The following is a 110,759-nucleotide window of genomic DNA, read 5'->3' as shown; positions in this document are numbered from 1 at the left end:
CGACGCGATCCTGCACGACTGTGCCGAGCTGTGCATCGCCCTTGGCTCCGATGGCCTGCGGGGCGAGCTGACCCTCCTGCGCACGGCGCGCGCGCTCGCCGCCTATGACCGTAAAAAGGTGCTGACCCGCGACCATCTCCGCCGCATCGCACCTGTCGCCCTGTCCCACCGTCTGCGCCGCGACCCCCTCGACGAGGCCGGCAGCAGCACCCGCGTCGCCCGCACCGTCGACGCCGTCCTCGCATGACGGGCGCGGCGGCTCACCTCGCCGTAGGGTGGGCAATTTGCCCACCAAACACCCAAACAAACGCCGCAACACGATGACCGCCGAAAGCTGGCATAACGCCGCCCTGGCCCTGCGCCTGCTGGCCGTGGACCCCGCAGGGCTCGGCGGCGCGGTCATCCGCATGCGCGCCAGCCCCGACCGCGACGCCCTGCTCGCCAGCTTCCGCCCCGCCCTGCCCGTCCGCAAACTGCCCATCACCATCTCCGACGAACAGCTTTTCGGCGGCATCGACCTGAGCGCGACGCTCGCATCCTCGCAAGTCATTGAAAATAAATCATTTTTTCACATGCCCTGTATCGCCCAGGTTCCCATGGCCGAACGCTGCCCCCCTGCCCTCGCGGCCAAGCTCTCCCAACTCGCGGATCAGGCTCTAACAAAGGGTTTTTTGCTGATCGACGAGGGCATCGAGGCCGACGAACGCACCCCCGACGCCCTCGCCGACCGCTGCGCATTCCACCTCGCTCCCGAGGGCCGCAGACCCCCTGTCCCCGCGGGGACACCCCCCTCTGTCCCCGCGGGGACAGAGATTTCAACCGCCGACGCCGTTGTGCAACTGACCCTTCTCGCCGCACGTTTCGGCATCACATCTCTGCGCGCCCCTACATTGGCCCTGCGCACCGCCCGCGCCCATGCAGTGTTAATGGACCGCACGCACCTCACCGACACCGACCTCAAAGTCGCCGCGTCCCTCGTCTACCCCCACCGCGCGACAGTGGTCCCCGAGGACGACACGACAGGCGATCCGCCACCCCCGCCACCAGCGGAACAGGACGACTGTCCCCGCGGGGACAGCGATGAAAACGACGCGCTCCCCGATGGCGATATGCTCATTGACGCGGTCAAATCCCTGCTCCCCAAAAACCTGCTGGACGGCCTTGTCCCCGCGGGGACAACCCGGACATCCCAAGGCTCCGGCGCGGGGCAAAAGCGCACCTCCAACCGCCGCGGTCGCCCGCTCCCCTCGCGGCCCGGGCGGCTCGACGGCACCTCCCGCATCGACCTGATCGCCACCCTGCGCGCCGCAGCCCCTTGGCAACCGCTCCGGCGTCAACAGCAACCAGACCGCACTGGTTTGCTGATCACCCCCGCAGACATCCGCCTCAAGCGCTACGCCGAACACTCCGACCGTCTGCTCGTGTTCTGCGTGGACGCCTCGGGCTCTGCCGCAGTATCCCGGCTGGGCGAGGCCAAAGGTGCCATTGAACTCCTGCTGGCCGAAGCCTATGCCAGCCGCGACCACGTCACGCTGATCTCCTTCCGAGGCACCGAGGCGGAAACGCTGCTGCCACCGACGCGGTCTCTGGTCCAGACCAAACGTCGCCTCTCCGCCCTGCCCGGCGGCGGGGGAACGCCACTCGCGACAGGGCTCCAGACCGCGATGCTGACCGCGATGCAAAATCGATCCAAAGGACTGACCCCCACGGTTGTCCTGATCACAGACGGGCGCGCAAACATCGCGCTCGACGGGACGGCCAACCGCGCACAAGCAGGCGCAGATGCGACGCAGATGGCGGCGGCCCTACGGGGACAGGGAGTCGCCGCGCTGGTGATCGACATGTCCAACCGGCCACAGCCCACGCTGCAAGCCCTCGCCATCACGCTCGACGCACCCTACATCGCCCTGCCCCGCGCCGATGCGCACAAGCTTACCGGGGCCGTCACCGCCGCCCTGGACGACTGAGCGATGCAGTGGGATCACATCGACACCTGGCCAAACGCCACGCTGTCCCGGCGGGGACAGGGGCCGGTGCATCGGTGGCATATCCAGGAAACGGGGATGGGTGACACGATCCTGTTGCTGCACGGCGCGGGCGGGTCGACGCATTCGTTCCGGCACATTATCCCGCTGCTGGCGGCCTCGCATCACGTGGTGGCGCTGGACCTGCCGGGACAGGGGTTCACACAGCTGGGCGCGCGGCATCGTTGCGGGCTGGACCCGATGGCCACGGACATCGCGGCGCTGTGCGGGCAGGAGGGCTGGAGCCCCACCACAATCGTCGGGCATTCGGCGGGGTGTGCGATTGCCCTGCGCATGGCGCAAGCCGATCTGTCCCCGCGGGGACAGACGCCAAATGTCATCGGGATCAACGCCGCCTTGGGTGAGTTTCCGGGGCTGGCCGGCCTTGTCTTTCCGGTGATGGCCAAGGCGCTGGCGGCGATGCCGTTCACGGCCAGCCTGTTCTCTGGCGCATCGGCCAACCCTGCACGGATCGAGGCTCTGATCGGCTCAACAGGGTCTAATCTGGATGCCGAAGGGCTGGAGCTGTACCGCTGCCTTGTGGGCGACCGGGACCATGTGAATGGCACGCTTTTGATGATGTCGCAATGGAAGCTGCCGCCGCTGTTGCGCGCCCTGCCGGGACATGACGGGCCGGTGCGGTTTATCGTGGGCGAGCGGGACAAGACCGTGCCGCCCACCGTATCGTTGGATGCCGCGCGCGATATGGCCGATGCGACCGTCACGAACCTGCCGGGCCTCGGCCACCTTGCGCACGAAGAAAAGCCCGCCGAAGTGGCGGGCCTGATCCTCGAACTTATCCAGGATATGACGGGTTAGAGACGCATCTGTCCCCGCGGGGACAGATCAATGCGCGCGTGTCCCCGCGGGGACAATCACAGCCCCAACTCGTCCAGCATCGCCCGCACCGCCACCTCGAGCCGCCGGGGATCGACCGCGCCAAAATCGCGATCCATCTGCAATTCGATCTTGCCCTTGGCCCCGGTAACCTTGACCGCGCCTTCCTTGCGGCTGAGTTTCAGCGTCGTCTTGGACGAGGCGGATGGCCCGGCCGCGGCCTTGTCCGCGGGCGGCATCAACACCTGGCTGAGCAAGGCAAGCTCTGCCTCGGGTGTTTCGGGTTGGTGCGCGTTCAGAACCGCATCAAGCTGCTGCCGCACTTTGGGCGTTTCGACAAAAGCCTTGGAGAGGCGCAGACCCAGCGACCGGGGGATCGCCTCGGGGTATTGCAGCTTGTGTCCCATGAGGGACATCAGCGTCGCGAAATGGGCGATGTAGCTGCGTTTCTGGCGGCCCGCAGAGGCGTAGAGCGTGGCGATGGCGTCGCTGACCTCCAGCCCCATCTGGCTGGCATAGGCGGCGGCGAGCTGGCCCATCTCGGCAAAGGAGATGTCGCGGCGGATCAGGTTTTCGTCGACCATCCGGCGATAGAGTTTTTCCAGCGCCTCGCCCTTGGCCACCAGCACGGCGGGGATGGTGGCGAACCGGTCGTCGCCGGTTTCCTCGAACAGCGCCTTGTGCGCCTTGAGACGGCGGAAGCCCTGGATCAGTTCATAGCCTTCGCCGGTGTCCTCGACCTGGATCGGGTTGGACAGGCCCAGGTCGCGGATCGAGGTTTTCAGCTCTTCGAAATCGGGATCGTTGCCGGTGCCACGGTCGCGCGTCAGCTTGGTCATGGCGACGTCCCCGAGGGGCACGCGCGCCACGATGGCACCGTCGCGTTTCAGCGAGACGTATTCATGGGCGAGGCGGTCATTCTCGGCGCGAATCGCAGCCTCGGCGGCGGCGCGTTCGGTCAGCGCCTCGGCGTTTTCCGAGATGGCAGAGGCCATGGGACCACGGCGCGCAGGCTCCGGGGCAGGGGCCGCAGGTTCGGGCGCGTCGCTGCCGGGTTCAAAGTCGATGTCGAATACGCGGCGCTTGCTCATGCCTCATCCTCCAGATTGTCCCAGGCCTGGCCCAGATTTGTTTTGAATTCGTCGTACGCCCGGTCGAAAGACGCGCGGGCGCGGCGCCAGGTCTCTCTGGTCATGTCCCGGTAATCAATTTCATAGATGCTGCTGAGAAAGCGACCCGATTGTTCGACGGCGCGGGTCATCTCGATCGGGTGTTCGCAGACGCGGTCGCCGAAGACTTTTTGGAACGCGCCGTGCATGGCGCGGTGCAATTCGTTGCCCGGCTCGTAGCGGGTCAGCAGGAAGCGGAGGTCGAGGAACGACTTGGGCAGGCCCATTGTCCCCGCGGGGACAAGGCCGTTGAAGCGGCTGAGATCCTCGAGCGCCTCGGAGAGCTGGCCGATGAAGGATGTGGTGGAATCGTATTCCCAGTAGCCGGGGCCGGACGGAATGTAGAGCACGTCGGCGGCAAAGACTGCGTTCATGGATTGGTAGCCGATGGCCGGTGGGCAGTCGAAGATGATGAGGTCGTATGCGTCTGGGCTGAGTTGATCGAGAAAGCGAGAGACAGCGGCAAAGAACGACCATTCGGGGTTGATGTGCCGGTACTGGGCGGAGGCGAATTCGACAAAGGCCGCATTGGCGCAGGACGGCACGATGTCGATGGTGGGCCAGTTCGTGGGCTTGATGAAGTCGGAGGCGCGCAGGTCGTTCAGCCCCATGTCGGTGATCGCCGCGGGCAGTTTGCGCTGGGGCAGGGCGGTGCCGGATTCCGCGCCCTGAAGGGCGGAGTTCATGCGGTCGGTTTCATGGCCCAAGTCGCGGGCCATGATGCCCCAGACGGTGTATTCCTCGGCCACGTCCGAGAGGCCCATGGAGTGGCTGAGTGTCGCCTGCGGGTCGAAGTCGACACAGAGCACGCGGTAGCCGTCGAGGGCGGCGGCGTGGGCGAAGTGCAGGGCGGTGGTGGATTTACCGGCCCCCCCTTTGAAGTTGGCGATGGCGGCGCGGATGGCGCGTTTGTTCGCCGGGCGGTAGGGCATCAGGGTCTTGCGGTTGACCTTGATGCGGCGGCGCAACTCGTTGATCTCGTCGAGGGAGTACCAGCGTTGGCGGCCGTCCTCCTCGACTGTGCCTTGGGGCAGGGAGGGGTCGGCGGCGAGGCGGCCGCGCAGGGTGGATTGGTTGGCCTTGAAGATGAGTTCCGCCACCTCCCAGCTGGAGAAGCGGCGCAGGGTCTTTTCGCTTTGGGGCGAGTAGGTTTGCTGGCGGATGAAGCCCTGCATTTTCAGGGACTGGGCCTGGAGTTGGGCGAGGTCGGAATGTGTGAACATGCGCTGCCTGTGATGCGTGTCCCCGCGGGGACAGGTGGTGTTTGTCCCCGCGGGGACGCTAATTCTGCTCAATTCCAGATTTACGCCGGTTTTGCGGAAAAAGCAAAAGGGGATTATGGTTGTCCCCGCGGGGACAGAATGGGTGTGAGTCCTGTGGGACTGCGGGAATATGGAGATTCGGTGAACGCAGCGACCGCCGCCATATTTTGGGGACAGGTTTTTGCGGACCACATCCCATAGGGTGACAAAGGGGCGAAAATAGGGGACAGCCTATGTGTCCCCCAATACCAATAATACCCAGATTTCTATTCGAAACAGGATTGGGAACAGGGGTTATCCACATGCCCCCTTGACAGAATCGGGGGATCGGACGCAAATCAGAGGCAGAGACGGAAAAGCGGCCAGAACCGTGGAAAACCAACCGTCGGCAGGTGTGATCCGGGGCAGCCCGGACATTTTCGAGAAATGAGGGCAGTTATGCAAACGCTGAGGCCGGTGGGCCGGGGCGCGTCTGCGCGCAAATATGACATCATCACAGCCTTGGGTGCCTATGCGCTGGCGCAGGGCAAACATGACCAACGGCGGGTTCTGCGGCTGCTGACGCTGATGACGGCGCGCTACAACTGGGCGCGGGATGAACTGGCGGTGGGGCAGCGCGAAATTGCGCGTCTATGGTCGGTGGACGAGCGGACGGTGAAGCGGGAGATGGCGCTGCTGCGCGCGCGGGGCTGGCTGGTGGTCAAACGGCAGGGCGCACGGGGCAGGGTGACGGAGCACGGGTTGGACCTGGAACGCATGTTGCAGGATACGGAGGCGTATTGGGCCGCTGTCGGGCCGGATTTCGAATTGCGGATGGGCGCGGCAGAGCCGGAGACGGCCAAGGTGGTGCCGATGCCCGTGAAGGGGGATGTGCGTGCGCCGGATCTGAGCGCGGGCACGGAATGGGCGCTGGCGCAGGCGGTGCTGCATGGCGAGGATGCGGGACTTTATGCGTCGTGGATTGCGGGGCTGGAGCGTGTGGAGCGGGCCGGGGGACGGTTGACCCTGCGAGCGCCGTCGCGGTTTCACGGGGCCTATGTGCAGACCCATCTGGAACGGCGGCTGCTGGGGGCCTGTCGCGAGGTGGATGGGGATGTGACCGAGGTGCGGATCATTACGTGAATTGGACGTAAAGGGTGCCCTTTTGGCGGGCGCACGGGAGGCTGACATATGGATGCGATGCTGACCCACCTGCGCCTGATGGCGCGGTACAACACATGGCAAAATGGATCGCTGGTGACGGCGGCGGATGGGTTGGCCCCGTCCGAACGCTGGATGGATCGGGGGGCGTTTTTTGGCTCCATCGCGGCCACGTTCAATCACCTGTTGTGGGACGACGCGCTGTGGCTGGCGCGATTTGCGGGCAATACGCGGCCCGAGCGGGACATGGACGTCTCGCTGACCGAACCGGGCGACTGGGATGTATTCAAGGCGCGGCGGGCGGCGCAGGATGCCACCATCGAGGCCTGGGCCGATGCGCTGGATGCAGATGACCTGAACGAGGTCATCGCGTGGTATCCGGGTGGGGGAGAGGTGCGGGTGGAGAAGCCTGCGACGGTCTGCTTTGCCCATCTGTTCAACCACCAGACCCACCACCGGGGACAGATCCACGGGATGCTGACGGCGGCGGGGGCAGAGCCGGAGGCCACGGACCTGCCGATGTTGGCCTGAGACCCTGAGGGGGTGGTGGGCACATTGCCCACCCTACGCAAGCGGTGCCTGTAGGGGGTAGGGTGGGCAATGTGCCCACCTGCCGTCAGGAGCGCCACTGGAGGACGCAAAAAAGCCGCCGGGAGGACCTCACCGGCGGCTTTGATGTCTTTGACCCTGTGAAGGGTGCGATTATTCGGCGACGGGCTGGAGCGAGGCGAGGTAGGCGTAGATGTTCACCGCGTCCTCTTCCTTGCGGACCTTGTAGGTCATTTTCGACCGGCCGCTGTCGCCTGTTGCCTCACGCAGGTAACCGGTGGGGTCCTGAACGTAGGCCACGAAGACTTCTTCGGTGACCTTGAGGTCTTCCATGCCAGCGGCGAGCTGGTTGATGTCGGAATAGCGGAAGCCGTCGACCATGCCGAAGTTGCCGCCCACGATGCCGTAGAGGTTGGGGCCGGTCTTGGCCTTTTTGCCGGCGAGTGTCTCGCCTGCGTCGTCGACGACGACGTGGCAGGAAATGCACTGGCGGAATGCTTTTTCACCGGCGGCGGCGTCGCCCGAGGCGTGACCGTCGGCAAAGGCCGGGGCGGCGAGGGTTGTGGCGGCCATGATGGCGAGTGTGCGGAACATGGGTGTCTCCTTCGTGGTTCTTTGTCATGAACGTAGCGGTTTGCCCTTCAAGTCAACAGTAACTTTGACTTGATGCGCGGCAAGGGGGGAAAAGTGAACGGGATTTCCCCCCTCGAGACGGTTTGATCAGGCCACCGCGTGGCTGATGGCGCATTGTTTCCACAGATCCTTGAGCGCGTAGACGAGGTGTTCGATGTCCTCGACCGTGTGCAGCGGCGACGGGGTAAAGCGCAGCCGTTCGGTGCCCTTGGGCACGGTGGGGTAGTTGATGGGTTGGACGTAGATGCCGTAGCGCTGCATCAGGTAGTCCGACAGCATCCGGCATTTCACCGGGTCCTTGATCATCACGGGGATGATGTGGGACGGGTTGTCGAGATGCGGGATGCCTTCCTGGTCCAGCCGTTTGCGCAGGTAGGCCACGCGTTCGCGTTGCAGTTTGCGTTCCTGGTCGGACTGCTTGAGGTGCTGGATCGAGGTGCGCGCGGCCGACGCTACGGCAGGGGGCAGGGCGGTGGTGAAGATGAACCCGGAGGAAAATGAGCGGATGAAGTCGCACATCGCCTCGGACCCGGTGATGTAGCCGCCGACAACGCCGTAGGCCTTGCCCAGTGTCCCTTCGATCAGGGTGATGCGGTCCATCAGGCCCTCACGCTCGGCCACGCCGCCACCGCGGGGGCCGTACATGCCCACCGCGTGCACTTCGTCGATATAGCTCATCGCGCCGTGTTTTTCGCAGACGTCGAGGATTTCGGCGATGGGGGCGATGTCGCCGTCCATGGAATAGACGGATTCAAAGGCCACGATCTTGGGGGCGTTGGCGGGGAGCGCTGCGAGCTTGCGGTCGAGATCTTCGGGGTCGTTGTGTTTCCAGATGACCTTGGTGCAGCGGGCGTGGCGGATGCCTTCGATCATGCTCGCGTGGTTGAGTTCATCCGAGAGGATCACGGCGTCGGGCAGTCGGCTGCCCAGCGTGGAGAGCGCGGCCCAGTTCGACACGTAGCCGGAGGTGAAGAGCAGCGCGCTTTCCTTGCCATGCAGGTCGGCCAGCTCGGCCTCGAGCAGTTTGTGGGCGTGGTTGGTGCCTGAGATGTTGCGCGTGCCGCCTGCGCCCGCGCCGTAGAGGTCGACGGCGTCTTTCATGGCGCGTGTGACGCTTTCGTGCTGGCCCATGCCGAGGTAGTCGTTGGAGCACCACACGGTGACTTCGTCCGGTGCGTCGTCATCGTGGCATTTGGCGCGCGGGAATGCGCCGGCCCGGCGTTCCAGTTCCGCGAAGATGCGGTAGTTGCCCTCGTCCTTGAGCGCGTCGATCTGGCCTTGGAACAGTGCATCAAAGTCCATGATGTCCCCCTTGGTTGGTCTGTTGTTCTGGTGTTGGTTTGGGCGCAGGCAGCATCCACCGCCAGAGCCGTTCATCGGGGATGGGAAGGACCATCACCCAGTGTTCAAGTGCGGCCAGCGCCGTGAGGGCCGTCAGCAGGGCAAAGCCCGTGATGTGCCCGGTGGTGTCCGCGGCGTAGAGCCGTTCGAGCCAGCAGGCGGCGGCAAAGGTCAGCGCGGTGACCGAGATCGGGAAGAGCCAGTTCATGCCGCGTGTGCGGAAGTGGCTGGGCAGGTGCGAGAGCGCCTGCGGCAGGAATTCCACGTGGATGCGGGGGACGCCGAGAAAGAGGTTCAGCTTGGCCGAGATGCGGGCAAAGAAGAGCACGGCGAAGGTGTAGAAGGTGAAGGGGTTTGCCGCTTCGTACTGGGTCAGCGCCAGGGCGATGACGGTCGCGGCGAGCAGCATTTCGTGATAGGCGACGGTGCCCCAGGCGCGGATGAACCGTTCCCATTCGGGCGTGTGGTCGGGCAGGGGGTTGGTGTTGGGCCCGGTAATCACGCCCGTCAGGAACGCCAGTTCGATCCAGCCCCAGAGCGCCAGCGCCGACAGGAAGGCCACGTAGACGCCGAAGATGTCCGTCTGGGTCATGGACCACCATGCGCCATAGGCACCGGCGGCCATGAGCGGCAGCGTGGCCCATGTGGTGCGTGCGCGCACGGAAGGGCCCGCGCGGTCGGCATATTTCACCGCCATCAGGATCGTGCCGGTGGAGAACCACCAGACGAAGAGGGCAATGAGGGCGGCGATCCAGGGGGTCATGTGGGCGCACACTCCGGGCCGGGCAGGGGGCGCTGCCCCCACGCCTGTGGCGTTCCCCCGGCATATTTTCCGAACAATGAAGCCGGGGGGAGGATATGTGCGCGGGCCTGCATCAGTAGGCCGGTTCCATGCGCACCGAGGCCGGGACCTGGTGTTTTTTGGACGGGATCGTGAAGAGTGACACGAAGGCGGCTGCGGCGCGGATCTGGGCGGTGATTTTCCTGAGGCCCTTGGCGCCTGCCATGTCGACATTGGCCTTTTGCAGCCGTTCCAGCCCGCGTTGCCAGCGGGGGTGGTCGATGTCGAGGGTGATCGGGAAGATCTGCTGGCTGAGGATCGATGTCTTGGTGAAGACCTCGTGCGCGTACCAGTCGGGATCGACGCCGAGCGCTTTGTGGAAGGCGGGGCGCTGGTGGTCGCGCACGTACATGGTGGCGTAGACGGCGGTGAGGAAGAATTTGATCCACAGCACGTTGAGACCGGAGGTCAGTTTGGGGTCCGTCTTCATCAGCAGTGCGAAGGCTTCGCCGTGTGAAAACTCATCGTTGCACCATTCCTCGAACCATTTGAAGATCGGGTGGAAGCGGTGTTCGGGATTGGCCTCGAGGTGGCGGAAGATGGTGATGTAGCGGGCGTAGCCGATTTTTTCGCTGAGGTAGGTGGCGTAGTAGATGAACTTGGGCCGGAAATAGGTGTATTTCTTTTTCTGGGTGAGAAAGCCCAGATTGACCGCGATGCCTGCCTCGCGCAGGGCGTCGTTGATGAAGCCCGCGTGCCGCGCCTCGTCCCGTGCCATCAGCTGGAAGAGCTGGGTGATGTCGGCATTGTTGCCGCGGCGTTTCATTTCCTTGTAGAGGACGCAGCCCGAAAATTCGGCGGTGCAGGAGCTGACCAGGAAGTCGATGAATTCCTTTTTCAGCTGCGGTTCCATCCCGTCCCAGTCGACCGTGTCCCAGTCGGCGTTTTTCTTGAAATGGCCCTTGTTGGGGTCAGAGACCATCTGGGCAATCAGGTCGTCCCAGTCGGCGCGCACGGGGGTCACGTCGATCGCGTCCATTTCGTCGAAATCGGTGGTGTAGAAGCGCGGGGTCAGCAGGGTGTTCTGCATCGCCAGTTCCGTGGCGCCGTCGCTGTCGGTGATGGCCTGCGATTGTTGCAGTTTCAGCGATTCCTCGGCGTCGGTGATGTCGGATGTGTGTTTGACAGGGGCGTTCATAGTGTCACCTCTTCGGAGAAGGAAAACTCGCACAGTTCCATGACTTCGAGATCGCCGGTGAGGCGGGTCCAGAGCCGTTCCAGTTTGGACGCGCGAAAGATCACCGCCTCGCGGTCTTCGGTGACGATTTCACCGAAGGGGGCCATGATCTCGGGGCCTTTCACCTGCACTTCGTCACCGGGATAGATGACGGCGCCGTTGTTGAACCGCACGTGGGCGTGCAGGCTTTCGAATTTGTGGCTGATTTCAACCGTGCAGGGGGCACGTTCGATGTCCTTTGTCAGTAGTCCCATGAGGTGGCTTCCTTTCCGGGGTTAGGGTTGGTCCAGCAACCTGGCGAAGGTGCGGAGATTGTCGGCGCCAAAGCCCATGAGCTCGGCCGACCAGTTGGTTTCGGGGTCGTATAGCGACAGGCGGTTGCCTGCGCGCAGGCGCAGCAGCACGGGCGCGGATGGGTCTGCGCCCACCTTGGCGCGTTCGCGGTGCAGCACGCGTTCGATGCCGGCGACAAAGCCGCCCTTGTCCGCGGCGAAATCGGCGAGCACGCTGCCATGTGCATCGAGCACGCGGGCGGCCCCCGAGGCGTCGCCGGTGATGAAGAGCGCGCGTTCGTTGAGGATCTCGGTCTGGGCCGGGGTGCTTTCCAGTGGGCGGCCCGTGAGCGTGGCGATGGTGACCAGCGACAGGATGATCAGCAGGAGTGCGAGCACGGCGCGCACGAGGATGCGGGGGACCAGCTCGTCTTCCTGGGCGTGGATGCGGGGGGAGGCAGTGTTGTTCATCGTGCTTACTCCGCCGCGACCGCGTCGAGCGGTGTTGTGCGCACGACCTGCGGGGTGCTGATCCGCGCCTCGGCCGCGTTGGCGAGGATCTGTGCCACGTTTTCGGCGTCGGGGATGCAGCGCAGGGCCGGTTGCGGTTTGGACAGGTGCCAGGGCCGTGCGTGGGGCCAGATCACCAGATAGCTGAGTTTCGTGGCACCCGTGGTGTCGAGCGCGATGGTGCCGGTGCCGTTCTTGCGCAGGTCAAGGGCGGCGTTGCCCAGTTCGCGGTAGGGCAGGTTGAGCGTGAGCGTCAGCGCCGCGCCGATGCGCATGGCGACGCGGGACGTTGTGACCGTGTAGACGGTGGCGCGCGCCTGGATGAGCGCGGTCAGCAGCAGGAGGCCGCAGACCACCGCTCCCAGAGCCACCAGTGGCAGGGTGGCCGCGATGGCCTGGCCGAGTGGCATGAGGTCGACCACGGTGACAAAGCGCCATGCGGTGAGCACGGCGAAATAGCCGATGATCCAGTTGAGGTTGAGCGCCTCGCGCGCCAGTGCCCATGTCGAGGGTCTGCCTTGCCACAGGATCTCCTCGCCCTCGGGGGGACGTTCGGGGAGGCCGTTCACCGGCTCGATTTCGAAGTCGTCATGGGACATGGCGCACATTCCCCTTTCTGGTCATCGTTCAGGGCCGGGCGCACGTGTCTGGCGCGCCCGGTGTCGGTTTCATCAGAGCTTGGGTTCCTGACGGGCGCTGTCGGCATAGAGGGTGCCGCCGCCGTAGTAGCCACAGATCTTCTCTTCTTCGAGCATGGTCACCTGGGTGCTGCTGGCGTGTTGCGGCACGGTGGCGAAGTGTTTGCCGTAGAGGCTGCGGACCTTGACGTGGTCGCGCCAGATGCGGGCCATGGTCAGCGGCACGAGGCGGTTGCCTGTGCCCCATTTGGGGTCCAGCGTGTATTCGAGATAGCGCACGAGCTGTTCGGGTTCGTCGACCCACATGTCGGTAACGCGGCCCACGATCTCGCCGTCGCCCGCCATCACGGGCAGGCCGCGCGGGTCACGCCCTGCGGCGTGGCGGAAGGCCTCGTTTGCGGACATCGGGATGATCTTGGGGTGGCCGTGGCCGTCAAGCTCGGGGATGTCGCGGCGCGGGGCCCAGGACGCAGGGCCGACACCGTCGAGCATGGGATCGCCCGTGGGTTCCAGCGGGTAGCCATTGCCGGGGCCCACGCGTTTCATCGGGATCTCGTCGCGTTCGGGCGGCTGGCCCGACGGTACGGTCACGGAGCCGCGCCCGTGGGGCAGATCGAACGTCTTGTCCGCGGGCAGGGGCCACATGGAGGGGTTGGAGGATACGTTGCCCTCGTCATCCTCGAGCGGGTAGCCTTCGCGCATGTTCTCGCGCTGGATCCAGATGATCAGCGCGGCGAAGAAGATCCAGAACAGCCAGAGCGTCAGGGACGCGAGGTCGAATTCTCCGAAAAATGTCTCAGTCATGTAGGGGTTCCTTTCCTGGACAAGGTCATGTGGGGAAGTCCGCAAGCCCCATGGGCTGCGGCCTTTCCGCTTGGGTGAGGGGACCCGAAGTGCGCACAAGCGGTCCCAGGATGACGAGAGTGACGAACAGGAGGCCAATCTCTGCGTGGTAGACAAACGAATATCCGGTGGCGGCGCTGTTGAGCGCCTCGCCCCAAGCGCCGGAGGTGGCGAGCGCCCCGATCCAGTCGCGCAGGGTGCCGCCCATGGCGATGGCGACGCCCGCCGCCGTGGCCTGTGCCGCGCCCCATGCGCCCAATGCAAGGCCGCGGCCTGCGACCCCTTGGGCGGGCATGGTCATGGCCGCCGTCAGCGTCGAGACGGCAAAGAGCCCGCCGCCAAAGCCGATGAGCGTGGCACCAGCGTAAAAGAGCGCGCTGGTCTGCATGGGGGCGGAAAAGATCACGAGGCTGAAGGCCCAGACACCCGCAAGGATGCCCGCGCCCGCCAGCCGGTAGGCGTTGGAGCCCGCCGCGAGCCGCCGCCCGGCCCAGGCAAAACCCGCCAGCGCGCCCGCCGCCCAGAGCGCGGTCAAAAGCGTCGTGGCCGAAACGGACAGCCCCAGGATTTCGCCGCCATAGGGTTCCAGCAGCACGTCCTGCATGTTGAACGCCATGGTGCCGACAAAGACGCAGGCCAAGAGCCGCCCGGCCTGTCCGCCGCGGGCGTAATCGGCCCAGGCATCGCGGAACAGCGGCCGGGGGGCGGCGCGCTCGTCGCGGGACATCGGGCGCACGGCCTCTTGCTTCCAAAGCGCCACAAGGTTCAGGGCCACGCCGATCACGGCGGCCCCCTGCACCACGCGGATCAGGCGTAAGTCACTGTAATTGCTGAGAAGTCCGCCAATGATCAGCGCGGAAATCCCCATGCCCACAAGGAACATTACATACAGCAGCGCGACCACACGGGGGCGCGTTTCATCCGTCGCCCGGTCACTGGCCAGCGCCAGCCCGGCGGTTTGTGTCATGTGCAGACCCAGCCCCGTCATCAGGAACGCCAGCGCCGCCAGCACCTGACCGGCAAAGGGAATGTCGTGCACCACGTCGCCACCCAGCACCAGCAGCGCAAAGGGCATGACCGCCAGCCCACCGAACTGCCACAGCGATCCGAACCAGATGTAGGGCACCCGTTTCCAGCCGATGGATGACCGGTAATTGTCGGACTTGAACCCCAAGAGGGCCCGAAACGGCGCGATCAGCACGGGCAGGGCGATCATCACCGCCACGATCATGGCGGGCACGCTCAGTTCCACGATCATCACGCGGTTCAGCGTGCCCAAGAGCATCACGCTCGCCATGCCCACCGACACCTGAAACAGCGACAGGCGCAGCAGCTGATCCAGCGGCAGGCTGTCCGATGCGGCATCGGCAAAGGGCAGGGCCCGGAGCGAGAGGTTTTTCAGCGCATTCATGGGCGCAGCTCCATCGCTTCGGAGATGTAGAAGCCGGATGTGATCCGGTCGACGGGGCGCAACCGGCGGCGGACGCCTGCGGATTTCGCGGCACGGGCCAGTTTCGGGTGTGCGTGGGGGATCATTACAGGCGACCGGTCGGAGCGGGGGAACGCCTTGCCTGCGTACCACATCGCCATCAGAGCGGGCGTGCGCGGGGCGACGGTGAAAACGATCGGGCCAGAGACGCGCGGTTCCAGCGCCGACAGCGCCGTGCCGATGTCGTCGGCGGTGTAGTAGATCAGGCTGTCCATGGCGATGGCGGCATCAAAGCGGCCCAGTTTCGGGTCCAGCATGTCGCCTGCGTGGAATGTGACCTGTCCCTGCAACTCGTGCGGCAGGCGCAGGCGCGCAATGTCGATCAGTTGCGGCGAGATATCGGCGGCCACGACAGTTGCACCGCGTTGGGCCAGCTCGATCGTTGCCATGCCGGGGCCACAGCCCGCATCCAGCACCCGCGCGCCACGCAGGTCGTCGGGCAGGCGGCTCAGCATCAGGTCGCGCATACGCTCCCGCCCCGCGCGCACGGTTTCCCGAATGCGCGACACGGGCGCGTCCGAGGTCAGACGCTCCCATGTCTTGGTCGCCGTGCGGTCGAAATAGTCTTCGACGCGGGCGCGGGTTTGGTCATACATCGTCACTTTCCGCACTCCTGCGGGAAGTGAGCAGTGCGCGGCAATTGCTCTTGCTTGCAAGAGCTATGAGAGCGGCACCCGGTGCAGTATTGCATTGCTGTTTTCATCAATCAAAACCAAGCAACTCAAAGATATCGCGGTCTTCCATCGGCGCGGGCGCCATCCCCTCGGTGCCGTCCAGCAACAGTTGCGCCAGCCGCACATATTCGGCGCGGCAGCGGACGATGTCCTCTTCGTCGTCCATCTCGAACAGCGTCTTTTTCTTCAGCCGCGACCGGCGGATGGCGTCCACGTCGGGCATATGCGCGATGCGGTTGAACCCCACGGTGTCGCAATAGCGGTCCACCTCGTTGGTCTCGCGGCTGCGGTTGGCGATACAGCCCGCCAGCCGGACCTTGTAGTTGTTGGATTTGGCCTGCACGGCGGCGATGATCCGGTTCATCGCATAGATGCTGTCGAAATCGTTGGCCGTGACGATCAGCGCGCGGTCCGCATGTTGCAAAGGCGCGGCAAAGCCGCCGCAGACCACGTCGCCCAGCACGTCAAAGATCACCACGTCGGTCTCTTCGAGCAGGTGGTGCTGTTTCAGCAGTTTCACGGTCTGGCCCACCACGTAGCCGCCGCATCCGGTGCCCGCGGGCGGGCCGCCGGCCTCGACACACATCACGCCATTATAGCCGGTGGTCACGAAATCCTCGGGGCGCAGTTCCTCGGGGTGGAAGTCCACCTCCTTGAGGATGTCGATCACCGTGGGCTGCAAGTGGCCTGTGAGGGTAAAGGTGCTGTCATGTTTCGGGTCGCACCCGATCTGGAGCACCCGCTTGCCCAGCTTGGAAAAGGCCGCTGACAGGTTGGACGAGGTCGTCGATTTGCCGATCCCGCCCTTGCCATAGACCGAAAACACCTTGGCGCCCTCGATCTTTGCGTCCGCGTCCTGATGCACCTGCACCGATCCTTCGCCGTCCTGACCGCGCAGGGACGGGGGATTTCTGTCGAGTGGGCTCATTTGGCCCTCCTTTCCGAAAAGGCACCAGCCTCTTCATTGTTCTTCAAATATGCCCGCCGGAGGCTCCGGCGGCTGATCTCGGTACAAAGGGTCATTCGGCAGCGACCCCCTCAAGCTTGTCCTCAAGCGCGTCCGCCGCTTCCTGCAACGCGGCCCGCGTTTCGGCATCGGGCTGCCAATAGTCGCGGTCCGAGGCCTCGAGCAGGCGGTTGGCCATGCGGCTGGAGGCGGTGGGGTTCAGATCGGCGATGCGTTTGCGCATGTCCTCGTCCAGCACGAAGGTCTCGGAAATTCGCTGGTAAACCCAGTCGTCGACCTGGCCAGTGGTGGCGGACCAGCCCACGGTGTTGGTCACATGCGCCTCGATCTGGCGCACGCCTTCGGCGCCGTGTTTCAGCAGGCCCTCGAAAAACTTCGGGTTCAGCGCCCGGCTGCGCGTTTCCAGCGCCACCTGATCGCGCAGGGTCCGCACCCGCGCCGTGCCGCGCGTCTGGTCGCCGATATAGACCGACGCCTCGGACCCGCGGGCGCGTTTCACCGCGCGTGCAATGCCGCCCAGCGTGTCGAAATAGTGATCCACCGACGTCACGCCCAGTTCGACGGATTCGAGGTTCTGATAGGCCACCTCGACATCCGCCAGCGCCTTTTGCAGCAGCGCGGGGTTGGCCGCCGACTTGCCATCGACGCCGTAGGCAAAGCTCTTGCGGGTCTCGTAGGCGTCAGCCAGCTCGTCCTCGTCCCCAAAGGCCGAACTGTCGACCAGCTGGTTCACGTTCGACCCATAGGCGCCTTCGGCATTGGAGAAGACGCGCAAGGCAGCCGTCGCCAGATCGACGCCCTGCGCCTCTGCATAGGCCAGCGCGTGGGCGCGGACATAGTTCTGGTCCAGCGGCTCGTCGGCTTGGGCGCATTTCAGCGCGGCTTCGGCCAGCATGCGGGTTTGCAGCGGCAGCAGGTCGCGGAAAATCCCCGACAGGGTCATGATCACATCGATGCGCGGGCGGCCCAGATCCTCCAGCGGGATCAGGTCGGCCCCCGCCAGACGGCCAAAGCTGTCGAACCGTGGCGTGCAGCCCATCAGCGCCAGCGCCTGTGCAATCGGCCCGCCGTCGGATTTGATATTGTCCGATCCCCAGAGCACCAGCGCAATCGAGCGTGGCAGGGTCGGGTGCGTGTCGAGTAGCAGTTGCGCCTGTTTCTCACCCTCGCGGCAGGCAAAGGCCGTGGGCATGCGGAAAGGATCAAAGGCGTGGATGTTGCGGCCCGTGGGCAGGATGTCGGGCGACCGGATCAGGTCGCCGCCATGCACCGGCGCGATATAGCGGGCATCAAGCGCCGTCATCAGCGCGTCCAATTCACTGTCCTGCCGCAACAGCCCATCCGCCCGTGCGCGCGCGTCGTCATCCGCGTGGCGCATCAGGTCGAGGTATTCACTCCGCGCTGCATCACTCAGCGGTTGGCCCACCACGTGCAGCCCGTCAGGGATCAGCGCGTCCTCGGTCTCCAGCAGTTTGAGCCAGAGCGTGTCGGCGGGGGTGCCGCCCATGTCCACGGCCACCGCCTGTTCGGCGATCAACGCCTCCAACTCGGTCCGCGCGGGGTCATCCCCGTTCATCTCGCGCCAGCGGGTCAGCGAATCCTTCAACTCCGCCAGGCCCTTGTAGAGGCCGGATTGCGCCAGCGGTGGCGTCAGATGCGTGATCGTGACGGCGTTCGACCGCCGCTTGGCCAGCGACGCCTCGGACGGGTTGTTGGCCGCATAGAGATAGATGTTGGGCAGCGCCCCGATCAGGCGGTCGGGCCAGTCACGGCCACTGGCACCCGCCTGTTTGCCCGGCATGAATTCCAGCGCCCCGTGCATCCCGAAATGCAGCACCGCATCCGCACCATAGCCGTCGCGCAGCCACTGGTAGAACGTGGCAAAGGCGTGTGTGGGGGCAAAGCCGTGCTCAAAGAGCAGGCGCATCGGGTCGCCCTCGTAGCCGAAGGCCGGTTGCACGCCGACAAAGACGTGGCCCAGATCCGCGCCCAGCACAAATACACCGCGCCCATCCGATTGCACCCGGCCCGGTGCCGGGCCCCATGTCGCCTCGATCTCGGCCAGATGGGGCTGGGTGCGCACGATGGTGTCGGCATCCACATGGGCGGCCACATTGGCCTGCTGCCCGTATTGCGCGGCATTGCCCTGGATCACTTGCGCGCGCAGATCCTCGACCGTGGCCGGGACCTCAAGCTGGTAACCGCGCGCCTTCATCGCATGCAACGTGTTGAAAAGGCTTTCAAATACCGAAAGGTAAGCCGCAGTGCCAACCGCACCTGCATTGGGCGGGAAGCCAAAGAGGACAATCGCCACCTTCTTGTCGGCATTCGCGCGGCGGCGCAGCTGTGCCAGTTTCAGCGTCTTGTCCGCCAACACCTCGGCGCGTTCAAAGCAGGGCACCATCGCCTTGGGTTCCGCCCCGGCCATGCAGCCCCGCGCACAACCGTTGCAGCCCTCTGGCCCCAACCGCCCGCCAAAGACCGTGGGGCACGTCGCACCGTCAAGTTCCGGCAGGGCCACCAGCATCGTCGTCTCGATCGGGCCAAGGCCACCGCTGCTCTGGGCCCACTGCCCCAGCGTCTGGAATTCCAGCGAATGGGCGGCGAGATAAGGCACGTCGAGCCGCGCCAGCATGTCCACAGCGGCGTCATTGTCGTTATAGGCAGGCCCGCCCACAAGGCTGAACCCGGTCAGCGACACCATCGCGTCGACCTGGCCCATGAAATAGGTCTCGACCGCCGGGCGCGCATCCAACCCCCCGGCAAAGGCAGGCAACACCCGCAGCCCCCGCGCCTCGAGCGCGCGGATCACGCCGTCATAATGATCGGTGTCCCCGGCCAGCACATAAGACCGCAACATGACCACGCCCACGGTCATCGCGGCCCCTGCGGGTCCGGGAATATCCGCCGCGTCGGTGGTGATGCGGCCCGGCAGGTCGGGATGATAGAGGCCGGTATCGGGGTAATCGATGGGCAGAGCCGCCTCGGGCGCGTCCTGCCAGCCTGTGTCGGTGGCATAGCGGTTCAGCAGGAACTGGATCATCGCGCGGACATTGTCGTCCGACCCGCCCAGCCAGTACTGCATCACAAGGAACCAGGCGCGCAGGTCCTGCGCCTTGCCGGGAATGAACTTGAGGATTTTGGGCAGACGCCGCAGCATCTGCATCTTCTTGGCGCCGTCCTCGGTCTTGGGCTTGGACGATCCGCGCAGCCGTTTCATCAGCTTGCCCATGGTGCTGGGCGGCGCGGTCATGTCCAGCGTGCCCATGCGGGTCAGCTTGACCACCTCGGCATCGGCCACAACCCCAACCATCGCGTCGCAGTGATCGCGCCGCGCGCGCAGGGCGGGCAGGATGCGCGCCACGTGCTCTTCGAGGAAAAGCAGGTTTGCGATGATGATGTCGCCGTGCCGCACCGCCTCTTCGGCGGCCTCAAAGCTGCCGGGGGTCTCGCCCCATTCGGCGGCGGCATGGATCTGGCAATCCAGACCGGGATAATCCGAGGCAAGCCGCTCCATCGCCCGCCGCGCAGGCCCCGCGGCGTGACTGTCCAGCGTGATGATCACCACGCGGTAGCCGGGCATGCGCCCCGTTATGCCAGTCTCATCGCGCAAAATGGGCCTTTGCTTCATAAAGGGTGTCGACAGAAATCTCGGCCACGCCCCGCTCGGCGGCAAAGCTCTCGGTGTTGCGCCGCGCCTTGCCCCGCACAAAGAACGGGATCTTCTTCAACTCGCGCTCCGCCGCATCCAGCCAGATCACATCCACGCCCTGCACATTCTCTTGGCCAGAAATATCCCGGGGGGTCTGGGGGGCTGGCCCCCCATCCACGCTTGGGCTGGGCGCATGCCCCCCATGATGGGACGGACCCGCCGCATCATGGAATTCGAAATCGTCCCGGAACATGTGCAAGAGGTGTTCCTCCAGTCCCATGACCAGCGGGTGCACCCAGGTGTCAAAGAGCACATTGGCCCCCTCGATCCCCATCTGCGGCGAATAGCGCGCGGGGAAATCCTGTACGTGCACGGGCGCGGAAATCACGGCGCAGGGGATGCCCAGGCGCTTGCCGATGTGGCGCTCCATCTGGGTGCCGAGGATCATCTCGGGTTGCAGCGCTTCGATCACGCGCTCGACCTCGAGATAGTCGTCGGTGATGGTGGCAGTCAGCCCCATTTCCTTGGCCGCGGCACGCACGGGGCGGGCCATCTCGCGGTTGTAGCAGCCCATGCCCACCACCTCGAAACCCATCTCGTCGCGGGCCACGCGGGCGGCGGCCAGCACGTGGGTGCCGTCGCCAAAGACGAACACGCGCTTGCCGGTCAGGTAGGTGCTGTCCACCGATTTGGAATACCAGGGCAGCCGCAGGCGGGACGTGTCGAGATAGGCTTCGCGGCCGGTGATCGCGGCCACTTCGGCGATGAAATCGCGGGTGGCGCCGACCCCGATGGGCACGACCTTGGTAAAGGGCTGGTCCAGTTCCCGCTCCATCCAGCGCGCCGCACTTTCGGCGGTTTCGGGGTACATCAGCACGTTGAAATGCGCGGCCCCCATGCGGGCGATGTCCGCAGGAGACGACGTCATGGGCGCAACCACATTCACACTGATGCCCATGTCGGACAGCAGGGCGGTGACCTCTTGAATATCGTCGCGGTGGCGGAACCCGAGAGCCGTGGGGCCGATCAGGTTGGCGGTGACCTGCGCTGTGCGCGCCATTGGTCTGGCCAGTGCCTTGACGATCTGAAAGAACGTCTCGTCCGCGCCGAAGTTTTCCTTGCGCTGGTAGCTGGGCAGTTCCAGCGGGATCACCGGCACGGGCAGGCCCATGGTTTCGGCCATGCCACCGGGATCGTCCTGGATCAGTTCCGCCGTGCAGGACGCGCCAACGATGATCGCCTCCGGCTTGAAGCGGTCATAGGCATCCTGCGCCGCCGTCTTGAACAGGTTGGCGGTGTCGGCACCGAGGTCGCGGGCCTGGAAGGTGGTGTAGGTTACGGGCGGGCGGTGGTTGCGCCGTTCGATCATGGTAAAGAGCAGATCCGCGTAAGTGTCGCCCTGCGGCGCATGCAGCACGTAATGCAGGCCGGTCATGCCGGTGGCGACGCGCATGGCGCCCACGTGGGGCGGCCCTTCATATGTCCAGACGGTGAGCTTCATGTCTGGCCTGCGTGGGGGCCAGCCCCCACACCCCCGGGATATTTTTGGCCAAGAGAAGAGGCAGGGTCGAGTTTAAGAACATCGGCGCGGCGGATGGGGCGTGAGAAGAGGCCCGCGAGATCGCCCGCCTGTTCGTAGAAATGCACAGGCGTGAAGACCAGTTCGATAGCCCATTTGGTGGCGAGCCCTTCGGCCTCGAGCGGGTTGGCGAGGCCGAGACCGCAGACGGTGAGGTCGGGCTTGGCAGCCTTGGCGCGGTCGAGTTGCAGATCGACGTCCTGCCCTTCGGAGATCGTGGGGCCGGCGGCCAGCAGGTCGAGGTCGGGGCCGACGAGGCCCTTGTGGATGAAGGGCGCGCCCACTTCGATGGCGTCCATGCCGCATTCGCGGGTCAGGAAGCGGGCCAGCGGGATTTCCAGTTGGCTGTCGGGAAAGAAGAAGACGGATTTGCCGCGCAGGCCTTGGGCTGCCTGCGCAATGGCCTTGCGGGCGCGGGCGCGAGGGGCGGCGGTGACCTGTTCGAAAAGATCGGGGGCCACGCCGAATTCCGCGGCGATGGCGGCGAGCCATTGGGTCGTGCCCTCTTCGCCGAAGGGGAAGGGCGCGGGTATGTGGCGTGCGCCGGCGCGGGTGAGCGCGTCATGGGTGTCGCCCAGAAACGGCTGCATCAGGGCGTAGACGGTGTTGTCGCCGAGCCCTAGATCCGCGTCGGCGCGGGGGGCGGGCAGGACCTTGATCGGGCCTATGCCCATCGCTTCGAGCAGGCCGATGGCCTGTTCCTCGACCACGTCGGGAAGGGCGCCGACCAGCAGCAATTGCCGCGCATCGGTTTTGGGCAGCACCGGCACCATGGAGGCGAGGCAGGCGTCTTCGCCCTGGGTGAAGGTCGTCTCGATCCCCGAGCCGGAGAAGTTGAGGACGCGCACATGGGGCGCGTGCACCTGGCTCATCCGTTCGGCAGCCTTGGCGAGATCGAGCTTGATCACTTCGGAGGGGCAGGAGCCCACGAGGAAGAGCTGTTTGATGTCGGGGCGGCGGGCCAGCAGTTCGGTGACCACCTTGTCCAGTTCGTCTTGCGCGTCGGCCAGCCCGGCGAGGTCGGTTTCCTCGAGGATGGCGGTGCCAAAGCGGGGTTCGGCGAAAATCATCACCCCGGCGGCCGATTGCAGCAGGTGGGCGCAGGTGCGCGATCCGATCACGAGGAAGAAGGCGTCCTGCATCTTGCGGTGCAGCCAGATGATTCCCGTCAGGCCGCAGAACACTTCGCGTTGTCCGCGCTGTTTGAGAATCGGGGTGTCGCGGCATCCGCCGGTCGGGGTCAGTCGGGGCAGTTCGGTCATGCCGGGGCCTCCTGTAGGGTGGAGGCCTGGGCCCGCGCGGCGCGCAGTTTGAGCACGAATTGCACCGCGTTGATGACGTAGGCGCCGTAGGCCGCAAGCGCCAGCCACATGAGCGGCACCGGGGCGAGCGCGCCCGAGAACAGCGCCCAGAGATAGGCCGTGTGCAGGCCGATCACGAGGAAGGAAAACACGTCTTCCCAGAAAAAGGCGGGGGCCAGAAGGTATTGGCCGAACACGATTTTTTCCCAGATCGCGCCTGTGACCATAATGATGTAGAGCACGCCCGTCTTGACCACGATCGACCAGGCGGCGACGTCGTAGCCCGCCCCCGTCGCGAGGTAGCGCAGCACCAGCACGAGAGAGACCAGGAACACCACGAATTGCAGCGGCGCCAGGATGCCCTGCACCAGCGTCCAGACCGTGGCATCACGGCGTGCACGTTCATCGGCGGTGTAGAGACCGGCGGGCGCGCGACTGGCTGGTGTCCGTGTGGACATTGGGGGGCTCTCTTTCGTCATTGCCTGTCTGAAACTACGGGCGGGAGACGAAAAGTGTCAATTAAAAGTTACACATGCGTGAGGCGCTTTGCGGGCTGTTTTTGCGGGCATCTGTGGCAGTCGACGCAGCAAAATCCATCATAGGTGGGGTTTCAGGCAAGAAACCACGGGCGTGAGCCGGAATCCGGGGGGAAATACTGTCAAACGAGGTTGACAATAGACTTGTACAGGCAGACAGTTTTAGCCGTATTCCCGACTCTGACGCGCCAGAGTTGTCCATTGCGTTTGAACCGATCGAGGTAGTCCATGACGCATGACGAACAATATGGCCGGACCCGACAGGCTGACGTAGCGTCAGCCGATCTGGAGCCATTGGCGGCGCAGGTCATTTCGATGTTGTGCGAGCGCCAGACGGTCAGCGCGGCGGGCGCGCGGCAGGTGGCGGTGGATTATCTGGTGCGGGCCTGTGTGGCCCCTGCGGGGTTTGACCCGGTTCAGGTGCTGGATGAATTGCGCGGGTTTCGCCTGACGCTGGATGCGGTGATTGATCTTTATATCCCGCAGGCCGCCGAGATGCTGGGCGACCTGTGGAAAAGCTCGGATCTGGATTTTGCCGGGGTCACGGTGGGTGCGCTGCGGTTGCAGGTGCTGTTGGGTGAAGCGGCGGTGACGGTGGAACGGACGGGGATTGCGCGCGAGGTTGCCTTGCAGGCGCTGGTCGTGGTGCCCGAGGGCGAGCAGCATTTCCTGGGGGCCTGCGTTCTGGCGGCACAGTTGCGGCGGCTTGGCTGCGAGGTCGCGGTGTCGATTTCCGAGACGCGGCGGCAGATCACGACGCGGGTCATTTGCGATCAGCCGGACATGGTCCTGATCTCTTGCGCGCGGATAGCTGCCCTTGAAAGCGTCAGCAGAACGGTTAAAAAGATCAAATCGTCCGTCGAGCGCGTGCCTGTCCTTGCCTTGGGTGGGCCATTGCGTGGGAATGCGGACGGGATACGGGACCAAACAGGCGTCGATCTTGTGACGAACACAGCTACGGATGTTGTTGGCTTCTGCACGAAGCGCAAAAAGGCGCTGAGCGGCAGATGACCACAGGCGCCAGCAGTTTCTGGACCAGCGGCTCCGTGCCCCTGATCGAACCTGAGTTTCTCAGCAGTATTATCGTGGCGGCGTCGGATATCGCCTTGGTGGTGTCCGCCGAGGGCACGATCCTGTCGGTGCTGATCAACGGGCAGGATGACAGTTTCGGGAACCTGTCCCATTGGGAGGGGCGGCCGTTGGTCGAGTTCCTGACCGATGACAGTATCGACAAGTTCCAGCATGCGCACAGTGCCTATTTGGCCGGGGTGGCGCCGAAGAAGTCGCTGGAGCTGAACCATTCGGACAATGCACAGTGGCAGTATCCGGTGCGGTATACGTTCCACCGGTTCGGGCAGGAGAACGCCGTTCTGTTGCTGGGCCGGGATTTGCGCCCCATCGCCGAGACGCAGCAGCAGTTGGTGCAGGCGCAGATCGCGCTGGAGCAGGGCTACGAGGCGCGGCGCGAGTTCGACACGCGGTATCGCATTGTCATGGGCAATGTGGAGGACGCCGTGGTGTTCGTGTCGGTGCAGACCGGGCGCGTCGAGGATGCCAATGATCTGGCTGCCGCGCTGTTGGGGCTGAAGCCCGAGGCGCTGGTCGGGGCCACCTTTGCCAGCCTGTTTTCGGATCGGTCGGGCACGGAGCTGACCGAGAGCCTTTTGAATGCGACGCTGTCGGATGATGCGGGGCCTGTGCGCCTGAAGGCGACGCGGACGCGTCAGCAGCTGGATGCGCATCCGGTGGTGTTCCGCGCGGGCGGGCAGCGGGTGCTGATGTGCCGTCTGGTCAGCAGTGATGCGGCCAAAGCGCAGCCGGATGCCGCCGCCAGCCATGCCGCCGCTTTGTTCCGCGCGACGTCGGATGCCATCGTGTTCATGGATCCGGCGGGGTCGGTTCTGTCGGTCAACGAGGCGTTCCTTGATCTGGTCGGGGCCGCGCATCTGAGCGATGTGGTGGGCACACTGCTGTCCGAGTTCCTGGTGCGCGGGCAGATCGACATGGGTGTCCTGTTGGACAACGCCGCAAAGTCGGGACAGATGCGCGTCTATGCCACGCGGCTGATCAATGATCTGGGCGCGCGCGTGCCGGTTGAGGTGTCCGCGACCAAGCTGGACGACCCGCAGAACCCCGCCGTTGCCCTGATCATCCGCGATGTCAGCCGCCTTGAGGCGGTGCGCAAGGCCGACACTGGCCCCGGCGACACCTTGCCCGATCCGGGGCGCAACGTGATGGATCTGGTGGGCTCGGCGTCTCTGAAAGAGATCGTGGCCGAGACGACGGACGTGGTCGAAAAGATGTGTATCGAGACGGCCGTGACCCTGACGCGCAACAACCGTGTGGCCGCTGCGGAGATGCTGGGCCTGTCGCGACAGTCGCTGTATGTCAAGTTGCGCAAGTTCGGATTGCTGAGCAAGGACGGCTAGCGCCGACGCTCTTGCACCGACTCAAAGTGTCAGCCATAGTTGACACATGGATGTAAGCCAGACTTTACCTGCGCGTCGATTTCCCGAACCCGCCGCCGCCCTGCGTCTGATCAAGCCGATCACGTGGTTCCCGCCGATGTGGGCCTATGTGTGCGGTCTGATTGCCTCTGGTGCCGCCGTGGCGGGGCAGTGGCATCTGGTGCTGCTGGGCATTTTGCTGGCCGGGCCCATCGTCTGCGGCATGTCACAGGCCGCGAACGATTGGTGCGACCGCCATGTGGATGCCATCAACGAACCCGACCGCCCGATCCCGTCGGGGCGCATTCCGGGCCGCTGGGGTCTGTGGATCGCGCTGGCCATGTCGGCGCTGTCGCTGTTCGTGGGTTGGCAGTTGGGGCCGTGGGGCTTTGCCGCGACGGTCGTTGGTGTCGCCGCTGCGTGGGCCTATTCCGCTGAACCTGTTCGGCTCAAACGGTCGGGTTGGTGGGGTCCGGGCCTTGTGGGTCTGAGTTACGAGACATTGCCGTGGGTGACCGGGGCCGCCGTGCTGAGCGCGGGCGCGCCGCGCTGGGAAGTGCTGGTGGTTGCGCTGCTATACGGTCTGGGCGCGCATGGCATCATGACGCTGAATGATTTCAAGGCGCTGGAGGGCGACCGCCAGATGGGGGTCAATTCACTGCCCGTCACGCTGGGCCCGCGCCGGGCGGCGCAGGTGGCTTGTGTCGTGATGGCAGTGCCGCAGGCGGTGGTGATTGCGCTGCTGACCCTGTGGGACCGGCCCGCCCATGCGGCGGGGGTCGCGTTGGTGTTGGTGCTGCAATTCTGGGCGATGACGATCATGTTCCGCGACCCGCGCGCCAAGGCGCCGTGGTATAATGGAACGGGCGTGTTGCTTTATGTCTCTGGCATGATGATTGCCGCCTTTGCCCTGCGGGGGCTGGCATGAGTGCGGGTTGGGGCATGTTGGTGCGGCTGTGTCTGGTCAATGCCGCCATCGGTGGACTTGCCGCACTCCCCGTGAACCTGTTCAACCGGTTGATGACGGTCGAGCTGGCGCTGCCTGCGCTGCTGCCCGGTTTGCTGGTCGCCCTGCATTATGGTGTGCAGTTGACGCGCCCCGTCTGGGGCCACAGGTCGGACGTAAAGGGTGGGCGGACGCCGTTCATCCTTGGCGGTATGGCCGTCACCGGGGCAGGTGTACTTGGCGCGGCCTGGGGTATTTCGGTGGCCGAGACATCCGTGCCCATGGCGCTGTTTGTTTGGCTTGTTTCCTACATCGCCATTGGTCTGGGCATCGGGGCGGCGGGCACGTCATTTCTGGCCTTGCTGGCTAGCGCATCGGGCGCGCGCAAAGGGGGCGTGGCGACAACAGCGTGGCTGTTCCTGATTGCAGGCGCGATTGCGGCCTCCATCGGCACCGGTATTGCATTGGAACCCTACAGCCCCGCGAGGCTGGTATCTGTGGTCGCGGTGGTTGTGGTGATCGCCTTTGTTCTGTCCGTCCTTGCCACAGCGGGTGTCGAGGCGAAAGCCACTGGGGCGGTTGAGCGGGACGATACTCCGTTGCGCGCCGCCCTTCGCCAGACTTGGGGTGACCCTGTTGCGCGCCGTTTTACCGGGTTCGTGTTCCTGTCGATCCTTGCGTTCTATTTGTCTGAATTGATCCTTGAGCCCTTTGCCGGGCATGTCCACGGACTGAGCCCGGAGGACAGCACCAAGCTGTCTGGGGGCAAGGATGGCGCCGCGTTGATGGGTATGATCGGCGCAGGTGTGTTGTCGCAACTGCGCATCGGATCGCTGCGCGTGTGGGCGATTGCGGGCTGTGTGATATCCGCCGCTGGCCTGTTGGGTCTGGGTGCGGGTTTGCCGCTGATCCCGAGCACGATTGTATTGGGTCTGGGCAACGGGCTGTTTGTTGTGGGTGCTGTTGGGTCGATGATGCAACTGGCCGCCGCCCATGCGCGCAGCACGGGCACCCGTATGGGTGTCTTTGGCGCGGCGCAGGCGATTGCCGCGGGGCTGGCCGGGCTGGTCGCGACCGCGATGCTGGACCTCACACGCCTGATTTTGCCGGACGCCTTGGCCTATGCCTCGGTGTTCACGCTTGAGGCTGTCCTGTTCCTGGCCGCTGCCGTGATGGCGGCGTCAGTGATGCGCGGGGCAGAGATGGAAGATGCAAACCTGGTTCCGGGGGAATGACGATATGTATGATGTAGTTGTTGTGGGCGGTGGACCGTCCGGTGCCACGGCTGCCGAGGATCTGGTGCGCTCGGGTCACAAGGTGGCGCTGCTGGATCGCGAGGGGCGGATCAAACCCTGCGGTGGGGCCATTCCGCCGCGCCTGATGCAGGATTTCCACGTGACTGAGGATCAGCTGCTGACCAAGGTGACGACTGCGCGGATGATTTCGCCCACGGGTCGGCACGTCGATATCCCCATTGAAAACGGCTATGTCGGGATGGTGGACCGCAAGGATTTCGACCCGTTCCTGCGTGCCCGCGCCGAGGCGGCGGGAGTCGAGCGGTTTACTGGCACCTTTGTGCGGATCGAACGGCCCGAGGGCACGCCTGTTGTCATTTATCGTGACAAGGCCACACAGGAATACCACGAACTGCCCTGCAAGCTGGTGATCGGGGCGGATGGCGCGAAATCGCGTGTGGGTCTGGCCGAGGTGAAGGATGCGGACAAGGTGCCGTTGGTCTTTGCCTATCACGAGATCATCAAGGCCCCGCCCAAGACCGAAGTGTACGACCCGGTGCGCTGTGACGTGATCTATGACGGGGCGATCAGCCCGGATTTCTATGGCTGGGTGTTTCCCCATGGGGACAGCGCCAGTGTCGGCATGGGGTCTGAATTGTCATCGGTGAACCTCAAGGAGGCGACGGCGGCGCTGCGCGTGGCGAGTGGCCTCGATCAATGCGAGACCCTGCGCAAGGAAGGCGCGCCCATTCCGTTGAAACCGCTCGATTGCTGGGACAATGGCAAGGACGTGGTGCTGGCCGGTGACGCGGCAGGGGTAGTTGCGCCGTCTTCGGGTGAGGGGATTTATTATGCGATGGTCGGGGGCCGGGTGGCGGCGACGGCCTGCGCGGCCACGCTCGCCTCGGGCCGGGTCAAGGATCTGAAACTGGCCCGCAAGCTGTTCATGCGCGAGCACAAGACGGTGTTCCGGGTGCTTGCCTCGATGCAGAACGCCTATTACCGCAGCGATGACCGGCGCGAGCGCTTTGTGTCGCTGTGCCACGATATTGATGTGCAGCGTTTGACGTTTGAAGCGTATATGAACAAGAAGCTGGTCAAGGCGCGGCCCATGGCCCACATCAAGATCGGCATCAAGAACATGGCCCACCTGACGGGTCTGGTGAAGGCGAACCACGTATGAGCATCATGATCCCTGCCTGGGTCGATGGCACCCTCGTTCCGGTCGAAAAGCTGGAGGCGCATGTGAAGGGCCTCAAGCACAAGGCGGTGTCGGTGTTCGTGATCCGGGGCACGCAGGTGCTTTTGCAGCAACGGGCGATGGGCAAGTACCACACGCCGGGCCTGTGGGCGAATACGTGCTGCACCCATCCCGATTGGGACGAGGCCCCCGGCGATTGCGCTGTGCGGCGGCTGGAGGAAGAAGTGGGGATCACGGGGCTGGCGCTGGACCACCGGCACCATCTGGAATATCGCGCGGATGTGGGTGGCGGCCTTATCGAGCACGAGGTGGTCGATGTCTATGTGGGTCATGCGCCCGACGATCTGGAGGTTGTGCCGAACCCTGACGAGGTGATGGCCGTGGAGTGGATCGAGTTCCACGCCCTGCGCGATGTCGTGGCGCGTAATCCGGAACGGTTCACGCCGTGGCTGCGTATCTATCTGTCCGAACATGCGGACGTGATTTTCGGCACTGATCTGGAACAGGCGTGAGCGCCGAGACCTATCTGCTGTACCTGGCGGCGGTGGCCGTGTTCTTTGCCACGCCGCCTGACACCAGCCAGCTTTTGATTGTATCGAATGCGATGAAACACGGGCTGCGCCGCAGCCTATGGGTGATTGCCGGGGATCTGAGCGCCAATGCAGTTCAGATGACGGCGGCGGCCTTTGGTCTGGCGGCAGTGATTGCCAGTTCTGCCGTGGCCTTTGGCTGGATCAAGTGGCTGGGCGTGGCGTATCTGGTCTGGATCGGTGTGCGCCTGATGCTGTCACGTGAAGGTGCGGGCACGCGGGGTGCCGCCGCCTCGGCCCGACCGGGCCGGTTGTTCCGCATGGGGTTCGTGACGTCGATGACCAACCCCTTTGCCGTGCTGTTTTTCGCGGCCCTGTTTCCGCAGTTCATCGACCCATCCGCCGCCGTTCTGCCACAGCTTTTGATCCTCGGTCTCACCTATATCATCGTGGACGGCGCGACCCTGATCCTGTGGGGTTGGGCCGGGGACCGTGTGGCCGCGCGATTGGCACGCTTGTCTTTTGTGTGGATCAATCGCATGTGTGGCGCGTTGATGATCGGCGCCGCGGTTCTGTTGGGACTCAAGGACATCACGCCGCAGCGTTAACGCTCACAATTGAAGATTCCTTACTAAAGTTTTAAGAGATGGTTGGGATGATGGCGGAGGGTTCGGGCATGTCGGACGAAAAAGTCTTTGATTTGTTCATTATTGGCGGTGGCATCAACGGCACCGGGATTGCACGGGATGCCGCCGGGCGGGGCCTGTCCGTGGGTCTGGCCGAGGCCGGTGATCTGGGCGGGGCGACGTCGTCGGCGTCGACCAAGTTGTTTCACGGCGGTCTGCGCTATCTGGAATTTTTCGAATTCGGTCTGGTCAAATCGGCGCTGAAAGAGCGTGAGGTGCTGTTGAAGGCGATGCCGCATATCAGTTGGCCCATGCGCTTTGTCCTGCCATATGCGCCCGACATGCGGTTTGACAGTGACACGCCCACCTCGCGTCTGTTGCGCGTTGTGATGCCGTGGATCGAAAAAGGGCGGCGGCCTGCGTGGCTGGTGCGGTTGGGCTTGTTTCTCTACGACAATCTGGGCGGGCGCGAGATTTTGCCCGGCACCAAGACGCTGGACCTGACCACCGCACCCGAGGGCAAAGGCCTGAAGTCGCGGTTCAAGATGGCCTATGAATATAGTGACTGCTGGGTCGAGGATGCGCGTTTGGTCATGCTGAACGCACGTGATGCCGAGGCGCGGGGGGCAACGATCCTGACCCGTTGTGCGGTGACGCAGGCCGCGCGCGACGGCGACACCTGGCGGATCGAGACGGAGCAGGGCACTTACCGTGCCAAGGCGCTGGTGAACGCGGGTGGTCCGTGGGTGGCTGACATCCTGACCGGCGTGATGCGGCAGAACAGCCAGCACAACATCCGCCTTGTGCGTGGCAGCCACATCGTGACCAAGCGGCTTTATGAGCACGACAAGGCGTACTTCTTTCAAGGGACCGACGGGCGCATTATCTTTGCCATTCCTTACGAACAGGATTTCACCCTGATCGGGACGACGGATGCGGACCATACGGACCCGGACACAAAGCCCGCGATTTCGGATACCGAACGCGATTACCTGTGCAATTTCGCGTCCGAGTATTTCGAGACGCCCGTGACGCCCGAGGATGTGGTGTGGACCTATTCGGGTGTGCGCCCGCTTTATGATGACGGGGCGTCGTCGGCCACGGCGGCCACGCGGGATTACGTGCTGGCGCTGGATGAAAACGGCCCGCCGGTGCTGAGCGTGTTTGGCGGCAAGATCACCACCTATCGCAAGTTGGCCGAACAGGCGCTGGCCAAGATGGGGCTGGGCGAGGCGTGGACCGCCGGGGTGCCGATGCCCGGTGGTGATTTCAAGGTGTCGGATGTGCCTGCGCTGCGCGCGCGGCTTGTGGCGGAGTATCCGTTTCTGGACGACAAATGGGCGGCGCGCCTGATCCGCGCCTATGGGACCGAGGCGTGGGAGGTGCTGGGCACCGCCAAAACGGCCGAGGATCTGGGCCCGGATTTCGGTGCGACATTGACCGGGGCCGAGCTGAAATGGATGATGGCCCGCGAATACGCGGTCCGTGGGGAGGATGCGTTGTGGCGGCGGACCAAGCTGGGTCTGCGCCTGACGCCCGAACAACGCACGGCCGTTGACGACTGGATGAAGGAAAGCGCCGCATGACCCATATTCTCGCCATTGATCAGGGCACCACGTCCTCGCGGGCGATCATCTTTGACGGTGACATGCGCCCTGTTGCCTCTGCGCAGGAGGAGTTTACGCAGCATTTCCCGAACAGTGGCTGGGTGGAGCACAATCCGCAGGACCTGCTGGATACGGTGAAATCCACCTGCAAAGCGGTGATGGAAAAGACGGGTCTGGGCGCGGCGGACATTGCCGCCATCGGCATCACCAACCAGCGTGAGACGACCGTGATCTGGGACGCGGAAACAGGCGAACCGTTGCACAATGCGATTGTCTGGCAGGATCGGCGCACGGCTGCGATGTGCGAGGGGCTGCGGGCCGAGGGCCATGGCGATCAGGTGACGGCGATCACCGGGCTACTGCTCGATCCCTATTTCTCGGCCACCAAGGTCAAGTGGATCCTCGACCAACACGAGGGGTCGCGCGACCGGGCGCGGGCGGGCAAGCTGCTGTTTGGGACGGTCGACAGTTTCCTGATCTGGCACATGACGGACCGCGCCAACCACGTCACGGACGCGACGAACGCGGCGCGCACGATGCTTTATGACATCCACAAGGGCGCGTGGAGCCCCGAGATGTGCGCGATGCTGGACATCCCCGTCGAGATGCTGCCGGAGGTGCGCGATTGCGCGTCGGATTTCGGTGTGACCGACCGGCTGGGCGGTCAGACGCCAATCTATGGCGTGGCGGGGGACCAACAGGCGGCGACGATTGGGCAGGCCTGTTTCGCGCCGGGGATGCTGAAATCGACCTATGGCACCGGGTGCTTTGCGCTGCTGAACACGGGCGACACGCCTGTGACCTCGCAAAACAGATTGCTGACCACCGTCGCCTATCAGCTGGACGGCAAGCCGACCTATGCGCTGGAGGGCTCGATTTTCATCGCGGGTGCCGTGGTGCAGTGGTTGCGCGACGGTCTGGGCGTGATCCAGACGGCCAGCGAGACGCAGGCGCTGGCCGCACAGGGCAGTGGTAACGTCACCCTTGTGCCCGCCTTTACCGGGCTGGGCGCGCCCTATTGGAACCCCGATTGCCGGGGCGCCACCTTTGGTCTGACCCGCGACACCGGCCCTGCGGACATGGCGCGGGCCGCGCTGGAAAGCATCGGCTTTCAGACCCGCGATCTGTGGGAGGCGATGCGTGCGGACTGGCCCGATGGGGGCGATGCGGTGCTGCGTGTCGATGGGGGGCTGAGCGCCAATGACTGGGCGATGCAGTTCCTGTCGGACATGCTGGGCGCGCCGGTGGATCGGCCCGCGGGGCTTGAGACCACCGCGCTGGGGGCCGCGTGGCTGGCCGGTATGCGCGCAGGGATTTATCCCGACATGGACGGGTTTGCCGCCACGTGGGCGCGCGAGGCCCGGTTCGCGCCGGAGATGTCCGAGGACGCCCGCGCCGAAGGCTACGCCCGCTGGCAGCGCGCCATTGCCGCGACCCAAGCCGTTTAGGATGCCGGGATGATCCGGCACATGGTTCTGACCCGGTTCGCGCCGGGCACTGATGCGGCCACGATCGCAAGCATCTATGCAGGCCTGTCGGCGCTGGTCGACAGGTTGCCGGGCGCGCGCGGGTTTGTGGGTGGTGCGTCACACAGCCCCGAGCAGATCGAACGCGGGTACAAGCACGGGTTTACCATCGACTTTGACAGCTGGGACGCTTTGCAGACCTATGCCGAGCACCCCGAGCACAAGGTGCTTGGCGCGCAGCTGGTCGCCCATGCAGAGGGCGGTGTCGACGGGTTGATCGTGCTGGATATCGAGGTCTGAGGGCCTAGCCGCGCGCCTGCGTCGCGGCCTCTTTGGTCAGGGCGGTCATGCGGTAGAACCCGTGCGCCATCTTTGAATAGGGCGTGAGCAGGAACAGCGTCAGCACGGCGCCCAGATGCAGGGGCAGCATCCAGCCGACAGCCCCCGTGCCCGTCAGCGCATAAAGCGCCAGACCGGTGAACCCCACCGCAAAGAGCAGCAGGACGAAGGCCATCTCGCCGCCCCAGGCGTCTGCGGCGCCGAGGTTCGGGTCGGCCTTGGTCTTGAGCCATGCCAGCCACGCGGATCCTATACAGAGCAACACGCCACCCGGCACGCCCAGCAGTTTGGGCAGACTGTACCAGGCATAGGGGGCCTCCAGCGCAAAGAGATAGTGCAGCACCGTGCCGCTGCTGGTGGAGGCAAAGCAGAGCAGGAAGCCGAAGAGCACCGCTTGGTGGGCGTGGCGGCGGGCGTGGGTAAAGCGGTCTTCGTCCTCGAAATTGCAGCCGTCGCCGTGCCCGCCCGCGAGGTTTTTCATCTGTCCGGCGGAGCGCATGGCGGCCCCGATATCGGCCAGCGCCACGCGCGGTCCGTCCACGGTGCGCCAGTAACGGCGCAGCGACACCGCCAGCGCCAGCAGGGGCAGCACAAAGGCGGGGGCAAAAATCGCGACCATCAGCGTGTGGGACATATAGGCGTAGAACCCGTCGCCCGAGGCCGGTTGCAGTAGCTGGGCCGCGGCAAAGAGCAGGGCAAAGCCCAGCACGAGGCCAATGGCAATCGCCCCGCCGCTGCGGTCGAACAGGTGGGCAAAGCCGCGCGGCCATGCGTGGTCCTTCCAGCTGTCTTGTCGCAGTTCGGCCAGCGCCTTGGGCAGGTTCAGGTCGAATTCGTGGGGGGCCGTGTACTGGCACGCGTAATAGCAGCCCCGGCAGTTGTGGCAGAGATTGGCCAGCTGTGTCAGGTCACCGTCGGAAAACGCCCGTTCGCGGTGCAGGGCAGGGAAGACGGAGCAATAACCTTCGCAATAGCGGCAGGCATTGCAGATTTCGGCCTGGCGGCGCGCTTCGGTCAAAAGGTCAGTTTGCATGGGCTGCGGCCTCTCTGCCTGCGATGCGGCCAAAAACGGTGCCGATGGTCATGCCGAACCCAGCAAGGTAGCCCTGGCCCAGGATCGACCCGGCCATGGTTTCGCCTGCGGCCCACAGGTTGCCGATGGGGCGGTTGCCGATCGCGCATTGCGCGCGGCTGTCCACCTTGAGGCCGAGATAAGTAAAGGTGACGCCGGTGCGCAGGCTGTAGCCGTAAAAGGGCGGTTCTGTGATGGGGCGGGCCCAGTTCGTCTTGGCCGGGACGAGGCCCGATGTGGCCACGCCGTCCAGTTCGGTGGGGTGAAAGCCGGAGGTGTCGCCGCAGGCCGCGTTGAACGTGTCGACCGTGTTGCGCAGCCGGTCGGGGGGCAGGTCCATCTTGCGGGCCAGATCCTCGATCGTGTCGCCCTTGATCGGGGGAAAGACCGACGGCATGAACAGGTTCAGCGATTTGGCGTCGATGATGACATAGCCGACCTGATCGGGTTGCGCTGCGACGAGGCGGCCCCAGATCGCATAGCGTTTGGGCCAGACGTCCTCTCCCTCATCATAGAAGCGGTCGGCGTCCTTGTTCACGACGATGGAGAAGGGCACGCAGTCGAGCCGCGTGACGATGCCGCCGTCGTATTTCGGCGCGCGCCCGTCGATGGCGACGGCGTGGCACTGGGTGGGGTCGCCCACCTGTTCGACGCCCTGATCCAGCAGATCCGCCAGCACGACGCCGCGGTTGAACGGGGTGCCGCGGATCAGGAAATTCTTGGCCGCGGGTCCCCATGCGCGGGCCAGCCAGTCGGTGTCGGCCTGAAACCCGCCTGACGCCACGATGACAGAGGCGGGCGATACATGGTGGCGGGCGCCGCCGTGGTCATAATCCACGCGCACGATCCGGTCGCCGTCCAGTTCCAGATGGGCAACGGGCGCCTCATAGAGCACCTCGACCCCCAGCGCCTCTGCGGTGCGGTAATAGGCGTTCACGAGGCTTTTGCCGCCGCCGCGAAAGAAGGCGTTGGTGCGCGCCAGCGACAGGGTGCCCGACAGCGACGGTTGAAACCGGACGCCATGCGCCTCCATCCAGGGCAGGCAGGCCTCTGACTCGCGGATCACCATGCGGGCGAGATGAGCGTCGGTCTTGCCGTCTGTGACCTTTATTAGGTCAGCGAAATATTCGTCCTCGCCATAGCTGTCGACGAGTGGGCCGAGCGGCCCGGTGTGCATGCAGCGAAAGTTGCGGGTGTGGCGCGAGTTGCCGCCACGGTAGGCCTTGGGGGCGGCCTCGAGAATGCGGACGCGCGCGCCGGCCTCGGCGGCGGTGATGGCCGCGCAAAGGGCTGCGTTGCCGCCGCCGATGATCACGATGTCCGGATCCGTTTGCATGCCTGTCCCCTCTTTGTCCATGGGATAGCGGGTCGGGTTTGATTTGACTAATGCATCTTGATCCATGATTGATGCGCCATGCGGATCAATTACGATTTCCTCGACCTCGAAGCGTTTCTGGCCGTCCGGGACACGGGGTCGTTTCATCTGGCGTCAGAGCGGCTGCACCTGTCGCAGTCGTCGGTGACGCGGCGGGTGCAAAAGCTGGAAGACGCACTTGGCACGGTGCTGTTTGACCGGACCACCCGCGAGGTGCGTCCGACGCTTGCGGCCAAGCGATTGGCGCTGCGGGCCGAGGCGATCCTCGCGGATGCGCGCGAGACGATGCTGGCCATGCGCGACGACAGCGCCGCCTTTGCCCATCAGCGGGCGCAGACGGTGACGCTGGCCTGTCTGCCGACGCTGGTGGCGGGGCTGGTGGCACCCAGCCTGCGCCGGTTTGCTGAAGCCGGGCACCGGACGCGGGTGCGGGTGCTGGATCTGGCGGCGAATGACGTGGCCGAGGCCGTGGCACAGGGGGATGCGGATTTCGGGATCGGCGCGATTCCGATGCTGGAACCCACGACGGAGTTTGCGTTTCTGTTTGACGACACGATGGTGCTGGCCTTGCCGCCGGATCACCCGTTGGCAGCGCGGGATCAGCTGTCATGGGCGGATCTGAGCGGTGCCGCGCTGATCCTGCCGGCGCGGGGAACGGGCAACCGCCTGCTGATCGACGAGGCGCTGGCGCGCACGGGCACGCCGGTTGCGTGGACCTACGAGGTGGGGCGCACGGCCACGGCGCTGGACCTGGTGGCGCAAGGGGTGGGTATCGCGCCGCTGCCGCGTACGGCACTGCACGGGGTGCCGCCGTCGCGGGTGCGCTGTTGTGCCGTGACGTCGCCGGAGGTGGCGCGGCCCATTGGCCTGCTGACGCGGATGGGGCAGACGCCGACGCCCGCGGCGGATGCGCTGCGACAGGTAATCATCGAGGGTGTGGCGCTGCCGTAGGAGCGCATAAAAAAAGCCCGCCGCGGGACAGGCGGCGGGCTTGGGGATCCGGGTGGCATTGGCAGACGACACCCGGGAGGGGACTCGTTACGCAGTGGCGACGCGCCCGCGCGGACCTGCGATCAGCCATACGATGAAGCCGATCAGGGGCAGAATCAGGACGAACAGGCACCACAGAACCTTTTTGCCCGTCGACGCGCCTGAGCTGATGATCGACACCAGCGCCCAGATGGTCAGAATAAGAAGAATGAAACCGCCGATGCCGGCCACTTCGATACCCATTTTTACAATCCTTTCGATCGTTTATGCGGCTTCGATCTCCGAGCCGCTCTTGAGGACGCGGTCGCCATCATCCTGTTCGATCAGGTAGGCGGGATCGTCGTCACTTGCGTTGCGTTTGACGTCCGTGCCCTTGATGGTCTTGGTCACGTCGTCCGTGTAAATCTGTTTCACCGTGCCGGTCGCCGTGCCATCGCCCCAGCTCCACTTGACGGTATCTCCGGTTTGGAAGGACATGTTGCCTCCGTAGTGTGTTGACGGGGGATCAACGCGGCCCGTCAGGATCGGTTCCATCGGCGCCCATGTTTTTTTCAGAGTGGCCGCGTTGGAACCAATGGCACCGCCTGCGCGTTGACGTCCGACGCACGCTAACCGGAGGCTGCCCATGTCCCTGCCCGTCGATGACCTCGAAAACGACGACCTGATCGAACATGACGGTGACGATCGTGCCGTCGAAGAGGCGGGGATGCTGTCGCCCAAGCTGATTTTCGAAGCGGTGCGGCGCAATGGTGAAGAAGAGTTGTTGCGGCCCAACCGGGCACTGCTGTTCTCTGGCATTGCCGCGGGCATCCTCATTTCCTTTTCCGTGCTGGGCGAGGCGCTGTTGCGGTCCTGGCTGCCCGATGCGGAGTGGCGGTATGTCGTCGAGAACATGGGATATACGTTCGGTTTCATGCTCGTGATCCTGGGCCGGATGCAGTTGTTTACGGAAAACACGATCACCACCGTCGCGCCGGTGCTGATTTCGGGATCGGGTGCCGGGGCGTGGCGCATGGTCGAGCTGTGGGCGCTGGTGCTGGGCGCGAATGTGATCGGGGCCTTTGGCGTTGCGGCGTTTCTGGCCTATGCGCCGGTCCTGTCGGGTGAAGTCGCGGCGGCGATGATGGAGCTGAGCCAACACGCGACGGGCATGGCGGCCTTTGACGGGATGATGCGCGGCATCCCTGCAGGTGTCCTGATCGCGGCGCTGGTGTGGATGCTGCCCACGGCCAAGGGCAACGAGGTGGTGTTGATCTTTCTCTTTACCTGGCTGATCGCGCTTGGGGATTTCACGCATATCGTCGCCGGGTCGGTCGAGATGGCCTATCTGATGGTGCAGGGAGAACTGGGTCTGTTGCAGGCGGTATTCGGGTTCTTTCTGCCCGTTCTCGCGGGCAATGTGATCGGCGGCACGGTGATTTTCACGCTGCTGGTCTGGGCCCAGATCCAACCCGAAGTGCGGTCATAAAAAAACGCCGCGGCACGAGGGGTGCGGCGGCGTCTTTCTTGTTTTTGCGTCCGGCCTAGTGGTCGGGCGCGTCCTTGGCGAGCGTCGATTTCGGCGCGTCGGGGTCTTCAATCCGGTCCTCGACCTTGGATTTGCTGACCAGCGCAAAGACGATGACAGCACCCGCAGTGACGAGAAAAAGAACGGCAAGCAGAGAGATATCCATTATGTGTCCTCAGTTTGTTTCGGTGGCGGCCACTGGCGGCGGTGTGGCGTCATCATCCGGGGCCAGAGGGGCCAGCAGGATAAAGGCCAGAATGGCCACCACGACGGTGCCGATGCCCAGCAGGGCGGGGCTGTGGCGGCGTGTTTGTTTTTCGATATTCGTATCAGGCGCAGACATGTGCGTGCTCCTTTCGCGTTCAGTGACTTCGGAGTGACAACGCGGGGTGGGGCGGAAATGTTCCGACACCCTGAACGGTGCGTCGGTGACAGGGGCGTGGAACAAAACGGCCGCTGTGTCGTTGATCTTTCAACCGGCCACTGGCCGTTCACCCATGTTGCAGGAGATTTGCGAAATGACCCAGACGACTGATGCAAATGATATCAAAGACAAGATGACCGATGCCGGGGCGCAGGTCGCCGCCGACATCAAGCAAAGCGCATCTCACGCCGTATCCGACGCCACCGACACCGTGGCAGAGCGGGTTGAGAACGTGGCCGATGCGACCGCAGCCGCGCGCGACGAACTGCCCGGCGACAGCCCGGTGGACCCGGTTCTGGGTCAGGCCGTGGACGTGTTGGGCCAGGTTGCCGAACATTTGCGCGGCGCGGACCTGAATTCTGTCGCGCGCGACGTGAGCGATCTGGCGAAACGTCATCCGGTGCTGGCTCTTGGCGGTGCAGCGCTGGTCGGTTTTGCCGCCGCTCGGTTCCTCAAGGCGGGCCCTGCGCCAGATCGCGAAACGCTGGCCGGTGATCCGTGGATCGGACATGAGGAGCGTCTGTGATGCAGAACAACGCGACACCCCTGACACATCTGGGCACCGCTGCTGCGCACCTGCGCGGGCTGGTGACCAGCGAATGGCGTCTCGCCCGGATCGAGCTGGCCAAGAACCTGCGCGCGGCGCGCACGGGCATCATTTTGGCCGCTGTGGGCCTGGGCGGTGCGCTTTGCGCCATGTTCGCGCTGACCGGTGCGGTCTTTCTGGGTCTGTCGGCGCTGGGTCTGGCCGGATGGCTGGCCGCGCTGGCGACGGCAGGCGTGCTTGGCGTCATCGCGGGCCTGTGCCTTTGGATTGGCGTAACGCGCCTGTCGCCCAAGGCGATCGCGCCCACGCAAACGGCGGCCCATGCCGCCAAAACACTACGTATTGTAACGGAGAACACCCATGTCTCGTGATATGAACAGCGAAATTGCCAATGCCAACGCCCACCGCGACGGGCTGACCCATGCGCTCAGCGCGCTGTTGAGCACGCGGTTCCCCGACGAGGTGGGCCGTGCCGCGACCGGGCAGTTGTCGGATGTGGCGCGCACCGTGGTAGGGCAGGGACTGAAGGGTGCACGTGCGCATCCTGCGAGCCTCGCCCTGATCGGGACGGGTCTTGCGTTGCTCTTTGCGCCAAAAGCGAAACCTGCGCCCGCGCCGCGCGCCTCGGCGGCGGCACCGTTGTCCTCCGAATTCGAGCAACGCGTGGAAAAGGCCGATGCGCGCCTGAAGCAGAAGGCACGGATCGCAGCGGACAGCGTGGATGTCGGCCCCGGTCGCGCACAAGCGTTGCGCGTCAAGCTGGATGCCGGGTTGGACAAGCTGGGGCCGGACGCCCGCGCCCGCGTGCGTGCCGCCCGCCTGAAGGCTGTGACCGCGCAGGAAGGGCTGGAGCGGCATGCGTCCCGTCTGACCGAGACCGCGCGCAAGACCCACGCCGAACGGCCGTGGATGACGATGATCGCGGTTGCCGGCGCCGGCGCCTTGCTGGGTGCATTGCTGCCCGGCACACGCCGCGAAGCCGAGCTGATGGGTGCCAAGCGCGACCAGCTGATGCGTGAGGCGGAACGCACCCTGCGCGACGAGATCTCGGCTCTGGAAGCGCGTGGCAAGGCCGCCGTGCATTCCGGAATGTCGGCGGTCCGCAGCGAACTGGCTGCAACCGTCAACAGTGACGAAGTACGCCCTGTGCGGTGATCTGCCCCGATAAATACTGAAACAGGCCGGGATGCGTTTCGCTGTCCCGGCCTCTTTGCGTTGCACCTACCCCTGATCCGGAGATGCCCGAATGTCTGACTCGTCGAACCCTGATCGGACCGAATTGGCCGATACGCGCACACGATGGGCGGAGGATCGGACATTGCTGGCGAATGAGCGCACCTTTGCGGGGTGGATGCGGACGGGAATGGCCTGTGTCGCGCTCGCGCTTGGCCTCAAGGCGGTGTTCAAGGACACAGACTATCCCATCGTGGCAAAGACTGTGTCCGAGTTGTTTATACTGGCCGCGGTCCTGATCTTCTGGGCGGCCGTGTCGACCTGTCGGGCGACGGAAAAGCGCATGGATGACCATGACGTCGAGGCACAGTCCCATCGCCGCATGACGATTCTGGCGAGCATTCTGACGCTGGGAGCCGTGGCAACCGGCGTGATCCTCTGGCTGCTGTGACGGACCGGGACACCAGACGCAAAAACACCCCGACCATAAGTGCCAACCCATGTCGGGTGACGGTCGGGGTGCGGTTTGAATCGCGTCTGTGTCGCGCGGTCAGCTGCGCATGGCGCGCATGATCAGCGAACCGACGAACAGAACCAGGAACACGACGAACAGGATCTGCGCGATACCTGTCGCGGCACCGGCCACGCCACCGAAACCAAGAACGGCAGCAATCAAAGCGATGACAAGAAATGTGATGGCCCAACCAAGCATGGGAAAATCCTCCGGATTTGTGATCTGGCGGGCACCACATGCGCGCCGCCTTCTCATTAACAACGCATGAATGGTAAAAAGGTTCCGGATTTCAGAGGCTTGTGGCTAAGAAACCGGTGGGCGCCATGCGTAGAGGCATGAAAAAAGGCGCCTCCCGGAGAGGGAAGCGCCTTGGGTAGCGGTTGACGAGTTGACGAGGTTAGCTTTCGTCAGCCGCATCTTCTTCGGGGCTCTGGACGTCGATTGTGGGGACGGTCATGGTGACCTCTTCGCTGCCCACTTCGATATCACCCACATCGGCCTCGAATTCGGGGAGATTGCCACCTTCGACAGAGACGTCGACATCGGGCAGGCGCGCCTCTTCGGTCTGGTCGATGTCGATCATGTATGTACCAAATGCGATGGCGGCGACGGCGACGACAGCGCCAATAATTACACCCGTTTTCATGGGGTTACTCCTTTTCATGTTGGGGTCGAGTCCGGCTGAGTGCAGAATAGGGCGTTAAGCCTGGATTGGGCTTCTGTAGTCGAGCTCAGGCCGCGTTTTCGGTGAGATAGCGATAGATGGTGGCCTTAGAGAGGCTGTATTCAGCCATGAGGTCTTTGATCAGCTTACCTTGAGCGCGTTTTTCGCGGAGCTCTGCGATCTGATCATTGGTGAGCGCAGGCCGTTTGCCGAACTGAACGCCGCGATCTTTCGCCTTCTTGATTCCGTCCATTTGCCGTTCGGCCCGGATCTCAGTCTCGAATTGGCCGATAGCACCCAGCATGTTGAACAACAGACGACCAGTTGCATCGGATGTGTCGATGTTCTGGTCGAGGACGACAAGATCGACGCCCTTTTCGCGCAGCGTCTCCGCGACCTGACATAGGTGCAAAGTGGATCGGGCCAGTCGGTCGATGCGCGTTACAATCAGCTGGTCGCCTTCACGGACATAATTCAGACATTGCTTGAGCTGAGGGCGGGCATCGGTGGTGCCGCTGCGCTTTTCTTCGAACAGTTTGTCACAGTCGCTCAGTTTTTCACGCTGCACGTTTAGAGATTGTCCGACTGAACTGACGCGGGCATATCCGACTTTGGCCATGGGGTCTCGAATATATTAAGGGTTCATGCGACAACCATATTGAGACATTGAAAAAGACATGGCAAGCGTGATGTCTCAATATGTCTACTTTCAAAGACCACATCTCCTAACGAAAGAACAATCCGATGGCACATCGAGCGGTTCTGACCGCGCGACAACGCGCGGCACTTTTTGATCTCCCTACAGAGGAGATGGCGTTGCTGCGGCATTACACCCTGGATGATGAGGACATTGAACATATCCGCACACGGCGGCGACCAGAAAACCAAATCGGCTTTGCGCTTCAGCTTTGTGCCTTTCGGTTTCCGGGCCGTTTGCTGAAGGCTGGCGAAGTTATACCGGAACCTGTGTCCCGGTTCATAGCCGCTCAAATTGGACTGAAACCAGATGACCTGTTGCAATATGCCGCCCGTGAGAAGACACGACGAGAACATCTCGGCTCACTGCGTAAGATGTACGGTTACAAGATGTTTGCTGGCAAACATGCCAAGAAAATGCAGAGGTGGTTGGACCAGCACGCCGAGGCGGCTCAATCGAGTGAGGGTTTGGTTCGCGGGTTTGTGGAGGAATGCCGCAGGCGACAGGTTGTCCTGCCCGGCCTGTCGGTCATAGAACGACACTGTGCTGACGCATTGGTTGCGGCCGAACAACGGATCGAGGCTCGCATTGCGGCACGTCTCGACCTCGAAATGAAAGCCAAACTTAACGGTTTGCTCAATGAAGACGCTGATAGCCGGATCAGCCGCTTCATCTGGTTGCGACAATTCGAGGTGGGCAAGAACTCTGCCGATATCAACCGCCAGCTCGACCGGCTGGAATTCCTGCAGGGGATCGCGTTGTCGCCAACAATCCTGGACGACATTCCCGCACATCGGGTCACACGCCTTCGCCGCCAGGGGGAACGTTACTTTACGGATGGATTGCGGGACATCACCAGTGATCGACGACTGGCCATCCTTGCCACCTGCGTCGTTGAGTGGTCGGCTGCCATCGCAGATACCGTTGTCGAAACACATGACCGGATCGTTGGCTCAATCTGGCGGGAGGCAAAGAGGATTTGCGATGCCCGTGTTACCGCGGCGCAATCGGAGATCGCGGCGACCCTGGCCGGGTTTGAGACTCTGGGCACGACATTGTTGATCGCCAAGGGAGATGAGGTGGCTATCGCCGGTGCCGTGGATGCATCTTGTGGCTGGGATGCTCTGGAAAACCTCGTTGCAACAGCAAGGTCACTCAGTAAGACCGTCAAGGCGGGTGCACTGGCTTATGTCGAGCAGGGGTATCATCGGTTCAAGCTCTATGCCCCCCGAATGCTGGCAACATTGGACATCACAGGGGCCAGTGTGGCTCAGCCTTTGCTTGCGGCGGCCGATGTGATCCGCGACAGGCAAGATATTCCAAGCCGCTCTGCGCCATTTCTTCAGCCCCGATCAAAATGGCGAGGGCATCTCAGCGACCCCGAAACGAACCGGGACCGTCTCTGGGTTGTCGCGGTGCTGTTCCATCTGCGTGAGGCCTTCAGATCCGGTGATGTCTGGCTTGCTCATTCTCGCCGCTACAGCGACCTGAAACAGGCTCTGGTTCCGGTCGAGGCCGCGCAGACTATGGGATTGTCGATGCCATTGAAGCCGGAAGTCTGGCTTGCAGATCGAAAACAACGGCTGGACGACGGGCTGCACAGGCTTGCCAAGGCAGTCAGGAACGGCGCCCTCCCAGGCGGGATCATCGAGGATGGGCGATTGCGCGTCGAACGCCTTGAAGCTGACGTTCCCGCTGAAGCCGATAGCCTGATCCTGGACCTCTATCGTCGCCTGCCAGAAGTGCGGATCACAGATATGCTCACGGAGGTGGCCAATGACACAGGGTTCATTGACGCCTTCACCCATCTGCGTACCGGGGCACCGTGCAAAGACAGGCTTGGCATGCTGAATGTTGTTCTCGCAGAGGGTCTGAATCTTGGACTCAGCAAAATGGCCGGGGCGAGCAGTACCCATAACTTTAAGCAATTGGCCCGGCTCTCAAACTGGCACGTGGAAAGTGAGGCCATCAATCGGGCACTGGCTATGGTGATCGAGGCGCAGGCGTGGTTGCCAATGGCAAAATACTGGGGTGCTGGTGAAACCGCTTCCAGTGACGGTCAGTTCTTTCCCACCACACGCCAGGGCGAGGCGATGAATCTGATCAATGCGAAGTACGGCCATGAGCCCGGCCTGAAAGCCTATACCCATGTATCAGATCAATATGGCCCCTTCGCCACACAGGTGATCCCAGCTACAGTGAACGAGGCACCGTACATTCTGGACGGTCTGCTAATGAACCCGAGCGGCAAACGGATCAAAGAACAATACGCAGATACGGGCGGCTTCACAGACCTCGTCTTTGCGGCCACCTCGTTGCTCGGCTACCGGTTCATCCCGCGCATCAAGGACTTACCTTCAAAGCGGCTGCATGTCTTTGATCGTCATGGGGTCCCGAACGAACTAAAAGGCCTGGCCGGTGACCGCATCCGCGAAAACACGATTATCGCCAACTGGCCGGACGTGTTGCGCTGCATCGCGACGATGCTCTCCGGGAGAATGCAACCGAGCCAGCTTCTGAAGAAACTGGCAGCACGGCCACGGCAACATGATCTGGCCATTGCCCTTCGTGAAATCGGACGTATCGAGCGGACGCTGTTTATCATTGATTGGCTACTTGATACCGATATGCAGCGCCGCGCACAGATTGGCCTCAACAAAGGAGAAGCACATCATGCCCTGAAGAACGCACTGCGGATCGGTCGCCAAGGCGAAATCCGCGACCGTACAACTGAGGGCCAGCATTTCCGCATCGCAGGGCTGAACCTGCTCACCGCCATCATCATCTATTGGAACACCAAGCAACTCGGTTTTGCGGTCGCCGCGCGACAAAATGCTGGGCTCGATACACCCGCATATCTTCTCTCACATATCTCGCCCCTCGGATGGGCACATATTATCCTCACAGGTGAATATCGGTGGAGGCGGATGATGGAAAACCCATGAAACCTCGTGCAGCGACAACACCGGTCATTCATCAGCAGCCAGCGAAATCTGACTCCAAGCCCACTTTGACCAATGCTGAGATCTGCATGGATGGTTGCTTCAGTGAAACGGGCAGGATCAAGATCCGTGCTGACCAACCGCCACCGAGTGATTGCTTTGCATTACATAGATCAAATGTAGTCGTGCGCCAGTTTGCGGATCGGTCCTAGCCAGTTAGAAAGCGGGACAGCTTTGTTGCGATTTCGTCGTCTCTGATCGTCTTCAGGCGGGCTGTGAAGAATGTCTTCTTCATCGCCATTCCTTTGATGGAAATACCGATCAGTGCGCCGGTATCAATTTCATGGGTTACAGCTTCGGCGAGAATGATAGAAGCACCCAAGCCGGACATGACAGCCTGTTTGACGGCTTCGGTCGATCCGACATTCGCGCGCGTGCGCAGTTCGCCGGCCCTGTCGCCCAACACATCGCGCAGGAGCGTGCCGGTGCCGGATCCACTTTCCCCGCCGATCATTTCAAGTGTGAGGAACTCCTCGACGGTGATCTCGCGGCGGCCCGCCCAAGGATGGTCGGTGGGCAGGATCACGATCATCTCCGCGCTGCGCCACCGCTCTGCCGCGACATCCGGGTGTGAAAGGGGCCATTCCATTGCCGCAATGTCGATCTCCCGGCTCAGTAGCATCTCGGCGATGCGGGGATTGGGTGCCGAGGTGATTTCCCACCGGCCTCGCCAGTCCTCCGCGTCCAGAAACCCTTTGAACGCCTTGGCCATATAGTAGCTGGCGATATTGCCACTGCACCCAACGATCAGACTGTCGTCGCGCGCGATGGTCTCGGCGCGTGCAGCAGATTTCAACAGATGGCGCGCATGAGGCAGGAAGCGTTCGCCATGCCGTGTCGGACGGCTGCCAGCATGACTACGCTCGATCAGTGGAACGCCTAAATCCTCTTCAAGCTTTTGCAAATGCTGGGAAATTGTCGGTTGTGCGATCTTCAAGCGGGTCGCAGCGCCATGGAAACTACCCGCTTCGACAAGACCGACAAAGCTCCGCACAAGGCTCAGGTTCAGCATCACACTTATCCTTTCAGGACTTGGGGGTTCAGCGCTGTCTCGGGTAGGTCGCCTTTGAGTGTTGTGATAATGCTGTCCGCCGCCGAGGCTGCGATGGCGCGCCGCACCTCAACCACAGCCGATCCGATATGCGGTGTCAGAACGGTTTTCTCCGAAGCCAACAGGGCGGGGTGGACGTGCTGTGGACGGTCGGGCCTGGCCCAGTCTTCCATCTCATAGGTGTCGGCAGCGTATCCACCCAGATGGCCGGTTTCGAGCGCGGATGCGACGTCGGCTTCATTGACCAGGCTGCCGCGCGCAGGATTTATCAGGCAGGCCCCTGGTTTCATGCGGGAGATAAATGCGGCATCGACCATCCCAAGCGTCGCCTCGGTCAAAGGAACCGCCAGAACAACGAAATCCGATGTGGCCACGATTTCGTCCAGCGCAGCCTTGCGCGCGCTCAGCGCTTTCTCGGTTGTCGGATCCAGTGGCGTCACATCGTGATAAAGCCGCGTTCCCCGAAAGCCGGATAGCAGTCGCAGTGTTTCGCGCCCGACAGCCCCCGCGCCGATGACGCCGACCACAGCGCCCTGCAACGTGCCCCCGTAAAAGCGCGCGCGCCATCCAGCGTAGGTGCCCGTCCGCATGTGCGTATCGCCGTCCCGCATGTTCCGGGTCAGAGCGATCATCAGCCCAAGCGTGAGTTCCGCCGTCGGTTCGGTCAGCAGATCGGGCACGATCGTGACCAACACGCCATGATCCGTGCAGGCAGTGACATCAATGTTGTCAAAGCCTTTCAGTGCCCCCGCCACGATCTTCAGATGCGGGCAGGCTTCGAGAAATGCGCGGTCCACCGCTTCCGTCATGAAGGCCATCAGTGCAGTTGCGTCCGCACAAACCTCTTTCAGCCGTTCGAACGATAACGGCTCTGTGCTGTCATTCGAAATGACCTCGCCGACCATCCGTAGGGTGGCCAGTGTCTCGTCCTCGATCCAGTTCGGCACAATGATTTTTTCGCGCATTGAGGTCATCCCTCCCTTTTTTCGCATTGCTATCAAGGCAAGAGGGTAATCGCAATATGTAATAATTCTGTTGCTTTGATCGCGTAGCAGAATGGGTGACGAAGGGGAATCGGTCGATATGGGACAGCAGCAGATGGCTTTTGATCGGAGCGATACGAAGACGGATGCGGCACCAATCCTGTGCCTGGACCAGGTCGAAGTGATCTATCCGAACGGCACGGTCGCATTGCAGCCGACGACCGTTGATTTCGAAGACGGCGAATTGACGGTGTTGCTGGGTCCTTCAGGCGCGGGCAAATCCACTTTGCTGCGCACCTTGAATCTGCTCGTGCGGCCCACATCCGGGGCGGTCCTGTCACGGGAGATCGGAACGCTGGATGCGACTCAATCCATCCGGGCGCATCGCCGCGATACGGCGATGATCTTCCAGCAACACCAGCTTATCGGCCGGATGGGGGCAATGCACAATGTCCTCTTGTCCCGGCTTGGGCGGCATTCCTTCTGGCGCACCCTTGTTGGTTTCTCGGAAGAGGAACGACGGCTGGCCCTTGAGTGCCTGACACGCGTGGGCCTTTTCGAAAAAGCGCTGACGCGCTGCGACAGCCTCTCGGGTGGCCAGCAGCAGCGCGTCGGCATCGCGCGTGCGCTGGCTCAAGAGCCGAAGATGATCCTCGCCGACGAGCCTGTAGCGTCGCTCGATCCGGCCTCATCCGAGCGCGTGCTGAACGTCCTGCGCTCGATCTGCAAGGAAGACCGCATTCCGGTGATCGTCAGTCTGCACCAGCTCGATTACGCCAAGGCTTTTGCGGACCGGATCATCGGCCTCGCCGGTGGGCAGATCGTCTTCGACGGCCCGCCCACACAGCTTTCCGAAACTGTCCTGACCCAGATCTATGGATCGACCGGGCAGGATGCGACTTGAGTTCATCATCATAGGAGACCCAAAGATGAAATCGACCACCTACGCCATCGCCGCGACTCTGCTGGCTGGCGCCGCCTTCGCCGCCGGTGACCATGATCCTGATACGTTGCGCGTGGCACTTCTGCCCGACGAAAACGCGGCGACCGTGATCCAGGACAACGAACCTCTTGCCGCGCATCTCGAAGAGACGCTCGGCAGAGACATCGATCTGATCGTCACAACCGACTATTCATCGATGATTGAAGCCATGCGGTTTGGCCGCATCGACGTCGCCTATTTCGGCCCCGCTTCCTATACGATCGCAAAGGATCGCATGGACGGCAGCGACCTAGATATCGAGCCCTTCGCGGCCCGTATCAGCGGTGGCAGCACGACCTATCAGGCAGTCCTCATCGCTAACGCGGAGGCGGGCATCAGTTCCATCGCAGATATCGAAGGGTCCGGCGTGGACGTCGCCTTTGGCGATCAGGCATCGACATCAAGCCACTTCGCCCCGAAATACACGATGCTGCTTGAAGACGTCGCGACTGGCGAGGATTATAACGAAAACTTCACCGGCGCCCATGACGCCGTGGCCCGCAACGTCGAACTTGGCAACGCCCAGGTCGGTGGCCTGAGCCGTCCAATCTTTGAACGCCTCGTCGAGCGCGGCACGGTGAACCCCGACAATCTGGTGATCCTGGGATATTCCGCCGATATTCCGCAGTACCCATGGGTCATGCGCACCGACATGACGCAGGAGCTGCAGGACAGCATCCGCAACGCCTTTCTTGATCTTGAACCCGGCACCGAGGTCGGCGATGCGGTTCTTGGCCCATTCAAGGCGGACGGTTTCGCCGCGATCACGGATGCCGATTACGACATCATCCGCGATATCCGCAGCAATCTGCAAACCGACTGATCCCAAAAGAGGAGACGCCGCGATGACCCTTGCCCAGACCAATACGCCCCAAACCGCCGACACCATTCTTGCGGCGGATCGCAAAGGGCGGCGGCGTCTCCTTCTCCAGATCGGAGGCATCGTGGCGATCATTGTCCTCTGTCTCTGGCTGACCGGAATGCTCGATGGCGGGCGGCTGGCCGACGGTCTGCCCGCTATCGGCACGCTCTTCGCCGAAATGGTGCCGCCCGATTTCACCCGCTGGCGTCAATGGGTCGAGCCAATGATCGAAACGCTCGCCATGTCGGTGGCCGGCACCGCACTGGCCGTCGTCCTGTCGGTCCCGCTCGGCTTTCTTGCGGCACGGAACACGACACCGAACAAATGGGCCTATCAGGCTGCGCGCCTCGTGCTGAACACGCTACGCTCCATCCCCGAACTCATCATGGGCATCATCTTCGTTGCCGCCGTTGGCTTTGGAATGCTGCCGGGCGTGCTGGCCCTGGGCCTGCATTCGATTGGCATGGTCGGCAAGTTCTTCGCCGAAGCCATCGAACACGCGCATCCCGCGCCCATCGAAGCCGCCGAAGCCTCTGGCGCCACGTCTCTTCAAGTTATCTCCCATGGTGTAATGCCCCAGGTCTTCCCGCAATTCGCTGACGTCACAATGTATCGGTGGGAATACAATTTCCGCGCCTCGACCGTCATGGGAATGGTTGGTGCAGGCGGGATCGGAACCGAACTCGTCGGATCGCTGCGCCTGCTGGACTATCCCCAGGTGTCGGCCGTTCTGATCGTCATCTTGGCCACCGTGACAATCGTTGACGCACTCAGCAACATGCTACGGAAACGATTCCAGTAAGTCACAGTCACCCGGGAAAAGCGGATCTTCGGCAGCCTGCTGCGAGCTGCAGCAGAGTCCGGTCTTACCACTTCGTGTACGGCGCGGCGAAGGGTCATTATGCTGGCAATCCGGGCTAAAAACCCTTAGCGCCCTATTCTGCACTCAGCCGGACTCGACCCCAGAGCGTGAAATCATGCCCCTGCGGCCGGGGAACACAGTTTAAGACTAAGTCAAACCTGTTATTGGTTCGGATGTTTCGTGGATTGGTTCACCCGCCGAGCAGATATCGTCTAATTCGTTTGCCACGGCACGTATGAACGTGGTGGCAATCTACGGGAGGTGTGCTTTGCGGACGCGGTAGCATTCGTCGGCAGCGGGATGACCGCGTTTGGACATCCAAAAGCTGCTACCCAGGAACGGTTGGCTTCACTGTGGCGCAGGACACGCCGGCGGAACCTCGCTGCGATTATTTGGTCAGCCAATCTCCGTAGGCATCGATATCGATCATTGGCACAGTGCCGCTGAACTGGAGGCGTGAGATCAGTGCAAATAAGAAAGCCGTTGCCGGTTTCGACCCCTCAACAAGGTTATACCGCCCATCCTCGGCGAACAGGAAATGCCCGTGGGAGGCTACACACCCGATGTCTAACCTTCTATCACCCTTGCCTTCGTTTAGGACCTTCTCGAAAGTTCTGCCCAAGGGAGGCTTCCACTCGCTCTCGAAAGTCAGAAGGCCACCAACAATGGGAATAAGCTGTTTTGGCGGGTAGACCCCGCCAGCGTGTGGAATTGGTAGACTGGTCCGATGCAGACTTCGGACTGATGCAACCTTTTCTTGTGCGTATTTGACAAGATTGGCGTCTGCCGTCTGCTTCGCCTCGAAGACAGCATAAACGCTCTCGGCCGGGACAATGAGTTGATTTTCGTAAGTGAAAATGAAAGGCGAGTATTGACGATCAAAAACGACAGCGTCAATCTGGTCGCTGAAATTCCCCGTACTATCGACCACGTGCGCACTTGCAACCTGGTATCTCTCAGGAAGATACTGGGCGAGCATATCGATCCAAATGGCTTCGCTCGCATCGCCTTTTGTCCCTGGATGCTTGAAAGACTTCCTCGCAGTTGACAACCGGTGCTGAATATCCTCGTGCAATGACGAAAGAAGTTGTGAAAGCGACCATTCAGCCAATGATTTGTTCCTTCTAAGACAGCGGAAATTTTGGTCCGAAGAAAGCGCGCCACGCTTTCAGAGCGTCTCCGTTCTTTCCCTGGCGCGCCAAATGGATTGCTGTAGCGATTTCGCGGTTTGCTTGATCCAGAATTGTCTGGGCGCGTTTTACCATCGCCGCGTCCATTCGGTCACTAACAGGAGATCCGAGCCCGGCCGGATCTGGCCAATCCTCGTGAATTCGGTCGCGCAACGTAGCGAAGAATGCTTGGATTTCGCGATCGTGTGAGCCGCCCCACACACCATGTAGACACTCCATCGCCATGACCTCGATCAGAAAGGATGGCTTGATAGGTTTTTCTCCATGGCGGCTGTTTTGGTTCCAGTACTTCACCATGCGCACTAGGCCTTTCCACTCATTGCCATAGGCTTGGTGGGCCGCAACAGCCTTCTGTGCATGGATTTCGGGATTTGTTCCCATCCATTTCCCGGTTGTGTTGTTGGGGATCTCGTAGTTGTCTCCCTTTGCGAATGCGGGCACGGTATCCACGCTAACAACCCGGTAATCTGTGTTGTCGTCTGAATCGACGACGACACCAAAATTCACACCCACTGAGCGTCCCTGTTTTTTGACGGCGCTGCTTCCATAAACGTCAACCAGCGTGTCGTAGAACGCGGTCAATATCTTGTCAGGGTGTTTGGCTCTATAGTGGTCCTCGTCTTTTCCAAGAACGAAGAAGATATCGACATCCTTGAGTGGTTTGGACTTGGTCCAGCGCGCATAGCTTCCTGTCAAAAAGCTACGGTCGATCTGAAAGGCTTTATCCAGGTGCTCGCGAACTTCCTTCTGCCGCTTGGATGCGTTCTGCCGCTCACTCTCGTTCAACTCCAATCGACTTTTGAACTTCTTGAATGCGTCCGGGAGTGAAATCATGATGCCTGCCTCCAATACGATGCCGTCGCTCCCAAACCATTGTGTTCGATGGTGGAGCCAAGGCTTTGGCGAACCATGCCGTCTGTAGAACGGGCGGTAGTCCGGTACCAACCCGGGACATCAGGTCTTCCAGGCTTTGTACGTAGAAGGAGGTCATATTTGGCGCTTGCTGGTGCCACTCCCGCTTTGCGAATTGCCCAACGGAGTTGATCGGTGTCAGTCCAGAAGTTTCCATCTCCAGAAGACCAACTGTAGTTCACGTCGATGTCCCAACGCAGGATCAGTTCGTTGGTTGCCGGATCGTATATCTCGAGCGTAATCTTCTCGAGGTCTTCGCTCTCCAACCATGCCTTGATTCCGCGCATGTTGATTTCCGTGTCGTTCACGAAATTCGTCGGGTCCATGCCACTCAGACGAATAATGTCTTTGAGGCTCTTTAGGATGTTATCGGCCACATAGGTGACAGACTGGGTGCGAGAATATGTGATGACCGTTGTCATGGTTCCAACAACCCCTCGAGATCAATTTCGAGCGTAGCACCTTGCGAATTGTCCGCGGTATCTTGCTTCTTGGCTTCGGTTTTTTCGTGTGCTGTGATGCGGTTGCTCTTCTGTTGCAGCGCAGATTGGACCCAACCGAGATCATCGGGTTCACATGGCAGCGAAATTGACCAATCACCTTTTAGCGGGTCAAACCCGAGCACGTCTTCGTTCGCGTCCGACCCATCGATCGCATCGTCATCGTAAAGACAGTAGATGCGCGTCTGCGGTCCCTCACAGCTGACAAGGATTGGTGAGTTTTCGCAGGCTTTGTCCGCGATTATGCTACTTGCAATGCCGGCGACACTGCCGAGTTCTTGTTGCGCACCGGTATTTGTCCGGGAGAGCAAGTCGCTGATGGCGGCCCATGTAGCTAAGGCGTCGCGATGCGGAGAGCTTCGGAATGTTCTGCGGGTTACAGTTGTCATCACTTCCCCCGATTTGCTTTTTTGTTGGTTTGAGCTGACTTCGCGGCTGCAGCTAACTGGGGCAGTGTTACCGAGCCGGGGTTCAATGCCACCTGAGTGTTAGAGGCGAGCGCGTTTGCAACGGTCTTTCGGATGGTCCTTCCGTCGAGGCCGACGAATTCGACGGCACAGGTGTCGAAGCCACGGTCCCTGGTCAGCTCTTCTATTTCAGGATACGTGCTGCTTAGTCCCAACAGGCACTCCCGCAAAATCGTCTTGCAGGCTTCCTTTCCGGGAAGGGGCACTTCAAGCACCAGATCGCATCGGGAAACGAAGGCATCATCCACCGCTTCCGGGTAGTTACTGGTTGCCACAAACAGCAGGTTCTTGTGAGATTCTGCCAGCAGGTCGAGCTGTACCAGAACGGCGTCCGTGGCTCGATGAATGTCGACAGGGTTGGCATCGAGGCTGAGCCTGGACCGGTCGACCGCAAGGGTTTCCACTTCATCTAGCAGCACAATCGTCGGGCCTGCATTGGCGAGTTCTGAAAGTGTTTGCGCGAAGAGGTCAGTAACCGCCCGCTGCGTTTTCCCCATGGCGGAACTTGTCAAGCCATGCGCTTCAACCTCGACCAGTTGGAAGTTTCCCCCCTTGAAAGCCGCTGCTGTTCGGTTGGCCAACCCTCGCGCGAGCGACGTTTTGCCCGTCCCGGGTGCGCCAACCAACAGGAGGACGCCATGGAGCGGCAACACGGCTCGGCTCATCTTTGGTCGCATTGTGAAATTCAGCACCGCCTGAGAGAGCAGGCGCTCCTTCATCTCGGCTTCGACGATGATTGAGTCCCAGAGTTCTGCCAGCCCGGGGTCCGGCAGTGCCGTGATCTTCTGAATTCCTCTAGGCAGGTCGCCCGCAAAAGGTACGTTCATGGCCACTTCCTTCTCTCTTTGCCTGTTTAGCGCCACGTGGAGCGACTTGGCGGTTTACAAATTTGCCTTTCCTTTGGCTTCCTGTTACAACTTAGGGACAAAAAGCCGCGCTTTCAAGCGTTGTAGTTTACAAAATATCAATCATATGGGTGAAATGTAAACCACCCACTGGGAGGACGTTATGATTGGCAAGAGACTCAAAGGAGCCCGGGCGGCATCTGGCCTCTCGCTCCGTGCACTTTCGGATGCCATGGAGAACAAGGTGTCCGCTCAAGCCATAGGCAAGTACGAGCGCAATGAAGACATGCCCGGATCGGGCGCGCTGCTAGGTCTTGCCCGAGCACTCGAGGTCTCTGTGGATTTCCTGCTGAGCGATGATGAGCTCGAGTTGGAGGGCGTGGAGTTTCGCAAGTCAGCCAGCTCGTCAGCCAAGGAGATCGCGACGATCGAAGCCAAGACGCTCAATATGGTTGAAAAGTACCTCGCCATCGAAAGCTTGCTGAATCTTTCGAGCCAGGAATGGGATGCCCCACATGAAGCGCCCTACTGGGTGACTGATGTTCGTGATGCCGAGGACGCAGCTCGTAACATGCGTGCTTCTTGGCAACTGGGTCACGATCCGATCCCAATGCTTGCCGAACTCCTCGAGGAGCACGGGATTAAGGTGCTGTCTTTGGACGTTGATCGGATTGATGGCCTTGCGGCCAAAGTCCGTCGAAAAGAGCATCACTCCGCGCGGGTGATCATGATCAAGAAGAAGACCTGGTCTGAACGGAAGCGCTTCAGTTTAGCTCACGAACTGGGCCACATGGTTCTTAAGGTCGCCGAAGGGTGCGATTCAGAACGCGCCGCAAATCGATTTGCTGGTGCGTTCCTCGTTCCGGCAGAAGTGCTACGGCAGGAGATTGGTGCCCGCAGAACGGACATAAGCATTGGTGAGCTCATTAGTCTGAAGGATCGGTTTGGCGTCAGCATTCAAGCGCTGACGTATCGATGCAAGGATTTGGAGATCATCAACCAGGCAACATTTGCGCGCCTTTTCAAGGTCTATAAGCAACGAGGTTGGCGGGATGAGCCGTTCGAGGAGCCGAATTCCATTCCTTGGGAACGAGAAGAACCGGACCGCTTTCAAAGGTTGTGTTTTCGTGCCCTCTCCGAGGGGTTGATTGGGTTGTCTCGTGCGGCTGAGCTTCTCGAAATACGAGTAAAAGAACTGGAAGAACGTTTGGACCACATGGCATAGTCGCTGTGTGCAAGTTCTTGTTTCTGATACCTCCGTCCTGATCGACATCGAGAGAGCCTCGCTGACAGCGAGGCTCTTTGACCTCCCCTATGATTTTGTTGTTCCAGATATTCTTTATGAAGCGGAACTTCTCGACTGGATGGGCCCTGATCTGATCGATCTGGGACTAAGAGTGGAAGAGCTCACGCCGGAAGAAACTGCACGCGCGACTGAGCTTAAGCGGGCGAAAGCTATGCTATCGACGCCAGATGTCTTTGCATTTTGCCTCGCGGCTGAGAGGGGTTGGGTTCTCCTTACCGGAGACGGAGCACTCAGGGTTGAGGCGGAGCGCCAAGAAATCGCGATGCACGGCGTCCTGTGGGTCTTCGATGAAATGGAACGTCACGAGGTTTGTTCGACCGTCCTCCTCAAGTCGGGCCTCGAGGCGGTTCGTGATCACCCGAGATGCAGACTTCCCATTAGGGAAATCAATAGGCGCCTTGCGAGATACTAGCTTGTTTATTTGGCTTGCTGGAAGGAAATTGTTGCGAAGCTCTTCTTCGCTTTAGCCTTGCGGCCTCCCCTGCTCGGCTTCGCGTGTCGCAGTGGAGAACGGCCCTTCGGTCCGTCGCGCATTCGGCCATGCGGCCTCACCGCGGCGCAGCACTTGGCATCCCGGTTTGCCCGCCTCGCGAGCACGTCCCTCCCCGGCCGCTCCGCCGGATTGCGCTCTGGTCTGTTTTGGCCCGAGGCCAAAACGATCCCGCCGCTCCATCCGTCTCCCGCGTCCGGTCGGGCCGTTTGCCTGCTCAGGTCGGGCAAACCTACCGTCGAAACACACACACATGAATGCGGAAGCATATCCTCCGGATGGCCCCCAAATCAGCCCGCGTCAAGGATCGCAAAACTTTTCAACGAGGGCGGCGCCATTGGTGTGGGGCGGTCCCGTGCGTGAGGGTGCGCGTGTGTCGGGTGCTGCGCGCAGAAAACTTTTTCGCCCGGCAAGCCGGCGGCTGCGCCGTCCCTGACCCGGGCAGATTCGGAAACCAGGCATTCGGCCATGCCCCCACACTCACGTGGTGGCCTTGGAACCGAACACTGGAGACCAGACATGGCTTACGACAATGCGAACACCTACGAGACCATCGAGCTTTTCGGACTGACCGAGAAGGACGCGCAACTGCCGATCCCCGAGGATCACATCCTGACCGACCACATCATCCGCGAAAGCTTCGAGGCTTTGCTCGGTCAGATGCGCGGGACCGGGCTTGAAGCCGAAATCGAACCGCTGGCCCATGGGCTCGCCACGATCCTGCAGCGGCGCAAGGTGGCGCTTGGCAAGGAGGTCGACCGCACCGCCGACAAGATCGGCGCGCTGGCAAAATCCCACGACGGATCGGAGATCGCCGAGACCGCGCTCGAAGAGGCGCAGGCGCGCTTCGTGCAGCTGCGCGAGATTGTCAGCGCCATCGAGGTGATGAGCGAGGCAGCGGCGGAATGCTACGAGACCGAGACGGGCCACGCCTTCATCCCGGCAGCCGGGTCGCGCGCGAGCGTCCGGGCGCAGGAGACCGGGGCGGTCTTCGAGGCACGACAGCTCTTGGAACAGCATGATCGCGAAACCGCTGAGAAGTCGAAAGTTGAGGGGGTTCCCCTGATCGTCTCAGGCGCCACCGACTGGACCGATGTCGATGCGATCTTTAATACGCTCGACAAGGTTCGCGAACGGATCAAGCAGAACCGCAACCAGGAGATCTTCCTCTGCCACAAGGGTGGCAAGCACGGGGCGGAGATGATTGCGGCTCGGTGGGCCCGGGCACGCGGGATAGCACAGGCGCGCTTCGATCCGCGCTGGTCCGCGCATGGGCGGGCGGCACCGTTCAAGTGCAACGATGAGATGCTGGACGACAAGTTCGCGGCGACGGGGGTTGTTCTCTTCGGTGGCAACGGGGTCGCGATGAACCTCGGGCAGAAGGCGGAAGCGAAAGGCCTGACGGTCATGCGGGTTGCGGACCCGGCGAAGAAGGCGTCGCAGGAGTGAATTGAGAGGGTCGCGCTTGGCGCGGCCCTTTCGTCATGTCTCATGGCGCGTGCGATCGGTCACACGTGATCGGCAGCTCGCGGCGGCCAGCACCGTCATCCCTCTACCCAGTCCGTCAGAGTGCGGCCCATCCGCATCGGTATGGGCTGGGGATGGTGCGCACCTCGCACATTGTCAGCAGCGCAAGACCTAGGGGTCGAGACGGCACACATGAGGCTGAAGACCTGCACAACCCTCGGGTGGCGTTTCGGAACATCGCATCCACGCGGGCGGGCTCCGTTAGCTCCCCGGCCAGACGTGGCGGGACGCGGACGCGGATGGTGGCGGCGGGGTGATGGCATGGGTCATCCGGGTCACTCCTTTTTGCTATGCATGTGGATCGCACGGGGTCGGCCCAATCGTGCCCTCAGCTCACGCTTCGGCAAGCACAAATACGGCTTCCACGGCTGGCCGCGGACCCTCCGCATTTGCGCTTGCGACCGGGCCTCTTGCCCCCGTGCCGGGTGATCCCCATCGCAACAAGGAGTAACCCAAATGACCAACCACTACGTCGCCACCGTCCCCGTCAAGTTCACCGATACCGATGGCCAGGAGCGCACCCGTTTTCAGCGCGTGGGTGCGATGTTCCGCAACACCCGCAACGGGGACGGCTCGGAGTTCTTCAGCCTCAAGCTCGACTTCCCGGTCGCGGTCTCGGAGCTGGTGATGTTCCCACCGAGCGCGAAAGATCCCCAGGACTAAATCCTCTGACGAGGATGGGCCGCCCCAGGACGATCTTGGGGCGGCCCGATCCCTGTACCAGGGATGCCGTCACCGGCGCGGGTGATCGCCGACAGCGACCTCCCCTTGGTGCCGGTCCCTGCGCGTTCAACGGACGCACTCCGCCCGGAATGATCAGGCCGCGACAGACCGGCCAGTCAGCCTCAAGGGGGCCATCCACAAAAACCTATCGGCCAGGGCCTCCCGGTTTTTGCGGCAGAGATTTGGGGGCCCAAATCTGGCCCTCCTTGACCCTGCCTGTCCGCCCTGTCGGTGGGGTTTGCGCCCGCCTGCGGTTCCGTCCGAACACATGCGTGTTCGGCCAGACCCTCGGGCGGTGCTGGAGAAGGGGGCCTCCGAAGCTGGAGGCTGTGCTGGTGGTGAGGGGCAGACCCGCGCCCCTTTGGGCCGCGGGGGAAGCGGACACCAAGGCTGCCTGAGACTGAATGCGACGTAACTATATAATTGACAGCTAGGTATATTATCGTAAGGTGGAAGCAGCCTTGGTGGAAGGTGGCAGGAAATAGGGGGTCTTTCTTCCGCATGTCCCGAACAAAACGCCTGACAGAGATCGAGAAGATGCAGATCGTCCGCGAGGCCGCGGAGGGTGTGTCGACGACCGAGCTGGCTGCGAGGTTCGGGGTTACATCGCGCGCCGTGCGCTACGTCTTGAAAGCTGATGCCGAGCGCCAGACCGATACCGCTATTCCGGTCTCAGCAGTCAGTGTGAAAGTTACGGCTGCGGAGCTTGCGGCGTTCGATGAAGTGCTGGCCGCCGCCGGGATCGAGAGCCGGGCCGAAGGGCTGCGGCGGCTCATCCAGGCGGCGGGCGGGGTGTTCGTTCCGGACGCGCAGATGGCAGCAGAGATGGCGCGCTACCGCGCCTCTCTGCACGAGGTCGGTAATGGGGTCGCGCAGATCGCCAAACAGATGACGCGGGCCAACCGGATGGGGCAGGCGGCCGTGGGGGGCACGAGTGCCGAGTTCACCGAATTGCGCCTCGCACAGATGCGCGGGCTGGCGCGGTTCATTCTGGATTCCGCTGACGAGATCGATCTGCTCCTGCGCCGCCGTCGCAACGCGATGCAGCTGCAGGTCACGGCCGCGCTGAGGGAGTTTGCCCATGCGGCTGAATGATGCTGTCCATGCCGTCACGGGCGAGGTCTTCCGGGATGGCTGGAGCCGCGTTCGGGGCTCGATGCAAGGGCTGCACGTGGCCAAGCAGAGCCAGCTTGTGCGCGCGGCTGCGGGGCATCGGCCAGCGGTCTTCAAGGCGATCCGAGGCGGGGGTACGCATACCAAATCGCAGCTCGCAAACCAGCTCGATTACCTCACCACGAAGTCTACCCATATCGTGGACAGTAGCGGGTTCCTGGATGGCAAGACGAAGCTCGAGGCGGGTGACATCAAGGACCTGACCGAGCGCTTTGCCAAACGGTGGGATGCGGGCTTCAAGCCCAAGCTGGGCCAGACCACACACATGCTCATGTCCTTCCCCATCGGCACGCGCGGCGAGGATGTGCGCGACATTGCAACGGATGTGGCCGAGCGGTTCTTCCAGACCGACGAAGGGCACTTCGACTACATCATCGCGGTGCATGAGGACCGCGATCACCCGCATGCGCATCTGGTGCTGAACCGCCGCTCGCAGGAAGGTGAGTTCTTCTTCCTCGGGCGCAACCATCGGTTCAACTATGACGATTTCCGCCTCGCCATGGTCGAGGAGGCCGAAAAGTATGGCGTGCGCCTGGAGGCCACGCGCCGGGTGGATCGCGGGGTCGTGCATTACCCGGCCCGCACTAGCGAGGTGTATGCCGCGAAAGAAGAGGGTCGCGCGCCCCGCGAGCGCGAACGCGTGGGGCAGGACCTGACCCGGACGCTGGCGGAGATCGCCAATACCAGAACCGTCTACCATTCGCTTGCCGCGGAGGCTTCGCGCGAGGCCCGCGAGGATATCGCCGCAGCACTTTTTCGCGCGGGTGAGGTGCTCGCGCATGGCGGGCAGGTGGACCGAACAGGAGATGTGTATATGGCCGAGGATCAAAGTTTCGAGGATCTGAGAAGCCTCTATGCGGAAAAGCTCGCGCGGGTGCAGGGCATGATCGCCGAGAAGTCTGACGCGGAACGTCCCGTGCTGGAAAAACGCCTCATCGAGATCCAGACGCAGGTCCAGCACATGCAGCCCTTGGGGCTGCGCTCGGGTTCGCTCTCAGACGCGCCCTCGGAGGGCGGGATCTATTCCGAGGCCAATATTGACGCCAGCCAGCGCGAGCGACTGGCCGAGCCCGATCTGAGATCGCGCATTGACGCGGCACTACGGGGCACCGGGATCAGCACATCGGAAGTGGTGGCCCGGATCGAGACGGGCGCCTCAAATGCAGCGCTCGAGCATCAATGGATCGCCAATGATCTCTCCAAAGTAGCTGAGGCGCGCGATCTGAACCTTGAACGCCGCGCCGATCTGGAACAGGCGCGCGACGTTCTCAACGATGTGCATGTGGAACTTGGCACGCTGTTGGAGCGCGAGAACGTGCTGCGCCGGGATGGTGTCATGGAAGCGGAACCGGTCAGCGAGCATTTCCATTATAATGAGGGCGCGGTGCGGGCGATGGAAGGGACAATCCGTCAGGAGATGCGCGCGGACGGCCTGACAGCGCAGCAGATCGAGGACCGGGACTGGGAGGTTGTCTCACGGGCGGAGCGCCGGATCGAGACGGAGCAGCGCACATATCTCGAGGCACACCCAGATCTGCTCGCACGTCCTGGCGATGTGATTGACCGGTCTGAGCCCTACAGGGAGACCATCACCGATGCGGCCCGCGCCAGCGAGATCACCCGTGAAGTCGACCGCATCATGGAGGCACGCGACCTCCGTACGCCCGTTGCAGATGCCGTCACGGATGACTTACGCGCGCGTTATCCGGACATGCCGTCCCACCTCGCCCGTGGGCTCGGCGCGACCTATGCGGCCGTCGTCGAGATACGCGACACGGAGGCCATCAATCAGGTCCGCCGCGAAACCGAGATGCGCGAGGGGCTTGGGGTTGGCACGCGTGACGAACGTCTAGCCACCCGCGATGAAACTGCGCCGCAGCCTGACCGTGCCGACCGCCTCGCAGACGAGATTGCGCGTGTTCTGGACCATGAGCGGGCGGGGGAGTTGTCCGCGCCCTTCGAGACCGAGGCGGAGCGGGACGCTTTCCGCGACGAAATCGCGCGGGTGCTGGACAACCGCCAATTGGGCCGGCTCACATCCGGTGATGCCGATGCGCTGGACAAGGTCCTCGAGGACCGCCTCGACCGGCTCTATGTCGCCAAGGTCTATCTGCAATCGGATGCAGCGACGGCCAACACGGAGGCCTTGCGCCAGGTGGTCGATGAGCTTGCCGACATCGAATATGAAAAACACCGCGTGACAGACGTGGATGGCGAGACCGAGCGGGGTCAGGTCCATTGAGCGCCTCCATGGGAAAAGCGCGGATCGCCACGGGCGTCCTGCTGGTGACGCTTGTGACCGGGGCCATGGGCTATACCATCGCCTCGGCGGTGCTGACCTACCGGGATCTCGGCTTTGGGGCCGAGATCGACTTTGCCTATATCGCGCAGAACTATCTGGCGATCCGCGATCGCCGCCCCGAAGATGCCCAGCTCATCCACCTGATCATCGGCAGCTTCGCCGCCGCTGGCCTGATGCTGAGCCTCGCCCTGTCGGGGTCCGCCCTGACACGCTTTGGCCAGACCCATTGGCAGAGTGCGCGCGAGATGAAGGCCAATGGCTTCTTCGGGGCGCCAGGGACCGGGTTCATCCTCGGCAAGCTGGGGACGCCGGGCTCCCGCGCCAATTACATTTGCTCGAAGGTTTTCCCGCATGCGCTGATCGTGGCGCCCACGGGCCGCGGCAAGACCACGGGCTTTGTCATTCCGAACCTGCTGACCTGGCAAGGCTCCGCCGTGACGCTCGATGTGAAGGGCGAGTGTTTCGAGGCCACGGCCCGGCACCGCGCAGCCCAAGGCGATAGGGTCTATCGCTTTGCCCCCACCGATTGGGAGGGCAAGCGCACGCATCGCTACAACCCGCTCCTGCGCATCTTTGAGCTGAAAGATCCCGCGCGCCAGCAGATGGAATTGCAGCTCCTGGCGACGCTCTTCCTGCAGAGTGACAATGACCGGGTGCAGGGCCTCCTCAAGGGCGGCATCGATCTCTTCGTGGCGGCGGGGCTTTTGGCCTTCCAGCGCAAGCGCCCGACCTTGGGCGAGATCTATCGCATCGCAGCCTCGGGCGGGAACAAGCAAAAGGAGTATTTTGCGCGGGGCCATGAGGTGGATAACAGGGCCGCCAAGCTGATCTTCACCCGGCTGGCCTCGACCAACAATGACACGCTGACCTCTTATGTTTCGCTCCTGATGACCTCGGGGCTCGATCAATGGCAGAACCCGGCGATCGACGAGGCGACGGCAGTCTCGGACTTTGATTTCCGGACGATCCGCAAGAAGCCCTTTTCGGTCTACCTCGTCGTCCAGCCGCTGATGGTGAAGCCGCTCGCACCGTTGATCCGGCTCTTCTTCTCCGATCTCCTCTCGGCCATGCAGGAAAAGGACCCCGGGCCAGACGAGCCGTGGCCCGTGATGATCATGCTCGATGAGTTCAATCGCCTCGGCAAAATGCCCATCGTGGTCGAGAGCATCGAGACCCTGCGCACCTATCGCGGTCACTTGGCCGTGGTCACCCAGACCATCCCCGCCCTCGATGAAATCTACGGGGAGAACACCCGCCGCGCCTTGCAGGGCAATGCCGGCGTGAAACTCTACCTGACGCCCTCGGATGAGAAGACCGTCGAGGAGCTGAGCAAGGCGGTTGGCAAGACCACAAAGACCGTCGTCACGCGCTCCCAGTCCATCGGCAAAAACCCCTTCGAGGGCCGCAGCCAATCCACGCGGACTGAAGAAAGCTCTCTCCTACCCGAGGATGAGGCGCGCCGCCTACCGCTCGACGAGATCGTCATGGTCATCGATGCCCAGATGCCGGTCCGCGCGAAGCGGATCCAATATTTTGACGATCGGCTGTTCAAGGCGATCCATGGGGCGCAGACGGGCGAGTTGCCGTTTCCGAAGCCGGGGGGAGGTGGGTCGCAGGGCAATCTGCCGCTGAGCGTGCGCGCCATGCCGATGACTCCGCCGTCGGATGGGCCAGGGGGAACAGAAGCCGATTTGGAGAAGGCAAACCAGGCTGGCGATGGTCAACCGTCAGGCCAAGCCGACGCCGCTCCGAAGAAGACCGCGCCTGTCGTTCAAGCCGTCATCGCCGAGGAGCAGCGTCAGATGGAGATGGATTTTGGGGGGGAAGTGGCTGCTCTTGGTTCGGTGGAAGATGCGGATGTCGAACAGGTACGAACGGCCGTACATGATTTGGGCGAGTTGGAGACAGCCCTGACACAGGGGCTCTAACTTGATGGGTTGTCGCATCCAGAAGTTGACGTAGCAAGAGATGGTCACCAGCCGCGTTCTAGGTGACTGAGATTTCGCTCTCTATCATGTTTGACCTTTTGCAAGGGCAACCTCCATATCTTGTTGCTCCTCCCTTATGTTACTCCAGATAAAGTGTTACATCTCGAAAAGCCTGTTTTCGGGAATCGAGATGTGAATAAGAAAGTTACAACCAGCCAGCGAATTGGCGAAATCGGGGAGAAGGCAGCTAACCTTCAATTCTTGCGAATTGGATTCCAATTTGATGGGCGGTCACGGCTCGAAGCAGGGATAGACGGCATCGCTGAGGTGATGGACGACGATCAGCCGACGGCAAAAATGATCGCCGTTCAGGTCAAGGCTACTGAGAGTGGCACCTATGTGAGTGAGACGGATTCCGGTTTCACCTATCGAGTCCGCGCTACGGACTTCGACTACTGGCGTGGTTCCAACCTTCCCGTGATTCTGGTTCTCTACAGGCTCTCGGATGACACGTTCTTTTGGAAGTCACTAGAAAACCTCGTTGGCGAGGCCGAACGCACATTGCGGTTCGACAAGGAGCGCGACGTCTTGGACGGACGTGCGAAAGATCGCCTCGCTGCCCTGACCGTCGCCAAGCAAGGACATGGTTACTACGTCCCGCCACTTGGGGGAGGGGAGGAAGCGATCATCAACATGGTGCCATTGCAGCTTCCTGAGGAAATCTTCGTCGCACAGACACAGCTCTCCACCCAGAAGGCGCTCGCCCGGATGAAAAAGGTCCGGGAAGGCCAACGGTACGATTGGATGATCGATGAAACCTCGCTTTGGACATTCTGCGACCCACTAACCACACCCGTCCGTGACCTGATCGAACGGGATCAGGTCGAAAGGATCGAAACCGACTTTCTGGCACAACACGACGCAGTGGATCAGCAATACAAATTTGCGGGTCTGTTGCGACATACTCTGGGCTATGACTTTCGGGATTTGCTTGGGTGGGACCGAAAGAAAAAACAATTCTACTTCTTGCCAACACCTAGAGTCGTGGCGCGCAAGTTTCGCTATCTTGGTGCAAAGCAGAAGACACAGGCCGACGTTGTCAGCGTCTATAAGAAGTCGAAGGGGGAGGGGCCCATCGACTATGTAAGGCACCATTCATTCCATCCCCGGTTCGAGCGCTTGGCGGACCAATGGTACCTGATCGTCAACCCATCCTACTATTTCACTTCGGATGGAGAACGCGCGCTCAACTATCCGGATGCCTTGTTATCCGGGAAGAAGCGCCTCGACACAAACAGCACAGTTCGAGGCCAGGTGATCATGTGGCATCGATTGCTGTCGGGTATGGAATTTGAAGATGCCGGCGAACTGCTGGCACCCGACACCAAGACGGATCGCATCATCAAGTTTGGTGACCCGCCTTCCATCGAACTGCCAAAGAGCGTGCCCGAGGATGTGTGGGGCGCTAAGGCGCAGAAGTTAAGGAAGCCGTCCGTCTCGAATGAACAAGGCAGCTTCGACCTATGAGCGACTTCAAGACAAAAATCTTCCCGGAGCCAGAACTGGAGTTTGGCGACCAGCATCATCATCCTGATCCGCGATTGGGGTTGCTACAAGCGGGTCCGCTGCAAACCAACCTAGGCGACACCATCAAAGTCGGCGTCGTTGGCAGTGCTCTGACCGTCGAAAAATCAGGCGAGTTTCTAAATGCGATTGAAGACGGGTTCGAGGGTAAGACCGAAAGACACCCGAACCTGCACCCAGACTTTCCCGGGTTGAGAAACCAGAACCCCTATCGGTGCCGGTTTGAGATGGTGGCTGCCGAAGACGGTGTGCTGACGAAAGGTCAGATCGAGAAGATTGCCAAGGAACCAAGCGATGTGCGTGCTGTGGAAATGGCGGTCGACGCAGTTATGGCGCAACTGGAAAAGTTGGAGGCGCATCATGAACGGCCGGACGTCGTCATGGTTTCGCTCCCGGTCAAGCTGATCGAACGGGTCTGGAGAAACGAGCGGGCGCGCGATGACGAAATTATGGAGGACGAAGCGGCCGACGCGAAAGCTGGCAAAGAAACCTCTCCAAACTTCCGCGGCTTGCTCAAGGCCAGAGCGATGGACCTGAGATTCTCAATTCAGATTGTCTGGGAGGATGTCATCAACCCCGATGCCAAGATCCCTCGCAAGATCAAGGAGAACTCTGACCGCCAAACCCAAGATCGAGCTGATCTCGCATGGAACCTTATGACGACGCTCTATTATAAGGGCAGCGGCAAGGTGCCTTGGCGCCGATTGCCGGAAGAAGGTGAGTTCACCGCCTGTTACATTGGGATCAGCTTTTTCAAGGATGCCGAAACCGACGAGATATGGACCAGCGCTGCACAAATGTTCGATGAGCGCGGCAGAGGGTTCATTCTTAGAGGTGGCCCTGCGCAGTCAGAGTCGCGGGGTCGACACCCGTTTCTCACTATCGATGAGGCTCACAAGCTCACTGAGAACGCCCTGGCCGCCTACAAGTCGGTCCATAGAACGATGCCGGCACGCGTGATCGTCATGAAGACATCGCGCTTTCGTGAAGACGAGGCCGAGGGTGTTGGCAAGGCGCTCGACGAGGCAGGTGTGGAACTGCGCGATCTCGTTTGGGTTCACGAGAGTTATTCGGTCAAGGTGCTGCGCGACGGCGACTTCCCTGTCCTCCGCGGCACCTTCGTTGAGTTGGACGGAAATGGGCTGCTCTATACCAACGGCAGCATTCCCTACTATGGGACCTATCCCGGCCTCTATGTCCCGAACCCTCTATTGCTCTGCCCGCACCCGCAAAGCGAGAGTACCATCGAACAGATCGCGAAAGAGGTCTTCAGCCTCACGAAGGTTAACTGGAACTCAACGCAAATGAATCAAAGGCTGCCTATTCCGATACGGGCGGCACGGAAGGTTGGTGATGTGCTGAAGTATGTTCCTGCGGGCCAAAGAGTAAGTAGCGACTATCGTAAATACATCTAGAGCGTCTTGGGCCGTTGGGAATTTGCAGAAAACCGATTTGAAGAAATGGAACTATAGGGAACTCGGATGAAGATTGACACACTTATTATACGGAACTTCCGATGCTTCGGCGCAGAGGCTGAAACTCTCAGGTTTGAAAACGGGGTTACGGCATTGGTTGGCGGAAACGGAGCCGGAAAAACGGCGGCGCTTCAGGCGTTAGCACGGCTTTTTGGTGTCTCAAGTGCAGAAAGACAGATCCAGACACGCGATTTTCATCTTAGGCCTGATCAAACCGAGCTCGTTTCTGGAGCGACGCTGTCGATCGAGTGTATCCTGTCCTTCCCAGAACTAGACGGTCTTGATGAGGCGGTGGCGGCCGACGCCGTGCCGGATTATTTCAACCATATGGCAGCAACCGGCCCTGGAGAACCGCTTAAAGCGCGCATACGCCTGCAGGCAGTCTGGACGGATGACGGAACTCCCGATGGGACGGTGGAAGAGGATATTCGTTGGATTGGTACGCTCGGTGATGATTACGATTGGGATGAGTGCCAAAGGGTCGCCGCCGTTGATCGTGGCACCATCCAACTTGTTTATGTGCCTGCAACCCGTAATCCGGCGGATCGTGTCACCGATTTGCTTAAGGGGCGTTTGTGGCGGGCTGCGAAATGGTCGGATCGCCTGTCCAGGACGACCGAGCGCGGAGCCAAGCTGATCCAGAAGCGTTTTGAGCGCGAAGCACCCGCAGAATTCATCGTCGAGCGGCTTACGAAGCGCTGGCGGCAGGTCCACGAAGCCGACACAGATACGACGCCGGTGCTCAGACTTGTGGAAAGTCGGCTCGAGGAACTGGTCAGGCGCGTCGAATTTGCATTCCATCCCGATGAGGCCGGTCGCGAGCGGGCGCTTGCCGACCTAAGCGACGGTCAACGCTCTCTCTTTCATATAGCTCTAACTGCGGCGACGCTTGAAACCGAAAAAGATGCTCTGCGTCTGGCCGCTGCCGATAGCCCGTTCGATCAGGAAAAGCTGCGGCGTGCTCATCTTACGATTCTGGCCATCGAAGAACCGGAAAACAGCCTGTCGCCGTTCTTCCTCTCTCGCATTATGAACCAAGCGCGCGACATCGGAGCGCTCAGCTCTGCGCAAGTACTGATCTCTAGCCACAGCGCCAGCATTTTGAGCCGTATCGAGCCGGACGAGGTGCGCTACTTCCGGCTCGATACTACCAGCAGGGCCTCATCGGTGAAATCTTTGACGCTACCTGACGATGCGACCGAGGCGGGTAAGTATGTTCGGCTCGCCGTGCGGGCGTATCCAGAGCTCTACTTCGCGCGGTTCGTCATCCTCGGCGAGGGGGACTCCGAACGCATTGTGTTGCCTCTGCTCGCAGAGGCGATGGACGTCCCTCTTGATCCTTCTTTCGTGCCTGTTGTGCCGCTCGGCGGTCGCCATGTCGATCACTTTTGGCGGCTTCTAGACGCGCTGAAGATACCGCATGCAACGCTGATTGATCTCGACCTGGGGCGCTCACATGGTGGTGCGAACACGATAAGGGCGACCGTCGGATCGCTCGCCGAAATTGGGAACGATCTCAGCAACAACTTGGATGTGATGATGGAAGTGGTCGAGCTCGCCAACCTTCCCGCCCTGTCCGACGAAGAGATGACTGATGGCTGTGCTGAAAACAAATGGATGCAGGCGCTAAAAGACGAAGGTGTATTTTTCTCCGATCCACTCGATCTGGACTTCGCGATGCTCGCGGCATTTCCAGACGCCTACAAGGTGCTCGACCCGGGCGCGCACGGTCCCGACGACAGCGAAGAGGCCTTGGAGCGCAAGAAAGCCGCCACTCTTAAAAAGGGAGGGAACGCTGGTCTCTACGATCCTGAATGGGATGATTGCTTTATCTGGTATCCATACCTGTTCTTGAGCCGAAGCAAACCCGAAACGCACCTCGCCGCGATTAATCGCATTCCGGAGGCAGATCTCGCCGCAAACGCTCCGCCTGAACTTTGCGCGCTGGTTCAACATGTCAAAACGAAGCTCGGTTTCGAGAACGGCGCAGATTGATGTTGGTGCTTCCCGATGATTGGAGGCCTCAGGGCGTCGACGATCTCGAGCCGGGCGCGTGGCAAGCGCTGCGCGAAACGGACCGAAGCGTATGCGTTACCGCCGGCGCAGGCGCGGGCAAGACAGAATTCCTAGCGCAAAAAGCAGCATACCTCCTGCAAACCGGCATATGTCTGCCGCCCAAATGCATCCTGGCTATCAGCTTTAAAAGGGATGCTGCACAGACGCTCAAGGCGCGCGTAGGCAAGCGTTGTCCGCCCGATCAGGCGCGCCGTTTTCACTCGTTTACCTTCGACGCGTTCACCAAAAACATGTTAGACCGCTTTCGGGCTGCGATCCCTCACCCCTATGTGCCGCCCCGCAACTATGAAATTGGGTTTCCGCGGCGCGATGATCTGGAGGACTTCCTCACCCGGAACGGTCGGCGTGACATCGGCTGGCAAAAATTTGAAAAGGTGATCGCACGCGCGCCGCTTCCGTTCGATGAGGAGGGAATACCACCGGCTTGGCGCGAGCTACTTGATACTTATTGGCAGGAGCAATTGGAGCGTCCAGCCGGTACGTTGCTCTCGTTTGCCATGATTAACAGACTTGTCGATTATTTGCTGCGCGAGAACCCTGCGATCCGGCGTGCCCTTCAGCTCACCTATCCCTTCGTTTTCCTCGATGAATTTCAGGATACGACATATGCACAATATGATCTGGTGAAGAGTGCTTTTCATGGCAGTGATGCCGTGTTCACAGCCGTCGGCGACGATAAGCAACGCATTATGGGCTGGGCCGGGGCGATGGACAACGCCTTCCAGGAATTTGCTGCTGACTTCAATGCAGTGGACCTAGCGCTACGCTTTAACTGGCGATCTCATGCGGATCTGGTCGCCATTCAACAGGTGATTGCGGAGCGCATCGATCCAAACGTAGAAGACGTTGAAGCTAGGGGGCAGCGCGCCGTCGACGGTCAGGTCGCTGCGCTGTGGCGTTTCGATACACGCGAACAGGAAGCACAGCAAATCGCCGCTTGGATCGATAGCGAAATGGAGCACGGCGTTCTGGAGCCGCATGATTGCGCCATTCTCGTGCGTATGCGCGCCGACGATGTTGAAGCCGAACTGACGGACGTTTTTGCAGCGCAAGGCCTGACGATCAGGAACTTGGCGCGTAATGTTGGTGGAATTGCGATTCAGGAACTACTTGCCGAAGAACTTACAGGCATCTTTTTACCGCTCTTGAGGCTCGGTACTGGTAAACGCAGCCCGGGTGCCTGGAACGCCACTCAAGAACAGCTGCAGGCGCTATTCGCCATCGATACTGGCGATGAACGAGCACAGGAGCGGCTGCAGCGAAGTATTGAAGAATTCTCCTCCACTTTGCGTGCGGCTATGCGCGATAACGAACAGAATGGCGAGAGCGCGGCACATGTGTTTCAGATCGCCCTTGAATTTGTTGGTGCCGATCGGCTGCGCCAGGCCTTTCCCGCCTATAGACGGGACGCGGACTTCGAACGGGTACGGACAGGGTTCATCACGCTGTTTTGCGAATGCGCCGAAGCTGTGGACGCTTGGTCGGACGCTCTCGATCGCTTCGAAGGCATCGGCCAGGTGCCACTTATGACGATCCACAAAAGCAAGGGTCTTGAGTTTCACACAATGATCTTCTTCGGTCTCGATGCACAGAGTTGGTGGAGCCTTTCACCCGGACGGGATGAAGAGCTGAATTCCTTCTTTGTCGCCTTCACGCGTGCCATGCAAAGAGCCTTCTTCGCTTATTGCAGTGAGCGAGGAGAAGCGATCGGATGGCTTGAAAACTTGTTGCTGCCGGCCGGTCTGGAGCGGGTCGACGGGCTCCTGCACCTTGTGGTTGGAGATGAATAGCAAGTTTAGTTTCAATCCACGATTTTCGAGGCGGGTTGGTGCACATGGGGGTATGATCCCGGCTCAGAAAAAGGTGACCTCCCGCAGGCCTTGAAACGCGCCTTCTTTGAACGCGCCATCTTTATGCAGCCGAGGGAAATCCGGGAGCCTGTCTACCTCGACTAACGGAAGCAAAATGTCAGCGCTGAACCATGGCATTTTCGCGGACCTACTTTCGTCATACATCTTCGAAAGTGCCCTGCCGACCGCATAAGCGCCGGCCAAGTCAATTTTGGAAACGCGTGTTCGATTTATAGGAAGCAGGCTCCCAGTTGTCGATTTACCGCCGACATTGAAATAGATCAGGTCATGGCCCCACCCGAGGCGTATGATATGTGTCCGGTCGGACCGTTGGATTGAAACTCTCGGAAATACGTCTCTGATCCAAACCTTATGTTCATCGCACCAGTCGAGGGCTTCCTTCAACATCGCTACGCCGCCTAGGTCTTTCTTCCAGATCGGACATAAGTGCTGAAACCCGGCGAATTTGACCCGCTTCTCACTTCTGATGTCGTTAGCAACGAAATCGCCTTCGCGTGTGACCTTTGGAGACCACATTTGCTCTTCGAGCGCGGCTGCGTCCTCCAAACCTATGTGCATGTCATCAATCGCAACTTTGGTATTCGCAGAAATGGCTCTGTGTCGTGCTTCAAGCAGTGTGATTGGCGGTAACGGTTTCCTCGGGTGTTGGTCGAGGATCGAAGGCCCATTGGGTCGAACGATATCGTCAGAAACATCAATTGGTCTGTCCGTTTTCACGTCGTGGTCGACGAGCCAACGGTACGGTGTCCCGAGGTCCATAGGATCATCATTCATGAGCGAAAGATGTGGCAGACCCTTTTTCAGGAACGCCATGATTTCCCGCGTATCCTGACGTTCCGCGCCCATGAGCCGCCCTTGAAAGGTTTGCCGATCTGAATTGCTTTGGCGGGCTTTCAGTGCGTTTTCGATGCGCTCACGTTCGATATCGCTCAGCTGGCGTCGTAGATACGCGATAGAAACATCGACGTCACCGTAGTCGTCTCGCTCCTCAAGCGCGCTGCCGAATAGCTTCAAGGTGATGCGCTGCAGGCGATCGGAATCGCCGTTGATGACCTTGGCCCGGGCGAGAAGTTCAGAAATGATGGTCTGAACCTTATCGCGCCGGATACGCTTTCGCTTGGGTTCCAGTGCGAGGCGACTCCCATTCGGCGTTAGCTGCCAATAAAACAAACTGTCAAAGATGTCGGCAGGCTCCAAGTACCCAGCCTCGGCCATCTGGCGCAAGATGAGGTCAGCATGATGGGCATCGCAATCCAGGGTCCGTATTGCCTCTTCAAGCCCGACAGATCTTCCATTGATTGCTGAGCGCAGGACTGCTTGGACCAGCTCCAATGGTACCGTTTTTACTGGCGAATGCTTATGGGACCCTCGCTCATTCATTGTTCAACGGCGTCGCAGAAAAAAACCTCATCAACGCCTCCCCAACCTTCCCAAACGAGCCAGCTGCGCCATCATTTGCGATCCGGTTCCGGTGGATGGACTGCCCCCTGCAGGTGTCACATTTGCCATTCCCGGCCGTTGCGGCATTTGTTGGGCCCCAAAGAACTGCCGTGCTCTGAGTGCTGCATATTCGGCTCCACTGGCACCACCAACAAGATACCGATTGTAAGCCTGCTGATTGCCCATCGCAGCGCGCGCAAAGCTGTAGCTTCCTGCCAAGCCCCCAGACAGCGCTGGCATCATAATGTTCCCTGAGATCGCGCGAACGATGAACGGCGTGGCGATGATGAAGCCCTTGGCCATGAGGACCATCATGAAGAAGGGGATGAGCGCGCCTATATTTGAGGCCCCTTCCGGGTCGCCGAGTTCACCAATGAGGGCGGATGATACACCTGTGATTGTTGCGAATACGCCTGCCACGACGATTGGGTAGAGCGCAAAGGAGACCAGTGCTGACAGCCAGCGCGCGAAGTAATCCTTGGTCACTTCGAAAAGGGTGAGGAAGATCATCACGGGTGCGATGCCAATGAGCAGCGCGATCATCAAACGCGACGCGACCAAGATAAATGCAGCGAGCCCTCCCAAGATCGACAACATCAACACGCCAACAATGTCGAGCATCGCGCCGGCCATCCAGTTGAGCTCAGACCCGGCCGCGTTAAGGTAGTCTCCAAGCTCGGCGATGAGCCGGTCAAATTCTTCTGCAAATGTCCCCGATGGACCTGGAACGCCACCACCGACGGAGCCGACCAGCGCGCCCGCAATACTGTCGATCCCCGCGAGGATTGCGGACGAGAGTGCGTTAAACTGCACCCAATTGGTTGCAAATATCCCGATGAGACCAATCTTGACCGCAAGCCAGAATGCCGTTCGCCCGTCCATCGCTTTGTACTGATAGATCATGTTCAGGAAAACGAGGATCACCACCAGCGTTGTTCCAAGAACGAGAAGCGTTCCCACCGTGGCAGCAACAGACCCGAACTGTGTCTCGGCGGCGGTGTTGAGATAGCCTTGGGAGGTTTCAACGAAGTAGGTGACAACGCTCATTTCAGAGTTCCCCTACCACTTTCCCACTGCTTCGCAGATCGCTTGAGCTTCTGGTCGAAGATCACTTGCGCGGCGGTTGTAACTGTCTGACGCTTGCAGCATTTCTGAACGGTTCGCATTGGCGTGGTTTTCTTGGAAGGTGACTTCGGCGTTATCCCATGCTGGGAAGCGAAGACCGCAGTCGCAGGATCCGGTCTCAACGATCCGCTCCATGTTCTGTGCCCGGTAGATGTCCTGGACCAAGACACGCTGGTAGGCGTCTCGAAGGGCGATGTTCTGCATCCAGTCAGGTTCGCTCGGGCGTTCGGGGCAGACATCTGGAATGCTCTCAAGACTGGGGATGAGATTGCGCTCCGCCATTAGGGGCGATGCCATCAAGCCCAAACCGACTGACAGTAACAAGAAATGCGCTGCACCACGCTTCATCGGTTGTCTCCAAAATCGGCACCGTCGGAGGTTTCACGCTTCAGAAAAGCCGTGTGCCCGATATTGGCAAACTCCGACGAACTGATTGAGACCACCTCCCAGCCGATCTGGCCCTTCGCATTCAATGCCGCCTGCATCTCGATCAGACTGTTCTTACGGTCCATCGGGAAGGAGAGGATTTCATATTCAAAGGTCTTCATGCAGCTTCTCCAATCTGTTTCATGCCGGGGAGGTAGAATTCGGTGATGCCGCGTTTGCCGTCATGGCGACCGGCCTGGATGATCACATCGATGGAATTTTCGATGTACTGGATCATGTCGGCATAGGTCATCGGGATTTCGGTCTTGAGTGCTGCGATCGCGAGGCGCTGCACGGCCAATTGCGGGGTTTCGGCATGCAGCGTGGTCATGGACCCGCCGTGGCCGGTGTTGATGGCTTCCAGAAAGGTCATGGCCTCCTTGCCGCGCACTTCGCCCAGGATGATCCGGTCGGGACGCATGCGCAGCGTGGCGGTGAGAAGCACATCGGCGGTCTGGAATTCCGCGTCGCGATTGGCGATGAGGGTCACGGCATTTGGTTGGGTCGGCAGAAGCTCGGCGGCTTCTTCGATGGTGACGATGCGTTCCTCGGCCGGTACGTGAGAGAGGATCTTGCGCGCGGCCACGGTCTTGCCGGTGGAGGTGCCGCCCGAGACGATCATGTTGAGTTTGTTCTCGACGCAGAAGGCGAGCGCATCATCGATCAAACCCGCGGCCACCACGGCGCGCAAGGCGCGCTTTTTTTCGACGCGCAGGTCTTCGAGCTTGCGCTCTTTTCCGTAGAGGAAATCGAGTGCGATGCCCTCGAGTGGCAGGCTCGAGAAGAACCGCAGGCTGATCGACATGGCCGAAAGCACAGCGGGCGGGGTGATGACCTGCGCGCGGATCGGGCGGCCCTTGTAGGTGATCGAGACCGAGACGATGGGGCGATCCTTGCTCATCGTCGTATTGGCGGAGGAGGCGATCTGGTTGCCGAGGTCCCTGACCTGAACGGCTGTCAGCCTTTGATCCAGTGGGCGCATGAAGTGATCGCCCTGGAATTCGCCCCAGCAGGTGCCATCAGGGTTGATGCAAATCTCGATGACATCGTCGCGGGCGGCGGCGTCGATCCGGTCGAGGGAGGTTTCGAGATAGCTCAGCGACATGGGTTCAGAATATCTCCAGATCTCGGTCGACCATCACCGTGACGCGCGCGCCCTGATCGACATAGATGACGGGGCCGATGGAGAGATAGTCGCCAATCACGCTGTCCGTGGCATCCGCTAGATCATCGCCCACGTCTTCCAGCACATCCGCGGCGGTTTCGTCCTGGACATTTGCCGCAGCGGCGCTTGGCGCAGCGGAGATCAGTGAAATCAGCGCTGCCGAGCCAAAGCGCTCATCAAAGCGCGTATCGACAAAGCCGGTCACGCCGGAACGGCCAAGTTCATCACCCCCAAAAGAACTGATCTGGATGGTCTGGTTGTCGGGCAGAATGATCCGGTCCCAAGCGATCGTGACCCGGCGCTGCGCGATATCGACACCAGAGCGATAGCGCCCGATGAGGCGGGAGCCGCGCGGGATCAGGAGGCGGGAGCCATCGAAGCTGAACACGTCTTCGGATACAACGGCCCGGGTCTGGCCGGGCAGGGAGCTGTCGAGGGCGGTTTCCATGACGGCCTGGATCATCGTGCCCTGGATGATGGTGTTGGACGGATTGGCGATGACCTCGGCTTGCGTCACGGTGGCGGGCAGCGCGCCGTTCAACACGAAATCCGTCACTTCGCCGAAGGTGCGCTCGGTCAGTTCCGTCTCATTTGCGCCAGACGTGCCGCCAAAGGCGATGGTGGGCGAGGTGATCCGGCGTTCCTGAAACGCGCGTTCTTCGGCCGCGCGGCGTTCGAGTTCCGCGAGCCGTCTTGCTTCCTCCTCGCGCCGCAGCCGTTCTTCTTCCCGCGCGCGCAGCTCGTCGTCGCTTGGGCCGATGGGTGCCGGGAGGGGGCGGTTGGCTTCGAGCTGGGCCAGCTCAAGATCCATGCGGAGTTGTTCAAGCTCGCGATCACGCGCCGTGAGTTCATCGCGAAACTGCTGCTGCGCGGCTTCAGACGCCGTTTGCAGCGCAGCGATCTGAGCGGTCAACGCATCGATGGCTTCGGCGGCGGCGGTGTCTTCCTCAACGACCGGTTCAGGGGAGTTGCGCAATTCCTCGATCTGGGCCTGAAGGGCTGCGAGCTGTGCCAGAAGCTCAGCATTGGGCTCGACCGGATCGGGTGCGACGAACACAACCTCGGGCTCGGGCGGGGGCAAGGTCTCGATTGCGCCGAACCCGTCGCCTTCGTTCTGGAACACGTCCGGCGTGGCCGTGGGAAGGGCTTCCTCTTCCTCGGGTTGGGACATGAGATAGAGCAACGCACCGCCCGCGCCGATCACGAGGACGACGACCAAAGCGAGCAGCGGTGAGCGCCGTGGGGCAGGGGGCGAACCAGCGCCCTTGCCTTGTTCTAGAGCAGCGAGGCGTTTCTCGAGGTCTGCGTTTCCAGTATCGCTCATGAGCCTACCCCCGCAGGTGGTGTGGCCTCGATGCAGACCACCTCCTCCCCGATCCGCAGCACCCATTGTCGGTTCACGCCTGAAACCCGGATCACGCCGTCCTCGGTGGCTTGCGTGTTGACCGTGCGCTCACGGCCATTGGCGTAGCGGAAGATCGCAGGCACCGGCGCGTTCTGCGGAAATTCGAAATACGTGAAGGTCCGGTCATCCCAGACACGGGTGGGGGTGAACTCGCTGCGCGCGCTGGCGCCGTAATTGTAGTTCGGGGCTTGGGCCGCGATTGCACGTGTGGGCCGTGCATTGTCGTCCGGATAGCGGAACTGCACCACGTAGAAGGTCGGGCTGCGGGTCTCCTGGACGTTGAAGTAGTAGCTGCGGCGGTTGGTGTAGACCGTGACATTGGTATGGACGCCACGCGCGACGGGCTTGATCGCGAAGGCCTGACCGCCGGGCACGCCGTCGATCTCGAAGCCTTCCGTGTCGCCAGCGATGATCGAACGGATGCTTTCACCCTCGCCAAATTCGACCGTAGTGACGTGTGTCAGCGAGACGTTGAGTCGGTAGACCTGACTTTCCTGGTAGGTGGCCAAGCGCACGCGGTTGTCATTGGGACCGCCACGCGGGATGGCTTCGGCAAGGGCGAGACCGGGCAGCAGCACAAGGACGATTGTTACGAGGGCCTTCTTAAGCAAACTAATTCTCCAATTTGTCGGAGCGGATGGAATATTCGAGGACCGTGAAGCCGAAGGGGTTGGTCCAGACCTCATCGATGGAGCGGCGGGTCTCGGGGCGGAACTCGAAGAGAAGCGTGGCGGTGAAAAGCCCGGTTTGGACGCCATTGATGGATGTCAGACGCTTGCGCAGCCGGACCGTGGCGCGGTTCGTACCGATCCGGTTGATGCTGAGGATTTCCACATCAAGCCGGGCATTGGGGCCATAGACCGTCGGCGGGTAATTCTCATTGGCGCTGTTCCAGATCTGGCGCAGGCCGATTTCAGCGGCCCCGTCCGAACGGCGCAGCACGCTGCGGATGCGCAGATCGTTGTCGAGCTGGTTGTAGACCTCCCGGTCGGTCACATAGCGGAACACCTCCGCCTCGATGATCGCCTGGTTGGCGGTCACCGAGGAGGCGCCGACCGAGGCTTCGGGGAGTGCAAAGCCGGTGGCAGGATCATAGGGCACGACCACAGGCGGCGGATCGACATCGAGAATTGAGACAGCCGCCGCGCTCAGACAGCCGATGACACCGAAGACAAGGCCCATCAGGCCAAGGCGTTGCCAGAGCCGTTCGCGGCGCAAGGCACCGTAGACCAGTTCTTCCTCGATGATTTCTTGTTCACTCGCCACCATTCATGCCCCCGCTCGGCGTTTCGAAATGAGTTGAATCGGTTCTTCGCTGCCTCTCGCTGCGCTCGAACGCGAAAACCGATATTTGTTTTTGGGGATCAATTTCGAAACGCCTTAGTCTGCCCGCAGGTCCGGCAAGGTGAAATCCATGAAGCGCTGTTCTTCGGCGATTGTGGCGGCATCAATCACGCCGCCGGTGCCGTCACCCACGGTTTGCACGGCCTCAAGCTGCCACATGGCGACGAGGGCAATTGCCAGTTCCGCCGTCACCCGCGTGTTGAGGTCGATACTTTCCTTCAGTTCGTCCATGTCATCGATCAGCCCGACCAACCGGTCGACGCGTTCCAGCGATTGGCCGGCATCCTCATAGCTGTTCTGGGCCGCGGCCGAGACGAGCGCGCCGGTTGTCGCTTGCGTCGCCACGCGGTTGGCCCCGGGATTTCCGCTGGTGGCCATTTCCGAGAGGGTGTCATCGTCAAATCCGAGATCGGCCAGGACCCGGTCCATCTGGGTTTCGATCTCGCCCGCGCCGGAGCCAGAGAGGCCAGAGAAGTCGCCGGTCTTGATGGCTTCAATGGTGGCGAGGATGTCTCCGAACTCCTGATCAAGCAGGCCGTTCAGCTCGTCCTCCATCTCGGTGCGGATGATTTCCGGCAGTTCAGCAAGGCGGGTCAGGGCTTCGTAGGTTCTTTGCAGCTCCGCGAGTTGGTCCGTGAGTGTGGCAAGCTGTTCGCGGAGCTGCGTCAGCTGCTCGTTCTGCAGGATCTCGTCTTCGATCATCTGCCGGAGCTGCTGGATGTTTTGCGCGATGTTTTGGGTATCGACGACCGGCACGCCCTGCGCTGCGGCAGGGGAGAGGGTGCCGAGATGCAGGCCAACCCCAAGCGTTGTGGCCAAGGCCGTTCTCACGAGCAAATCTCTCATCAGTCTATCTCCCTGATCGTGAATTTCATGAATGCGCCCTCGGCCATGCGGGCGCTGGCCTGCGCCAATTCTTCTGCGCTCAGGACACGGGTCCGCGCCGCCTGAAGCCGGATGCGCGCGGCGACGAGGCGCACGAGTTCGGCGCGGGCATAGGTGTTGAGCGCGACGCTCTCCTGCACGTCCTCGGTTTCGGAAATCCGCTCGACGATATCCACAATACGCAGGGCGGCTTGGCGGATCGCGGCGGGCGAGTTGCTGCCATAGAAGGCCGCGCCGTGCCCGGTGATTGAGAGGTTCGCATTGGCCAGAAGCGCGGGGTCGATCGTACCGAGCGCTTCGATCCCGCCGATGCGGCCCAGGTAGAGATTGTAGCGTTCGGGGATGACCTGGACGTAGTGCTGGGTCTCGCGGAAGGGTGGCACGCCCCCATATTCGAACACGCGACCGGGGCCGGCGTTATAGGCCGCGAGCGCGTTGATGATGTTGCTATCGAAGGTGTTGAGTTGCGTTGCGAGATAGCGCGCGCCGCCATGCACCTGCAGGTAGGGGCTGTCATAATATTCCGGGTTGATGCCGAGATCGCTGGCGGTGCCGGGCATAATCTGGGTGAGGCCAAAAGCGCCGACCGGCGAGCGGGCGCCGATGGCAAACCGGCTTTCCTGCCAGATGAGCGCCTGTAGGAGTGCGCGCCATTGGACTGGGGAGAGGCCCGCGCGGCCAACTCCCGCAAAGCTGCTTGTTTCCTGGGCGACGCGGATGATGAGCTGCTCGATGTTTTCGGCGGCATCGCCAAACATCTGTGCGCCGCCGGGATTGGGGTCGATGTCGGCATTGCCGTAGACCGCTTCGACGGAACGGGCTGGATCGCCGCTTCCGTTTTCCAGCCCTGAAATCATCGCGGGCAGGCCCTGACCGCCGAAGCTTGTCTGGGCATCGAGGATGCGTTGAAGTGTGGCCAATTGCTCGCGTTCGATCTCGGCAATGAGTTCGCGCACGGACAGCTTGTCCGCCTGGATCGCAAGGTCGGCCTCGCGATCGCCGGTCTCGACGATATCGCGCGCGGTCAGCCCGCTGTCATTGGTCGGCACGCCTTGAGACAAGGCGAGACCGGGCAGCAGGCAAAGGACCAGGATATGAGGCAGGCTAGACTTCAATATCGCGATCCGGGGTGCCAAGGGGCGTGAAGGAACAATCGGGTGCGACGGGGGCTGTCGAGGCCAGGAAGGTAAAGCAATTGGCCTGCGGCTCCTGGTACTGGGCGCAGGAGGCCAAAGCGCCGAGCGCGGTGAGAAGCAACAAAATGCGTGTCATGAAAGCCTCCAGAAGTCCGGGCGGTCGCGGTAATCGGCGCCGACGAGCGCTTCACCTTTTTCCATGCCGCCGAGGATGGTGAGATTGGGCCCGAGGGCGCTCAGATCGGTATCGACGACGATGGATCCCTGGTCGTCGCGGATGAGCGCAAGGCGGCTGTCGCTGCCGGTGTTGAGAAGCACATCGAGTTCCTTCTCATAGAGGTTCAGCATCGCGTAGTCGGCGGCATGGGCGCGGATGTTCGGGAGCAGGATCTGCGTCGGCACCGCCTCGACGATGGTCTTGCCGGTCCGGGTGCGCTCGAGCTGGCTCGCGTATTGCGTCATCATCACCGCGACGGTGTTCTGCTTGCGCGCGGTCACCAGCCAGTTCGACAGCCGCTCGGCGAAATACGCATTATCGAGCGCCTTCCAGGCCTCGTCGATCACGATGATGGTGGGGCGCCGATCCTCGATCTCGCGCTCAACCCGGCGGAAGAGATAGGAGAGGACGGCCATGCGTTCCTTCTCGGCCTCGCTGTCGAGAATGCCGGTCAGATCGAAGCCCACCACATCGCCCTTCAGCGAGAAGGTGTCTTCCAGCGTCTGTCCGAAAATCCAGCCGTAGCGGCCCTCTTCGGTCCACTCGAGCAGGCGCTGGTGCAGATCGCCGCTATCGTCGGTGGACACAAAAAGCGATGCGAAGTCGCGCCAGTTTCGCAAGGCTGGGTTCGTGGCCTGCGCATTCTGGCGCACGACCTCCTGGATGCGGTTGGTCTGTGCTGGCGTCAGCGGCTTGTCGGCACGATAAAGCAAGGTCGCAAGCCAGTCCGAGAGCCAGGCCGTGCCACGGGCATCGGTCTCTGTCCAAAGCGGGTTGAGACCCGTGGGCTGGCCAGCTTTCAAAGACGCATATCGCCCGCCATTGGCGCGGACCGCCATCTCCATACCGAGACGGTAGTCGAAGACGAAGATCCGCGCCCCTACTCGACGGGCTTGCGTCATGAGAAAAGCCGAGAGGACCGACTTGCCTGACCCGGGTCGTCCCATGATCAGCGTATGCCCGCTGGTCGGTTCTTTGTCGGGCGAGCCTTGCTCGTGATAGGAAAACCGATAGGCGCTCTGCTCGGGCGTGGGCAGATAGGTGATGACTTTCCCCCAAGGGGTCTTCTCAGCAGGCTTGCCAAGCTGCGTCCGATGAAACGCCGCGAAATCCGCGAAGTTGCGATTGGTGATCGCACTGGCGCGCACGCGCTTGGGTTGGTTGCCGGGATGTTGACTGAGGTAATGCGCCTTGGCGGCAACCCTCTCACCGATCATCTTCACCCCTTCGGCGGCGGCGGCATTCACGATCTCAGCGCTCAGCGTCTGTAGCTCGTCCAGCGTGTCGCAAAAGATCGTCACGACCATATGGTGCTCGCCGAAGCTCTGGCGCTTGGCCTCGAGATCATCGGCGGCAATATCGAGCGCTTCCATGAGCGACAGGGCCGCGTCCTGCGAAGCCTGCATCTGGCGCTTTTGCCGTTTGATGCGACCCGCCATGAGGTTCGAATTGATCGGCGTGAAGGAATGCGTGACGATCATGTCGACCGGCAGGTTTAGCATGTCGAACATGGTGCAGGAGGTGGCTTCGGAATATTCCCCGATGGTGAAACTCTTGCCGTAGCGATGTCCCACGACGCCTTCGGATAGCTCGAAGTGATCTCCGTGAAACGTCACTCGCGTGTTGGCCACGTTGAAGGACAAGAAGCCATAGGTGTTCGCCGGATACAGCGGCAGTTCCTGGCCAGTGTTGAGGGCCCCCAGAAAGCCGATCAACTCGCCGCTTTTGGCCGTGAGTACATGCGGGTTCAGCTCCGTCAGGCCAGACAGGAACACGTTCACGGCCTCGCTCAATCGGCGAAGGCGCTTCTCGGTCGCTTCCTTGAGGCGATCCGGCGCGCTGCGGTTCAGGAACGGCAGGACGCTTTTTGGAGGCGGGCGATGGATCACCGTGAGGGTCAGGGTCTTGTCGCGCAGGCCGCTGGTTTCGAGTTTCGCGCGCCAGAGCCGGTCGACTTCTCCAGCAAAACTGTCCTCACGCACGGGTTCGAGGTCCGGCGTGATCGCCTTCGAGACCTTGTGGACATAGTAGCTGAACTCCGGCCCCAACTGCGCGATGATCCGGGCAAAAAGCGCGGTCACCTTGTCGAGATAGGCATCGTCGGTCGTATAGCTGTTGACCCCATCGAGCCGAATGCACTGGAAGAGCTCGTTCACCCGTGTCCGCACGGTCCGATCACCGACCAGGCTGACGTAAGGCAGCATATGCGCGAGGCGGGTTTCGCGCGCATACCAGTCGGGAGTCATCGTGCGGAGATCGAGCGCGACTTCACGGGGCATAACTGTCCCCGCCGTGGATAGAGCGGTTCCGCGTCGGCGGTGTCTCCTGCAGCGCCGTCATCATCACGTCGATGAAGCGCGGATCCCAGTCCGCGGCCTTCCAAAGCACGGGATAGAGCAGGGCGGCGACAGCCAGCACTGCGACGTGCTGGACCCAGACAAAGAGCAGCACCGAACCGAAGAGCCAGACCATCGCGTACATGATGGGCAGGCCCAGAAGCTTGGGCGGGCGCACGAGACCCAGAAAGAGGGGCGCGCGCTCAGCCACCGGCAAAGACCGCGGCAACGATCGTGGGGGCGGCGGCAACACCGGCGATGCCGACAAGCACCCAAAGCGCCTGGCGCAGATCGATGATGTTGAAGAACCAGCTCAGGAAGACGCCCAGAACGGCGAGCGTCGCGATGACAACACCAAGCGGGCCGGTCAGCGCATCGACGATGCCCTGCAACAAGCTCTGGATCGGCGAGAGATCGATGCTTTGGGCAAGCGCAGGTTCGGCAATGAGCAGGAACAGCGCCAAAGAGGCGACGAATAGATTTGAAATCTGTCTCATGAATTTGATCCTTCCAATCGGGCCACGACGGCCATGACACGGGTCACGTGGTTCTGAGTTTCTCGGTAGGGGGGAATGCCGCCGTACCTGCGGACCGCGTCCGGCCCGGCGTTGTAGGCAGCCAGCGCCAGACGCGGATCGCCGAATGCCTCCAGCATCATCGCGAGGTAGCGGGCGGAACCGTCTAAGTTCTGAATAGGATCACGCGGGTCGACACCGAGGTCGCGCGCCGTCGCTGGCATCAATTGACCAAGGCCAATGGCGCCTGCACTCGAGACCGCATCCTGCCGGTAGGCGCTCTCCACCTCGATATTGGCACGGTAGAGGGTTAGCCAATCGCGAACCGAGAGCTCCGCGCCGCGTAGCCCGGGATGCCCGGCATAGCGAAAGGCGGTGGCCTCGATGGCCGTGAGGATATCGGCGCGGGGTAGGGGCGCAGGCCGTGAGAGGGCTGCCAATTGGATGTCGTCTGGCTCACCATCCCGTTCGCCAAAGATTGCCAGACCATCGGCCGCTGAACCTTGTCCAATGCCGTCATTGTAATTGCGGGCAAAGCTGTCCTGGGAGCGGGATGGGGTCAGAGAGCCGTCGCTCTCCATGACCAGCACCATCTGCGCGGAGGCGGGACCCGCGAGATACCAGAAAAGAAGAAGGCTACTTGCTGCCGCCCTTGTCGGTTGCAGCCAGCTTGTGCGTTGTCCGTTGGCCTTCCTCGAGCGGCACATCGGCATGGGAGAAACCGATCCCAATAAGGAAGGACACCACGCCCGTGATGGTTTTGAACTCGCGGATTTTGATGTCGTTATAGGTCGTGCGGGTACGGGCCGTGACCAACAGCTTCTCCACGCCTTCGTCAGAGACGACGCGCATGATCCAGACCCCATAGTAGCTGGGGCCCTTCTTGTGTGCCGACTCCTGGCACAGGATTTCAGCGCTATAGCCACTTTCCACGAGTTCGCGGAAACGTGCTTCCGTAACCACATTTGGTGCTTCGATGTCCCAGTTCATGGCCCGGCTCACGCTTTCTCCAATGGCGCAACATCCGGGCATTCTCACTTGAAACCCAGAGTTACGATAGTATATTATTAACTACAAGGATATATTGTAGCAGATACGGCTGTATCTCAGTTACGCAAACACTAGGCACGGTCATTGACGTGTATCAAGGAAAATAGGGGTTTCAGAAACCTGCGGTTGAGCCGATGGGTGAAGATGCAGGCTGTGGCCTCGCTGATGCTCGTTCCGGTCGCAAGCCAGGCCGGATTCTGCCTCGCCCCGGTCCGGCCCTTCGTGCCAAGCGATTCGCAAGCGGCCAGAGACTACGCTGACATCATCCGGCGGGACTTCGAGGTCTACATCACAGAAATTCAGGACTACTTCCGCTGCCTCGAGCAGGAGCGTGCGCGTGCCTTCGAAGAAGCCCGCGAAGTCAGCCAGGACTATGGTCGGTTTCTGGAGCTGGTGAGGGATTGATGGGCGATTGGGTGTGCATCAGCCTAGCACCCGACGGAAACCAGACGCCGATAACACACTCAAATATCTACTTTTTAGATAACAGATTTCATCCGCTAGCGACGTCACAAAAGGTATGTGACGCGTGGCGAAAACAATCAGAACAAATGGCCAGTTGGCGCTCGTCCGTGCGTTGGTTGAAGCACGTCAGAATGCGGGTCTCAGCCAGCAACAATTGGCGGCGAAGCTCAAACGCCACCAGTCATTTGTGGCGCGTCTCGAAAGCGGCGAGCGACGTATCGACGTCGTGGAGTTCACGGTTCTGGCGAGGGTCATTGGCTTTGACAAAAATGAAGTCCTGTCGATTGTCGAAGCCGCCACGGAGCCCGACCACAGGATTTGAACCAAATGAATTGTTGAGAACACGGGAACCCATTTTCCCGGTCTGATGATCATTCCCTCATCGAGGACCAGGTAGCCAAAATCAAAGAAGTCCGGCGCGCGGTCGTAGTGAACGCTCTGCAGCCCCACGCCGCAATTCGCAGCGCCGCAGTGCAGGAAGTCAGCAAACAGTGAACGAAGATAAGGGTGAGGGCGTCGCGATCTCCAATCTGATCGGGACCGATGGGTGCAGTGTTGTTGGTTGGGTGTATCGCTGGAGTACAGGCTCACATGCGGTGATGTGGGACGTCCAAGGGCCCCAGCCGGTATCGGAAACCCGGCCGGATATAAGTGACGAACAGAAGCAAGAAATCGACTTCGATGCGCTCACGCGGATTCGAAAAAGTGACAGTGGATAGGATTCTCACGCAGCCGCCAGTTCATATTGATGGAAAGGGTCTGCGAGCGTACCGGTCATTTGAGCTGATTGCAGCGAAGGTCTCGAAGGAGCCCTTAGCGAAAGTCTTCAAATCATGCTGCGAGCGCACGCGACATGAAATCTGCTGCTTTTGCACCAAGACGGGCGCAGTTACGAAGCCGGAAAACCGGCCATTCACGCAAACCACAGTCGAGTTCATTGATCGTTCTTAAGGGCCTGTGTCAGTATTCCCGTCTGCGTGAAAGAGAAGGTTGAACCCCTCTTCGGGTGTCGGTGGAACAAAGTGCGCACTGATCTGACGGAACTGTTCTTCCGTCACTGTGAAGGGATGCAGGCCGCTTGCATTTCGGCGCTGTAGCCGTTCCAGGCAGACCTCATCGGGTGGCATAAGAACATGTAGCTGATGATCCGCATCTGTTTGGTCAAGCAGATTCCGCATCCACGTCCGGCTCTCAACGGTGTTGGCTTGAAAATCTAGGACAACGGACATACCAGCGTTTAGCAGTGCCTCAAGATGTGGCGCCATTGCGCGCCTCAGTTTTCTGGTGCAGCGCAAATAGTCTTTTGGCGTTTTTAGTTCCTCAGCAAAGAGCGCCGCCAACCACTCATCCTCAACGATCAGAACGGTATTCTTTGCCGCAGCCAGATTTGCCGCAAACGTCGATTTACCTGCAGCAACCTTACCACACAGCATGTGCAGTGTTGGACGGGGAGCATTCATAGGGTCCTCCTTTGCTCAGACGAGCGTGTTGCAAGCTTTCGCTGCACACTAGGAAATCCACAGCCTCGCACGGCAAACCAATATCCCCAAAAGATCAACAGGGCCTGCAATGGAGCGCGAAGGAGCAAATAGACCGGGCCCCACTGGTGCCCTCCTGGGCCGACACCGTTGATTGCAGCATAAATGTTCCCGGGAAAGAATAGTATCAATACTGCGATGCAGCCAATACCGGCGTATGCCCGTGTGCGCGTCGGCAACAGTGCGAGGGCCAGTCCGCCCTCAAGCAGACCGGTCGCATATACTATCGGCCTACGTGCAGGCAGAAAGTCTGGCAACATGGACACCATTTCGTCGGTGATGACGAAATGTCCAACTGAGAAAAGCGCAAAGGCAGCCGCATAGCCAAGCACGCCGCCAAGGTTGATGATGCCATATGTGGCCGTTCTGTGGGCAATGACTGCAGCGACAAGCGTCGGAATAAAGAGGATTGTGAGAACGATAAGTGGCGTGATCATGTCTGATCTCCGTCTTTCAATAGTAGCAAAGAAATCGGTATGGATGTTGCGAAGCCCTATTCGGGATCTAGCAGATCCGTGCCGTAAGAATTGTCGACCGTGCAGAGCCACCTTTGCGCTTGGTCCCTTTTGAAGACGTAGGTCGCCCGGCGGGTCATCAGCGCTGCGTCATCAGCGATGTGCAGATGTGTTTCCATGATGACCAAGGCGGTCTCCGCACCTTCGATCACATGCGCTGCCCCTTGGGTCACGGTCAGCGTGTTTTTGAAATGCTTTGCGATCGCGACGAAAGCTTCTCTGATTTGCGGCTTGCCCTTGGCAATTTGGCCGGGCTGGACCACGAGGACTGCATCATCGGCGTAAAAGTCCATAAGCGTGTCAAAGTCTTCTGCGCTGATCGCTTTGTCAGCTTGCTTGATAAGCGTGAGAACGACGTGTTCTGACATTTTGGTTTCCTTTCATAAGGTCAGGTTTGTTAGTTTGATAGGTGGGCAAGGCGGCGCGGTGACGACCGCCTCGCGAATGATTTTTTTCTTTCAACAAGTCACGGCGACATCGCTGGCCTGCCTCTGGGCGTGAACAAGAGCCACAGGCAAAAGGCAGTTTCCGCGACCAATGGCACGACATAGGCGGGGGCGACGAACCCGTGCAGGTCAGGAGCTACGAAGCGCAGGATGCTGCCTGACAGATAGACAAGCCCGGACAGACCAATCCCGATGCCCAACACGCGTGGGAAAAAGCCAGATTGGACAATCAAGACGGCGGTCAACAGACAGTTCACCCCAAAAAAGATCAGGCCCAGATCGTACCCATAAGCGTGCAACTCAATGAAGGTGAGCGCGAGGTCCGCCCTAACTTCCATAGCCCCTGATTGAAGCAGCAAAACCGCTGCTTGCAGGTTCAACAGACCCGCGGCGATTAGACCGGACTGGAGCAGCCGGAAAATCATCGCCGTTACTGCCAGTCCTGCTGAGACCGGGCGAAACATCCAGAACAGCAGGATGGCGAGTGTCACATCCGCCAGCGCCATCACCACATCTGCCATGATAGACAGCCGAAAGCGCATTGCTTGCGCCAAGATGGCCTGCGCGGTGCCGTCTGCTGATCCAAAATCAATGAGCGGACCACGCAATGCGACCTCTGAACCGACCCCACAGAGGATGATGATCAAATAACAAATACCGGCGAAACGGACTTGCCAGTGTGAAAGTGGAAGCGTCTTCATCTCTGTCGCCCCCTAAACCACAACGACATTGCCGCGCTTGCGGCCAGTCTCAACATAGCGGTGGGCCTCTACCAGATCGGCCAGCGGATAGGTCCTGTCCATGACAGGTGAAAACTGGTTGCTGGCCATCAGCGCGAGCACCTCGGAAAGCTCTGCGCGGTGAACCTCGGGCTTTGACATGCCCGCAGCAGCGAACTTGGCCTGTTTGCGCCCAAACACTGCAGTCAGAAGCATGTCACGCAGCAACGCGAGCCCAAGCACGGGGCACACATATCGCCCCTTTTTGGTGAGAGCTGATTTGGTCGCGCGGAATGAGGATACCCCAAGCGTGTCAAAGACAACGTCATAAGCACAACCGTCTTTGAGAGGATCTTGCGACGCGTAATCGACGACGACATCTGCCCCGAGTGACTTGATCAATTCAGCGTTGCGAGCACTCGCGCTGGCCGAGACTTTCGCTCCCAATGCTTTGGCAAACTGAACTGCCGCTGTTCCTAGGCTACCGGATCCACCAAGGATCAAGACGGTCTCACCCGCTTGAACCTTTGCGACGCGGGTTAGGAAGTGCCAGGACGTCATCGCACCATCGAAAAGCGTCGCAGCCTCCTCGTAGCTGACTGTTTCTGGCTTTGTCAGAACGCTGGCGGTTTCATCGACACAAATATGTGTCGCATTCGCACCGAACTGCAGACCCGCCTCTCCAAAGACGGCATCACCAACTTGGAGGGTGCGTACCGCGTCACCAACGGCGACCACATCACCGGAAAAGCAGGTTCCAATCAATCCGGAACGTGGGCGCGACAGGCCTAGAAACAGTCTGGCAAACTTTGGTTGCCCTGCGCGCATCATGCTATCTGCACGAGACACAGCAGAGGCACGAATGCGAACAAGAACCTGCCCAGCGGTTGGAGTCGGTGCGGGGCGTGATACAGAAGTAAGGACATCTGGCCCGCCGTAACGGCTGACGTCCCAAGCATTGAATGTGGTTTCCATCATGATCTCTCCTTTTGTCTGCCCAGAGAGATACCGTGTTTATTTTGATCCAATAATTGCCTAAAATGAACCACATCGGTTCAAAAACGGTACACTCGACATGGATTGGAAATCGCTCCCCGCGTTTCTTGCGGTAGCCCGATCAGGGTCTTTACGTGCTGGGGCCGAACAGATTGAGGGCACTCATGCAACGGTAAGACGCCAGATCGAAGGGCTTGAGGCGCAGTTGGGAACTACGCTTTTCCGCAGAAATGCAGCGGGCCTGACACTGACGGCCGCCGGACGGCGGTTACTGCCACAAGCACTGGAGGCCGAGGCCGCATTGCTGAAAGGATTTAGCGCCGTAAAAGGCCTTGATCGCGAAGCATCAGGTCGCATTCGTCTGTCTGCTGATCCGCTGACTGCGAATTACCTGCTCGCGCCCGCCTTGGCCGACTTCGCAACCCTTTATCCAGAGATCGAGATTGACCTAAAGCTCTCTTACTTCATCGACTCAATCGAGAAAGATGAAACTGATATCTCGATCCGGCACGTTATCGAGGTCGAGGAAGACGCGGTTGGTCGCAAGCTTTTTCCATTGTCCATTGGTGTCTTCGCGTCACGCGACTATATCGACACGTCGCTTCCAAAGTCTGGGCCGAAAGGTGCGGGGCTGACATGGATAGGTTATGGCGACGTACCTGAATTGCAGACCATGATTGAAGCGTCGCCATTTCCCCAAGCACGCGTTCGCCACAGTGTCCAAGATCCGCAAATGCATCTTCATCTCGCGCGAAATGGTGCAGGTATGACGTTTGTTGCCAATTGGGTGCAATCCGTCTTTCCCGAAATGCAACGTGTGCCTGGCACAGCCTTGGACCAAAGACGGTCAACATGGATACTGCTTCATGGCGATTTGCGCCGCGTACGCCGTGCACGATTACTTGTCGATTACCTCTATGCCGCATTGCAAGAACGGCGCGCAGACTTTATCGGGCAGTAAATCTGTGTTCACCGCCCCAAGGGCAATACTTTCGGGCGACCTGCTTCGCCCTCATACGGGCAGACCAAATGGCGGTCGGCGAAATTGCCCCCCACGAACGACCGCAATGACGGCTAGCGCTGTCCCGCAACAGAGGGCAGGTCACAAGCGCGAGCCAATGCTGCATCAGCGAAGTCTGAAAAATGAATGACAGGAAAGTCCCGCTCTCCGGACAAACGCACCGAAAGCAGCGAAGGGCCGGTATTTGAACAACTCAGCACGCTAAAATTCTCGCAGCATGATGGCAAAGCTGTCTTTGTCAGCGCTAGTAGTTCACCTGTTCGAAGCCGTAGTTGCCCTCATAGTCACGCCAATCGACGAAGACAGATCGGTGATAGATACCCGGGCAATTCTGGCCCCAACGTTCAAGTCCCACATGGGCCTCGGGCAGGGCAGTTATGGAAGATCGCTGCCATGAGAAATCGCCTTGGGTCCCGTAGGTGCCGAGGACCACGGTCGCGCTTCGGTTACAATCCCCATCGCGCCCGGACTCGTGCTGTCGTGCATACCGTACATCGAAGACGCGGATGGACCGCACGAAATTGAACTCTGGCCCGCTGATATCGATGTCCGCGCGGTCCTGAACAAGCCGAAGGGTGAAGTCTGTGGGAACGAGATTATCTACTGGCAAGGATTGCAGCGGTCGACGGTTGTCGGTCCGGTACAAGGCTTCAATTATGCGGTCAGCGTTGTTTGATTGCCGATCGCTCTCATAGGACGCGCCCATGGGACAGCGCCAGATTTGCAGCGGCGGTTCCACTGGCCAAGGCGTAATCCGCCGGATGAACTCGGCGCGGGCTCGGGCGCAAGGGACGGAAGCGGGCCAGCCGCCAGACAGGCACAAGAGGATCGCGCAATCGATCGGGTAGGTCTGCGCGCGGGCGGGTGCCGGCAGCGAAAAGCTTGTCACGGCCAAAGCGACTGCGACCGAGGGGAGGAGCTTCTTGAGTAAATGGCGCATACTGGGGGACCTCCGTGAGAGGAGTTCAGCATACATACGATAATATACTATCGCAACGCAAAATATAAAGACGCATAATGAAGTTTATGTTAATACGATTTGGTCTCCATCAAAAATCCGAGAGTCTGTCTTATGTTATTTTAGTGACATAAAGAAAAACACTGTAGCAGTCCCTTTGAGGCCGTTTTGGTAAACCGACGGCGGTACAATGATGCGTCACGCGACGCGAAGTCTTGACGCCAACTTACCGACTGCGACGTACAGTGCGATGGTCATTACGGCCAGTGTAATGAGGCTGGCGAACATCAAATCCGTTTTAACCCGGCCATTGGCCAGCAGCATCAGATATCCAAGCCCCTCGGACGCACCAACCCATTCGCCGATCACCGCACCGATCGGCGCATAGACCGCCGCGAGTCTCAACCCCGTGCCTAAAGATGGCAGCGCATGTGGTATCCTGATCCGTCTCATGATCTGCCATCGCGTGCCGCCCATAGTCTGTGCCAAGTCTGTCATGCCTCGCGGAATACGCGTTAACCCATCATAGAATGCGCTGGTCACGGGAAAAAAGATGATGAGTACAGCCATCATGACCTTGGATGCTATTCCGTACCCCAACCACAAAGTGAGAATGGGTGCGAGGGCAAAGACCGGAACTGCCTGTGTAAACACCAAGAGCGGCATGATAAGCCGGTGGAGTCGATCCGAACTTGCCAACAGGATTGCCGTCGCGACGCCCAACACGGTGCCAAGGATGAGACCCAAAGCGACTTCTGTCGCGGTGACCTGTGCATTTTCCCAGATCAATTTGCGGTGCTCCCACCCCGCCTGCGCGACGCGCCATGGTGACGGCAGGATAAAGTTTGGCGCACCTGTGATCCAAACCAATCCCTGCCAAACCAGCACAGCAAAGGCGACGGCACCGGTCGCGTAGCGCAGGTTTCTCATGCAGGTGCCCTCAGATGTGACAATAATGCCGCCTGGCAGGCGATTGTGTCGTGCGCATATTGATTCCGAACAGGTTGCTGTTCGGGCGGCTGCCACGGGTTCGCCCCATCCGCAGACAACACGACAATCTGATGGCCTAAACGCACGGCTTCGGCCGGATCATGGGTAACCATCACCACTGTTTTGCCAGAGAGCATGTGCGCGGACAATTCCTGCATATCAGCGCGCATGCCTGCATCAAGCGCCGAGAAGGGTTCGTCCAACAGGGCGACGGGGCAATCTTGCATCAGCGTTCTGGCCAAGGCCGTGCGTTGGCGCATGCCTCCGGAGAGCGCGGCGGGGCGGAGGTGTCGGGAGGTTGTCAGACCAACCCGCGCGATCAGGTCTCGTGCGCGGTCCATGTCGGGTGTCATACCGCGCAACCGCGCGCCCAGAACGACGTTTTCAAGGACCGTCAACCATGGCAACAGCAGATCAGATTGCGCCATAAAGCTGACCCGACCGGTAAGTGATGCGTTATCGGAAGCTGTGATTTGACCGGTAAAGGTTCCGGCATGGTCAAGCCCGGCGATCAGTCGCAACAGGGTCGATTTTCCAACACCGGATCGCCCAAGGATGCAGGTCCATTGCCTCGCAGGCACACTCAGTTCAGATGCGGTAAACAAGCGCTTGTCTGCGATGTCATAGTGACCGGACACATGGATCGTCGGGGCGTTCGTCACGCGCCGCGCAGTCCCATATCCCAGAATGCGGTTTCCAGGCGGGTTGCCGTGGTAAATCGCTTCTGAAGTTGTGACCAGCGCACAGCGGACGTGGGATCATCGCCCAATCGTCGCAGAACGGCTTGATCCATCATCTGACCGACCCCTGACATCACGCCCTGATAGTCTGGCGCGGCATAGGTTTCGATCCAGGTGCGATTGGGCGTATCCGGGTCCGCCGAGTGCTCTAGGCGCAGTCCGATTTCGCCGTAGCCGAAACAACACGGCGCAAGGGCGGCCATCAGGTCCAGAAAATCACCCTGCAACCCGGCATCCATAACATAGCGCGTATAGGCGAGGTTTTCGAATGCCTCGGGCGCGGTGAACAAGGTTGCTTCGTCAATACCTTCTGTCGCGCAGGTTTTGACATGAAGCGCCATCTCGTGATTGACCAGTGCATCGATAGTGGCCGCGCATACCGTCATTTCTTCAAGCGTTTCTGCCTTGACCAGTGCAAGGGACCACGCACGCGCAAAGTGGACCAAAAAGACATAATCCTGAATGAGATAATGCAGGAATGCTGCGCGCGGTAAGGTGCCGTTCCCAAGTCCATTCACAAAATCATGGTGTGTGTAGGCGTGCCATGCGACGGGGCAGCCTGCACGCAACTGCGCGAAGGTGTCGCCATAGGGGGAATGGGTCATTGCGCTGTCACATCAATGGCAATCTTTGACACCGGGTTTACGTTGGGGATCAGGTCCGCCTCGTGCAGGAACGTCTCAAATGCGTCATAGCGCGCAGCGTCCATCGCCATTGGGCGCAACGCAAATCGGGGCAGTGTATCGGCCCATGCGCGTTCGTTCAGTGTGTCCTGAAGCTCTGGCGCGGTGCCCGAGAAAATCTGCCACGCATCGTCGGGGTGATTGATGATGTACTGCGTTGCCTTTTCGGTAGCGGCCAGAAAACGCCGTATCATATCTGTGTCCATAGTTTCTGAATTGGCGATATAAATCAGTTCATCATAGGGTGGCAGGCCCTCTTCCTCGACATAGAAACAACGTCCGGGCACACCCTCGATATCCATTTGGTTCAGCTCGAAATTTCGGAACGCACCAATCACAGCGTCGACCTGTCCAGACATCAGAGCTGGCGAAAGCGACCAGTTGACATTGATCAGTTCCACATCGTCCAGCGTCAAACCATGAGTCTTAAGGACATGCCCCAGCACAGCCTCTTCGACGCCGCCAACCGAAAACCCAACCTTGCCGCCCTTAAGATCGCCGGGGGATTTGATCGGGCCATTCGCGAGGGTCAACAAGCAATTCAACGGCGTTGCAATCAAGGTGCCGACGCGTTGCAATGGCAAGCCTTCGTGAATGTGCAAATGGAGTTGTGGCTGGTACGAAATCGCCAAATCTGCCTGTCCCGTTGCAACCATCTTGGGTGGATTCGACGGGTCAGCAGGTGCAATCACGTCGACACTCAGGCCGACATCCGCAAAATAGCCCTTTTCCTGTGCGATGACTACCGGCCCGTGGTCAGGGTTGACGAACCAATCTAACAAAAGGGTCATTTGGTCCTGCGCCCAAGTTGGGGCAGCACAAAGGCACATCGCCCCGGCAAATAGAACGGTTTTCATGGTCATTGCTCCGTCGCGCTGATGTTTGAAGTTCCGAAGTGATGGGTGGGTCCGTGACCGGATCCAACGTCGAGCTGATCTGCATGCGCGATGGCCATTGACACATAGGCTTTGGCCGCCGCGACGGCGCTGGGGATATCGCCCGTCTTTGCCAATTGTGCGGCGAGGGCAGAGGAAAGCGTACATCCAGTCCCGTGTGTGTTGCGGGTGTTCACGCGCGCGCCGTCAAGCCAAGTGATATCATCGAGGATGATCATGCAATCCGGGCTCGTGGACCCTTTTAGATGGCCACCTTTCATCAAGACTGCTTCGGGCCCAAGGGCGCAAAGCGCGCGCCCCTGTGCTTCCATAGCATCGCGTGTCGTGGCCTCTGTCGCGCCCAAGATGTGGGCCGCTTCTGGCAGGTTCGGGGTCAGGACAGTTGCGATCGGCAGCAATGTGTCGCGGACTACTGCAACCGCCGAGGGTTGCAAAAGCGGTGCACCCCCTTTGGCGATCATGACGGGATCAAGGACCACGGGGATATGAAACCCCGTCAGGGCATCAGCCACGGCCTGTGCAATTTCGGCGTTTGCGATCATACCGATCTTGATCGCGTCTACACGGATATCATCAAAAATTGCTTTTATTTGAGAGTGTACAAATTCAGGCGGCACGAGTTGGATTCCACGAACACCTTGCGTGTTCTGTGCCGTCAGGGCGGTCACGGCAGCCATGGCAAAAGCGCCATTGGCTGATATGGCTTTGAGATCGGCCTGAATGCCCGCACCGCCCGATGGGTCGGAGCCCGCGATGCTGAGGACGTTAGGGATCATGGTGTTGCCCCGGTATGCTTGAACAGTTGCGCGGCAGCTTTGGGGTTAGAGTGGCCGCAAATTGCCGACACCACGGCCTGACCATCCGCCCCGCTGTCAAAGACCTGCGCTTGGTGGGTCGCCTTTAGTCCGCCAATTGCCACCGTCGGCAGCGTTGTCAAAGCGACCAGCTGTGCGAGTCCGTCAAAACCAATCGGGGCCTCGTGATCCGTCTTGGTTGTTGTGCCGAAAACAGGGCCAAGACCCAAATAGTCTACGACAATAGGGTCAGCGGCTTGAACAGTCTGCGCTGTCTCGCAAGACAGGCCAAGGATTTTGTTGCGCCCTAACAAGGCACGCGCCTTTTGCGGAGCCATGTCGCCTTGTCCTATGTGCGCGCCGTCGGCATCCGCCTGACACGCGGCGTCCAGATCATCGTTGACAACCAGTGGCACACCCGTCCCTGCTAGGGCAGATTTGAGGGCAACAGCCATGGCGATCCGTTCTTGTGTCGTCGCATGTTTGGCGCGCAATTGGACCATCGTGACCCCGCCCGCAACAGCCTGTTGAGCCGTTAGAACCAATCCATGATTGCGGCACAATTCAGTGTCAGTAACGAGATAAAGGCGCAAGTGTTGGCGTAACCCGGTCACGACTGAATGACGCTGGCCAGATCACCCGGTTGCGTCGCGCTCAAAGCATCAAGGAAATTCATTTGGAAGCTGCCCGGCCCGGTCGCCCACTTTGCAGCCGCATTGCCCGCCACCTTAAAGTGCGCAAGGCTGGCAAGCGCAGCTTCAAATGCAGGACCGCTTGCGGCATAGGCCCCCATCAATGCCGTTTGTGCACACCCTAACGCAGTAACCATTGGCATGATCTCGGACCCGCCGGACACCCTTGCCGATTGCTTTCCATCCGTCACAAAATCGACCGCTCCGGTGATGGCGACAACGGTACCATGCGCCTTGGCGATGGCGTATGCGGCGTTTTCTGCCGTCTCGACACTGTCTCCGCTATCGGCCCCTTTGCCAGCGCCCGCTTGGCCGGCCATTGCCAAAATTTCAGATGCGTTGCCGCGCAGAATCGTGGGTCGCAGCGACAACAGATCCTGGGCAACAGTTTTGCGGTAATCGGAAATAAAGTGTGCAACCGGGTCGAGGACCCAAGGCACATTCGTGTCATTGGCTGCGCGCGCCGCTGCCAACATACTAGTCACCCAAGGCGCTGACAACGTGCCGATATTGATTGTAAGAGCGCCACAAATAGGCGTAAATTCTGCGATCTCTTCGGGTGCATGAACCATCGCGGGCGAAGCCCCCGCCGCCAGAACTACGTTCGCGGCAACGTTCATCGCCACGTAGTTCGTGATGCAATGAACCAATGGGTTTTGGCCGCGCAGTGTAGTGAGAAGGTCGTCAGGGTGCATTATGTCTCCTTTTCTGAGCAAAAAAGAGACGACGTCCGCATAGATCCGCAACGTACTACCTCCCTCCGCCAGCATTATCTGGTTCAGGTTCAAAGGGTACATCTCAACCTTACGGCGCCCCTGGTGAGGCTTGGATAGATCGTTCGGTCAGGTGGGTCAAACCACAATCGCACCTAACCTGTAAGTTAGATCCAGCAACGATTACTTTTGTGCAAGTGTCCGAGGATGGTGGCGTGCATGCTAGTGGCTTAAGTCGCGCCATACCGTGTCTTTGCAGACTGATGACTTCGATGATGCGTGAGCATAGCGGAAGTTTTTGAGCGAAGTAACATTTGCACTGGGCTGCGCCGACGCGATAAAAACTTACAAGACAAGAATGTGATCAGCCAGCCAAGCGTAGCCGTCAAGATACGTTTGGGATGCCATTCGATACTTCAGAATTTAATGTTCTCTGACTTGGGTGATACTTGATCTGGTGTGGGGAAGAGACTTGCGGTGCCATGGTTATCAGCAATCCCTCGTACAAGTAATTGACATCTTTGATCTTGCTGCTGTGTTGTTCGGTTGCGTGTCTCGAGAACTCAGATGGAAATCAACAGACTTATTGAAGTCGTGAGCCCCCCATCAACAATCCAACAGTGTCCTTTGGCAGTTGCCCCAACTGCTCGTAAAGGGTCAGATTGTCCAAGTTGTTATGAACTTCCGCGATTACGCCGTTTTCAAAACGGACCATGACTTGCCCGCGCACAAAAACGGGCGCTCCGCTCGCCTTAGCATTGCCGCGCAGAGAAATCAGCGCCGATAGCCACGGGTCACCATCAACCACGCGATCGATTTTGATATCAACGTTCTGAACTTGATCGCTCAGCATATACACAAGTTCAGTGATCTCATCCGCACCTACAACATCTGTCGGCAAAACACCGTTCCACAGGACGCGTGGTGAAAAATACTCAGCAATCGACGACTCGTTCCCCTTGTTCCAAACCTCGTCAAAGTAACATTGGAGCGTTGTTGCATTCGAACTCATATCAGCGCGCCTGTTATTGCATCGTTTTGACACAGATAATGGCAACAGCTTAACACCGGGATAATTTTTTGCAGATTGTGTCTGACAATAAATCAACTCGTCAAGTTTTCGTCCGTCCGGGACGTTCAAGGATAGGCATTTTGAATGCGAGATGCTTAGGCCTTTATCGCCGCCAGCACTATGACGTGTGGCGGACATGCGATGTGGTCCTAGAAAATCGGACATTGGGCTTAGGTGTATCCCAGACCTTTGAAGGGATACAAAATGGCGAAACGCCGGAACTTTACAGACCAGTTTAAAGCCAAAGTGGCTTTGGAAGCTCTGCGTGGCGACAAGACTGTGCAGAAGATCGCAGCGAAGCATCAGTTGCACCCAAATCAGGTTAGCACATAGAAGCGGCAAGCCATCGACGGGATGGCGGATGTGTTCTCTGGCGGCAAGCAGAGCGGCCCGACCGAGGCCGAGCTGAAAAAGCTGCACGCCAAGATCGGGAGGCTGGCAGTCGAGAACGATTTTCTGTCGGAAGGGTTCAAGAGGTGAGCCCGGCGAACAAACGCGCCATGATCAAACGGGATCACCCCGAGCTGAGTATCAGCCAGCAGTGTAAGTTGGTGAGCCTCAGCCGATCTGCATTTTACTACACGCCGGTCGGGGTCGATACGGCCACTCTGGACATGATGAAAGAGATCGACCGCGTGTTCACGAAGTGTCCGTTCTTCGGGTCACGCCAGATTGCGGCGTATCTGCGCCGTGAATGGACCCTGGTTGGCCGCCATCGCGTGCGTTGTCTGATGGCGAAGATGGGCCTGGAGGCAATCTGCAAACACCCTCGAACCAGCACGCCGCATCCCCAGCACCCAGTCTTTCCGTACTTGTTGAGGAAGATGGTGATCGATCGGCCCAATCAGGTTTGGTGTTCCGACATCACCTTCGTGCCGGTCAAGAACGGCTTCCTCTACCTAGCGGCTGTCGAATACGATGCATGCCGATTTCTGCGTCGAAGCGCTGAACGAGGCCATCGCCAAACACGGCCAGCCCGAGACCATGAACACGGGTCAGGGCAGCCAGTTCAGCGGATCGGCTTGGACTACCACCCTGACCGAAGCGGGCGTGCGCAACTCGATGGATGGTCGAGGCAGATACCTCGACAACATCTTCATTGAGCGACTGTGGCGGAGCCTGAAGCAGGAAGCGATCTATCTCGAAGAGATCAATTATGGCTTCCAGGCCAGGCGCGTGATCAAGGATTGGATAGCGTTCTACAACACCGAGCGGCCCCATTCCGCGCTTGAAAGGCTCGCACCAGACGACGCATATTGGGCGGGCTTGAATGAGCAAAAAGCAACATAAAACTTAAACCCGATACACCTTAGAAACGCTACATAACTGTCCGAAACGGTCGGACCACTTCAATGCGATGTGGTAAACTACCATACTAGATAGAAGAAAATATGGCTTGAACCGCGTACGTAGTGCGGCGTAATGAGCGGCGCTCTCTTCCTGAGCAGCGGCAAGCCTTAGATTATCTGGATCCGGGTCGTAAGGCGTCTGAGCTGTAAAAAATTTGTCATATGTTTGTTACACAAGTATTTTTTTGAGAGTTAAAGACGAGTGTAAGCTTGGGCGACTTGTACACACACCACCTGAGGTTTTTCATTTAGTGTGAAAAACAGTGTTGCGTCACCATGCTGAAGTTAGATACTACCATACCGGACACCTAGTCAGCTACAGCGAATGGAGACCTGCATGACGATGTGTAAACTCAATGCGGCAGATGGTTCAAACATCCCCGAAAATGCTCACGGGGATACCAATGAAATTCGCAACATTGCCGTTTGAGAGCAGAAGGGTGTGATCACCACTGTTTCGAGGCGGGAAAGCTGATCAAGTATTCTCTGGCTGCCGTCAAACCCCCTTTCAGATAGAGGCTACGCTATGCTTTCCTTAACGACTTTGCATTCAGTCAGCCCACTTGAAGCCAAGGGCATGGACACCCAATCGCTGCGTGCGAACTTTCTCTTTGATCAAGCGTTTGCGCCTGACGAGATGAAGCTACTCTATACCCACTACGATCGCATGATCGTTGGAGGAGTGCTGCCCGAAGGTGGCGATTTGACTATGGATCATGTCACGGAATGCGGCACTGATTCGATACTTGATCGGCGCGAGATGGGAATACTTAACCTTGGCGCGACAGCGGTGGTGACAATCTCAACTGGTGCGCATCAGTTGGAGGCGGGTGACATGCTGTATTTGGGAAAAGGCTCAGGTCCTATGACATTCGGACAAGGCGGCCAATTCTATGTGGCATCTACGCCTGCGCACCGCACACTACGCTCAAAACACATCACCCCGGCAGACGCTAGCAAGTTGAATCTGGGCAAGGCGCCGACCGTAAATGATCGAACGATCTACCAGTTTATCCACCCTGACGTGATGGAAAGTTGCCAACTGGTCATGGGGTATACGAAACTCCATGACGGATCTGTCTGGAACACTGTGCCCGCGCACGTGCATGACCGCCGAATAGAAGCATACCTTTACTTCGATTTAGCAACGGAGAACCGGGTGTTCCATTTCATGGGCCAACCGCAAGAGACTCGGCACATCGTGATCGGCAACAAAGAGGTGGTGATATCGCCCCCTTGGTCGATCCATTGCGGCTGCAGTACCGGACGTTATTCTTTCTGTTGGGTCATGGGTGGGGACAATGTCGATTATGCGGATGTCGACATGGTCGCGATTGGCGATCTGCAATGAGTCCTTTTTCGCTGGCGGGCAAGACGGCACTGGTGACCGGCGCCTATACAGGCTTTGGTCAAGGAATTGCCATCGCGATGGCTGAGGCTGGTGCGCATGTGTTGTGCGCCGGTCGCAGATCCTGCGTGGACACGGTGAAGGTGATCAATGGCCAGGCGCAAGACATGATCCTGGACTTTGCAGACCGGATGGTGGCGAAGGACCTTTTCGCCGCTCAAACAATCGACATCTCAATAAACAACGTAGGCATCATCCGACGGGACGATGCAGCCACATCTACCGTGGGCGATTGGCATGACGTCATAAGCATCAACCTTAGGGCACTATTTTTTACCAGCCAGTCCTTTGCCCAGTCTGTGTCTGAGCGGCAGGCGACTGGAAAAATTGTCAACATTGCATCGTTATTGTCCTTTCGAGGTGCCATACGCGGGCCGTCCTACACCGCGTCAAAACATGCGGTGGCTGGCCTGACCAAGGCTCCATGCAACGAATGGGCAGCCACTGGCATAAACGTGAGTGCTATCGCCCCAGGTTATATCAAGACAAGCAACACAGAAGACTTACTAGCCGACCCCGTTCGGAACACGACGATTGTTGAACGTATTCCCGCAGGACGTTGGGGCGAAACGACCGATATCGCACAAAGCGCCGTTTTCCTTGCGGCTACTGCCTCGGACTACATCTATGGCGCCGTCTTGAACTTAGATGGCGGTTGGGTGGCGCGATGAGAGGGCCGGCAAAACTGGCGTAGCTTCTGTAGTCGACAGACCGTCTTGCGCTCTCGTTGCCGATCACTCCTCAAGGCGCAATAGAACGGTTCGTAGATTTTGGGTGTCAGATACATAATGTGTATTGATCCACATCCTTAAGGGCACGCCATGCCTGCAAATATAGTCGCGCCAGACTACGATTTGTTCGTTCATGCATGTATCCAGCACACCTTCCTGAAATGGAATAAAACCTTTCATCACATCACCGTTGCAGTCAACCGCTTACCATTCTAATTTCAAAAATTTCATTAATAACATATTAACAATGATTCATAATTGCAACCTATAGATCAGACAACATGATCGCATTTGCGAACGTCGGTGGAAAAATCAAAACTAGAGCTGACAATTGCGTAGTCATGTATACGTCAAGCATTCAGTATTTTTAAAAAACTATCCAATAAACAAAAAGCAAAGCGCCAATATTAATATGGCTTGAAGTTCTGTACAAATATTATTCCCCTTTTGCGGGAAAATCATGAAAGTTTTGTAAAAAGACGCTATAGACCTTTGACCACAGTTTCTCCAAGTCATACAAAAATTTAAGCCATGGTAAAGCTGTAAAGTACCCTTGTGATGCAAATTATCATTTGAACTAATGCAGCTCACCCAGCCCGATATCATCGTTTGTTTCTTCAAAGGGCCAAGCACCATGCGAAATTCTAAGCCTCATGCTTCTCAGTTGTGGCGTTTGGCCAACACAAAAATATCACCCTGGCACGTCTCGTATGATTGCAGCTGCACACGCGCTCACTAAGCGGGTGAGCGACGTTTTGCCAAAACGCAAGCGTGTCCACCTCGCACATTTCGATAAGCGAAATCGCAAGGTGGATGGAGTCTGGCTGGGGTGATAAAATAAATAAAAACATGGGCTTGGAGAAATATCGTGCCATCTCGAATATTCGAAATTTTAGAAGGCGTCGCCAAACATGGCCCCATTACCCTTGATGAAGTTGCCAAACAGACAGGTGTCAGTCGTTCCGCAACGTTCAGAGCTCTGAAGCGTCTTGAGGAAGGTGGCTGGATCCGGCAACGCCTCAACGGGCGGCAGTATGTCTTGACCTCGAATGTCGAGAAAAAGTTGAACTCAAAAATAGAGCCAAAGCAGGAAATCGAATGCCTAACACCCATTATAATTAAAGCCATTGATTTGAAGAAAGTCAGAATACGCATTTTTCAACAGGAGACAACAACCACAGCGGAGCTGGTAGATGACAGCATCTACAACATACGCGACCTGCAAGAAAAAATGCAAGTAACAAGGTGCTGTAGCTTCCTCTTAAAGGTTCTTCAGCTTGAATCCCTTGCGTTAGGCGGATCAAACATGAGTGATTTAGATCGCGCAAAGGCAGCTGTAATGTTATTAGAGTTTCAAGCCGATAATGTTGTAATCGTATGGGATCAACAGTTTTTGTGGATTCCCATATTTACTGATTCGTCAGAAGTGTTCTTCCTTTGTATTTCAAATAGAAACTATGATCGTGTTGATCGAAACCTTGGCGTTAACTTGTGTAAAGAAATCGACAGCAGAACCGATAGTACAGGTTTAATGTCCTTTCAAAAATTCACAGCGCGAAGGGCCTCAAATGGCATCGCTCAGTAGGAGTAGAAAGCAACAGCTATCACCAGGAAACTGATTGCCAGAACAATCGTACCCATTCGCGCGTTGATGTTGACCTCGTTGCGGATTGGAAAACTCCCACCACACCTGCTTCGTTCTGGATGGGCGCGAAGGTCAGCTTCGGAAAGCTCCTTTTCCGCCAGTGCGATGCTGAACTGACGCTTGCAGTCTGCGCGGCGGACGGCATCCATCACCCCGTTAGAGTCTGTGTCCGCCTTCAAAAACGCGTCATATTTGCTTTGAATGTTTAAGGTGTTGTGTTCATCAACGAAGCTTTGGCTTTCTGCGATGAGTAAGATGTGCTGGGAGACCATCCGTATGGCCGTATACACAACCCTGAGTAGTTTTTTTCTTGCGCTTTTATCAACAACAATAACAACATCCACATTATAGTCAGTTATCCAAAAGAGCTGATCCATATCCGATATGGAAAACCCGGCGACATCATCTGTAAACCCTTTGCATTTAGTTATTGTGGGGTTTAGATCCGTTTCAGAAAGCCCGACGACTAAAAATGATTTTTTACTTAGATCTGGAAAATAGAAGTTTTCTACCTGGTTCATTTTTTTGCCTTTTTCAGCGCCTAGCCATATCTGCTATGGAAGGCGGCGTGTTCGCGGTGACCGTAAGAGCGCACTCGTTCCATTGTGATCGTAACCGTCTGGTATATAAACATTTAATTGAAAATTGGCACTTCGGTGGCTCTGGTCAATTTAACCGTGTCAATATATGAAACGCGCCGAATTCATCCGTCACACTCGTTCCGGTTGCAGAAACTTTGGGGGACTTGACACGCAATATTAAGCGTTTTCTCAAATAAACGTCGGCGAAATGATCGACCTGTTTCGTATATTGGGATGAGCGATTTTGGAAACCGCGAATGCACGCATAACGATATCTGGCGCCTTGGAAAGATCGCGCGCCCTCCCAACGATCTTGGATAAAGGAAATAAAATGTCCGAAGCTAATCAATATGAGCAACAAATGCTCGACCTCATCAATGCTGAGCGAGCTGCTGTCGGCCTCAACCCGGTGGTTTTCAACAATGACCTCAACGAATCCAGCGAAGACCACAGCGCATGGATGATCGAAACAGACAGTTTCACCCATGCCGGTGTCGATGGATCTTCGTCCCGCGAACGCATTGAAGCAGCAGGCTATGAGCTGGAAGGCAATTGGAAGACTGGTGAAAACATCGCGTGGGTGAACGAGGATGGCGGCAACGGTCTATCTGACGAAGTGGTTCGGTTGCACACCAACCTGATGAACAGTCCGGAACATCGGGCCAATATCCTGAATCCGGACTTTGAGGAAATCGGCATTGGCATCGAGGTCGGAGAATTTGATGACAACGGAACTGCCGTCGAAGCTGTTTTTGTGACCCAGAACTTTGGGACGTCCAGCGCCACAACTGTCACACTTCCCTCGCAAGAGGAGAACGAAATGCAAGGGCCAACACCTCCATCGACAATCGTAGAGACAGCTACATTCGACGAAGACAGCAATGAGACTCCGGTCGAAACCGAAGAAGCGCCGGAAATCGTTGCCGGCAATTCTTTCGATATCGCCGCTTTCATGGCCTCGCAAGGCTTTGCGCCGACTGCGCCCGCGACGGACGAAACCGACAACGCGGGTCCGACAATCACAACCGGCTCCAGCACGAGCAGTGTCGAGGTAAGTTCCGTTGCAAGCATGATGGACGGGCCTTCGGTGACGGTCGATGGCGAGGGCAACTTTTCAGGCGGCGGCCTGGCCACAGTCGAAGAGACGACGGCTATGGAATTCGACGAAGGCACCAACGAGGCTCCGGTCGAAACCGAAGAAGCGCCGGAAATCGTTGCCGGCAATTCTTTCGATATCGCCGCTTTCATGGCCTCGCAAGGCTTTGCGCCGACTGCGCCCGCGACGGACGAAACCGACAACGCGGGTCCGACAGTCACAACCGGCTCCAGCACGAGCAGTGTCGAGGTAAGTTCCGTTGCAAGCATGATGGACGGGCCTTCGGTGACGGTCGATGGCGAGGGCAACTTTTCAGGCGGCGGCCTGGCCACAGTCGAAGAGACGACGGTTGCGGAATTCGACGAAGGCACCAATACAACAGCGGACAACGGTGCAGATCAAACGGCCTTTGACCCTTCGGCCAACTTTGACACCTTCGTATTTGATATGCTGGCAAGTTTCGAAGGGGCCAGCGAAACGATGACGAATGGAGCTGTGGTTCAATCCACGGCGGAGGTTTCGGGCGATGCAGTACTCGAAATTCTTGCCATGCTTGGGGAATTCGAGTTGTCTTTCACCACTGTCGCGCCACTTGACACCGGAAGTTTGCCGGCGGGAAACTTTGAAAATGTGGTCGAAAACAATTCACCGCAATTCGATGCTACATTCTTCGAAGACTTCGTGTTCTGAACTGGTTGGGGAGAGGACATCTGTCCTTTCCCCAATTGCTTTATTCTTCAAAAAATTCGGGGTGTGCCGCCCTTACTTCGGCGACGGTTTTTGTGAGCCGTGACAAGTGGGTTCGAAGGTGCGTTTCGAGCTCATTGGGTGCGTTCCGCATCAGGCAATCGTAAATAAGCTTGTGATCGCTGATTAGGTCACTGATTTCATTACAGCTTTGCAAGCTAAGGATGCAAATGCGATCGGCCTGTGTTTTGTATTGCTTCAGTTGAGCCGTTGCAAAAGGCAATTGTGCAGCATCGGCGATCAAGCTGTGGAAGTCCTCATCAAGTCCGTGGAAGGCTGGCGCATCTGATCGCAAAGCTGCTTTGTCCTGCGCATCAAGGCACCGTTGGAATGCGGGCCTGTAGATGCCCGACCAATGCGCGCAGGCTGTTTTGCATATTTCGATTTCCAGTGCTAGTCGGGCAAATCGCGCCTCTTCAATCTTTGAGACCGAAAATCGGCGTACACGTGTCGCTTTTTGCGGCTGCACTTCAAGAAGCGCCATGCTGTCCAACAGCGCAAATGCTTCTCTGACGGGTTGGCGAGATATACCAAATTTAGCTGCAATTTCAGCTTCAGACAACTTTTGACCAGGCAAGATCTCTAGTGACATGATCTGATCCGAAAGCTGTTCAAAAACGATATCGGCTGCCGAATGCTTTATTGTTGTCGATGTCATCTGCGACCACTGGGCCTCCGTTGCGGTGCATTTCTTTCACAACCAAAATCTCGAAGCCGCTAGATGTGTGACTGGACCTGTCACGCTTTCGTGCCGCCCCAAGTGTTCGTTTAGGCCACCTTGCGCTCGAAAGCGATAGGGCTTTTCCAGCCCAATGCTGAGTATCGGTGTCGCGGACTGTAGAAGCCGTTGATGTATTCGAAGATGGCTATCTCGGCTTGCCTGCGCGTCTTACATGATCGCGCGAGAAGCGGAATTATCGTTCTAGCTGACACTTTGAAAAACAAACCGGGATTTTAGCACGATCTTGAACATGAATTCACACACGGTGAACAAGCAACTTGAACAGGTGTTCCCAAAAATTGGCGTGGACAACCGCGCCTCCGCCTTGGTGCTGGCGGACCGACAGCTTTACAGTCGAGAGCAAGATCTTCGCCTGTGTACGTACTCTGCAAAGAGTTCGCCCTTTCCACAAAGTACGGGTCAACTCACAACGCACTCGCGTAACTCTGGATCTATTTGGTCAGGGTCACACAAGCGCGCTTGAGATCAATCTCGCAGGCAGATGACATCAAATGGGGTCGAGCAAAACCTATTTGATTTCGAGATGTCGCCAAGCTGAGTGTTACAAAACCGTGCTCAAAGGTCTGGCAAAAGGGGCGTTTGAAAATGCAAGAATCGCAATGCTGGAAAAACGTGTACCGCAGACTGGCCAGCGATATATCCGCTGGCGAATTTTGCAAGGGTGCAAAGCTGCCTTCGCAGTCCGATCTGGCAAGTCGGTATCAAACTGGCCGTCACGCGATCCGGCGCGCGCTTGAACGATTGAGCGTCGAAGGCGTTATCTCGACACGGCAGGGAAAAGCCGCTGTGTTGGTTGGCTTGCCTATCACATACCACATCGATTCCAGAACCCGGTTTGCGTCCCGCTTGCGTGAAGCTGGGTATGACGTGCGCGTTACAGCCTTGAGGGTCTCGGATGCCAAATCCGCCAGCGTTCAAGTCGCCAAGATGCTCAACCTCAACGCCCGGGACAAAGTCGGATTTGCCGAACTTATCCACCATGTCAACGGCGTGCCAACCGCTCTTGGCAGACACTATTTCAACACTCATAAATTCCCCGACATTCTGAAGGAGATTTCCCAAACAGAACCGTCGGTTCCAGATGCGTTCCGCCGGATTGGTGTCTCTGATTATGCCCGGCGCTCTACCATCGTCGAAGTGCGTCAACCAACGGCCTACGAAGCGTTGATTCTTGAAATTCCGCCCACGCAACCCGTGCTGGAGCTTTTGGGACAAAATGTGGCCGACCCTAGCGCTTCGATTGAAGTGACAGAGGCGATCGTGCGCGCCGATACGGTGAAGCTTCGGATCGAGGGTCACCAAGTTGGCGACTTGGCGTGAAACAATTGCGACAAAAGCTGTTGCCGGTTCAAGCGTCAAACAACTGTAACACCTTGCTGTTCAAGTGAGGCCAAGCTCCGCGGCCGAGAGCGTTGATCATATGAAGCCCTATTCGGAGACAAAGACATGCTACGCTTTACTCTTGCGGCGGCAGCGGCGACGCTGGCGTTTTCCACCTTGGCAGAGGCCAAGATAACCATCACCTGCCTTACCAATGCAGGCCACCTGACACGGCAGCACGAACCCCTGATGGCCGAATTCAATGCCATGCAGGATGAGATCGTCGTAGAGTACGCGGCCCCTGCGAAAAACTATGGCGACACACACCTCAAGATGTTCCGCGGCTCGGCCACCAACACCCTGCCGGACTGCGCCTTTCAGGCGTATAACCAACTGCCCTCCTTGGCACGCGCACTGGCCGAACGTGGTCAGATCGTGGACATGACCCCACTCATGGAAGCCGAGGGCGAAGGTTGGACCGAAGCAAACTATTCGGACGCGATGCTCGATCTGGGTCGTGTGGACGGCGCACAGTATGGAATGCCATTCAACGCGTCGGTGATTCAGTGGTATTACAACGCCGATCTGTTTCGCCAAGCGGGCCTGGACCCCGACAACTTCCCGACCGATTGGGACGGACTGTTTGATGCAGCTCAAAAGATCGACGCACTGGGTGATGACATCCTGCCCATGTTCATGTGGCTCATCAATGGAGACGACTGGGGCTTTCAGACACTGATCCTGCAGCAGGGTGGTCGCATGATGTCACCCGACGGTCAGACTGTTGCCTTTGACGAGAATGACCACGCGCTCGAAGCTATGAAAATGGCCAAGCGTTTGCATGACGAAGGCGGTCTGCGCACCGACCTGGACCGGGAAACCCAGTTTGCCGCGTTCACTGAAGGCCGCATGGGTCTGTGGGGTCTGTCCCCTGCTGGTGCGCGCAACATGCAAGAGCGTGTCGGCGCGCAGTTCGACCTGCGTTCACATCCATTCACGGTCTGGAACGACGCAGAAGGTAAGCTGCCGACAGGCGGCAACGCGGCCATGATCACCACACAGGACCCTGAAAAGATCGCTGCAGCTTGGGAATACATCAAGTTCGTCACTGGCCCACGTGGTCAGCAAGCGACAGCAGAGATCACAGGTTATCTGCCCACCAACCGCAAGGTTTTGGGCACTGACTATATGGGCGATTTCTATGCTGCGAACCCATACTACGCGACACCGGTCAAACAGTATGACCGCGCCGGCCCATGGTCGGGCTACCCCGGCACGCAGTCGGAAAAGATCTGGCGCGAGCAGGCCTCAACGATCCGCGCCGTGATGGAAGGTGAGCTGACGCCCGAAGAAGGTGCCGCACAGCTCAAGGACATCGCTGTGGACTTGATGAAACGCTAAGCGTTTTCCCTGTCCCGCGCCGACAATCGGCGCGGGACTTTCCTTGCCTGATGGATGACACATGGCCCAGCTCACCTTGAAAAACATCAAGAAGTCCTTTGGCGATACGCCAGTCCTTCATGATATCTCGCTAGATGTGAACGATGGCGAATTTGTTTCGCTGGTAGGTCAGTCCGGCTGCGGGAAATCCACTTTGCTGCGCATTATCGCGGGTCTCGAACAGCCCGACAGCGGTGATGTATTGATTGATGGTCAGTCAATGCTCAATGCCGCACCAAAAGATCGCAACATCGCGATGGTTTTCCAGGATTACGCGCTTTATCCCCACATGAGCGTTGGCGAAAACATGGCAATGCCCTTGGTGATGGCAAGCCTGCCGCTTTATGCGCGCTTGCCGATGATGCGCTCCATCACGCCCGCAGGACGCAAGGCGCAGCCCCACATCCGGGAGGGCGTCGAAAAGGTCTCTAAACAATTGCACATTGACCATTTGCTTGATCGAAAGCCTGCCCAGCTTTCGGGCGGGCAGCGGCAACGCGTCGCCCTTGGCCGTGCGCTGGTGCGTGACCCACAGGTGTTCCTGATGGACGAACCGCTGTCGAACCTTGATGCAAAGCTGCGTGTTCAGGTCCGCTCCGAAATTACGGAACTCCATGCCAGTTCTGGCCTGACATTTGTGTATGTGACCCATGACCAGGTCGAGGCGATGACGATGTCCAGGCGTGTTGCGTTGCTGCAAACCGGGCACCTGTTGCAGGTCGGCACGCCCAACGATCTCTTTTCCGATCCGGCAAACCTTGATGTCGCCCAGTTCATCGGCAGCCCCGAAATCAACATCACTGCTGGCGAAAGCCGCGCCGGTCAGATCACAATCGGTGAGGCGCAGTTGCCAATCGACTTGGGGGCCACCGGCCCCGTCCAGATCGGCATTCGACCAGAGACGATATCCGTGCCCAATGCCAAAGGGCTGGTTGCAGCGCATGCCCCGAAACAGGGACACATGGTCACGTTCACCAAGCGCCTGATCGAGGATCTGGGACCCGAAGTCCTGATCCACGGCGCCTTTGCACATGCGCCGGACGGCATCATTCGCATTCGTGCGCAGAAAAGCGACGCCTACAGCAATGCGGGGATGCTTGCCCAATCCGAGGCGCTGGAGGTGATGCTGAACCCCAATCAATTGCTGTTCTTTGGCGCAGACGGGCAGCGCCTGCGCCCTGTTGTGGGCGCGGCAACACGCGCGGAGATGGCATAATGGCGGCGTCCAAGCTCCAGCGTGCGCAGACGCGCCTGGCTTATCTGCTGGTCCTGCCCGCAACCCTGTTGATCCTGGTGATCTACATCATACCGATCCTGTTTGTCTTTCTGGGCAGCCTGACCGATTACACGCTGGTCAGCGACTACTACGAATTCGTCGGTTTCGAGAATTATCAAAAGATGTTCGGCGACAAGGTTTTTGCCAACGCGTTGAACAACACCTTCTTCTATGCCGTCCTCTTCTTGCCCGGCGCGTTCATCATCAGTCTGATCATCGCGATTGCGATCCAAGAGCAAAAGCAATTCCGCTCGATCCTCGAGGTGCTCTATTTCCTGCCGGTGACCTCTACCTTGGCGGCCATGGCGCTGGTCTGGGCCGCGCTGATGGACTCGGGCCAAGGGGTGATCAACAACACCTTCCAGCTTTTCGGACTGCCGCGGGTCAATTGGTTCGGCAACGAGGATGTCGTGCTCTATTCGCTCGCCATCATCTCACTGTGGTCGATCATCGGCTTTAACATGGTGCTGTTTCTGGCCGGGCTGACGTCCATTCCCAAAAACCTCTATGAGGCGGCAGCACTTGATGGGGCCGATCATCCGCTCGACAAGTTCTTTCGCGTGACCTGGCCCATGCTGGGGCCCACTGCGATGTTCGTGGCAGTGACCAGTTCGATCACGGCGTTCAAGCTGTTCGACACCGTCGCGATCCTGACCCAAGGCGGACCCGACCGGGCGTCAGAGGTGTTCCTCTATCTCGCGTTCCTCGAAGGGTTCGAATATTTCAACATGGGCTATTCGGCGGCGCTGTCGTTGTTTTTCCTCGGAATCATCTTCCTCTTCGCGCTGGTCCAGGCGCTGTTTTCCGACCGCAACGTGCATTACTGAGCCATGGCAGACATATCCCAAACCCCCACCGCCCTCTGGTTTGACCGGTTCAAACCCAAATCCCTGGGCCGCGTGATCACAAGCGTGCTGCTGTTCCTTGGCGCATGGGTCATGGTGTTTCCATTCATCTGGATGATCTCATCCAGCATGAAGCCCACGGATGAAGTCTATGACGCTGATTTCTCGATCATTCCCAAGACCTTCAAAGGATTCGAGAATTACTATGGCGTGATTTTCGAACAGCCGTATCTCGTGTTCCTGATGAACAGCATGATCGTCTGCATTGGCATCCTGATCATTCAACTGCTCACAGCCATCCCGGCCGCGTACGCCCTGGCCAAGCTGAAATTTCGCGGCTCCACCATCCTGTTCGGCACGGTAATTGCCGCGATCACCATCCCGATCAATGT

The 110,759-nt window shown here is 59.9% G+C and carries 117 protein-coding genes, 2 pseudogenes and 1 riboswitch (2 of these 120 running past the window's edge); of the genes and pseudogenes, 53 read left to right on the top strand and 66 right to left on the bottom strand.

Features of this window, described 5'->3' with window-relative positions; translation table 11 throughout:
• The 3 genes in view from bchI to bchO are tightly spaced (at most 37 nt apart) and all read left to right on the top strand, a layout consistent with a single transcriptional unit that may run on beyond the window.
• Positions 1 to 247: the 3' end of a magnesium chelatase ATPase subunit I gene (gene bchI / locus Q0949_RS15410; protein ID WP_299374152.1), read on the top strand. It extends 761 nt beyond the left edge of the window; 247 of the gene's 1,008 nt are visible here — the last part of the coding sequence; its start codon lies off the left edge, out of view; the stop codon is at positions 245 to 247.
• A gap of 37 nt (positions 248 to 284) precedes the next feature.
• Positions 285 to 1,967 carry a magnesium chelatase subunit D gene (locus Q0949_RS15405; protein ID WP_366524047.1) on the top strand — a complete coding sequence of 561 codons (1,683 nt, stop codon included), beginning with the start codon at positions 285 to 287 and terminating at the stop codon, positions 1,965 to 1,967.
• A 3-nt stretch (positions 1,968 to 1,970) separates the two neighbouring features.
• Positions 1,971 to 2,843 (top strand): alpha/beta fold hydrolase BchO, encoded by an 873-nt coding sequence (gene bchO / locus Q0949_RS15400; RefSeq protein ID WP_299374150.1) that lies wholly within the window; start codon positions 1,971 to 1,973, stop codon positions 2,841 to 2,843.
• 56 nt (positions 2,844 to 2,899) lie between these two features.
• Here the strand turns inward: bchO and Q0949_RS15395 are convergent, their stop codons facing one another.
• Positions 2,900 to 3,952, bottom strand: coding sequence for a ParB N-terminal domain-containing protein (locus Q0949_RS15395; RefSeq protein ID WP_299374148.1), 1,053 nt, complete (start codon positions 3,950 to 3,952; stop codon positions 2,900 to 2,902).
• On the bottom strand, positions 3,949 to 5,253 hold the full coding sequence (locus tag Q0949_RS15390; RefSeq protein ID WP_299292951.1) for an AAA family ATPase: 1,305 nt from the start codon (positions 5,251 to 5,253) through the stop codon (positions 3,949 to 3,951). Before Q0949_RS15390 ends, Q0949_RS15395 begins: the two co-directional genes overlap by 4 nt.
• Before the next feature lie 477 nt (positions 5,254 to 5,730).
• On the opposite strand from Q0949_RS15390, the gene Q0949_RS15385 reads away from it, so the two are divergent.
• Both Q0949_RS15385 and Q0949_RS15380 read left to right on the top strand, forming a co-directional pair.
• Complete coding sequence (locus Q0949_RS15385; protein WP_299374146.1) at positions 5,731 to 6,414, top strand: hypothetical protein; 684 nt, start codon at positions 5,731 to 5,733, stop codon at positions 6,412 to 6,414.
• Between the two features lie 48 nt (positions 6,415 to 6,462).
• Positions 6,463 to 6,963: a DinB family protein gene (locus tag Q0949_RS15380; protein ID WP_299374143.1), complete on the top strand. Its 501-nt coding sequence runs from the start codon at positions 6,463 to 6,465 to the stop codon at positions 6,961 to 6,963.
• A 171-nt stretch (positions 6,964 to 7,134) separates the two neighbouring features.
• Here Q0949_RS15380 and Q0949_RS15375 read toward each other — a convergent pair whose 3' ends face one another.
• The 15 genes from Q0949_RS15375 to bchF all read right to left on the bottom strand — a co-directional run bounded on the left by Q0949_RS15375 (position 7,135) and on the right by bchF (position 23,356).
• Positions 7,135 to 7,575 carry a c-type cytochrome gene (locus tag Q0949_RS15375; protein ID WP_299374140.1) on the bottom strand — a complete coding sequence of 147 codons (441 nt, stop codon included), beginning with the start codon at positions 7,573 to 7,575 and terminating at the stop codon, positions 7,135 to 7,137.
• Between the two features lie 126 nt (positions 7,576 to 7,701).
• A complete protein-coding gene (gene hemA, locus Q0949_RS15370; protein WP_299374137.1) occupies positions 7,702 to 8,916 on the bottom strand; it encodes a 5-aminolevulinate synthase in 1,215 nt (404 codons plus the stop codon).
• A complete protein-coding gene (gene puhE, locus Q0949_RS15365) occupies positions 8,906 to 9,718 on the bottom strand; it encodes a putative photosynthetic complex assembly protein PuhE (RefSeq protein WP_299374134.1) in 813 nt (270 codons plus the stop codon). Before puhE ends, hemA begins: the two co-directional genes overlap by 11 nt.
• Before the next feature lie 112 nt (positions 9,719 to 9,830).
• Positions 9,831 to 10,934, bottom strand: a complete 1,104-nt coding sequence (acsF, locus tag Q0949_RS15360; protein WP_299374132.1) for a magnesium-protoporphyrin IX monomethyl ester (oxidative) cyclase — start codon at positions 10,932 to 10,934, stop codon at positions 9,831 to 9,833.
• Positions 10,931 to 11,227: a hypothetical protein gene (locus Q0949_RS15355; RefSeq protein ID WP_299146330.1), complete on the bottom strand. Its 297-nt coding sequence runs from the start codon at positions 11,225 to 11,227 to the stop codon at positions 10,931 to 10,933. Before Q0949_RS15355 ends, acsF begins: the two co-directional genes overlap by 4 nt.
• A gap of 21 nt (positions 11,228 to 11,248) precedes the next feature.
• The gene (gene puhC, locus Q0949_RS15350) at positions 11,249 to 11,716 is read right to left on the bottom strand and encodes a photosynthetic complex assembly protein PuhC (RefSeq protein ID WP_299374130.1); all 468 of its coding nucleotides are present in this window, start codon (positions 11,714 to 11,716) and stop codon (positions 11,249 to 11,251) included.
• A gap of 5 nt (positions 11,717 to 11,721) precedes the next feature.
• Positions 11,722 to 12,354, bottom strand: a complete 633-nt coding sequence (gene puhB, locus Q0949_RS15345; RefSeq protein ID WP_299374128.1) for a photosynthetic complex putative assembly protein PuhB — start codon at positions 12,352 to 12,354, stop codon at positions 11,722 to 11,724.
• Positions 12,355 to 12,426: 72 nt separating this feature from the next.
• Entirely contained in the window at positions 12,427 to 13,197 is a 771-nt protein-coding gene (puhA, locus tag Q0949_RS15340; protein ID WP_299374125.1) for a photosynthetic reaction center subunit H, read from the bottom strand.
• Positions 13,198 to 13,222: 25 nt separating this feature from the next.
• Positions 13,223 to 14,647, bottom strand: coding sequence for a PucC family protein (locus tag Q0949_RS15335; RefSeq protein ID WP_299374122.1), 1,425 nt, complete (start codon positions 14,645 to 14,647; stop codon positions 13,223 to 13,225).
• Positions 14,644 to 15,321: a magnesium protoporphyrin IX methyltransferase gene (gene bchM / locus Q0949_RS15330; RefSeq protein WP_299374315.1), complete on the bottom strand. Its 678-nt coding sequence runs from the start codon at positions 15,319 to 15,321 to the stop codon at positions 14,644 to 14,646. Before bchM ends, Q0949_RS15335 begins: the two co-directional genes overlap by 4 nt.
• 106 nt (positions 15,322 to 15,427) lie before the next feature.
• Positions 15,428 to 16,327, bottom strand: a complete 900-nt coding sequence (gene bchL, locus Q0949_RS15325; protein WP_299374119.1) for a ferredoxin:protochlorophyllide reductase (ATP-dependent) iron-sulfur ATP-binding protein — start codon at positions 16,325 to 16,327, stop codon at positions 15,428 to 15,430.
• A gap of 91 nt (positions 16,328 to 16,418) precedes the next feature.
• Positions 16,419 to 19,949 carry a magnesium chelatase subunit H gene (locus Q0949_RS15320; RefSeq protein ID WP_299374116.1) on the bottom strand — a complete coding sequence of 1,177 codons (3,531 nt, stop codon included), beginning with the start codon at positions 19,947 to 19,949 and terminating at the stop codon, positions 16,419 to 16,421.
• A 19-nt stretch (positions 19,950 to 19,968) separates the two neighbouring features.
• A complete protein-coding gene (bchB, locus tag Q0949_RS15315) occupies positions 19,969 to 21,519 on the bottom strand; it encodes a ferredoxin:protochlorophyllide reductase (ATP-dependent) subunit B (protein WP_299374113.1) in 1,551 nt (516 codons plus the stop codon).
• Entirely contained in the window at positions 21,516 to 22,859 is a 1,344-nt protein-coding gene (locus tag Q0949_RS15310; protein ID WP_299374111.1) for a ferredoxin:protochlorophyllide reductase (ATP-dependent) subunit N, read from the bottom strand. The genes bchB and Q0949_RS15310 overlap by 4 nt, the downstream gene beginning before the upstream one ends.
• Positions 22,856 to 23,356 carry a 2-vinyl bacteriochlorophyllide hydratase gene (gene bchF, locus Q0949_RS15305; protein WP_299374109.1) on the bottom strand — a complete coding sequence of 167 codons (501 nt, stop codon included), beginning with the start codon at positions 23,354 to 23,356 and terminating at the stop codon, positions 22,856 to 22,858. The genes Q0949_RS15310 and bchF overlap by 4 nt, the downstream gene beginning before the upstream one ends.
• Before the next feature lie 306 nt (positions 23,357 to 23,662).
• Here bchF and Q0949_RS15300 point away from each other — a divergent pair, with 306 nt between their 5' ends.
• The 10 genes from Q0949_RS15300 to Q0949_RS15255 all read left to right on the top strand — a co-directional run bounded on the left by Q0949_RS15300 (position 23,663) and on the right by Q0949_RS15255 (position 33,792).
• Entirely contained in the window at positions 23,663 to 24,445 is a 783-nt protein-coding gene (locus tag Q0949_RS15300; protein ID WP_299374106.1) for a cobalamin-dependent protein, read from the top strand.
• Entirely contained in the window at positions 24,442 to 25,863 is a 1,422-nt protein-coding gene (gene ppsR, locus Q0949_RS15295; RefSeq protein ID WP_299374103.1) for a transcriptional regulator PpsR, read from the top strand. Before Q0949_RS15300 ends, ppsR begins: the two co-directional genes overlap by 4 nt.
• A gap of 46 nt (positions 25,864 to 25,909) precedes the next feature.
• The gene (chlG, locus tag Q0949_RS15290) at positions 25,910 to 26,809 is read left to right on the top strand and encodes a chlorophyll synthase ChlG (protein ID WP_299374101.1); all 900 of its coding nucleotides are present in this window, start codon (positions 25,910 to 25,912) and stop codon (positions 26,807 to 26,809) included.
• Positions 26,806 to 28,062: an MFS transporter gene (locus tag Q0949_RS15285; RefSeq protein WP_299374098.1), complete on the top strand. Its 1,257-nt coding sequence runs from the start codon at positions 26,806 to 26,808 to the stop codon at positions 28,060 to 28,062. The genes chlG and Q0949_RS15285 overlap by 4 nt, the downstream gene beginning before the upstream one ends.
• Positions 28,063 to 28,066: 4 nt before the next feature.
• Positions 28,067 to 29,245 carry a geranylgeranyl diphosphate reductase gene (locus Q0949_RS15280; protein ID WP_299374095.1) on the top strand — a complete coding sequence of 393 codons (1,179 nt, stop codon included), beginning with the start codon at positions 28,067 to 28,069 and terminating at the stop codon, positions 29,243 to 29,245.
• On the top strand, positions 29,242 to 29,775 hold the full coding sequence (gene idi / locus Q0949_RS15275; RefSeq protein WP_299374092.1) for an isopentenyl-diphosphate delta-isomerase: 534 nt from the start codon (positions 29,242 to 29,244) through the stop codon (positions 29,773 to 29,775). The genes Q0949_RS15280 and idi overlap by 4 nt, the downstream gene beginning before the upstream one ends.
• Positions 29,772 to 30,401 (top strand): LysE family translocator, encoded by a 630-nt coding sequence (locus Q0949_RS15270; RefSeq protein WP_299374090.1) that lies wholly within the window; start codon positions 29,772 to 29,774, stop codon positions 30,399 to 30,401. Before idi ends, Q0949_RS15270 begins: the two co-directional genes overlap by 4 nt.
• Before the next feature lie 68 nt (positions 30,402 to 30,469).
• The gene (gene glpD / locus Q0949_RS15265) at positions 30,470 to 32,005 is read left to right on the top strand and encodes a glycerol-3-phosphate dehydrogenase (RefSeq protein WP_299374087.1); all 1,536 of its coding nucleotides are present in this window, start codon (positions 30,470 to 30,472) and stop codon (positions 32,003 to 32,005) included.
• Positions 32,002 to 33,474 (top strand): glycerol kinase GlpK, encoded by a 1,473-nt coding sequence (gene glpK / locus Q0949_RS15260; protein WP_299374085.1) that lies wholly within the window; start codon positions 32,002 to 32,004, stop codon positions 33,472 to 33,474. Before glpD ends, glpK begins: the two co-directional genes overlap by 4 nt.
• 9 nt (positions 33,475 to 33,483) lie before the next feature.
• Positions 33,484 to 33,792, top strand: coding sequence for a Dabb family protein (locus Q0949_RS15255; RefSeq protein WP_299374083.1), 309 nt, complete (start codon positions 33,484 to 33,486; stop codon positions 33,790 to 33,792).
• 4 nt (positions 33,793 to 33,796) lie between these two features.
• On the opposite strand, the gene tcuB is transcribed toward Q0949_RS15255, so the two are convergent.
• Both tcuB and tcuA read right to left on the bottom strand, forming a co-directional pair.
• Positions 33,797 to 34,864, bottom strand: coding sequence for a tricarballylate utilization 4Fe-4S protein TcuB (gene tcuB / locus Q0949_RS15250; RefSeq protein ID WP_299374080.1), 1,068 nt, complete (start codon positions 34,862 to 34,864; stop codon positions 33,797 to 33,799).
• Positions 34,854 to 36,239, bottom strand: a complete 1,386-nt coding sequence (gene tcuA / locus Q0949_RS15245; RefSeq protein ID WP_299374077.1) for an FAD-dependent tricarballylate dehydrogenase TcuA — start codon at positions 36,237 to 36,239, stop codon at positions 34,854 to 34,856. The genes tcuB and tcuA overlap by 11 nt, the downstream gene beginning before the upstream one ends.
• Before the next feature lie 78 nt (positions 36,240 to 36,317).
• On the opposite strand from tcuA, the gene Q0949_RS15240 reads away from it, so the two are divergent.
• Positions 36,318 to 37,229, top strand: a complete 912-nt coding sequence (locus tag Q0949_RS15240) for a LysR family transcriptional regulator (protein WP_299374074.1) — start codon at positions 36,318 to 36,320, stop codon at positions 37,227 to 37,229.
• Positions 37,230 to 37,316: 87 nt separating this feature from the next.
• Here the strand turns inward: Q0949_RS15240 and Q0949_RS15235 are convergent, their stop codons facing one another.
• Together Q0949_RS15235 and Q0949_RS15230 are read right to left on the bottom strand one after the other, a co-directional pair.
• Complete coding sequence (locus Q0949_RS15235; RefSeq protein ID WP_299374071.1) at positions 37,317 to 37,511, bottom strand: PLD nuclease N-terminal domain-containing protein; 195 nt, start codon at positions 37,509 to 37,511, stop codon at positions 37,317 to 37,319.
• A 21-nt stretch (positions 37,512 to 37,532) separates the two neighbouring features.
• On the bottom strand, positions 37,533 to 37,745 hold the full coding sequence (locus tag Q0949_RS15230) for a DUF2945 domain-containing protein (protein WP_299374068.1): 213 nt from the start codon (positions 37,743 to 37,745) through the stop codon (positions 37,533 to 37,535).
• A gap of 148 nt (positions 37,746 to 37,893) precedes the next feature.
• Here Q0949_RS15230 and Q0949_RS15225 point away from each other — a divergent pair, with 148 nt between their 5' ends.
• Positions 37,894 to 38,736 (top strand): formate/nitrite transporter family protein, encoded by an 843-nt coding sequence (locus tag Q0949_RS15225; protein WP_299374065.1) that lies wholly within the window; start codon positions 37,894 to 37,896, stop codon positions 38,734 to 38,736.
• Positions 38,737 to 38,791: 55 nt separating this feature from the next.
• Here the strand turns inward: Q0949_RS15225 and Q0949_RS15220 are convergent, their stop codons facing one another.
• Both Q0949_RS15220 and Q0949_RS15215 read right to left on the bottom strand, forming a co-directional pair.
• Entirely contained in the window at positions 38,792 to 38,941 is a 150-nt protein-coding gene (locus Q0949_RS15220) for a hypothetical protein (protein WP_299374062.1), read from the bottom strand.
• A 9-nt stretch (positions 38,942 to 38,950) separates the two neighbouring features.
• Entirely contained in the window at positions 38,951 to 39,118 is a 168-nt protein-coding gene (locus Q0949_RS15215; RefSeq protein WP_299374059.1) for a hypothetical protein, read from the bottom strand.
• A gap of 175 nt (positions 39,119 to 39,293) precedes the next feature.
• Here Q0949_RS15215 and Q0949_RS15210 point away from each other — a divergent pair, with 175 nt between their 5' ends.
• The 4 genes from Q0949_RS15210 to Q0949_RS15195 all read left to right on the top strand — a co-directional run bounded on the left by Q0949_RS15210 (position 39,294) and on the right by Q0949_RS15195 (position 41,370).
• Complete coding sequence (locus tag Q0949_RS15210; protein WP_299374056.1) at positions 39,294 to 39,725, top strand: hypothetical protein; 432 nt, start codon at positions 39,294 to 39,296, stop codon at positions 39,723 to 39,725.
• Positions 39,725 to 40,117: a phage holin family protein gene (locus Q0949_RS15205; RefSeq protein WP_299374054.1), complete on the top strand. Its 393-nt coding sequence runs from the start codon at positions 39,725 to 39,727 to the stop codon at positions 40,115 to 40,117. Before Q0949_RS15210 ends, Q0949_RS15205 begins: the two co-directional genes overlap by 1 nt.
• Entirely contained in the window at positions 40,107 to 40,901 is a 795-nt protein-coding gene (locus Q0949_RS15200) for a hypothetical protein (protein ID WP_299374051.1), read from the top strand. Before Q0949_RS15205 ends, Q0949_RS15200 begins: the two co-directional genes overlap by 11 nt.
• Positions 40,902 to 40,992: 91 nt before the next feature.
• Entirely contained in the window at positions 40,993 to 41,370 is a 378-nt protein-coding gene (locus Q0949_RS15195; RefSeq protein ID WP_299374048.1) for a DUF202 domain-containing protein, read from the top strand.
• A gap of 99 nt (positions 41,371 to 41,469) precedes the next feature.
• Here the strand turns inward: Q0949_RS15195 and Q0949_RS15190 are convergent, their stop codons facing one another.
• The 3 genes from Q0949_RS15190 to Q0949_RS15180 all read right to left on the bottom strand — a co-directional run bounded on the left by Q0949_RS15190 (position 41,470) and on the right by Q0949_RS15180 (position 42,716).
• The gene (locus Q0949_RS15190; protein ID WP_299374045.1) at positions 41,470 to 41,631 is read right to left on the bottom strand and encodes a DUF1328 domain-containing protein; all 162 of its coding nucleotides are present in this window, start codon (positions 41,629 to 41,631) and stop codon (positions 41,470 to 41,472) included.
• Between the two features lie 199 nt (positions 41,632 to 41,830).
• Positions 41,831 to 42,079 carry a hypothetical protein gene (locus Q0949_RS15185; protein WP_299374042.1) on the bottom strand — a complete coding sequence of 83 codons (249 nt, stop codon included), beginning with the start codon at positions 42,077 to 42,079 and terminating at the stop codon, positions 41,831 to 41,833.
• Positions 42,080 to 42,164: 85 nt separating this feature from the next.
• Entirely contained in the window at positions 42,165 to 42,716 is a 552-nt protein-coding gene (locus Q0949_RS15180) for a recombinase family protein (RefSeq protein WP_057821753.1), read from the bottom strand.
• A gap of 125 nt (positions 42,717 to 42,841) precedes the next feature.
• Between Q0949_RS15180 and Q0949_RS15175 the strand changes: the two genes are divergently transcribed.
• Positions 42,842 to 45,739, top strand: coding sequence for a Tn3 family transposase (locus tag Q0949_RS15175; protein ID WP_239368549.1), 2,898 nt, complete (start codon positions 42,842 to 42,844; stop codon positions 45,737 to 45,739).
• 205 nt (positions 45,740 to 45,944) lie between these two features.
• Here Q0949_RS15175 and Q0949_RS15170 read toward each other — a convergent pair whose 3' ends face one another.
• Positions 45,945 to 46,808, bottom strand: coding sequence for a LysR family transcriptional regulator (locus Q0949_RS15170; protein WP_074940723.1), 864 nt, complete (start codon positions 46,806 to 46,808; stop codon positions 45,945 to 45,947).
• Positions 46,809 to 46,813: 5 nt separating this feature from the next.
• Positions 46,814 to 47,812: an NAD(P)-dependent oxidoreductase gene (locus Q0949_RS15165; protein ID WP_057821748.1), complete on the bottom strand. Its 999-nt coding sequence runs from the start codon at positions 47,810 to 47,812 to the stop codon at positions 46,814 to 46,816.
• Between the two features lie 133 nt (positions 47,813 to 47,945).
• Between Q0949_RS15165 and phnC the strand changes: the two genes are divergently transcribed.
• Genes phnC through phnE form a run of 3 tightly spaced genes read left to right on the top strand, consistent with a single transcriptional unit; the run spans position 47,946 to position 50,476 of the window.
• A complete protein-coding gene (gene phnC, locus Q0949_RS15160; protein ID WP_057821757.1) occupies positions 47,946 to 48,734 on the top strand; it encodes a phosphonate ABC transporter ATP-binding protein in 789 nt (262 codons plus the stop codon).
• A gap of 25 nt (positions 48,735 to 48,759) precedes the next feature.
• Positions 48,760 to 49,635: a phosphate/phosphite/phosphonate ABC transporter substrate-binding protein gene (gene phnD / locus Q0949_RS15155; protein ID WP_057821746.1), complete on the top strand. Its 876-nt coding sequence runs from the start codon at positions 48,760 to 48,762 to the stop codon at positions 49,633 to 49,635.
• A gap of 22 nt (positions 49,636 to 49,657) precedes the next feature.
• Positions 49,658 to 50,476, top strand: coding sequence for a phosphonate ABC transporter, permease protein PhnE (gene phnE, locus Q0949_RS15150; RefSeq protein ID WP_057821745.1), 819 nt, complete (start codon positions 49,658 to 49,660; stop codon positions 50,474 to 50,476).
• A gap of 448 nt (positions 50,477 to 50,924) precedes the next feature.
• On the opposite strand, the gene Q0949_RS15145 is transcribed toward phnE, so the two are convergent.
• From Q0949_RS15145 to Q0949_RS15125, 5 genes are read right to left on the bottom strand one after another with little or no spacing between them, the layout of a single operon-like run.
• Positions 50,925 to 51,647 (bottom strand): DUF6602 domain-containing protein, encoded by a 723-nt coding sequence (locus tag Q0949_RS15145; protein WP_299374022.1) that lies wholly within the window; start codon positions 51,645 to 51,647, stop codon positions 50,925 to 50,927.
• 13 nt (positions 51,648 to 51,660) lie between these two features.
• Positions 51,661 to 52,560, bottom strand: a complete 900-nt coding sequence (locus tag Q0949_RS15140; RefSeq protein WP_299374019.1) for a CBASS oligonucleotide cyclase — start codon at positions 52,558 to 52,560, stop codon at positions 51,661 to 51,663.
• A complete protein-coding gene (locus Q0949_RS15135) occupies positions 52,557 to 53,060 on the bottom strand; it encodes an HORMA domain containing protein (RefSeq protein WP_299374016.1) in 504 nt (167 codons plus the stop codon). The genes Q0949_RS15140 and Q0949_RS15135 overlap by 4 nt, the downstream gene beginning before the upstream one ends.
• A complete protein-coding gene (locus Q0949_RS15130; protein ID WP_299374014.1) occupies positions 53,057 to 53,527 on the bottom strand; it encodes a hypothetical protein in 471 nt (156 codons plus the stop codon). The genes Q0949_RS15135 and Q0949_RS15130 overlap by 4 nt, the downstream gene beginning before the upstream one ends.
• A complete protein-coding gene (locus tag Q0949_RS15125; protein WP_299374011.1) occupies positions 53,527 to 54,432 on the bottom strand; it encodes an AAA family ATPase in 906 nt (301 codons plus the stop codon). Before Q0949_RS15125 ends, Q0949_RS15130 begins: the two co-directional genes overlap by 1 nt.
• Positions 54,433 to 54,613: 181 nt before the next feature.
• On the opposite strand from Q0949_RS15125, the gene Q0949_RS15120 reads away from it, so the two are divergent.
• The 11 genes from Q0949_RS15120 to Q0949_RS15070 all read left to right on the top strand — a co-directional run bounded on the left by Q0949_RS15120 (position 54,614) and on the right by Q0949_RS15070 (position 70,824).
• Positions 54,614 to 55,675 (top strand): XRE family transcriptional regulator, encoded by a 1,062-nt coding sequence (locus Q0949_RS15120; protein ID WP_056037051.1) that lies wholly within the window; start codon positions 54,614 to 54,616, stop codon positions 55,673 to 55,675.
• Positions 55,676 to 55,682: 7 nt separating this feature from the next.
• Entirely contained in the window at positions 55,683 to 56,168 is a 486-nt protein-coding gene (locus tag Q0949_RS15115; RefSeq protein WP_074839959.1) for a hypothetical protein, read from the top strand.
• Between the two features lie 597 nt (positions 56,169 to 56,765).
• On the top strand, positions 56,766 to 57,695 hold the full coding sequence (locus Q0949_RS15110; protein ID WP_299373996.1) for a DUF2493 domain-containing protein: 930 nt from the start codon (positions 56,766 to 56,768) through the stop codon (positions 57,693 to 57,695).
• A 534-nt stretch (positions 57,696 to 58,229) separates the two neighbouring features.
• Entirely contained in the window at positions 58,230 to 58,436 is a 207-nt protein-coding gene (locus Q0949_RS15105; protein ID WP_007120662.1) for a hypothetical protein, read from the top strand.
• 561 nt (positions 58,437 to 58,997) lie between these two features.
• Positions 58,998 to 59,591 (top strand): helix-turn-helix domain-containing protein, encoded by a 594-nt coding sequence (locus tag Q0949_RS15100; protein WP_299373993.1) that lies wholly within the window; start codon positions 58,998 to 59,000, stop codon positions 59,589 to 59,591.
• Positions 59,578 to 61,911, top strand: a complete 2,334-nt coding sequence (locus Q0949_RS15095) for a relaxase/mobilization nuclease domain-containing protein (protein WP_299373990.1) — start codon at positions 59,578 to 59,580, stop codon at positions 61,909 to 61,911. Before Q0949_RS15100 ends, Q0949_RS15095 begins: the two co-directional genes overlap by 14 nt.
• 8 nt (positions 61,912 to 61,919) lie before the next feature.
• On the top strand, positions 61,920 to 63,899 hold the full coding sequence (locus Q0949_RS15090; protein ID WP_299373987.1) for a type IV secretory system conjugative DNA transfer family protein: 1,980 nt from the start codon (positions 61,920 to 61,922) through the stop codon (positions 63,897 to 63,899).
• A 192-nt stretch (positions 63,900 to 64,091) separates the two neighbouring features.
• Entirely contained in the window at positions 64,092 to 65,426 is a 1,335-nt protein-coding gene (locus tag Q0949_RS15085) for a DUF4365 domain-containing protein (protein ID WP_299373985.1), read from the top strand.
• Complete coding sequence (locus Q0949_RS15080) at positions 65,423 to 66,898, top strand: hypothetical protein (RefSeq protein WP_299373982.1); 1,476 nt, start codon at positions 65,423 to 65,425, stop codon at positions 66,896 to 66,898. The genes Q0949_RS15085 and Q0949_RS15080 overlap by 4 nt, the downstream gene beginning before the upstream one ends.
• A 66-nt stretch (positions 66,899 to 66,964) precedes the next feature.
• Positions 66,965 to 68,953: an AAA family ATPase gene (locus Q0949_RS15075; RefSeq protein WP_299373979.1), complete on the top strand. Its 1,989-nt coding sequence runs from the start codon at positions 66,965 to 66,967 to the stop codon at positions 68,951 to 68,953.
• Positions 68,953 to 70,824 (top strand): ATP-dependent helicase, encoded by a 1,872-nt coding sequence (locus tag Q0949_RS15070; protein ID WP_299373976.1) that lies wholly within the window; start codon positions 68,953 to 68,955, stop codon positions 70,822 to 70,824. The genes Q0949_RS15075 and Q0949_RS15070 overlap by 1 nt, the downstream gene beginning before the upstream one ends.
• Before the next feature lie 63 nt (positions 70,825 to 70,887).
• Here Q0949_RS15070 and Q0949_RS15065 read toward each other — a convergent pair whose 3' ends face one another.
• From Q0949_RS15065 to Q0949_RS14990, 16 genes are all read right to left on the bottom strand, one after another.
• Positions 70,888 to 72,237 (bottom strand): hypothetical protein, encoded by a 1,350-nt coding sequence (locus tag Q0949_RS15065; RefSeq protein ID WP_299373973.1) that lies wholly within the window; start codon positions 72,235 to 72,237, stop codon positions 70,888 to 70,890.
• A 78-nt stretch (positions 72,238 to 72,315) separates the two neighbouring features.
• Positions 72,316 to 73,392 carry a type IV secretion system protein gene (locus Q0949_RS15060; protein WP_299373970.1) on the bottom strand — a complete coding sequence of 359 codons (1,077 nt, stop codon included), beginning with the start codon at positions 73,390 to 73,392 and terminating at the stop codon, positions 72,316 to 72,318.
• 12 nt (positions 73,393 to 73,404) lie between these two features.
• Complete coding sequence (locus Q0949_RS15055) at positions 73,405 to 73,818, bottom strand: hypothetical protein (RefSeq protein ID WP_299373967.1); 414 nt, start codon at positions 73,816 to 73,818, stop codon at positions 73,405 to 73,407.
• A complete protein-coding gene (locus tag Q0949_RS15050; RefSeq protein ID WP_114276217.1) occupies positions 73,815 to 74,018 on the bottom strand; it encodes a hypothetical protein in 204 nt (67 codons plus the stop codon). The genes Q0949_RS15055 and Q0949_RS15050 overlap by 4 nt, the downstream gene beginning before the upstream one ends.
• The gene (locus Q0949_RS15045; RefSeq protein ID WP_299373962.1) at positions 74,015 to 75,001 is read right to left on the bottom strand and encodes an ATPase, T2SS/T4P/T4SS family; all 987 of its coding nucleotides are present in this window, start codon (positions 74,999 to 75,001) and stop codon (positions 74,015 to 74,017) included. The genes Q0949_RS15050 and Q0949_RS15045 overlap by 4 nt, the downstream gene beginning before the upstream one ends.
• A gap of 4 nt (positions 75,002 to 75,005) precedes the next feature.
• On the bottom strand, positions 75,006 to 76,385 hold the full coding sequence (locus Q0949_RS15040) for a TrbI/VirB10 family protein (protein ID WP_299373959.1): 1,380 nt from the start codon (positions 76,383 to 76,385) through the stop codon (positions 75,006 to 75,008).
• Positions 76,382 to 77,077, bottom strand: a complete 696-nt coding sequence (locus Q0949_RS15035; RefSeq protein WP_299373956.1) for a TrbG/VirB9 family P-type conjugative transfer protein — start codon at positions 77,075 to 77,077, stop codon at positions 76,382 to 76,384. Before Q0949_RS15035 ends, Q0949_RS15040 begins: the two co-directional genes overlap by 4 nt.
• Position 77,078: 1 nt before the next feature.
• Positions 77,079 to 77,735, bottom strand: a complete 657-nt coding sequence (locus Q0949_RS15030) for a virB8 family protein (RefSeq protein ID WP_299373953.1) — start codon at positions 77,733 to 77,735, stop codon at positions 77,079 to 77,081.
• Positions 77,736 to 77,846: 111 nt separating this feature from the next.
• Positions 77,847 to 78,656, bottom strand: a complete 810-nt coding sequence (locus tag Q0949_RS15025) for a type IV secretion system protein (RefSeq protein WP_299373950.1) — start codon at positions 78,654 to 78,656, stop codon at positions 77,847 to 77,849.
• Positions 78,656 to 79,810 (bottom strand): lytic transglycosylase domain-containing protein, encoded by a 1,155-nt coding sequence (locus Q0949_RS15020; protein WP_299373947.1) that lies wholly within the window; start codon positions 79,808 to 79,810, stop codon positions 78,656 to 78,658. Before Q0949_RS15020 ends, Q0949_RS15025 begins: the two co-directional genes overlap by 1 nt.
• Positions 79,800 to 79,967 carry a hypothetical protein gene (locus Q0949_RS15015; RefSeq protein ID WP_299373945.1) on the bottom strand — a complete coding sequence of 56 codons (168 nt, stop codon included), beginning with the start codon at positions 79,965 to 79,967 and terminating at the stop codon, positions 79,800 to 79,802. The genes Q0949_RS15020 and Q0949_RS15015 overlap by 11 nt, the downstream gene beginning before the upstream one ends.
• Positions 79,964 to 82,327: a type IV secretion system protein B4 gene (locus Q0949_RS15010; RefSeq protein WP_299373943.1), complete on the bottom strand. Its 2,364-nt coding sequence runs from the start codon at positions 82,325 to 82,327 to the stop codon at positions 79,964 to 79,966. Before Q0949_RS15010 ends, Q0949_RS15015 begins: the two co-directional genes overlap by 4 nt.
• The gene (locus tag Q0949_RS15005) at positions 82,317 to 82,595 is read right to left on the bottom strand and encodes a VirB3 family type IV secretion system protein (protein ID WP_299373940.1); all 279 of its coding nucleotides are present in this window, start codon (positions 82,593 to 82,595) and stop codon (positions 82,317 to 82,319) included. Before Q0949_RS15005 ends, Q0949_RS15010 begins: the two co-directional genes overlap by 11 nt.
• Entirely contained in the window at positions 82,588 to 82,881 is a 294-nt protein-coding gene (locus Q0949_RS15000) for a TrbC/VirB2 family protein (RefSeq protein WP_012187323.1), read from the bottom strand. Before Q0949_RS15000 ends, Q0949_RS15005 begins: the two co-directional genes overlap by 8 nt.
• Entirely contained in the window at positions 82,878 to 83,492 is a 615-nt protein-coding gene (locus tag Q0949_RS14995; protein WP_299373933.1) for a lytic transglycosylase domain-containing protein, read from the bottom strand. Before Q0949_RS14995 ends, Q0949_RS15000 begins: the two co-directional genes overlap by 4 nt.
• Before the next feature lie 43 nt (positions 83,493 to 83,535).
• The gene (locus tag Q0949_RS14990) at positions 83,536 to 83,889 is read right to left on the bottom strand and encodes a hypothetical protein (RefSeq protein WP_012187165.1); all 354 of its coding nucleotides are present in this window, start codon (positions 83,887 to 83,889) and stop codon (positions 83,536 to 83,538) included.
• 204 nt (positions 83,890 to 84,093) lie between these two features.
• On the opposite strand from Q0949_RS14990, the gene Q0949_RS14985 reads away from it, so the two are divergent.
• The 3 genes from Q0949_RS14985 to Q0949_RS20665 all read left to right on the top strand — a co-directional run bounded on the left by Q0949_RS14985 (position 84,094) and on the right by Q0949_RS20665 (position 85,133).
• Positions 84,094 to 84,354 (top strand): hypothetical protein, encoded by a 261-nt coding sequence (locus Q0949_RS14985; protein ID WP_299373924.1) that lies wholly within the window; start codon positions 84,094 to 84,096, stop codon positions 84,352 to 84,354.
• A 124-nt stretch (positions 84,355 to 84,478) separates the two neighbouring features.
• A complete protein-coding gene (locus tag Q0949_RS14980; RefSeq protein ID WP_299373922.1) occupies positions 84,479 to 84,736 on the top strand; it encodes a helix-turn-helix domain-containing protein in 258 nt (85 codons plus the stop codon).
• 169 nt (positions 84,737 to 84,905) lie between these two features.
• A complete protein-coding gene (locus tag Q0949_RS20665) occupies positions 84,906 to 85,133 on the top strand; it encodes a hypothetical protein (RefSeq protein ID WP_366524045.1) in 228 nt (75 codons plus the stop codon).
• Between the two features lie 228 nt (positions 85,134 to 85,361).
• Here the strand turns inward: Q0949_RS20665 and Q0949_RS14975 are convergent, their stop codons facing one another.
• The 5 genes from Q0949_RS14975 to Q0949_RS14955 all read right to left on the bottom strand — a co-directional run bounded on the left by Q0949_RS14975 (position 85,362) and on the right by Q0949_RS14955 (position 88,610).
• The gene (locus Q0949_RS14975) at positions 85,362 to 85,874 is read right to left on the bottom strand and encodes an ATP-binding protein (protein WP_299373920.1); all 513 of its coding nucleotides are present in this window, start codon (positions 85,872 to 85,874) and stop codon (positions 85,362 to 85,364) included.
• On the bottom strand, positions 85,871 to 86,389 hold the full coding sequence (locus Q0949_RS14970) for a hypothetical protein (RefSeq protein WP_299373918.1): 519 nt from the start codon (positions 86,387 to 86,389) through the stop codon (positions 85,871 to 85,873). Before Q0949_RS14970 ends, Q0949_RS14975 begins: the two co-directional genes overlap by 4 nt.
• 56 nt (positions 86,390 to 86,445) lie before the next feature.
• Positions 86,446 to 86,835, bottom strand: a complete 390-nt coding sequence (locus tag Q0949_RS14965; protein ID WP_299373916.1) for an SgcJ/EcaC family oxidoreductase — start codon at positions 86,833 to 86,835, stop codon at positions 86,446 to 86,448.
• A gap of 98 nt (positions 86,836 to 86,933) precedes the next feature.
• Positions 86,934 to 87,614, bottom strand: coding sequence for a DUF4386 domain-containing protein (locus Q0949_RS14960; protein WP_299373913.1), 681 nt, complete (start codon positions 87,612 to 87,614; stop codon positions 86,934 to 86,936).
• Positions 87,615 to 87,626: 12 nt separating this feature from the next.
• Complete coding sequence (locus tag Q0949_RS14955) at positions 87,627 to 88,610, bottom strand: NAD(P)-dependent alcohol dehydrogenase (protein ID WP_299373910.1); 984 nt, start codon at positions 88,608 to 88,610, stop codon at positions 87,627 to 87,629.
• A gap of 97 nt (positions 88,611 to 88,707) precedes the next feature.
• On the opposite strand from Q0949_RS14955, the gene Q0949_RS14950 reads away from it, so the two are divergent.
• Positions 88,708 to 89,589, top strand: a complete 882-nt coding sequence (locus Q0949_RS14950; RefSeq protein ID WP_299373907.1) for a LysR family transcriptional regulator — start codon at positions 88,708 to 88,710, stop codon at positions 89,587 to 89,589.
• A gap of 304 nt (positions 89,590 to 89,893) precedes the next feature.
• On the opposite strand, the gene Q0949_RS14945 is transcribed toward Q0949_RS14950, so the two are convergent.
• The 9 genes from Q0949_RS14945 to Q0949_RS14905 form a co-directional block, all read right to left on the bottom strand.
• Entirely contained in the window at positions 89,894 to 90,589 is a 696-nt protein-coding gene (locus tag Q0949_RS14945; RefSeq protein ID WP_230802396.1) for a hypothetical protein, read from the bottom strand.
• A 216-nt stretch (positions 90,590 to 90,805) separates the two neighbouring features.
• Positions 90,806 to 91,537 carry an ABC transporter permease gene (locus Q0949_RS14940; protein WP_299373900.1) on the bottom strand — a complete coding sequence of 244 codons (732 nt, stop codon included), beginning with the start codon at positions 91,535 to 91,537 and terminating at the stop codon, positions 90,806 to 90,808.
• Positions 91,534 to 92,259: an ATP-binding cassette domain-containing protein gene (locus tag Q0949_RS14935; RefSeq protein WP_299373897.1), complete on the bottom strand. Its 726-nt coding sequence runs from the start codon at positions 92,257 to 92,259 to the stop codon at positions 91,534 to 91,536. Before Q0949_RS14935 ends, Q0949_RS14940 begins: the two co-directional genes overlap by 4 nt.
• Positions 92,256 to 92,942: a thiaminase II gene (gene tenA / locus Q0949_RS14930; protein ID WP_299373894.1), complete on the bottom strand. Its 687-nt coding sequence runs from the start codon at positions 92,940 to 92,942 to the stop codon at positions 92,256 to 92,258. The genes Q0949_RS14935 and tenA overlap by 4 nt, the downstream gene beginning before the upstream one ends.
• A complete protein-coding gene (locus Q0949_RS14925; protein WP_299373891.1) occupies positions 92,939 to 93,877 on the bottom strand; it encodes an ABC transporter substrate-binding protein in 939 nt (312 codons plus the stop codon). Before Q0949_RS14925 ends, tenA begins: the two co-directional genes overlap by 4 nt.
• Before the next feature lie 2 nt (positions 93,878 to 93,879).
• A complete protein-coding gene (gene thiD, locus Q0949_RS14920) occupies positions 93,880 to 94,692 on the bottom strand; it encodes a bifunctional hydroxymethylpyrimidine kinase/phosphomethylpyrimidine kinase (RefSeq protein ID WP_299373888.1) in 813 nt (270 codons plus the stop codon).
• Positions 94,689 to 95,303, bottom strand: a complete 615-nt coding sequence (gene thiE / locus Q0949_RS14915) for a thiamine phosphate synthase (protein WP_366524044.1) — start codon at positions 95,301 to 95,303, stop codon at positions 94,689 to 94,691. The genes thiD and thiE overlap by 4 nt, the downstream gene beginning before the upstream one ends.
• Positions 95,304 to 95,320: 17 nt before the next feature.
• On the bottom strand, positions 95,321 to 96,097 hold the full coding sequence (gene thiM, locus Q0949_RS14910) for a hydroxyethylthiazole kinase (RefSeq protein ID WP_299373883.1): 777 nt from the start codon (positions 96,095 to 96,097) through the stop codon (positions 95,321 to 95,323).
• Between the two features lie 43 nt (positions 96,098 to 96,140).
• A riboswitch (TPP riboswitch) is annotated at positions 96,141 to 96,229 on the bottom strand.
• Between the two features lie 469 nt (positions 96,230 to 96,698).
• Positions 96,699 to 97,325, bottom strand: a complete 627-nt coding sequence (locus Q0949_RS14905; RefSeq protein ID WP_299373881.1) for an ester cyclase — start codon at positions 97,323 to 97,325, stop codon at positions 96,699 to 96,701.
• 66 nt (positions 97,326 to 97,391) lie between these two features.
• On the opposite strand from Q0949_RS14905, the gene Q0949_RS20660 reads away from it, so the two are divergent.
• The 7 genes and pseudogenes from Q0949_RS20660 (at position 97,392) to Q0949_RS14880 (ending at position 102,260) form a co-directional block, all read left to right on the top strand.
• The gene (locus Q0949_RS20660) at positions 97,392 to 97,520 is read left to right on the top strand and encodes a transposase (protein ID WP_366524043.1); all 129 of its coding nucleotides are present in this window, start codon (positions 97,392 to 97,394) and stop codon (positions 97,518 to 97,520) included.
• A 21-nt stretch (positions 97,521 to 97,541) separates the two neighbouring features.
• A complete protein-coding gene (locus Q0949_RS14900) occupies positions 97,542 to 97,667 on the top strand; it encodes a hypothetical protein (protein ID WP_299373878.1) in 126 nt (41 codons plus the stop codon).
• A 20-nt stretch (positions 97,668 to 97,687) separates the two neighbouring features.
• Positions 97,688 to 97,948 (top strand): annotated as a pseudogene (locus Q0949_RS20655) (IS3 family transposase); the annotation flags it as partial.
• A gap of 157 nt (positions 97,949 to 98,105) precedes the next feature.
• Positions 98,106 to 98,477, top strand: coding sequence for an integrase core domain-containing protein (locus tag Q0949_RS14895; protein WP_299373876.1), 372 nt, complete (start codon positions 98,106 to 98,108; stop codon positions 98,475 to 98,477).
• A 585-nt stretch (positions 98,478 to 99,062) separates the two neighbouring features.
• A complete protein-coding gene (kduI, locus tag Q0949_RS14890) occupies positions 99,063 to 99,887 on the top strand; it encodes a 5-dehydro-4-deoxy-D-glucuronate isomerase (protein ID WP_299373873.1) in 825 nt (274 codons plus the stop codon).
• Entirely contained in the window at positions 99,884 to 100,615 is a 732-nt protein-coding gene (locus Q0949_RS14885) for an SDR family NAD(P)-dependent oxidoreductase (protein WP_299373870.1), read from the top strand. Before kduI ends, Q0949_RS14885 begins: the two co-directional genes overlap by 4 nt.
• Before the next feature lie 928 nt (positions 100,616 to 101,543).
• A complete protein-coding gene (locus Q0949_RS14880; RefSeq protein ID WP_299373867.1) occupies positions 101,544 to 102,260 on the top strand; it encodes a helix-turn-helix domain-containing protein in 717 nt (238 codons plus the stop codon).
• On the opposite strand, the gene Q0949_RS14875 is transcribed toward Q0949_RS14880, so the two are convergent.
• Complete coding sequence (locus Q0949_RS14875; RefSeq protein ID WP_299373864.1) at positions 102,254 to 102,841, bottom strand: hypothetical protein; 588 nt, start codon at positions 102,839 to 102,841, stop codon at positions 102,254 to 102,256. The genes Q0949_RS14880 and Q0949_RS14875 overlap by 7 nt on opposite strands.
• 391 nt (positions 102,842 to 103,232) lie before the next feature.
• Between Q0949_RS14875 and Q0949_RS14870 the strand changes: the two genes are divergently transcribed.
• A complete protein-coding gene (locus Q0949_RS14870) occupies positions 103,233 to 104,687 on the top strand; it encodes a CAP domain-containing protein (RefSeq protein WP_299373862.1) in 1,455 nt (484 codons plus the stop codon).
• Between the two features lie 40 nt (positions 104,688 to 104,727).
• On the opposite strand, the gene Q0949_RS14865 is transcribed toward Q0949_RS14870, so the two are convergent.
• Together Q0949_RS14865 and Q0949_RS14860 are read right to left on the bottom strand one after the other, a co-directional pair.
• Complete coding sequence (locus Q0949_RS14865; RefSeq protein WP_299373860.1) at positions 104,728 to 105,402, bottom strand: GntR family transcriptional regulator; 675 nt, start codon at positions 105,400 to 105,402, stop codon at positions 104,728 to 104,730.
• A gap of 110 nt (positions 105,403 to 105,512) precedes the next feature.
• A pseudogene (locus tag Q0949_RS14860) lies at positions 105,513 to 105,635 on the bottom strand (IS3 family transposase); the annotation flags it as partial.
• A gap of 436 nt (positions 105,636 to 106,071) precedes the next feature.
• Between Q0949_RS14860 and Q0949_RS14855 the strand changes: the two are divergent.
• From Q0949_RS14855 to Q0949_RS14835, 5 genes are all read left to right on the top strand, one after another.
• On the top strand, positions 106,072 to 106,806 hold the full coding sequence (locus Q0949_RS14855; protein ID WP_299373858.1) for a UTRA domain-containing protein: 735 nt from the start codon (positions 106,072 to 106,074) through the stop codon (positions 106,804 to 106,806).
• Between the two features lie 126 nt (positions 106,807 to 106,932).
• Entirely contained in the window at positions 106,933 to 108,207 is a 1,275-nt protein-coding gene (locus Q0949_RS14850) for an ABC transporter substrate-binding protein (protein ID WP_299373855.1), read from the top strand.
• Between the two features lie 61 nt (positions 108,208 to 108,268).
• Positions 108,269 to 109,462, top strand: a complete 1,194-nt coding sequence (locus Q0949_RS14845; RefSeq protein ID WP_299373852.1) for an ABC transporter ATP-binding protein — start codon at positions 108,269 to 108,271, stop codon at positions 109,460 to 109,462.
• Positions 109,462 to 110,349 carry a sugar ABC transporter permease gene (locus tag Q0949_RS14840; protein WP_299373849.1) on the top strand — a complete coding sequence of 296 codons (888 nt, stop codon included), beginning with the start codon at positions 109,462 to 109,464 and terminating at the stop codon, positions 110,347 to 110,349. Before Q0949_RS14845 ends, Q0949_RS14840 begins: the two co-directional genes overlap by 1 nt.
• Before the next feature lie 3 nt (positions 110,350 to 110,352).
• Positions 110,353 to 110,759, top strand: the beginning of a protein-coding gene (locus Q0949_RS14835) for a carbohydrate ABC transporter permease (protein WP_299373846.1). The gene runs 466 nt beyond the window's last position; 407 of the gene's 873 nt are visible here — the first part of the coding sequence; the start codon lies at positions 110,353 to 110,355; the stop codon falls past the right edge of the window.

Origin of the sequence: uncultured Tateyamaria sp., from assembly GCF_947487805.1 — a bacterium.
Classification (GTDB): Bacteria; Pseudomonadota; Alphaproteobacteria; order Rhodobacterales; family Rhodobacteraceae; genus Tateyamaria.
Note: the sequence above shows the minus strand (reverse complement) of the source record. Positions and strands in the feature narration are given on the sequence as shown.

Excerpts from the sequence above, each read along its gene's own strand:
- Q0949_RS15385 (WP_299374146.1), top strand. The coding sequence starts at position 5,731 with ATGCAAACGCTGAGGCCGGTGGGCCGGGGCGCGTCTGCGCGCAAATAT.
- puhB (WP_299374128.1), bottom strand. The coding sequence starts at position 12,354 with ATGTCCCATGACGACTTCGAAATCGAGCCGGTGAACGGCCTCCCCGAA.
- Q0949_RS14845 (WP_299373852.1), top strand. The coding sequence starts at position 108,269 with ATGGCCCAGCTCACCTTGAAAAACATCAAGAAGTCCTTTGGCGATACG.
- Q0949_RS14950 (WP_299373907.1), top strand. The coding sequence starts at position 88,708 with ATGGATTGGAAATCGCTCCCCGCGTTTCTTGCGGTAGCCCGATCAGGG.
- Q0949_RS15015 (WP_299373945.1), bottom strand. The coding sequence starts at position 79,967 with ATGACACGCATTTTGTTGCTTCTCACCGCGCTCGGCGCTTTGGCCTCC.
- bchM (WP_299374315.1), bottom strand. The coding sequence starts at position 15,321 with ATGTATGACCAAACCCGCGCCCGCGTCGAAGACTATTTCGACCGCACG.
- hemA (WP_299374137.1), bottom strand. The coding sequence starts at position 8,916 with ATGGACTTTGATGCACTGTTCCAAGGCCAGATCGACGCGCTCAAGGAC.
- puhE (WP_299374134.1), bottom strand. The coding sequence starts at position 9,718 with ATGACCCCCTGGATCGCCGCCCTCATTGCCCTCTTCGTCTGGTGGTTC.
- phnC (WP_057821757.1), top strand. The coding sequence starts at position 47,946 with ATGGCTTTTGATCGGAGCGATACGAAGACGGATGCGGCACCAATCCTG.
- tenA (WP_299373894.1), bottom strand. The coding sequence starts at position 92,942 with ATGACCCATTCCCCCTATGGCGACACCTTCGCGCAGTTGCGTGCAGGC.
- thiM (WP_299373883.1), bottom strand. The coding sequence starts at position 96,097 with ATGCACCCTGACGACCTTCTCACTACACTGCGCGGCCAAAACCCATTG.
- Q0949_RS15100 (WP_299373993.1), top strand. The coding sequence starts at position 58,998 with ATGTCCCGAACAAAACGCCTGACAGAGATCGAGAAGATGCAGATCGTC.
- Q0949_RS14900 (WP_299373878.1), top strand. The coding sequence starts at position 97,542 with ATGGCGGATGTGTTCTCTGGCGGCAAGCAGAGCGGCCCGACCGAGGCC.
- Q0949_RS15285 (WP_299374098.1), top strand. The coding sequence starts at position 26,806 with ATGAGTGCGGGTTGGGGCATGTTGGTGCGGCTGTGTCTGGTCAATGCC.
- Q0949_RS15235 (WP_299374071.1), bottom strand. The coding sequence starts at position 37,511 with ATGGGTATCGAAGTGGCCGGCATCGGCGGTTTCATTCTTCTTATTCTG.
- Q0949_RS15230 (WP_299374068.1), bottom strand. The coding sequence starts at position 37,745 with ATGTCCTTCCAAACCGGAGATACCGTCAAGTGGAGCTGGGGCGATGGC.
- Q0949_RS14940 (WP_299373900.1), bottom strand. The coding sequence starts at position 91,537 with ATGAGAAACCTGCGCTACGCGACCGGTGCCGTCGCCTTTGCTGTGCTG.
- tcuA (WP_299374077.1), bottom strand. The coding sequence starts at position 36,239 with ATGCAAACGGATCCGGACATCGTGATCATCGGCGGCGGCAACGCAGCC.
- tcuB (WP_299374080.1), bottom strand. The coding sequence starts at position 34,864 with ATGCAAACTGACCTTTTGACCGAAGCGCGCCGCCAGGCCGAAATCTGC.
- Q0949_RS15140 (WP_299374019.1), bottom strand. The coding sequence starts at position 52,560 with ATGATTTCACTCCCGGACGCATTCAAGAAGTTCAAAAGTCGATTGGAG.
- Q0949_RS14865 (WP_299373860.1), bottom strand. The coding sequence starts at position 105,402 with ATGACATCGACAACAATAAAGCATTCGGCAGCCGATATCGTTTTTGAA.
- Q0949_RS14925 (WP_299373891.1), bottom strand. The coding sequence starts at position 93,877 with ATGAAAACCGTTCTATTTGCCGGGGCGATGTGCCTTTGTGCTGCCCCA.
- Q0949_RS15355 (WP_299146330.1), bottom strand. The coding sequence starts at position 11,227 with ATGGGACTACTGACAAAGGACATCGAACGTGCCCCCTGCACGGTTGAA.
- Q0949_RS14970 (WP_299373918.1), bottom strand. The coding sequence starts at position 86,389 with ATGATCACGCCACTTATCGTTCTCACAATCCTCTTTATTCCGACGCTT.
- Q0949_RS15320 (WP_299374116.1), bottom strand. The coding sequence starts at position 19,949 with ATGCCCGGCTACCGCGTGGTGATCATCACGCTGGACAGTCACGCCGCG.
- Q0949_RS20660 (WP_366524043.1), top strand. The coding sequence starts at position 97,392 with ATGGCGAAACGCCGGAACTTTACAGACCAGTTTAAAGCCAAAGTGGCT.
- Q0949_RS15040 (WP_299373959.1), bottom strand. The coding sequence starts at position 76,385 with ATGAGCGATACTGGAAACGCAGACCTCGAGAAACGCCTCGCTGCTCTA.
- Q0949_RS15215 (WP_299374059.1), bottom strand. The coding sequence starts at position 39,118 with ATGTCTGCGCCTGATACGAATATCGAAAAACAAACACGCCGCCACAGC.
- Q0949_RS15240 (WP_299374074.1), top strand. The coding sequence starts at position 36,318 with ATGCGGATCAATTACGATTTCCTCGACCTCGAAGCGTTTCTGGCCGTC.
- Q0949_RS15300 (WP_299374106.1), top strand. The coding sequence starts at position 23,663 with ATGACGCATGACGAACAATATGGCCGGACCCGACAGGCTGACGTAGCG.
- Q0949_RS15165 (WP_057821748.1), bottom strand. The coding sequence starts at position 47,812 with ATGCGCGAAAAAATCATTGTGCCGAACTGGATCGAGGACGAGACACTG.
- kduI (WP_299373873.1), top strand. The coding sequence starts at position 99,063 with ATGCTTTCCTTAACGACTTTGCATTCAGTCAGCCCACTTGAAGCCAAG.
- puhA (WP_299374125.1), bottom strand. The coding sequence starts at position 13,197 with ATGACTGAGACATTTTTCGGAGAATTCGACCTCGCGTCCCTGACGCTC.
- Q0949_RS15395 (WP_299374148.1), bottom strand. The coding sequence starts at position 3,952 with ATGAGCAAGCGCCGCGTATTCGACATCGACTTTGAACCCGGCAGCGAC.
- Q0949_RS15120 (WP_056037051.1), top strand. The coding sequence starts at position 54,614 with ATGATTGGCAAGAGACTCAAAGGAGCCCGGGCGGCATCTGGCCTCTCG.
- Q0949_RS15335 (WP_299374122.1), bottom strand. The coding sequence starts at position 14,647 with ATGAATGCGCTGAAAAACCTCTCGCTCCGGGCCCTGCCCTTTGCCGAT.
- Q0949_RS15390 (WP_299292951.1), bottom strand. The coding sequence starts at position 5,253 with ATGTTCACACATTCCGACCTCGCCCAACTCCAGGCCCAGTCCCTGAAA.
- Q0949_RS15030 (WP_299373953.1), bottom strand. The coding sequence starts at position 77,735 with ATGGTGGCGAGTGAACAAGAAATCATCGAGGAAGAACTGGTCTACGGT.
- Q0949_RS15225 (WP_299374065.1), top strand. The coding sequence starts at position 37,894 with ATGTCCCTGCCCGTCGATGACCTCGAAAACGACGACCTGATCGAACAT.
- Q0949_RS14855 (WP_299373858.1), top strand. The coding sequence starts at position 106,072 with ATGCAAGAATCGCAATGCTGGAAAAACGTGTACCGCAGACTGGCCAGC.
- ppsR (WP_299374103.1), top strand. The coding sequence starts at position 24,442 with ATGACCACAGGCGCCAGCAGTTTCTGGACCAGCGGCTCCGTGCCCCTG.
- Q0949_RS14965 (WP_299373916.1), bottom strand. The coding sequence starts at position 86,835 with ATGTCAGAACACGTCGTTCTCACGCTTATCAAGCAAGCTGACAAAGCG.
- Q0949_RS14905 (WP_299373881.1), bottom strand. The coding sequence starts at position 97,325 with ATGTCCGCCACACGTCATAGTGCTGGCGGCGATAAAGGCCTAAGCATC.
- Q0949_RS15090 (WP_299373987.1), top strand. The coding sequence starts at position 61,920 with ATGGGAAAAGCGCGGATCGCCACGGGCGTCCTGCTGGTGACGCTTGTG.
- Q0949_RS15190 (WP_299374045.1), bottom strand. The coding sequence starts at position 41,631 with ATGCTTGGTTGGGCCATCACATTTCTTGTCATCGCTTTGATTGCTGCC.
- Q0949_RS15220 (WP_299374062.1), bottom strand. The coding sequence starts at position 38,941 with ATGGATATCTCTCTGCTTGCCGTTCTTTTTCTCGTCACTGCGGGTGCT.
- Q0949_RS14870 (WP_299373862.1), top strand. The coding sequence starts at position 103,233 with ATGTCCGAAGCTAATCAATATGAGCAACAAATGCTCGACCTCATCAAT.
- Q0949_RS14985 (WP_299373924.1), top strand. The coding sequence starts at position 84,094 with ATGCAGGCTGTGGCCTCGCTGATGCTCGTTCCGGTCGCAAGCCAGGCC.
- bchF (WP_299374109.1), bottom strand. The coding sequence starts at position 23,356 with ATGTCCACACGGACACCAGCCAGTCGCGCGCCCGCCGGTCTCTACACC.
- Q0949_RS15180 (WP_057821753.1), bottom strand. The coding sequence starts at position 42,716 with ATGGCCAAAGTCGGATATGCCCGCGTCAGTTCAGTCGGACAATCTCTA.
- puhC (WP_299374130.1), bottom strand. The coding sequence starts at position 11,716 with ATGAACAACACTGCCTCCCCCCGCATCCACGCCCAGGAAGACGAGCTG.
- Q0949_RS15110 (WP_299373996.1), top strand. The coding sequence starts at position 56,766 with ATGGCTTACGACAATGCGAACACCTACGAGACCATCGAGCTTTTCGGA.
- bchO (WP_299374150.1), top strand. The coding sequence starts at position 1,971 with ATGCAGTGGGATCACATCGACACCTGGCCAAACGCCACGCTGTCCCGG.
- Q0949_RS14955 (WP_299373910.1), bottom strand. The coding sequence starts at position 88,610 with ATGATGGAAACCACATTCAATGCTTGGGACGTCAGCCGTTACGGCGGG.
- chlG (WP_299374101.1), top strand. The coding sequence starts at position 25,910 with ATGGATGTAAGCCAGACTTTACCTGCGCGTCGATTTCCCGAACCCGCC.
- Q0949_RS15130 (WP_299374014.1), bottom strand. The coding sequence starts at position 53,527 with ATGACAACTGTAACCCGCAGAACATTCCGAAGCTCTCCGCATCGCGAC.
- Q0949_RS14975 (WP_299373920.1), bottom strand. The coding sequence starts at position 85,874 with ATGAATGCTCCCCGTCCAACACTGCACATGCTGTGTGGTAAGGTTGCT.
- Q0949_RS15310 (WP_299374111.1), bottom strand. The coding sequence starts at position 22,859 with ATGACCGAACTGCCCCGACTGACCCCGACCGGCGGATGCCGCGACACC.
- Q0949_RS14885 (WP_299373870.1), top strand. The coding sequence starts at position 99,884 with ATGAGTCCTTTTTCGCTGGCGGGCAAGACGGCACTGGTGACCGGCGCC.
- thiD (WP_299373888.1), bottom strand. The coding sequence starts at position 94,692 with ATGATCCCTAACGTCCTCAGCATCGCGGGCTCCGACCCATCGGGCGGT.
- glpD (WP_299374087.1), top strand. The coding sequence starts at position 30,470 with ATGTCGGACGAAAAAGTCTTTGATTTGTTCATTATTGGCGGTGGCATC.
- Q0949_RS14895 (WP_299373876.1), top strand. The coding sequence starts at position 98,106 with ATGCATGCCGATTTCTGCGTCGAAGCGCTGAACGAGGCCATCGCCAAA.
- Q0949_RS15125 (WP_299374011.1), bottom strand. The coding sequence starts at position 54,432 with ATGAACGTACCTTTTGCGGGCGACCTGCCTAGAGGAATTCAGAAGATC.
- bchL (WP_299374119.1), bottom strand. The coding sequence starts at position 16,327 with ATGAGCCCACTCGACAGAAATCCCCCGTCCCTGCGCGGTCAGGACGGC.
- glpK (WP_299374085.1), top strand. The coding sequence starts at position 32,002 with ATGACCCATATTCTCGCCATTGATCAGGGCACCACGTCCTCGCGGGCG.
- Q0949_RS15185 (WP_299374042.1), bottom strand. The coding sequence starts at position 42,079 with ATGAAAACGGGTGTAATTATTGGCGCTGTCGTCGCCGTCGCCGCCATC.
- Q0949_RS15045 (WP_299373962.1), bottom strand. The coding sequence starts at position 75,001 with ATGTCGCTGAGCTATCTCGAAACCTCCCTCGACCGGATCGACGCCGCC.
- Q0949_RS14995 (WP_299373933.1), bottom strand. The coding sequence starts at position 83,492 with ATGGTGCTGGTCATGGAGAGCGACGGCTCTCTGACCCCATCCCGCTCC.
- Q0949_RS15375 (WP_299374140.1), bottom strand. The coding sequence starts at position 7,575 with ATGTTCCGCACACTCGCCATCATGGCCGCCACAACCCTCGCCGCCCCG.
- Q0949_RS15070 (WP_299373976.1), top strand. The coding sequence starts at position 68,953 with ATGTTGGTGCTTCCCGATGATTGGAGGCCTCAGGGCGTCGACGATCTC.
- Q0949_RS15105 (WP_007120662.1), top strand. The coding sequence starts at position 58,230 with ATGACCAACCACTACGTCGCCACCGTCCCCGTCAAGTTCACCGATACC.
- Q0949_RS15280 (WP_299374095.1), top strand. The coding sequence starts at position 28,067 with ATGTATGATGTAGTTGTTGTGGGCGGTGGACCGTCCGGTGCCACGGCT.
- phnD (WP_057821746.1), top strand. The coding sequence starts at position 48,760 with ATGAAATCGACCACCTACGCCATCGCCGCGACTCTGCTGGCTGGCGCC.
- Q0949_RS15175 (WP_239368549.1), top strand. The coding sequence starts at position 42,842 with ATGGCACATCGAGCGGTTCTGACCGCGCGACAACGCGCGGCACTTTTT.
- Q0949_RS15205 (WP_299374054.1), top strand. The coding sequence starts at position 39,725 with ATGCAGAACAACGCGACACCCCTGACACATCTGGGCACCGCTGCTGCG.
- Q0949_RS15080 (WP_299373982.1), top strand. The coding sequence starts at position 65,423 with ATGAGCGACTTCAAGACAAAAATCTTCCCGGAGCCAGAACTGGAGTTT.
- Q0949_RS15380 (WP_299374143.1), top strand. The coding sequence starts at position 6,463 with ATGGATGCGATGCTGACCCACCTGCGCCTGATGGCGCGGTACAACACA.
- Q0949_RS15255 (WP_299374083.1), top strand. The coding sequence starts at position 33,484 with ATGATCCGGCACATGGTTCTGACCCGGTTCGCGCCGGGCACTGATGCG.
- acsF (WP_299374132.1), bottom strand. The coding sequence starts at position 10,934 with ATGAACGCCCCTGTCAAACACACATCCGACATCACCGACGCCGAGGAA.
- Q0949_RS15025 (WP_299373950.1), bottom strand. The coding sequence starts at position 78,656 with ATGAGAGATTTGCTCGTGAGAACGGCCTTGGCCACAACGCTTGGGGTT.
- Q0949_RS14945 (WP_230802396.1), bottom strand. The coding sequence starts at position 90,589 with ATGCGCCATTTACTCAAGAAGCTCCTCCCCTCGGTCGCAGTCGCTTTG.
- Q0949_RS15170 (WP_074940723.1), bottom strand. The coding sequence starts at position 46,808 with ATGCTGAACCTGAGCCTTGTGCGGAGCTTTGTCGGTCTTGTCGAAGCG.
- Q0949_RS14960 (WP_299373913.1), bottom strand. The coding sequence starts at position 87,614 with ATGAAGACGCTTCCACTTTCACACTGGCAAGTCCGTTTCGCCGGTATT.
- bchB (WP_299374113.1), bottom strand. The coding sequence starts at position 21,519 with ATGAAGCTCACCGTCTGGACATATGAAGGGCCGCCCCACGTGGGCGCC.
- Q0949_RS15095 (WP_299373990.1), top strand. The coding sequence starts at position 59,578 with ATGCGGCTGAATGATGCTGTCCATGCCGTCACGGGCGAGGTCTTCCGG.
- Q0949_RS15075 (WP_299373979.1), top strand. The coding sequence starts at position 66,965 with ATGAAGATTGACACACTTATTATACGGAACTTCCGATGCTTCGGCGCA.
- Q0949_RS15210 (WP_299374056.1), top strand. The coding sequence starts at position 39,294 with ATGACCCAGACGACTGATGCAAATGATATCAAAGACAAGATGACCGAT.
- Q0949_RS15195 (WP_299374048.1), top strand. The coding sequence starts at position 40,993 with ATGTCTGACTCGTCGAACCCTGATCGGACCGAATTGGCCGATACGCGC.
- Q0949_RS15135 (WP_299374016.1), bottom strand. The coding sequence starts at position 53,060 with ATGACAACGGTCATCACATATTCTCGCACCCAGTCTGTCACCTATGTG.
- Q0949_RS15050 (WP_114276217.1), bottom strand. The coding sequence starts at position 74,018 with ATGAAGACCTTTGAATATGAAATCCTCTCCTTCCCGATGGACCGTAAG.
- Q0949_RS15000 (WP_012187323.1), bottom strand. The coding sequence starts at position 82,881 with ATGAGACAGATTTCAAATCTATTCGTCGCCTCTTTGGCGCTGTTCCTG.
- Q0949_RS15060 (WP_299373970.1), bottom strand. The coding sequence starts at position 73,392 with ATGAGCGTTGTCACCTACTTCGTTGAAACCTCCCAAGGCTATCTCAAC.
- phnE (WP_057821745.1), top strand. The coding sequence starts at position 49,658 with ATGACCCTTGCCCAGACCAATACGCCCCAAACCGCCGACACCATTCTT.
- Q0949_RS14840 (WP_299373849.1), top strand. The coding sequence starts at position 109,462 with ATGGCGGCGTCCAAGCTCCAGCGTGCGCAGACGCGCCTGGCTTATCTG.
- Q0949_RS14990 (WP_012187165.1), bottom strand. The coding sequence starts at position 83,889 with ATGAACTGGGACATCGAAGCACCAAATGTGGTTACGGAAGCACGTTTC.
- Q0949_RS15010 (WP_299373943.1), bottom strand. The coding sequence starts at position 82,327 with ATGCCCCGTGAAGTCGCGCTCGATCTCCGCACGATGACTCCCGACTGG.
- Q0949_RS15055 (WP_299373967.1), bottom strand. The coding sequence starts at position 73,818 with ATGAAGCGTGGTGCAGCGCATTTCTTGTTACTGTCAGTCGGTTTGGGC.
- Q0949_RS15200 (WP_299374051.1), top strand. The coding sequence starts at position 40,107 with ATGTCTCGTGATATGAACAGCGAAATTGCCAATGCCAACGCCCACCGC.
- idi (WP_299374092.1), top strand. The coding sequence starts at position 29,242 with ATGAGCATCATGATCCCTGCCTGGGTCGATGGCACCCTCGTTCCGGTC.
- Q0949_RS14850 (WP_299373855.1), top strand. The coding sequence starts at position 106,933 with ATGCTACGCTTTACTCTTGCGGCGGCAGCGGCGACGCTGGCGTTTTCC.
- Q0949_RS14875 (WP_299373864.1), bottom strand. The coding sequence starts at position 102,841 with ATGAACCAGGTAGAAAACTTCTATTTTCCAGATCTAAGTAAAAAATCA.